This is a genomic window from Rhodanobacter sp. C06, assembly GCF_002001105.1.
GTDB lineage: Bacteria > Pseudomonadota > Gammaproteobacteria > Xanthomonadales > Rhodanobacteraceae > Rhodanobacter_A.
In genome coordinates, this window is record NZ_MUNP01000059.1 from 113,321 (window position 1) to 200,095 (window position 86,775).

The 86,775-nt window shown below is 66.9% G+C and carries 83 protein-coding genes (1 of these 83 running past the window's edge); 50 read left to right on the forward strand and 33 right to left on the reverse strand.

Going from position 1 to position 86,775, the window contains the following annotated elements:
- From B0E52_RS12760 to B0E52_RS12775, 4 genes are all read right to left on the reverse strand, one after another.
- On the reverse strand, positions 1-541 hold the 5' end (the start) of the coding sequence (locus tag B0E52_RS12760; RefSeq protein ID WP_077484306.1) for an HlyD family efflux transporter periplasmic adaptor subunit. The gene continues 647 nt to the left of window position 1, outside the view; 541 of the gene's 1,188 nt are visible here — the first part of the coding sequence; the start codon lies at positions 539-541; its stop codon lies beyond the left edge, outside the window.
- Positions 538-2,055: an efflux transporter outer membrane subunit gene (locus B0E52_RS12765; RefSeq protein ID WP_077484467.1), complete on the reverse strand. Its 1,518-nt coding sequence runs from the start codon at positions 2,053-2,055 to the stop codon at positions 538-540. Before B0E52_RS12765 ends, B0E52_RS12760 begins: the two co-directional genes overlap by 4 nt.
- Before the next feature lie 11 nt (positions 2,056-2,066).
- Complete coding sequence (locus B0E52_RS12770) at positions 2,067-2,591, reverse strand: MarR family transcriptional regulator (protein ID WP_077484308.1); 525 nt, start codon at positions 2,589-2,591, stop codon at positions 2,067-2,069.
- 69 nt (positions 2,592-2,660) lie between these two features.
- Positions 2,661-3,440: a TatD family hydrolase gene (locus B0E52_RS12775; RefSeq protein ID WP_077484310.1), complete on the reverse strand. Its 780-nt coding sequence runs from the start codon at positions 3,438-3,440 to the stop codon at positions 2,661-2,663.
- A 187-nt stretch (positions 3,441-3,627) separates the two neighbouring features.
- On the opposite strand from B0E52_RS12775, the gene B0E52_RS12780 reads away from it, so the two are divergent.
- A complete protein-coding gene (locus B0E52_RS12780; protein WP_077484312.1) occupies positions 3,628-4,236 on the forward strand; it encodes a glycine zipper 2TM domain-containing protein in 609 nt (202 codons plus the stop codon).
- A 34-nt stretch (positions 4,237-4,270) separates the two neighbouring features.
- Positions 4,271-4,759 (forward strand): glycine zipper 2TM domain-containing protein, encoded by a 489-nt coding sequence (locus B0E52_RS12785; protein ID WP_077484314.1) that lies wholly within the window; start codon positions 4,271-4,273, stop codon positions 4,757-4,759.
- A 141-nt stretch (positions 4,760-4,900) separates the two neighbouring features.
- On the opposite strand, the gene B0E52_RS12790 is transcribed toward B0E52_RS12785, so the two are convergent.
- Together B0E52_RS12790 and B0E52_RS12795 are read right to left on the reverse strand one after the other, a co-directional pair.
- Positions 4,901-5,335, reverse strand: a complete 435-nt coding sequence (locus tag B0E52_RS12790; RefSeq protein WP_254426795.1) for a cell wall hydrolase — start codon at positions 5,333-5,335, stop codon at positions 4,901-4,903.
- A 463-nt stretch (positions 5,336-5,798) separates the two neighbouring features.
- On the reverse strand, positions 5,799-6,602 hold the full coding sequence (locus tag B0E52_RS12795; protein ID WP_077484318.1) for a folate-binding protein YgfZ: 804 nt from the start codon (positions 6,600-6,602) through the stop codon (positions 5,799-5,801).
- A 196-nt stretch (positions 6,603-6,798) separates the two neighbouring features.
- Here B0E52_RS12795 and B0E52_RS18715 point away from each other — a divergent pair, with 196 nt between their 5' ends.
- The 9 genes from B0E52_RS18715 (at position 6,799) to lolD (ending at position 13,334) form a co-directional block, all read left to right on the forward strand.
- Positions 6,799-6,903, forward strand: a complete 105-nt coding sequence (locus B0E52_RS18715) for a DUF1674 domain-containing protein (RefSeq protein WP_254426796.1) — start codon at positions 6,799-6,801, stop codon at positions 6,901-6,903.
- An 84-nt stretch (positions 6,904-6,987) separates the two neighbouring features.
- Positions 6,988-7,383, forward strand: a complete 396-nt coding sequence (sdhC, locus tag B0E52_RS12805; RefSeq protein ID WP_077484319.1) for a succinate dehydrogenase, cytochrome b556 subunit — start codon at positions 6,988-6,990, stop codon at positions 7,381-7,383.
- On the forward strand, positions 7,380-7,775 hold the full coding sequence (gene sdhD / locus B0E52_RS12810) for a succinate dehydrogenase, hydrophobic membrane anchor protein (protein WP_077484322.1): 396 nt from the start codon (positions 7,380-7,382) through the stop codon (positions 7,773-7,775). The genes sdhC and sdhD overlap by 4 nt, the downstream gene beginning before the upstream one ends.
- 4 nt (positions 7,776-7,779) lie before the next feature.
- Positions 7,780-9,567, forward strand: coding sequence for a succinate dehydrogenase flavoprotein subunit (gene sdhA / locus B0E52_RS12815; protein WP_077484324.1), 1,788 nt, complete (start codon positions 7,780-7,782; stop codon positions 9,565-9,567).
- A gap of 85 nt (positions 9,568-9,652) precedes the next feature.
- Positions 9,653-10,432: a succinate dehydrogenase iron-sulfur subunit gene (locus B0E52_RS12820; RefSeq protein WP_077484326.1), complete on the forward strand. Its 780-nt coding sequence runs from the start codon at positions 9,653-9,655 to the stop codon at positions 10,430-10,432.
- A 175-nt stretch (positions 10,433-10,607) separates the two neighbouring features.
- Positions 10,608-10,856: a succinate dehydrogenase assembly factor 2 gene (locus B0E52_RS12825; RefSeq protein WP_077484328.1), complete on the forward strand. Its 249-nt coding sequence runs from the start codon at positions 10,608-10,610 to the stop codon at positions 10,854-10,856.
- The gene (locus B0E52_RS12830; protein WP_077484330.1) at positions 10,828-11,265 is read left to right on the forward strand and encodes a protein YgfX; all 438 of its coding nucleotides are present in this window, start codon (positions 10,828-10,830) and stop codon (positions 11,263-11,265) included. The genes B0E52_RS12825 and B0E52_RS12830 overlap by 29 nt, the downstream gene beginning before the upstream one ends.
- Before the next feature lie 106 nt (positions 11,266-11,371).
- Positions 11,372-12,613 carry a lipoprotein-releasing ABC transporter permease subunit gene (locus B0E52_RS12835; protein WP_077484332.1) on the forward strand — a complete coding sequence of 414 codons (1,242 nt, stop codon included), beginning with the start codon at positions 11,372-11,374 and terminating at the stop codon, positions 12,611-12,613.
- A gap of 25 nt (positions 12,614-12,638) precedes the next feature.
- The gene (gene lolD / locus B0E52_RS12840) at positions 12,639-13,334 is read left to right on the forward strand and encodes a lipoprotein-releasing ABC transporter ATP-binding protein LolD (protein ID WP_077484334.1); all 696 of its coding nucleotides are present in this window, start codon (positions 12,639-12,641) and stop codon (positions 13,332-13,334) included.
- A gap of 432 nt (positions 13,335-13,766) precedes the next feature.
- Here the strand turns inward: lolD and B0E52_RS18400 are convergent, their stop codons facing one another.
- Positions 13,767-14,351 carry a hypothetical protein gene (locus B0E52_RS18400; RefSeq protein ID WP_139351678.1) on the reverse strand — a complete coding sequence of 195 codons (585 nt, stop codon included), beginning with the start codon at positions 14,349-14,351 and terminating at the stop codon, positions 13,767-13,769.
- A 320-nt stretch (positions 14,352-14,671) separates the two neighbouring features.
- Between B0E52_RS18400 and B0E52_RS12845 the strand changes: the two genes are divergently transcribed.
- The 5 genes from B0E52_RS12845 (at position 14,672) to lpxK (ending at position 20,931) form a co-directional block, all read left to right on the forward strand.
- On the forward strand, positions 14,672-16,990 hold the full coding sequence (locus B0E52_RS12845) for a DNA internalization-related competence protein ComEC/Rec2 (protein ID WP_077484336.1): 2,319 nt from the start codon (positions 14,672-14,674) through the stop codon (positions 16,988-16,990).
- 85 nt (positions 16,991-17,075) lie between these two features.
- The gene (locus B0E52_RS12850; protein ID WP_254426797.1) at positions 17,076-17,735 is read left to right on the forward strand and encodes a MotA/TolQ/ExbB proton channel family protein; all 660 of its coding nucleotides are present in this window, start codon (positions 17,076-17,078) and stop codon (positions 17,733-17,735) included.
- Between the two features lie 4 nt (positions 17,736-17,739).
- Entirely contained in the window at positions 17,740-18,171 is a 432-nt protein-coding gene (locus tag B0E52_RS12855) for a biopolymer transporter ExbD (protein WP_077484338.1), read from the forward strand.
- Complete coding sequence (msbA, locus tag B0E52_RS12860; protein ID WP_077484340.1) at positions 18,168-19,946, forward strand: lipid A export permease/ATP-binding protein MsbA; 1,779 nt, start codon at positions 18,168-18,170, stop codon at positions 19,944-19,946. Before B0E52_RS12855 ends, msbA begins: the two co-directional genes overlap by 4 nt.
- 7 nt (positions 19,947-19,953) lie before the next feature.
- Positions 19,954-20,931, forward strand: a complete 978-nt coding sequence (gene lpxK / locus B0E52_RS12865) for a tetraacyldisaccharide 4'-kinase (RefSeq protein ID WP_077484342.1) — start codon at positions 19,954-19,956, stop codon at positions 20,929-20,931.
- A 93-nt stretch (positions 20,932-21,024) separates the two neighbouring features.
- Here the strand turns inward: lpxK and hutI are convergent, their stop codons facing one another.
- The 3 genes from hutI to B0E52_RS12880 are packed head-to-tail and all read right to left on the reverse strand — an operon-like array spanning position 21,025 to position 25,315.
- A complete protein-coding gene (gene hutI, locus B0E52_RS12870) occupies positions 21,025-22,242 on the reverse strand; it encodes an imidazolonepropionase (RefSeq protein WP_077484343.1) in 1,218 nt (405 codons plus the stop codon).
- Complete coding sequence (locus tag B0E52_RS12875) at positions 22,239-23,717, reverse strand: chloride channel protein (protein ID WP_077484345.1); 1,479 nt, start codon at positions 23,715-23,717, stop codon at positions 22,239-22,241. The genes hutI and B0E52_RS12875 overlap by 4 nt, the downstream gene beginning before the upstream one ends.
- Before the next feature lie 32 nt (positions 23,718-23,749).
- Entirely contained in the window at positions 23,750-25,315 is a 1,566-nt protein-coding gene (locus B0E52_RS12880; RefSeq protein WP_077484347.1) for a bifunctional GNAT family N-acetyltransferase/carbon-nitrogen hydrolase family protein, read from the reverse strand.
- Between the two features lie 111 nt (positions 25,316-25,426).
- Here B0E52_RS12880 and hutG point away from each other — a divergent pair, with 111 nt between their 5' ends.
- Complete coding sequence (gene hutG, locus B0E52_RS12885) at positions 25,427-26,365, forward strand: formimidoylglutamase (RefSeq protein ID WP_077484348.1); 939 nt, start codon at positions 25,427-25,429, stop codon at positions 26,363-26,365.
- A gap of 121 nt (positions 26,366-26,486) precedes the next feature.
- Entirely contained in the window at positions 26,487-26,651 is a 165-nt protein-coding gene (locus B0E52_RS12890; protein WP_077484350.1) for a YXWGXW repeat-containing protein, read from the forward strand.
- Here B0E52_RS12890 and B0E52_RS12895 read toward each other — a convergent pair.
- Positions 26,642-27,607 carry a LysR family transcriptional regulator gene (locus tag B0E52_RS12895; RefSeq protein WP_077484351.1) on the reverse strand — a complete coding sequence of 322 codons (966 nt, stop codon included), beginning with the start codon at positions 27,605-27,607 and terminating at the stop codon, positions 26,642-26,644. The genes B0E52_RS12890 and B0E52_RS12895 overlap by 10 nt on opposite strands.
- A 154-nt stretch (positions 27,608-27,761) precedes the next feature.
- On the opposite strand from B0E52_RS12895, the gene B0E52_RS12900 reads away from it, so the two are divergent.
- Positions 27,762-28,880 (forward strand): aldo/keto reductase, encoded by a 1,119-nt coding sequence (locus tag B0E52_RS12900; protein WP_077484353.1) that lies wholly within the window; start codon positions 27,762-27,764, stop codon positions 28,878-28,880.
- Positions 28,881-28,938: 58 nt separating this feature from the next.
- Positions 28,939-29,799 carry an alpha/beta hydrolase gene (locus B0E52_RS12905; RefSeq protein ID WP_077484355.1) on the forward strand — a complete coding sequence of 287 codons (861 nt, stop codon included), beginning with the start codon at positions 28,939-28,941 and terminating at the stop codon, positions 29,797-29,799.
- Positions 29,800-29,886: 87 nt separating this feature from the next.
- Here B0E52_RS12905 and B0E52_RS12910 read toward each other — a convergent pair whose 3' ends face one another.
- A complete protein-coding gene (locus B0E52_RS12910) occupies positions 29,887-30,381 on the reverse strand; it encodes a Spy/CpxP family protein refolding chaperone (RefSeq protein WP_077484357.1) in 495 nt (164 codons plus the stop codon).
- Between the two features lie 154 nt (positions 30,382-30,535).
- Here B0E52_RS12910 and B0E52_RS12915 point away from each other — a divergent pair, with 154 nt between their 5' ends.
- From B0E52_RS12915 to B0E52_RS12945, 7 genes are all read left to right on the forward strand, one after another.
- Positions 30,536-31,225 (forward strand): response regulator transcription factor, encoded by a 690-nt coding sequence (locus B0E52_RS12915; protein ID WP_077484359.1) that lies wholly within the window; start codon positions 30,536-30,538, stop codon positions 31,223-31,225.
- Positions 31,222-32,589, forward strand: a complete 1,368-nt coding sequence (locus tag B0E52_RS12920) for a HAMP domain-containing sensor histidine kinase (RefSeq protein ID WP_077484361.1) — start codon at positions 31,222-31,224, stop codon at positions 32,587-32,589. Before B0E52_RS12915 ends, B0E52_RS12920 begins: the two co-directional genes overlap by 4 nt.
- A 126-nt stretch (positions 32,590-32,715) precedes the next feature.
- On the forward strand, positions 32,716-33,702 hold the full coding sequence (locus B0E52_RS12925; RefSeq protein WP_077484363.1) for a multidrug resistance efflux transporter family protein: 987 nt from the start codon (positions 32,716-32,718) through the stop codon (positions 33,700-33,702).
- A gap of 131 nt (positions 33,703-33,833) precedes the next feature.
- A complete protein-coding gene (locus B0E52_RS12930) occupies positions 33,834-36,881 on the forward strand; it encodes a glycoside hydrolase domain-containing protein (RefSeq protein ID WP_077484365.1) in 3,048 nt (1,015 codons plus the stop codon).
- A 137-nt stretch (positions 36,882-37,018) separates the two neighbouring features.
- Entirely contained in the window at positions 37,019-37,468 is a 450-nt protein-coding gene (locus tag B0E52_RS12935; protein ID WP_139351679.1) for a hypothetical protein, read from the forward strand.
- A 35-nt stretch (positions 37,469-37,503) separates the two neighbouring features.
- A complete protein-coding gene (locus tag B0E52_RS12940; RefSeq protein ID WP_077484369.1) occupies positions 37,504-38,484 on the forward strand; it encodes a PD40 domain-containing protein in 981 nt (326 codons plus the stop codon).
- Positions 38,485-38,653: 169 nt separating this feature from the next.
- Positions 38,654-39,916, forward strand: coding sequence for an MFS transporter (locus tag B0E52_RS12945; protein WP_077484473.1), 1,263 nt, complete (start codon positions 38,654-38,656; stop codon positions 39,914-39,916).
- Positions 39,917-40,013: 97 nt separating this feature from the next.
- Here B0E52_RS12945 and B0E52_RS12950 read toward each other — a convergent pair whose 3' ends face one another.
- A complete protein-coding gene (locus tag B0E52_RS12950; RefSeq protein ID WP_077484475.1) occupies positions 40,014-41,291 on the reverse strand; it encodes an ectonucleotide pyrophosphatase/phosphodiesterase in 1,278 nt (425 codons plus the stop codon).
- Positions 41,292-41,405: 114 nt separating this feature from the next.
- Between B0E52_RS12950 and B0E52_RS12955 the strand changes: the two genes are divergently transcribed.
- On the forward strand, positions 41,406-41,729 hold the full coding sequence (locus B0E52_RS12955) for a hypothetical protein (protein ID WP_077484370.1): 324 nt from the start codon (positions 41,406-41,408) through the stop codon (positions 41,727-41,729).
- A gap of 29 nt (positions 41,730-41,758) precedes the next feature.
- On the opposite strand, the gene B0E52_RS12960 is transcribed toward B0E52_RS12955, so the two are convergent.
- From B0E52_RS12960 to B0E52_RS18720, 5 genes are all read right to left on the reverse strand, one after another.
- Positions 41,759-43,189, reverse strand: coding sequence for a nitrilase-related carbon-nitrogen hydrolase (locus B0E52_RS12960; RefSeq protein WP_077484372.1), 1,431 nt, complete (start codon positions 43,187-43,189; stop codon positions 41,759-41,761).
- Positions 43,173-43,754, reverse strand: coding sequence for a TetR/AcrR family transcriptional regulator (locus tag B0E52_RS12965; protein ID WP_077484374.1), 582 nt, complete (start codon positions 43,752-43,754; stop codon positions 43,173-43,175). Before B0E52_RS12965 ends, B0E52_RS12960 begins: the two co-directional genes overlap by 17 nt.
- An 84-nt stretch (positions 43,755-43,838) precedes the next feature.
- Complete coding sequence (locus B0E52_RS12970) at positions 43,839-44,354, reverse strand: methylated-DNA--[protein]-cysteine S-methyltransferase (RefSeq protein WP_077484375.1); 516 nt, start codon at positions 44,352-44,354, stop codon at positions 43,839-43,841.
- Complete coding sequence (locus tag B0E52_RS12975) at positions 44,351-45,865, reverse strand: DNA-3-methyladenine glycosylase 2 (protein WP_077484377.1); 1,515 nt, start codon at positions 45,863-45,865, stop codon at positions 44,351-44,353. Before B0E52_RS12975 ends, B0E52_RS12970 begins: the two co-directional genes overlap by 4 nt.
- 72 nt (positions 45,866-45,937) lie before the next feature.
- Positions 45,938-46,864, reverse strand: coding sequence for a hypothetical protein (locus B0E52_RS18720; protein WP_254426798.1), 927 nt, complete (start codon positions 46,862-46,864; stop codon positions 45,938-45,940).
- 13 nt (positions 46,865-46,877) lie between these two features.
- Between B0E52_RS18720 and B0E52_RS12985 the strand changes: the two genes are divergently transcribed.
- Positions 46,878-48,143 carry a GDSL-type esterase/lipase family protein gene (locus B0E52_RS12985; RefSeq protein WP_254426799.1) on the forward strand — a complete coding sequence of 422 codons (1,266 nt, stop codon included), beginning with the start codon at positions 46,878-46,880 and terminating at the stop codon, positions 48,141-48,143.
- A 21-nt stretch (positions 48,144-48,164) separates the two neighbouring features.
- Here B0E52_RS12985 and B0E52_RS12990 read toward each other — a convergent pair whose 3' ends face one another.
- From B0E52_RS12990 to B0E52_RS13005, 4 genes are all read right to left on the reverse strand, one after another.
- Positions 48,165-48,710 carry a cytochrome b/b6 domain-containing protein gene (locus B0E52_RS12990; protein ID WP_077484381.1) on the reverse strand — a complete coding sequence of 182 codons (546 nt, stop codon included), beginning with the start codon at positions 48,708-48,710 and terminating at the stop codon, positions 48,165-48,167.
- Positions 48,707-49,807, reverse strand: coding sequence for a catalase family peroxidase (locus tag B0E52_RS12995; RefSeq protein WP_077484383.1), 1,101 nt, complete (start codon positions 49,805-49,807; stop codon positions 48,707-48,709). Before B0E52_RS12995 ends, B0E52_RS12990 begins: the two co-directional genes overlap by 4 nt.
- A gap of 80 nt (positions 49,808-49,887) precedes the next feature.
- Complete coding sequence (gene chrA / locus B0E52_RS13000) at positions 49,888-51,087, reverse strand: chromate efflux transporter (RefSeq protein ID WP_077484479.1); 1,200 nt, start codon at positions 51,085-51,087, stop codon at positions 49,888-49,890.
- Positions 51,084-52,562, reverse strand: coding sequence for a multicopper oxidase domain-containing protein (locus tag B0E52_RS13005; protein ID WP_077484385.1), 1,479 nt, complete (start codon positions 52,560-52,562; stop codon positions 51,084-51,086). Before B0E52_RS13005 ends, chrA begins: the two co-directional genes overlap by 4 nt.
- 140 nt (positions 52,563-52,702) lie before the next feature.
- Between B0E52_RS13005 and hutU the strand changes: the two genes are divergently transcribed.
- The 12 genes from hutU to B0E52_RS13065 all read left to right on the forward strand — a co-directional run bounded on the left by hutU (position 52,703) and on the right by B0E52_RS13065 (position 67,019).
- The gene (gene hutU, locus B0E52_RS13010; protein ID WP_077484387.1) at positions 52,703-54,373 is read left to right on the forward strand and encodes a urocanate hydratase; all 1,671 of its coding nucleotides are present in this window, start codon (positions 52,703-52,705) and stop codon (positions 54,371-54,373) included.
- Positions 54,374-54,480: 107 nt separating this feature from the next.
- Positions 54,481-54,732, forward strand: a complete 252-nt coding sequence (locus tag B0E52_RS13015; protein ID WP_077484389.1) for an AbrB/MazE/SpoVT family DNA-binding domain-containing protein — start codon at positions 54,481-54,483, stop codon at positions 54,730-54,732.
- Positions 54,729-55,076: a type II toxin-antitoxin system PemK/MazF family toxin gene (locus B0E52_RS13020; RefSeq protein WP_077484391.1), complete on the forward strand. Its 348-nt coding sequence runs from the start codon at positions 54,729-54,731 to the stop codon at positions 55,074-55,076. The genes B0E52_RS13015 and B0E52_RS13020 overlap by 4 nt, the downstream gene beginning before the upstream one ends.
- A gap of 108 nt (positions 55,077-55,184) precedes the next feature.
- The gene (locus tag B0E52_RS13025; RefSeq protein WP_077484393.1) at positions 55,185-58,199 is read left to right on the forward strand and encodes a type I restriction endonuclease subunit R; all 3,015 of its coding nucleotides are present in this window, start codon (positions 55,185-55,187) and stop codon (positions 58,197-58,199) included.
- Entirely contained in the window at positions 58,199-59,524 is a 1,326-nt protein-coding gene (locus B0E52_RS13030; protein ID WP_077484395.1) for a restriction endonuclease subunit S, read from the forward strand. The genes B0E52_RS13025 and B0E52_RS13030 overlap by 1 nt, the downstream gene beginning before the upstream one ends.
- Before the next feature lie 122 nt (positions 59,525-59,646).
- Entirely contained in the window at positions 59,647-60,648 is a 1,002-nt protein-coding gene (locus B0E52_RS13035) for a virulence RhuM family protein (protein WP_077484397.1), read from the forward strand.
- Positions 60,645-61,805, forward strand: coding sequence for an AAA family ATPase (locus tag B0E52_RS13040; RefSeq protein ID WP_254426800.1), 1,161 nt, complete (start codon positions 60,645-60,647; stop codon positions 61,803-61,805). Before B0E52_RS13035 ends, B0E52_RS13040 begins: the two co-directional genes overlap by 4 nt.
- Before the next feature lie 6 nt (positions 61,806-61,811).
- Positions 61,812-63,431 (forward strand): type I restriction-modification system subunit M, encoded by a 1,620-nt coding sequence (locus B0E52_RS13045; RefSeq protein ID WP_077484401.1) that lies wholly within the window; start codon positions 61,812-61,814, stop codon positions 63,429-63,431.
- A 54-nt stretch (positions 63,432-63,485) separates the two neighbouring features.
- Complete coding sequence (locus B0E52_RS13050; protein WP_077484403.1) at positions 63,486-64,622, forward strand: hypothetical protein; 1,137 nt, start codon at positions 63,486-63,488, stop codon at positions 64,620-64,622.
- Between the two features lie 129 nt (positions 64,623-64,751).
- Positions 64,752-65,471 (forward strand): phospholipase D family protein, encoded by a 720-nt coding sequence (locus B0E52_RS13055; RefSeq protein ID WP_077484481.1) that lies wholly within the window; start codon positions 64,752-64,754, stop codon positions 65,469-65,471.
- A gap of 282 nt (positions 65,472-65,753) precedes the next feature.
- On the forward strand, positions 65,754-66,218 hold the full coding sequence (locus B0E52_RS13060) for an RDD family protein (RefSeq protein ID WP_168174192.1): 465 nt from the start codon (positions 65,754-65,756) through the stop codon (positions 66,216-66,218).
- A gap of 474 nt (positions 66,219-66,692) precedes the next feature.
- Positions 66,693-67,019, forward strand: coding sequence for a hypothetical protein (locus B0E52_RS13065; RefSeq protein ID WP_077484407.1), 327 nt, complete (start codon positions 66,693-66,695; stop codon positions 67,017-67,019).
- Between the two features lie 171 nt (positions 67,020-67,190).
- On the opposite strand, the gene B0E52_RS18780 is transcribed toward B0E52_RS13065, so the two are convergent.
- Positions 67,191-67,322 (reverse strand): hypothetical protein, encoded by a 132-nt coding sequence (locus B0E52_RS18780; RefSeq protein WP_256363986.1) that lies wholly within the window; start codon positions 67,320-67,322, stop codon positions 67,191-67,193.
- Between the two features lie 35 nt (positions 67,323-67,357).
- Here B0E52_RS18780 and B0E52_RS13070 point away from each other — a divergent pair, with 35 nt between their 5' ends.
- Positions 67,358-68,188 (forward strand): TMEM175 family protein, encoded by an 831-nt coding sequence (locus B0E52_RS13070; protein WP_217316687.1) that lies wholly within the window; start codon positions 67,358-67,360, stop codon positions 68,186-68,188.
- A 57-nt stretch (positions 68,189-68,245) separates the two neighbouring features.
- Here B0E52_RS13070 and B0E52_RS13075 read toward each other — a convergent pair whose 3' ends face one another.
- Both B0E52_RS13075 and B0E52_RS13080 read right to left on the reverse strand, forming a co-directional pair.
- Positions 68,246-69,886: a diguanylate cyclase gene (locus B0E52_RS13075; RefSeq protein ID WP_077484409.1), complete on the reverse strand. Its 1,641-nt coding sequence runs from the start codon at positions 69,884-69,886 to the stop codon at positions 68,246-68,248.
- A 127-nt stretch (positions 69,887-70,013) separates the two neighbouring features.
- Positions 70,014-70,904 carry a LysR family transcriptional regulator gene (locus B0E52_RS13080; protein WP_217316692.1) on the reverse strand — a complete coding sequence of 297 codons (891 nt, stop codon included), beginning with the start codon at positions 70,902-70,904 and terminating at the stop codon, positions 70,014-70,016.
- A gap of 132 nt (positions 70,905-71,036) precedes the next feature.
- Here B0E52_RS13080 and B0E52_RS13085 point away from each other — a divergent pair, with 132 nt between their 5' ends.
- A complete protein-coding gene (locus B0E52_RS13085; RefSeq protein WP_077484413.1) occupies positions 71,037-71,909 on the forward strand; it encodes an aldo/keto reductase family oxidoreductase in 873 nt (290 codons plus the stop codon).
- Positions 71,910-71,928: 19 nt separating this feature from the next.
- On the opposite strand, the gene B0E52_RS13090 is transcribed toward B0E52_RS13085, so the two are convergent.
- Both B0E52_RS13090 and B0E52_RS13095 read right to left on the reverse strand, forming a co-directional pair.
- Positions 71,929-72,648 carry a hypothetical protein gene (locus B0E52_RS13090; protein WP_077484415.1) on the reverse strand — a complete coding sequence of 240 codons (720 nt, stop codon included), beginning with the start codon at positions 72,646-72,648 and terminating at the stop codon, positions 71,929-71,931.
- A 171-nt stretch (positions 72,649-72,819) separates the two neighbouring features.
- Complete coding sequence (locus B0E52_RS13095; protein WP_077484417.1) at positions 72,820-73,047, reverse strand: hypothetical protein; 228 nt, start codon at positions 73,045-73,047, stop codon at positions 72,820-72,822.
- A gap of 283 nt (positions 73,048-73,330) precedes the next feature.
- On the opposite strand from B0E52_RS13095, the gene B0E52_RS13105 reads away from it, so the two are divergent.
- Complete coding sequence (locus B0E52_RS13105) at positions 73,331-74,467, forward strand: MBL fold metallo-hydrolase (protein ID WP_077484421.1); 1,137 nt, start codon at positions 73,331-73,333, stop codon at positions 74,465-74,467.
- 138 nt (positions 74,468-74,605) lie between these two features.
- On the opposite strand, the gene B0E52_RS13110 is transcribed toward B0E52_RS13105, so the two are convergent.
- Entirely contained in the window at positions 74,606-75,841 is a 1,236-nt protein-coding gene (locus B0E52_RS13110) for a VCBS repeat-containing protein (protein ID WP_168174193.1), read from the reverse strand.
- Between the two features lie 478 nt (positions 75,842-76,319).
- On the opposite strand from B0E52_RS13110, the gene B0E52_RS13115 reads away from it, so the two are divergent.
- Entirely contained in the window at positions 76,320-77,834 is a 1,515-nt protein-coding gene (locus B0E52_RS13115) for a serine hydrolase domain-containing protein (RefSeq protein WP_077484425.1), read from the forward strand.
- A 125-nt stretch (positions 77,835-77,959) separates the two neighbouring features.
- Positions 77,960-78,694 carry a hypothetical protein gene (locus B0E52_RS13120; protein ID WP_139351681.1) on the forward strand — a complete coding sequence of 245 codons (735 nt, stop codon included), beginning with the start codon at positions 77,960-77,962 and terminating at the stop codon, positions 78,692-78,694.
- A gap of 157 nt (positions 78,695-78,851) precedes the next feature.
- On the opposite strand, the gene B0E52_RS13125 is transcribed toward B0E52_RS13120, so the two are convergent.
- The 3 genes from B0E52_RS13125 to B0E52_RS13135 form a co-directional block, all read right to left on the reverse strand.
- The gene (locus B0E52_RS13125) at positions 78,852-79,505 is read right to left on the reverse strand and encodes a glutathione S-transferase family protein (protein ID WP_077484429.1); all 654 of its coding nucleotides are present in this window, start codon (positions 79,503-79,505) and stop codon (positions 78,852-78,854) included.
- Positions 79,506-79,772: 267 nt separating this feature from the next.
- Positions 79,773-80,252 carry a VOC family protein gene (locus B0E52_RS13130; protein ID WP_077484431.1) on the reverse strand — a complete coding sequence of 160 codons (480 nt, stop codon included), beginning with the start codon at positions 80,250-80,252 and terminating at the stop codon, positions 79,773-79,775.
- A 58-nt stretch (positions 80,253-80,310) separates the two neighbouring features.
- Positions 80,311-80,754, reverse strand: coding sequence for an SRPBCC family protein (locus tag B0E52_RS13135; RefSeq protein ID WP_077484433.1), 444 nt, complete (start codon positions 80,752-80,754; stop codon positions 80,311-80,313).
- A gap of 703 nt (positions 80,755-81,457) precedes the next feature.
- Between B0E52_RS13135 and B0E52_RS13140 the strand changes: the two genes are divergently transcribed.
- The gene (locus tag B0E52_RS13140; RefSeq protein WP_077484485.1) at positions 81,458-81,844 is read left to right on the forward strand and encodes a carboxypeptidase-like regulatory domain-containing protein; all 387 of its coding nucleotides are present in this window, start codon (positions 81,458-81,460) and stop codon (positions 81,842-81,844) included.
- A 78-nt stretch (positions 81,845-81,922) separates the two neighbouring features.
- Here the strand turns inward: B0E52_RS13140 and B0E52_RS13145 are convergent, their stop codons facing one another.
- Both B0E52_RS13145 and B0E52_RS13150 read right to left on the reverse strand, forming a co-directional pair.
- Positions 81,923-82,750 (reverse strand): NAD-dependent protein deacetylase, encoded by an 828-nt coding sequence (locus B0E52_RS13145; protein ID WP_077484435.1) that lies wholly within the window; start codon positions 82,748-82,750, stop codon positions 81,923-81,925.
- A 163-nt stretch (positions 82,751-82,913) separates the two neighbouring features.
- Entirely contained in the window at positions 82,914-83,975 is a 1,062-nt protein-coding gene (locus B0E52_RS13150; protein ID WP_077484437.1) for an NAD(P)-dependent alcohol dehydrogenase, read from the reverse strand.
- Between the two features lie 184 nt (positions 83,976-84,159).
- Here B0E52_RS13150 and B0E52_RS13155 point away from each other — a divergent pair, with 184 nt between their 5' ends.
- Genes B0E52_RS13155 through B0E52_RS13165 form a run of 3 tightly spaced genes read left to right on the forward strand, consistent with a single transcriptional unit; the run spans position 84,160 to position 86,496 of the window.
- On the forward strand, positions 84,160-84,864 hold the full coding sequence (locus B0E52_RS13155) for a glutathione S-transferase N-terminal domain-containing protein (protein ID WP_077484439.1): 705 nt from the start codon (positions 84,160-84,162) through the stop codon (positions 84,862-84,864).
- Between the two features lie 43 nt (positions 84,865-84,907).
- Positions 84,908-85,936, forward strand: a complete 1,029-nt coding sequence (locus B0E52_RS13160; protein WP_077484441.1) for an aldehyde reductase — start codon at positions 84,908-84,910, stop codon at positions 85,934-85,936.
- Between the two features lie 50 nt (positions 85,937-85,986).
- Positions 85,987-86,496, forward strand: coding sequence for a DUF1697 domain-containing protein (locus tag B0E52_RS13165; protein WP_077484443.1), 510 nt, complete (start codon positions 85,987-85,989; stop codon positions 86,494-86,496).
- Positions 86,497-86,775 lie beyond the last annotated feature (279 nt).

Consider the following 86,775-nt stretch of genomic DNA (forward strand, 5'->3'; position numbering starts at 1 on the left):
CATCCAGCGCGGCCTGTGCGCCGGCCACGGCGTCGCGCAGGTGCTGCACGATCTCGGGCGATTCGGCCTGGGCGGCGACCAGCGGCAGGTGGCGCTTCAGGTCGGCCTGGGCCTTCTGCAGTTCGACCTTGCGCGCCGCCACCGCGGCGTCGGCGCCGCTGGCGCTGTCGGTCTGGCCACGCACCTGGCGCACCGCGAGCGCCAGCGCACTGCGCGCCTGGCGCAGGCGCACGTCGGCGTCGGTGGGATCGAGACGCACCAGCACCTGGCCGGCGTCGACGTGTTCTGTGTTGTCGGCCAGCACCGCCACCACGGTGCCGGGCACCTGGGCGGAGATGCCCACCAGGTTGCCGCCCACGTAGGCGTTGTCGGTGCTCTCGCGGGTGGAGAACACGAAGAGCCAGAGCAGGAACCAGGCCAGCGCGGCGAGGATGAACACCGTCGTCACGATCACCAGCGCACGCCTGCGCCTGGGCGGATCCTTGGCGGCGAAACCGCTGTCGTTGCGGTCCTGCGGCTGGGCGGATTCGGTGGCGCTCATGGGCGTGGGCTCCGGCTGATGTTCGGGGAAGTGGGAGTCGTGCTGGCGGTGTCGGCGGGCATGCGGTAGCCGCCGCCCAGCGCCTTGATCAGGGCGAGATCGGTGGTCAGCGCCTGGGCATGCAGGCTGACCGCCTGATCCCGTTGCTGCAGCAACTGCGCCTGCGCGGCCAGACCTTCACGGGCGTCGCGCACGCCTTGGCGCAGGCGGGCCTGCGCGCTGGCGACGAGATGCTCGTCGGCGTCGACCTGCTGCCTTTGCTGCCGGCGGGTCGTGGCCAGTTGCTCGGCGGCCAGCGCCTGGCTGGCGACCTCGCGGGCGGCATGGAACACCGTCGCGTCGTACTGCGCCACCGCGTCGCCGAGCTGGGCGCGGCTGATGCCGTAGGCAGCCTTCAGCCGGCCGCCCTCGAAGATCGGCAGATGCAGCGCGGGGGTAAGCCCGAACACGCGGCTGCCCGCGCTGAACACGTTGTCCAGGCTGCCGGAGCTGCCGCCGCCGAACAGCGCCGGCGCGCCCTGGTTGGTGCTGGACAGTCCGGCCATCGCGGTGATGCTGATGTCCGGGAAGAACTGCGCGCGGGCCACATCGGTCTGCTTCAGCGCCGCCTCCACCTGCCAGCGGCTGGCGGCGATGTCGGGGCGGCGGGCGATCAGGTCGAGTTTGGCGTCGGCGGGCAGCGCGCCGCCGGTGGCGGGCAGCGGCCGTGGCGCGAGCGGCGGCAAGTGTTCCGGCGCCACGCCGAGCAGGGCGGCCAGCGCCACCTTGCGGATCTGCGCCGAGCTTTCCAGCGCGGTCTGTGCCTGCTGCACAGCGATGACGCGCGAACGGGCCTCCTGCACGGTATCGGGCAGGTCCACGCCTTGCCGCACGCGCAGCTCGGCGATGGCTAGCAGGCGCTGCTGCACGGCCAACGACTGCCGGGCCAGCGCCAGCCGGGCCTCGTCGGCGAGCCAGCCGAAATAGGTGTCCGCCACCGCGTTCTGGATCGTCAGCGCGGCCGCGCTGCGCTGCGCCTCGGCGGCATGCGCCTGGTCCAGCGCGCTCTCGATCGCCGCCCGCTTCTTGCCCCACCAGTCGAACTCGTACTGGAACTGCACGCCCAAGTCGGCCTGGTTGTACCAGGTGAAGCCCAGGAACTTCGGCGGGATCATGCCGTGCTCACTCAGGCGCTGCCGCGTGACTTGGGCGCTGCCGTTGATGCTCAGCCCGGCCTGCGCGGCGGCAAGCTTCACCGATTGCTCGGCGGTGTGCACGCGGCCTTGCGCCTGGACGAGGTCGGGCGACTGCTGCAGCGCCGTCGCCATCAGTTGGTCGAGTTGCGGGTCGTCATAGGCGCGCCACCAGTCGGTGGCCGGCCAGCCGGCGCGGGTGGGTGCCGAGAGGCCGGCCAGCGGCACGTCGTCGCGCAGCGCAGGGTGCTGCAGTTTCGGCGGTGCGAACGCGCAGCCGGCGAGTGTCAAGGCGACGGCAAGGGCCAGGGCCACGCGTGGGCGGGGCGGGGCGAAAGTCATCTGGGGCTCCTTCACGACGCGTCGTCCGCGTCGAGCTGGTCGAGGTTGCGGGCGAGCTTGCGCAGCAGGCGGCTGAGCTGACGCCGGTCGGTGGCGCTGAAGCCGGCGAACATCGCCTCCACGCGGGGAAACATCGGCGGCAGCAGCTTCTGCACGAAGCGGCGGCCGGCGGCGGTGATGCGCATCAATACGCAGCGGCGATCCTCGACGCTGGCGCCGCGCGAGATCAGGCCGCGCTTGACCAACGCGTTGCCGATGCGGGTCATGTTGGTGCTGCCCTGCGAGGTGAACTCGCACAGCTCGCCGGGGGTGGAACTGCCGTCCGGGCGGCTGTGCAGCATCACCAGGGTAAGGAATTCGCTGTGGTTCAGCTGGTGCTGCCGGATTTGTTCCCCCAGCCCATCGTCGAGGCGGGCGCCCACCATCACCATCAACCGGCACAGCGTGACCTGCTCGGCGGGCAGATGCGGAATGACCTCGCGCATCCGCCCGATACCCTCGTCCATCATCGCGATGCAGTTGTCGAGACGCGCCATTTCACCAATTCATATTTCACCAGTGAAATAAATTCTGGCGTGGCTTGTCATGCGGTGCAAGTGCCGCGATCAACGGGCTGCGGGTTCAGGCAGTCGAAACAACTTGCGGGCGTTGGCGGTGGTTGCAGCTGCCACCGCGTGCTCCGGCTCGCCGCGCAGCGCCGCCACGCAACGCAGCACCTCGGCGACGCGTGCCGGTTCGTTGCGCTGGCCGCGGTGGTTCGCGTCGGGCTGGTCCGGTGCGTCGCTCTCCAGCAGCAGGAACTCGATCGGCATGTCCGCCACGATGCGGCGCAGGCGCTGCGCCCGCTCGTAGGTCACCGGTCCGCCGATGCCGACCATGAAGCCGAGGTTCCACAGCCGGCGTGCCTGCTCCTCGCTGCCGGAGAAGCTGTGCACCACGCCGCGCACGCCGGGATGGCGGCGCAGGGTGAGGATCACTTCCTCCAGTGCCTGGCGGGCGTGCACGATCACCGGCAGGTGGAGCTCGCGGGCCAGCGCCAGTTGCCGCGCAAAGTAATCGCGCTGCAGTGCGGGGTCCAATTCGTGGGCGTGGAAATCCAGCCCGATCTCGCCGACCGCCACGGCAGCGTTCGCGTCACACCATGACAACAAGGCATCCACATCGCCGGGCGCATGCTGCTGCAGGTACAGCGGGTGCAGGCCGTAGGCAGGAAACAGCGTGCGTGGATGCGCCGCGCAGAGGTCGCGGATGCGCGTCCAGCTGACTGCATCCACGGCCGGCACCACCAGTTGCTCGATGCCGGCGTCGCGCGCCCGCTGCAGCACCTGGGCGCGGTCGGCATCGAAGGCGCGGTCGTCAAGATGGACGTGGCTGTCGGCAAGCACGGGCGTGATGCGTCTCTCGTTTTCCGATACCGGACGTCGATGTCGGCTGAAGCGATCTCAACGTGAAGTTAGTGTAACGGCGACGGTCTAGGTGTTATTCAGATACGTGAAGGTTCAATGGCGCTGCAGGTCGCAGGCGGGGCATGTCGCACCCGTCGCGGTCGGACACTGACAGAGGAGGATGGATATGAACAGGTTGATGGTCAATGCACTCAATGTGGGGATTGCTGCCGCGCTGGCCGTCGGCTTGTCGGCCTGCAATCGCAGCGCCGATGCCGGCACGCAGGGCGCGCAGGCGGCGGCCTCCGCGGCGGCACCGATGCCTGCACAGCAGCCGGCGCAACCGGCGGGTCCGCAGTACGCCCAGGTGACCAGCGTGACGCCGGTACGTTCGTCCGGGACGGCGGCGCATCAGGTCTGCCGCGACGAGGTGGTGAATCACACCGCGCCGCCGAAGGACCAGCACAACATCGCCGGTACCGCGATCGGCGCCGTCGCCGGCGGCCTGCTCGGCCACATGGTCGGTGGTGGCAAGGGCAAGACGCTGGCCACGGTGGCCGGTGCGGTGGGCGGCGGCTACGCCGGCAACCGCATCGAGAACGCGCATCACCAGCCGCAAGTGACCCAGACGACGGAGCAGCGTTGCAGCACGGTCGCCGGCAGCAACGGCAAGATCATCGGTTACGACGTGCAGTACGTGTACAACGGCGTCACCCGCACCACGCGCATGGATCACGACCCGGGCGATCGCGTGCAGGTGCAGGAGGGCGTGACCGCCGTTTCGGACGCCCGTTGATCACCGGTTCCGCAGCCCTCGAAGGAGCAGTGCAATGAACATCACCATGCGACGCATCGTTCCGGCGGCCGTGTTGGCGGCGGGGCTGGCGCTGTCTGGTTGCGCCACCGGTCCCGGCTACGGCAACGGTGGCTACCAGCAGGGTTACGGGCAGGGCCGTGGCGGTGGCTACGGCCGCTGCCAGGGCTGCGGTGTGGTGCAGGATGTGCAGCCGGTGTACGTCGACAATGGCAATGGCAACGGCGGCGTGCTGGGTGCGGTGATCGGCGCCGTGGCCGGCGGCGTGCTGGGCAGCACCATCGGCAAGGGTGACGGCCGCAAGGCTGCCACGGTGGTCGGTGCGGTGGCCGGCGGTGTCGTCGGCAACCAGATCGGCAAGCGTTCCGACGATGGCGACAATGCCTGGCGGATCGTGGTGCGGTTGGACAACGGCCAGTACGCCACGGTGACCCAGCGCGATAACCCGAATGTGCGCAACGGCGACTACGTGCAGGTGCGCGACGGGCAGGTCTACCCGATGTAGGTTCTTCGAAGTGGACGTCTGGATGTCTGGACGTCTGGATGTCCAAATGAAAAGGCCCTCGCAAGAGGGCCTTTTTTTATGAAGTGCAGCCATGGATGGCCGCCCGTTTGATTTTAGCGATCAAGGATGATCGCAAAGATGTCAGTTCACGGCGTAGAACGTGTGGTCGCCGATCGTGATCGATGGCTTGTTGCGCGACCATGCCGGCGCTATCGCCACGGTGGCGAAGTGATCGGCGCGCGGCACCACGGCGCTGCGCTGGTTCGCCGGCAGCTGCCAGACGTGGATCATCCGTCCGGCGATTTCCCATGCCTTGTGGAAAGCCTCGACGTTGGTGATCTCGAACGAGCCGGGCGTGGTGGTGGTGGCGAACTGATGCGGCGCCATCACGACTTCGCACACCGTGTTGCCCCACTGGCCGCGTTCGCGGCGCCGCATCGCCACTTCGGCGACGGCCATCTGGCCGACGGTGGATTGGCTGCGCGCCTCCAGGTACACCGTCGTGGCCAGGCACGCCTGGTTCGCGACGGGTTGCGGCATCAGGGTGGTCATCCACAACAGCATGGAAAGTTTCATTGTCTGCCTCCAGCGTGCTGTACGCGCAGACCTAAGGAACTGTCCGGGCGCCGTTGCGGTGGACGGGCTGGCAGGCCGTTCCACCTGGATTGATCGCACAGCCGAAACTTGTGGCTGGGCGAATGCCACGGGATTGTGGCGTTCGAGCGGCGGCATCTGTGCCGATCGAGGATGTTGTCGAGGCGCTGCGCGGCAGCGGTGCCGTGTAGCCTGCAACTTGTTCCGCACTTGGGCGGGTGTTCCATCCGGCGTTCTTCACCGGGTCGCGCCGATACGGAATCTTCCGGTTCGTCGCGTGCTTCGGCAGCCGTGGGTAGCGGATGCCGCATCGATAGGGTGGGCGGAGCCTAACGGCGGATTTTTTTCACGGCAAGTGCCGGGGTGTTCCGATTCAACGCGCACTCATGCAAAACGTCGACAAAAGTGAACGACTGTTCACGCAACTGCGACGATGTACACGCTTCTAGCTCTCCCAGCGATGTTGCATGCACAACATCAGGCCATCGTCGAGTTGCAGTGCGTCGCGCTCCGTCATCGTTGATGCGATGTCGTCGTTCAACACCGCGAGTGCGTCGATGTTGTTGCCATCGTCGACGACATCGAGCAGCACGCCGATGTCGTTGCCGTCGCGATGCAGGATGTCGCCGGCGATCGCGTTGCGCGTGAGGCGCACGTTGCACAGACGTCGCTTGTGCCCGCCGCGCCAGTGCAGGCGCGCAACGATTTCCTGGCCGGGATAGCAGCCCTTGTCGATCGCGACGGCTTGCAGGCGATGCAGCGACAGTGCGGGCGGCAGCAAGACATCGAGTGCGGAAGCCGGCAGCCAGGGCCAACCCAGCAGGATTTGTGCTCGTCGCCAGTGCTCGTCGCCCGTGCCGTCGGCAACGAGCTGCAGACTGTGCGAGCCGCAACCCAGCGCGACGGCGTTCGATGCGACGTGCGCGGTGTGCAGCGGCAATGCGGCACCGGTGGCCAGCACCTGCCATGGCGACGGTTGCAGCGTGAGCCTGGAGCGGAACACGTAGCGTCGCAGGGCTTCGCCCAGCGTCGCCGCGTCGCCGCCGCGCAGCAGCAGCAGCAGCCGTTGTTCGTCCAGCCGCGCCAGATGGAACAGTGCACGCACGCGGCCTTGCGCACCCAGCCATGCGCCGAACTGCCACGCGCCGACGGCGAGTGACTGGACGTTGCTGCTGAATTGCGCGTGCGCGTGGGCGAGCGCGTCGGGACCTTCGATCAGCAGGGTTTCGGCATGGCGGGTAGTCGACATAGACACATGCAGGTGTGGTCGGCGGCGGCGGAACACAAGTCGCCGTGGTGCCCGGTGCAGGCAGCGCTCGCGACATTCGTCAAGGTTGTGCGGCACTGCGGCAAGTATTAACCTTCCGCGGCTTGCAATGACCATGTCCGACACTTCCCGCCCAACCGAATCCAGGCCTGCATCCGCTTCCGCGGAACCGCCGGTCGTGCCCGCGCAACCGGCGGGGGAGAAGGCGGCGACGAAGCGGCTGGCGCCCGATCCCACCCGCTACGGCGATTGGGAAAAGAACGGGCGCTGCATCGATTTCTGATGCGTCGCGCGGCGGCATGCGTCGTCGCGCGTTGCGGTACGGCTTGGAAGACAGCTCCAGCGATTCCACTTCAGGATAGCCGCCATGGCAGACACGCGACGACCGCTCTCTCCCCATCTGCAGGTCTACAAGTGGCAGGTGCAGATGATGACCTCCATCCTGCATCGCGCCACCGGCATCGCGTTGGCCGTGGGCACGCTCCTGGTGGTCTGGGGCCTGCTGGCACTGGCCGCCGGCGAAAGCCACTTCGACCAGTTCAAGACCTGCATCGGCAGCCCGCTCGGCATCATTCTGCTGGTCGGCTGGAGTTGGGCGCTGTTCTATCACTTGTGCAACGGCATCCGTCACCTGGTGCAGGACACCGGTGCGGGTTATGCGATTCCGCAGTTCGTGCGTTCGAGCTGGCTGTCGGTGATCGTCAGCCTGCTGCTGGTGATCCTTGTCTGGGCCTATGTGCTGACCGCCGGAGGTGCCGCATGAGCGCGAACGCGAAGGATCTGCGCCATCCGCTGAAGCGCGCGCGTGGCCTCGGCTCCGCGCAGTCGGGCGTGGGCCACTGGTGGACGCAGCGTGTCACCGCCGCAGCGCTGATCCTGCTCGGCGTGTGGTTCGTCATCACCGTGTTGTCGCTGCTGCACGCCGACTACGCCACGGCGAAGGCTGCGGTGGCGAAGCCGTGGAACGCGCTGCTGCTGATCCTGTTCATCGTCACCATGTTCTGGCACGCCGTGCTCGGCCTGCAGGTGGTGATCGAAGACTACGTGCACACCCGCTGGAAGGAAGTGGTGCTGCTGGTGGCGATCAAGTTCCTCGCGGTGCTGTGCGCGCTCGCGGGCGTGCTGGCCGTGCTGCGCATCGCATTGGGAGTCTGAGACCGTGGAAAGCTACAAGATCCAGCAGCACAAGTACGACGTGGTGGTGGTCGGCGCCGGCGGCGCGGGCCTGCGCGCCACCTTCGGCCTGGCCGAGAAGGGCCTGAAGGCCGCCTGCATCACCAAGGTGTTCCCGACCCGCTCGCACACGGTGGCGGCACAGGGCGGCATCGCCGCCGCGCTCGGCAACATGGGCGAGGACGACTGGCGTTTCCACTTCTACGACACGGTGAAGGGCGGCGACTGGCTGGGCGACCAGGACGCGATCGAGTACATGTGCAAGAACGCGCCACAGTCGGTGATCGAGCTGGAGCACTACGGCGTGCCGTTCTCGCGCACCGAGGACGGCCACATCTACCAGCGTCCGTTCGGCGGCATGACCACGCACTACGGCAAGGGCACCGCGCAGCGCACCTGCGCCGCCGCCGACCGCACCGGCCACGCGATCCTGCACACGCTGTACCAGCAGGCGCTGGCGCACGATGCCGAGTTCTTCGTCGAGTACTTCGCGATCGACTTGATCTTCGACGACGAGGGCGTCTGCCGCGGCGTGCTGGCGCTGGACATGAACGAGGGCACCCTGCACCTGTTCCGCGGCCAGGCCGTTGTGCTGGCCACCGGCGGCTACGGTCGCGCCTATTTCAGCGCCACCTCGGCGCACACCTGCACCGGCGACGGCGGCGGCATGGTGCTGCGCGCCGGCCTGGCGCTGCAGGACATGGAGTTCGTGCAGTTCCATCCCACCGGCATCTACGGCGCGGGCTGCCTCATTACCGAAGGCGTGCGCGGCGAAGGCGGCTACCTCACCAATTCCGAGGGCGAGCGCTTCATGGAGCGCTATGCGCCCAGCGCCAAGGACCTGGCCTCGCGCGACGTGGTCAGCCGCGCCATCACCATCGAGATCCGCGAAGGCCGCGGCGTGGGCGAGCACAAGGACCACGCCTTCCTCAACCTGATGCATCTCGGCCCCGAGGTGATCCACGAGCGGCTGCCGGGCATCGCCGAATCGGCGCGCATCTTCGCCGGCGTGGACGTGACCAAGGAGCCGATCCCGATCCTGCCCACGGTGCACTACAACATGGGCGGCATCCCGACCAACTATCACGGCGAAGTGGTGCAGAAGAAGGGCGACGATGTCGACGCCGTGGTGCCGGGCCTGTTCGCGATTGGCGAGGCGGCTTGCGTGTCGGTGCACGGCGGCAACCGGCTGGGTTCCAACTCGTTGCTCGACCTGGTGGTGTTCGGCCGCGCGGTGGCGCACCGCTGCGCCGAGCTGGTCAAGCCGGGCGCGGCGCACAAGGACCTGCCTGCCAGTGCGCTGGACCAGGCGCTGGCCCGCTTCGACGGCCTGCGCCACGCCAGCGGCGAGCTGCCCACCGCACAGATCCGCCTCGACATGCAGCGCACCATGCAGACCGATGCCGCGGTGTTCCGCACGGGTGAAACGCTCAAGGAAGGCTGCGAGAAGATCGACGCGGTGCACGCCTCGTTCAAGCACGTGAAGGTCAGCGACCGCTCGATGGTGTGGAACTCCGACCTGATCGAGACGCTGGAACTGGCCAACCTGCTCGACCAGGCGGTGGCCACCATGCACTCGGCGGAGCAGCGCCCGGAGAGCCGCGGCGCCCATGCGCGCGAGGACTTCCCGGACCGCAATGATGCCGAATGGATGAAGCACACCATGGTCAAGGTGGACGAAAACGGCAAGACCAGCTTCGACTACCGCCCGGTGCACATGTTCACCCTGACCGACGAGGTCGAGGTGGTGCCGCCGAAGAAGCGAGTCTATTGACGCCCCCGTAGGAGCGGCTTCAGCCGCGACCAGAGGTCATCGGGGCCGCAGCCCCTCCTACAAGTTCGATTGAAGGGTTCCGCACATGGCAGAGTTTTCGCTACCCAAGAATTCCAGGATCCAGCCAGGCAAGCACTTTCCGGCGAAGGATGCGAAGAAGCCCCGCACCTTCCGCATCTATCGCTGGAGCCCGGACGACGGCCAGAACCCGCGCATCGACACCTACGAGGTGGATCTGGCCGCGTGCGGCCCGATGGTTCTGGACGCGCTGCTCAAGATCAAGAACGAGATCGACCCCACGCTCACGCTGCGTCGCTCTTGCCGCGAGGGCATCTGCGGCTCGTGCGCGATGAACATCGACGGCACCAACACGCTGGCCTGCATCTGCGCGATCGACAACGTGGCCAAGGGCGACGTGAAGATCTACCCGCTGCCGCACATGCCGGTGGTGAAGGATCTGGTGCCCGACCTCACCCACTTCTACGCCCAGTTCGCCTCGATCAAGCCGTGGATGCGCACGCAGAGCGCCGCGCCGTACAAGGAGCGCCTGCAGTCGCCGGAAGACCGCAAGAAGCTCGATGGCCTGTACGAGTGCATCCTGTGCGCCTGCTGCTCCACCAGCTGCCCCAGCTACTGGTGGAACGGCGACCGCTACCTCGGCCCGGCGATCCTGCTGCAGGCCTACCGCTGGATCGTGGACAGCCGCGACGAGGACACCGGCGCCCGCCTGGACGACCTGGAAGACCCGTTCAAGCTCTACCGCTGCCACACCATCATGAACTGCGCGCGCACCTGCCCGAAGGGTTTGAACCCGGCCAAGGCGATCGCGGAGATCAAGAAGCTGATGGTGGAGCGGCGGGCGTAAGCCTGCTTTTCCCTCTCCCCTCCGGGGAGAGGGCAGGGTGAGGGGGCGGGTGCTCGCGGGAAGCTTGAACGAGGAAATCCTTCGATGATGGATCGACGCAAGATCGCCCCCTCACCTCAATCCTCTCCCCGAAGGGGAGAGGAGGCAAAGGAGGCGCTACGCGCGCTTTGATCTTATGGACGCTGCCCGCATCAAGCGCCTGCGCTGGCGCACCCGCCGCGGCACCCGCGAACTCGATGCGCTGTTCGGTGGCTGGCTCGACGAGGCCTTTCCGCACGCCGACGAGGCGCAACAGCAAGCCTTCGACGAACTGCTCGACGTGCAGGACCCTGACCTGTGGGATTGGGTGATGGGCCACGCGAAGGCGCCGCGCGCGGACTGGCAGGCGATCATCGATGACATCCGTGCCCGCCATCGGCTTTGAATACCGGCCTTCGCGCTGGTTGCCGCGCCTGCTGCAGGCCGTGGCGGTCCTGGCCATGCTGGCGGTGCTGCTGAGCGGCCTGCCGTGGTGGCTGAAGACGGTGTTGCTCGTTGCCGTCGCGCTGGTCGCGTATCGCGCCATGCGCCGCTGGTCGGCCTCCCTGGTGCGGGCGGCGGGTTGGAGCGGTGAAGGCGGCTGGAGCCTGCGGCTCGCCGATCACAGCGACCTGCCGGCCAGCCTGGCTTCGTTTCGGGTGCTAGGCGCCTGCATCCTGCTGCGGCTGCGCGCCGCTCCGCTGGGCGAGCAGGTGCTGCTGCTGGCGCCGGACAACAGCGATGCGGACATCCGCCGCCGCCTGCGCATGCGGCTGGCCACCGTGCAACTGGACGAAGCCACGCCGCGCATCTGAACCCCGGCTCCCGCAGGCACTTCGCGGCGCCTGCGTTGTCCCAGCGAATGCCGGATAATGCCGGTTCCTTCGGGCGAGCCGCCCAGCCATTCACCTGCGACCGCCCATGTTCCGACCGCTCGAGCTTTTCATCGGCCTGCGCTATACCCGCGCCAAGCGGCGCAACCAGTTCATCTCCTTCATCTCCGCGGTCTCCATCGTCTGCATCTCGATCAGCGTGATCGCGCTGATCACCGTGATGTCGGTGATGAACGGCTTCGACTACCAGATGAAGACGCGCATCCTCGGCGCGATCTCGCACGCGACCATCTCCGGCATCGGCCAGAGCATCGAGGACTGGCCGCGTGCGCTGAAGATCGCCGAGGCGAACCCGCACGTAAAGGGCGCTGCACCCTATGTGGAAATCCAGGCGCTGCTGCAGGGCCGGGCGCCGGCCGCGGCGATGGTGCGCGGCATCGATCCGGCGCTGGAGCCGAAGGTGGTCGACATCGGCCAGCACATGGTGCACGGCAAGCTAGCCGCGCTCACCCCCGGCAGCTGGAACATCGTGCTGGGGCAGGATCTCGCCACCCAGCTCGGCGTGAGCGTGGGCGACCAGGTGGTGATGGCGGTGCCGGAATTCCGCGCCACGCCGTTCGGCGGCGTGCCGCGCATGCGCGGCTTCCACGTGGTGGGCACGTTCGCGATGGGCATGGAGCAGTTCGACTCCGGCCTCGCCCTGGTCAACATCCAGGACGCAGAGAAGCTCAACAGCTTGAGCGGACCCAGCGGCATCCGCCTGAAGCTGGACGACCTGTTCAACGCGCGCCCGGTGGCGCACGAACTGGCCGACCGGCTGGGCCAGATCTACCAGGTGCAGACCTGGGAGCAGACCAACGCCAACCTGTTCTCCGCGATCTCGATGGAGAAGAAGGTGATGGGCGTCATCCTGTCGCTGATCATCCTGGTGGCGGTGATCAACTTGGTCTCGATGCTGATGATGCTGGTCACCGACAAGCAGGCCGACATCGCGATCCTGCGCACGCTGGGCGCCACGCCGCGCAGCGTGATGGGCATGTTCATGGTGCAGGGCTTGCTGGTGGGCCTGGTCGGCATCGGTTTCGGCGTGAGCCTGGGTTCGCTGCTGTCGTGGAAGCTGCCGGGCATCGTGAAGGTGATCGAGCACGTCTTCCACGTGCAGTTCCTGTCGCCGGACGTGTATTACATCAGCGAGGTGCCCAGCCGGCTCGAGTTGCATGACGTGGGCTGGGTGGCCTTGGTCACGTTCGCGTTCTCGCTGCTGGCCACCTTGTATCCCGCGTGGCGCGCCTCGCGCACGCAGCCGGCGCAGGCGCTGCGCTATGAGTGAGACCACCCGGAATAAGAGCGTCCCGATGCCGTCGAACGATTGCGTGCTGCGCGCCCATCGCGTGGCCAAGACCTATACCGAGAGCGGCCTCAATACCCCGGTACTCAGCGATGTCAGCTTCGAGCTGAAGCGTGGCGAGACGATGGCCATCGTGGGCGCCTCCGGCACCGGCAAGAGCACCTTGCTGCACATCCTGGGTGGGCTGGACACGCTCTCCAGCGGCGAGGTGGAAGTGGACGGCCGCCAGCTGTCGAAGCTCTCCGACGCCGAGCGCGGCCGCGTGCGCAATCGTTCGCTGGGTTTCGTCTACCAGTTCCACCATCTGCTGCCCGAGTTCACCGCACTGGAAAACGTGTGCATGCCGCTGCTGATCCGCGGCACCGCGATCGCCGAGGCGCAGCAGCAGTCCAATGCCTTGCTGGAACGGGTGGGGCTGGGCGCGCGCGCGCACCACAAGCCCAGCGAGCTCTCCGGCGGCGAACGCCAGCGTTGCGCGGTGGCGCGTGCGCTGGTCACCAAGCCCGCCTGCGTGCTGGGCGACGAGCCCACCGGCAACCTCGACGAGGGCAATGCGGCACAGGTCTACGAGTTGATGATCGAGCTCAATCGCGAGGTGGGTACCAGCTTCGTCCTGGTCACCCATGACCATCGCCTTGCGGGGCGAATGGATCGCACGCTGGTGCTGCATGGCGGCGTGTTGCGCGAGAAGCCGCGCGAATAGCTCCATGGCTTTCCCCTCTCACACTTGTGGGAGAGGGGTAGGGGAGAGGGGCCTTTGCTTCCGTGTTCTCGCAAGTTTCAAAACAGTTTCGTGCGCCTGCCGGCGCCCGAGTTACTTTCTCTTTGCGTGCCCAAAGAGAAAGTAGCCAAAGAGAAACGGCACCCCGCGGTGGCGCTTTCCGTCCATCCATGGACGGAAAGTCCGTGAGGCGCGGCCGGGCTTTTCGGCCGGACTCCTGTCCGGTCGAAAAGGCATCGCCCTCCCTGGCGATGCCCGCTGCGCGGCCTTCTCGTCCCCGCCTTACCGCCGCCGAGGGGCCCCGGAAGAGCAGGCGCGCATCGTGCGCGCCAGAAGCAGAAGCAAGGCTAACGCGACGCTTCAGCCGCTACCCTGCCTCCGCTTCGCTCCGGCAGGGTAGGCTGGGAGCGTTCGTTAGCCGCGTAGTTGTTCATACGTGGCATATGCAATCCCGCGTGACAATGCTTGCCAGAAGTTGAGATCGGCTTGTGACACCTCGAAGTGCCGCATTGACCCCGACCGATTGCGCGAATCTTCCAAAACCCAACACTCCAAGCCTGTGAATGACTTGTTGTAACGCCAGTTGGCGTGAGAGAAAGCATTGCGGAAATCTCGGACGGCACCGCGCGAGAGGAAGGCTGACGCACGAGCGGCGACAGAGCCGGGGGCGGCACGTCTTGCCACGACCTCAAAGCACGCATCTTTCAGATAAACGAAGCAGATGTAGTTTTGAACCACAACGGACGCCCGAGTGATGGCTGGGTTGCTTCTTACTGACGTCGAGAAATCACTCCACGACTGAAAGGCAATCAATTCTTCGAAGCGCGCCGAGAGCGGTACGGGGGATGCAGCCCTAATCTCGCTCTTTGCTTCGACCGGAAGGAACCGGATGTCCGCAGCAACCATCGTGGCAACCTTGGCGGCTTCTTCTATCGTGAGCCCTACCTCATGGGTGAGGCGGTCCCGAAAAGCTGCAAGCTGTCGGTCAAGGTGCTGCATAGCGGTTAACGCGAAGTGGTCCCCGAATCCGGGATATGCGCGGCATCGTCCACACCACGTCGCATCCCGTCAAGCGACCGGTTCCCGCACAGTATCAATCACTTGGTGAGACGTATCCGAGTAAGTCCGTGTGCGGTTCTGCCTTGCATATCGCACTTTCCGAGCGGCTATGGGTTATCCACCCACAACCGTGGATATGCACGGCAACCGCTGGCGATGCCGCGCGCGTCGGCTTGTTGCCGACAGGGCGCGGGCCTACACGCTTTTCGTCCGATTCCTTGAGGTGAGCGCGATAGCCTCGACCGATATGGGAGGCGGGCATGTCGGGAGTTTTGCGCAAGCCATTCACAGCAACGCTGGCGGCGCCAGCGTTGCTGCTGGGCGTGCTGGCGGTGCAATGGTTGCCGACCCTGCCGCCGCGTTGGCTGTCGCTGACGTTGTTGCTGCCTGCGGCCGCGATGTTCTGGCGCCTTCCGCGCTGGCGTCTGCCGTTGTGTGTTTGCACCGGCGCGCTGTGGGCGATGGCTGCGGGTGCGGGAGCGATGGACTCCCGCTTGCCGCGCGATCTGGAAGGCCGCGACTTCGTGGTGACCGGGCGCATCGATGACCTGCCGCTGGAGCGCGAGGACGCCACCCGCTTCGCCTTCGCGATCGACACCGCCACGCTGGATGGCCAGCCGGTGCCTTTGCGTGGAAAGACGATGGTGTCGTGGTACGACGTGGCGCCGCCGTTGGCGCCCTGCGAACGCTGGCGCCTGCTGCTGCGGTTGAAGCGGCCGCGCGGCCTGCTCAACCCCGGTACTGCGGATGGCGAGCGCATGGCCTTGCAGCGCCGCATCGTGGCGACCGGCTATGTGCGCGAGGATGCGGGCAACGCCAAGCTGGATCGCGCGTGGTGCGTGGATGGCGTGCGCGCCACGATTTCGCGCGGGATCGCCGCGAGGGTGCGCGACTCGCACGATGCGGCCTTGCTGCAGGCGTTCTCGGTGGGCGACACACGCGGCCTGAGCCAGCACGACTGGGAAGTGGCGCGCGCGAACGGCATTCCGCACCTGATTGCGATCTCCGGTTTCCACGTGGGCGTGTCTGCGGTGTTCGGCGTGTGGCTGGCCAGCGCGCTGTATCTGCTGTGGCCGGGACTGGCGCTGCGCTGGCCGCGGGTGCAGGCGCAGGCCGCCGGCGCGCTGCTGGCGGCGGGTGTCTACAGCGCGCTGGCGGGTTTCGGCCTGCCCACCGTGCGCACCTTGCTGATGATCGCGGTGGTGGCGCTGGCGCGTTGCTCCCGACGCGGCGGCAGCGGCGCGCAATCGTTGGCGCTGGCCTTGATCGCCATCCTCGTCTTCGATCCCCTGGCGGTGCTGGCCGCGGGCTTCTGGTTGTCGTTCACCGGCGTGGGACTCTTGATGCTGTGCCTGCAGTCGCGCGGACGTGGCTTGCGCGCCTTCCTGCACGAGCTCACCGCGGGGCAGATCCTGATGACGGTGTCGCTGCTGCCGCTGACGATGTGGTTCTTCGGTGAGGCCTCGCTGGTGGGCGCCATGTCGAACCTGATCGCGGTGCCGTTCGTGAGTTTCGTGATCGTGCCCTGCGCGTTGCTGGGCATGCTGTGCCTGGGCCTGTGTCCGCCGTTGGCCACGCCGGTGCTGTGGCTGGCGGCGCAGCTCGCGCATGCGCAATGGTGGCTGCTGGAGCACATGGCGACCTGGCCGGGTGCGCACTGGTATCTGCCGCAGATGGCGCCATGGGCGCTGCTGCTGGCCACGCTGGGTGCGCTATGGCTGTTCCTGCCGCGCGGCGTGCCATTGCGCGCGCTGGGCCTGCTGCTGTTCCTGCCGCTGTTGTGGCCGCCGCTGCCGAAGCCGGCCACGGGAGCGTTCGAGGCCTGGGTGCTGGACGTGGGGCAGGGCTTGTCGGTGCTGCTGCGCACCCGCGAGCATGTGTTGCTGTACGACACCGGGGCGCGCTATCCCTCGGGCTTCGATCTCGGCGAGGCGGCGGTGTTGCCGGCGATTCACGCGCTGGGCATCACGCGGCTCGATGCCTTGATGGTGAGCCATGCGGACAACGATCACGCCGGTGGTGCCGCGGCGGTCGTTGCCGCGTTCCCGCAGGCGCGACGCTATGCGGGCGAGCCGGAGCGCATGCCGATGCCGATGACGCCGTGCGAAACCGGACAGGGCTGGACGTGGGACGGCGTGCGCTTTCGCGTGCTGGGTCCGGCGGCGGATGCTGGCGGCAAGGGCAACGACCGTTCCTGCGTGTTGCTGGTCGAGGGCACGGGCGGCCGGCTGCTGCTCACCGGCGACATCACGTCGAAAGTCGAGCCGGCCGTGGCGGCGGCGCTGGGCGATGGCCCGTCGCCGGTGCTGCTGGTGCCGCACCACGGCAGCAAGACCTCGTCCGACGCGGATTTCATCGATGCCGTGGATCCGCCCTTCGCCGTGGTCTCGGCGGGCTGGCGCAACCGCTTCGGGCATCCCAAGCCCGAAGTGATGGCGCGCTATGCGGAAGCGGGCGTGCCGGTGCTGAATACCGCCGACAGCGGGGCTATCAGCGTCGAATTTCCGGCCGAATCTCCGGCCCGCGTGAGCGGGCGCTGGCGATTGCGCGATCCGCGCTACTGGCGGGAAACACCCTGATCCGTCCGGCAACGTCCGTCACAGTGGCGGCCGGGCCGGCTGCTATGATGCGGGCTCTCCGTTTTGAACGCCCGGTGGGACGAACGTGCTCGATATCCTGATGGCTGGCGGTTGGGCGATGCTGCCCATCCTGGTGTGCTCGCTGGTGGCGCTGGCGATCGTGCTGGAGCGTTGCTGGACGCTGCGGCGCAAGGCCGTGCTGCCGCCCGGACTGGGTGAGGAAGTGCGCCAGTGGGCGCGCGCGGGCCAGCTCGACCCGAAGCACCTGGAGGCGCTGTCGAACGGTTCGCCGCTGGGCGAGCTGCTGGCCGCCGCGCTGGCGGTGCGCAGCCAGTCGCGCGACATCATCAAGGAGCGCATCGAGGACACCGGCCGCCACATTGTGCACGAGATGGAGCGATACCTCAGCACGCTGGGCACCATCGCCCTGATCGGCCCGCTGCTTGGCCTGTTCGGCACGGTGATCGGCCTGATCCGCATGTTCATGCAGGTGATGGCCGGCGGCATCGGCGATCCGGCGAAGATGGCCGGCGGCATCGGCGAGGCGCTGATCTGCACGGCGTCCGGCCTCACCGTGGCGATCCCTGCCTACGTGCTGCACCGGTATTTCCGTTCGCGCGTGGCCGGCTATTGCGTGCAGATGGAGAAGCAGGCCACCACGCTGCTGGACGAGCTCACCCTGAGTCCGCCGGTGACGGCGCGTCCGCGCCGGACATCGGCAACCGTCGCGCCGAACGCGGGTTGATTCCATGCGCATCGGCAACGACCGCCGCCAGGACGAGTTCGAGATCAACGTGGTGCCGTTGATCGACGTGCTGCTCACCCTGCTGATGTTCTTCGTGCTCACCAGCACCTTCATCCAGCACTCGCGCATGCAGGTCACCCTGCCGAACGCCAGCGTGCAGGACCGCGACATGAACGCGCCTGCACTCACCATCATGATCGACCGCGACGGCCACTACTGGGTGGGCAGCGACGCGGTGCCGGGCGAAGGCATCGATGCACTGAAGCAGGTGATAGCCCGCAACGCGAACGGCGACCACGACCGCCCGGTGACGATCCGCGCCGATGCGCTCAGCTCGCACCAGAGCGTGGTGACCGCGATGGACGCGCTGGGCCAGCTCGGCTTCACCCGCCTGTCGATCGCCACCACGCCGACCAAGCCGGGCGAGGCGCAATGAGCGGCGGCAGGACCGCGATCTGGGACGCGCATACCTGGGCCATCTACAAGCGGCTGCTGGGGTACAGCAAGCGGTACTGGGCGGTGGGCCTGGTCGCGCTGGTCGGCATGATCCTCGACGGCGGTGGCCTGGCGGCTTTCACCAAGCTGCTCAAGCCGATGATCGACAACCTGTTCGTGCAGAAGGATCCGTACCTGATCTTCTGGATGCCTATCTGGATCATCGGCATCTTCTTCCTGCGTTCCTGCGGCACCTTCGTCAGCAACTACGGCATGTCCTATATCGGTCGGCACGTGGTGCAGACGATGCAGCGCGACGTGTTCGCGTCCTACCTGCGCCTGCCGGCAGCGTATTTCGGCAGCGAACCGTCGGGCCAGCAGATCTCGCGCATCACCTACACCAGCGAGCAGGTGGCCTCGGCCTCCAGCGACGCGGCAAAGATCGGGGTGACCGACGGGCTCACCGTGATCTTCATGTTCTACGTGATGCTGAGCACCAGCGCCTACCTCACGCTTTCCCTGCTGGTGATGGTGCCGGCGATCGCGCTGATCGCCACCGTGGTGAGCCGACGCTATCGGCAGATCAGCCGCCGCATCCAGGGCACGATGGGGTCGGTCACCGGCACGGTGGAGGAAACGGTCGGCGCGAATCGCGAGGTGCGCATCTACGGCGGGCAGGCGCACGAGGCCGGCCGCTTCGACGAAGTGATCACGCACACGCGGCGGCTGAATCTCAAGATTGCGGCCACCAACGCGGCCTCCAGTTCCACCATCCAGTTGGTGGCAGCCTTCGCGCTGGCGGTATTGGTGTTCCTGGGCACCCGGCCACAAGTGCTGAACCAGATGTCGCCGGGCGTGTTCTTCGCCGTGCTCACCGCGATGGGCACCATGCTGCCGTCGTTGAAGCGGCTCACCAACGTGCAAGCCAACATCCAGCGCGGCATGTCGGCTGCGGAGGATCTGTTCGAGATCATCGACCTGCCGCCGGAGACCGACCGCGGTACCCGCGAATTGGGACGCACGAGCGGCGACCTGCGCTTCGAGGACGTGCGGCTCACCTATCCGCGCAACGAGTTCGAGGCGCTGCGCGGCGTGGACCTGCACTGCGCACCGGGTACGGTCACCGCTCTGGTGGGGCGTTCGGGCAGCGGCAAGAGCTCGCTGGTGAGTCTGTTGCCGCGCTTCAACGAACCCAGCGGCGGCCGCATCGTGCTGGACGGCGAGAACTACGAGGACTACACCTTGGCCTCGCTGCGCCGGCAGATCGCCTGGGTGGGGCAGAGCGTGGTGCTGTTCGACGACACCGTGGCGAACAACATCGCCTACGGCGAGCTGGCCGGCGCCAGCGAGGCGGACATCGTCGCCGCGGCCGAGGCGGCGAACGCGATGGAGTTCATCGCGCGCCTGCCCAAGGGCATCCACAGCCACATCGGCGAGAGCGGCAACATGCTGTCGGGCGGCCAGCGCCAGCGCATCGCGATCGCCCGCGCCATCCTCAAGAACGCGCCGATCCTGGTGCTGGACGAGGCCACCAGCGCGCTGGACACCGAATCCGAGCGCCTGATCCAGCAGGCGCTGCAGCAGCTGATGCGCCACCGCACCACCCTGGTGATCGCGCACCGCCTGTCCACCATCGAAGGCGCCGACCAGATCGCGGTGATGGAACAGGGTCGCATCGTGGAGCGTGGCAGCCACGCCGAACTGCTGGTGCTGGGCGGCCATTACGCCGCGCTGCACCGCATGCAGTTCCATGATGCCAGCCTCGGTAGCGACTGAGGCCGGCGTGGCGCTCGCCAACGAACTCACCGAGGTCTGGTACGGCAAGCGCCGCAGCCCATGGTGGACGTGGCCGCTCGCCGGGCTGTACGGCGCGCTCACCGCGCTCCGTCGCGGGCTGTACCGCATCGGCCTGCTGCGCCGGATGCGCCTGCCGGTGCCGGTGATCGTGATCGGCAACCTCACCGCAGGCGGCACCGGCAAGACGCCGCTGACCATCGCGCTGGCGGAAGCCTTGCGTGCACGCGGCCTGCGTCCCGGCGTGGTCAGCCGCGGCCACGGCGGCAGCCAGCGCGAGCCGATGCTGCTGGGCGCAGCGCCCGATCCCGTCGACGTGGGCGACGAGCCCTGCCTGATCCGCGCCAGTGGCGTGCCGGTGGCGGTGGGGCGCGACCGTCCCGCCGCGGCGCAACTGCTGGTGGCGGTGGGCTGCGACGTGGTGATCGCCGACGACGGCCTGCAGCACTACCGCCTCGCCCGCGACGTGGAGATCTGCGTGGTCGACGGCGTGCGCCGCTTCGGCAACGGTCGCCTGCTGCCGGCCGGCCCACTGCGCGAACCGCTACGGCGGTTGTCGCGCGTGGACTTGCGCGTCTGCAATGGCGGCGAGGCGCACGCCGGCGAATATCCCATGCAGCTTGTTGGTGGCGAGGCGGTGTCGCTGGATGGTGCGCGCACACAGCCGCTGACGAGTTTTGCGGGGCAGCGCGTGCACGCGGTGGCCGCGATCGGCAATCCCGCGCGTTTCTTCGCCGGCTTGCGCGCGGCGGGCATTGCGGTGATCGAGCATGCGTTTGCCGACCACCATGCCTTCGCCGCTGCCGACCTCGCCTTCGGCGATGCGCTGCCGGTCTTGATGACCGACAAGGATGCGGTGAAGTGCCGTGCCTTTGCGCAGCTGCACTGGTGGCGCGTGCCGGTACGCGCAGAGTTGCCGGCGGCGTTCTTCGAGGCTGTCGTGGCGAGGCTGACTATGCGTGCGTAGGAGCGCACCCCCGGATCAAGTCCGGGGCAGGCTCTGTGCGCGAATGCATTTTGCTTCGATCAACGCCAGGGCGATCGCACACAGGGTGCACTCCTACAGGGGCTCGCCACCGATCCAGGCCTGCCGCACGAGCGGCCCGCCAATCCAGTAGCACAGCTCGGCAGGCTGCTTCGCATGCCACGCCACTAGGTCCGCGCGTTGGCCCACGGCCAGCGTGCCGCGATCAGTGAGGCCCAGCGCGCGCGTCGCGTGGACGGTGATGCCGCGCAGCGCTTCCTCGGGTGTCAACCGGAACAGCGTGCAGGCCATGTTCGCGGCCAGCCGCAGCGAGAGCAGGGGCGAGGTGCCGGGGTTGCAGTCGGTGGCGATCGCGATCGGCACGCCGTGTTCGCGCAGCGCGGCGACTGGCGGAAGGTGCGTTTCGCGCAGCGCGTAGAACGCGCCGGGCAGCAGCACGGCTACGGTGCCGGCCTCGGCCATCGAAGCGATGCCGGCGTTGCCCAGATGTTCCAGGTGATCGGCGGAGAGGCCGTGGAAGCCGGCCACCAGCGCGGCGCCGCCCTGGTCGCTGAGCTGCTCGGCGTGCAGCTTCACCGGCAGGCCGAGCTGCGTGGCCCGCTCGAACAGGCGGCGCGTCTCGGCGGGCGTGAAGGCGATGCGCTCGCAGAACGCATCCACGGCATCGACCAGCCCTTCGCCGGCCAGTGTGGGCAGCATCGTGTCGCAGACCAGGGCCACGTAGTCGTCGCGGCGATCCTTGTATTCGGGCGGCAGCGCGTGCAGGCCGAGGAAACTGGTGCGCACGGTGATGCCGAGTTCCGAACCGATGCGCCGCGCCACGCGCAGCATGCGGCGTTCCGTTTCCAGTTCCAGCCCGTAGCCGGACTTGATCTCCAGCGTGGTGACGCCGTCGGCGAGCAGGGCGCGGGCGCGCGGCAGCGACTGCGCGAACAGCGCGTCCTCGTCGGCCGCGCGGGTGGCGCGCACGCTGGCGGCGATGCCGCCGCCGGCGCGGGCGATCTCTTCGTAGCTGGCGCCGTTGAGGCGCAGGTCGAACTCGTGCGCGCGGTTGCCGCCGAAGACCAGGTGGGTATGGCAGTCGACCAGGCCGGGGGTGACCAGCGCACCATCGAGATCCTCGACATGGCGTGCCTGCGCGGTGGCGGGCAGGGCTGTCGTCGGGCCGATCCAGGCGATGCGACCGTCGGCGCAGGCGAGGGCCGCATCGGTCAGCAGGCCGCAAGGCGTTGCATCGGCAAAGGTCGCCAGCGTGGCGTGCGTCAGCAACAGATCCCAGGGTGGCTCGGTCATTTCCCGGATCGCTCTTCCGTCTCCGCGTCCACGGAGGGCGTGGCGCGCTCGTCGAAGGCGGTGGTGTCGCCGGCATGCGTGGCCGCCTCGGCTTCCATGCGTGCCCGTTCGGTGGCGGCCATGTGTGCGGCCTGCTGATGCTCGAAGTCCTGCACCATGCGCTCGGCGAAATCCTTGTATACCGGCGTCGGGCTGAAGATCGACGCGGCGGCGCGCGCCAGCAGGCAAGCAGCCATGATCGGGATCACCATGTCCTGGTTGTCGGTCAGTTCCATGGAAATCACCGCCGAGGTCAGCGGTGCGCCGGTGACGCCGGACAGATAGGCGCTCATGCCCAGCAGCACCACGGCGGAGGCCGGCGCGTTCGGCAGGAAATACGCAATGTTGTGGCCCAGGCCGGCACCCACCGCCAGCGCAGGCGAGAAGATGCCACCCGGGATGCCGGCCCAGTACGACACCACGTTGGCCGCCAGTTTGGCGATGCCGAAGCTTTCGCCCGGCGTGACTGCCGCTTCCTGCACGAAGGCGCGTGCCTGGTCGTAACCGGTGCCATAGACAGTCCCGTGCGAGAGCACGCCGATGACCGCCAGCGCAAGCCCGCAACCGCAGGCGAAAAGTATCGGCGCGTGCGCCCGCAGACGGCCGATGTAGGCCAGTGGTCCATGCCGGCTGAGCAGGATGAACCGGGCGAACAGGCCGCCCAGCAGGCCGCAGATGACGCCGGTCAGCAGCACCGCCAGCCACGCGTGGCCCAGCGGCAGGTTCGCCTGCACTTCACCGAAATACGAGTAGTTGCCCATGATGCCCAGCGATACCACGCCGCCCACGAACACGGCGGTGAGCAGCAGGCCGCTGAAGCGATGCTCGAAGGTGCCGGCCAGCTCCTCGATCGCGAAGATCACGCCGGCCAGCGGAGTGTTGAATGCCGCCGCGATACCGGCGGCGCCGCCGGCCAGGATGAAGCGCGAGGCGGCCTTGGGGTCGGTGAAGCCGAAGCGCCGGCCCAGTGAATAGAACAGGCCTGCGCCGACATGCACGGTGGGCCCCTCGCGGCCGATGGATGCACCCACCATCAAGGCGATCAGAGTGAATGCCATCTTGGCCACTGCGATCGGCAGCGCCAGCATGCGTTGGCGGAAGCTCTCGTCCTCGATGTGCAAGGTGCCGATCACCTGCGGAATGCCGCTGCCCCGGGTGGCCCGCAGGCGGCCTTCGGTGGCCCACGCCAGCAGTCCGAAAACGATGGGCGTGATGATCAGCGGTATCCAGGTGCCGTAGCCGAGAATGATCTGGAACAGGTGATACGACCAGTTGCTGGTCTTGGTGAACACGATCGCCGCCAGCGCCACCAGGATGGCGCCCGCCCACAGGGCGATGCGGCGCTTCCACTGCTGTGGAGCGAAAAACTCGTGCCCGAGCAGGGCCTGCAGTCGCGAATTTGGGGCTTGGGAAGCGGAGGGCTGGGGTTCGGGCATTCATGAAGTATCGCAGAGTTTGCGCTGGCGATTCAGCGCGGTTTCGGCAGCCAACGCATCTCGTAGAGGTCGAAGCGGCGGTCCTTGATGTTCTGCACCGCGCCGGCGTTGCGCGCGCGGGCCAGGCTTTCCAGGCTGAGGTCGGCGAACAGCACTGTCTCGCTGTTCGGGGTGGAGTCGGCGGCGATGCCGTCGCGCGCGAACGGGAAGTCGCTGGGCGTGAGGATGCAGCTCTGGCCGTACTGGATGTCGAAGTTGTTGACGCCGGGCAGGTTGCCCACGTTGCCGGAAAGCACCACGTAGCACTGGTTCTCCACCGCACGTGCCTGCGCGCAGTAGCGCACGCGCAGGTAGCCCTCGCGCACGTCGGTGCAGAACGGCACGAACAGGATCAGCGCGCCCTGGTCCACCAGGTGCCGCGCCACCTCGGGGAACTCGCTGTCGTAGCAGATCATCACGCCAACCGGGCCGCAGTCGGTTTGCACCGTGGCCGCGCTCTCACCGCCGGTGATCTTCCAGGTGATGCGCTCGCTGGGCGTCGGGTGCAGCTTCTCGCGTTCGTGGATGGAACCGTCGCGCAGGCACACGTAGCACACGTTGTGGATGTCGCCGTTGGCCTGCTCGGTGGGGTGGGTGCCGGCGATGATGTTGATGTTGTAGTGCACCGCCAGCCGGCCGAACAGCTCCTTCACCTGCGGCGTGTACTGGCTGAGCTTGCGGATCGTGTCGGTGGCCGGCAGTTCGGTGTTCTCGATCGACAGCAGCTGCAGCGTGATCAGCTCGGGGAACACCACGAAGTCCGCGTTGTAGTCGGCGGCGATGTCGGTGAAGTACTCGACCTGGGTGGCGAATTCCTCGAACGAGGCGATGCGCCGCTGCAGGTATTGCACGCTGGCCACGCGCACCTTGTCCGGCAGCTGGCGCGGCGAGGGAATCGAGGGGATGTCGGGCTGGTCGAGCAGCAGCGGGTTGCGCCAGACCAGGTGCACCGCCCAGCCCAGCGATTCGTGGTCCGAGGGCACGTAATCGCGCAGCAGGCCGATGATCTCGAAGTCGTTCGCGAGCTGGAAGTTCAGCGTGAGGTCGCGGCGCCGGCCTTCCAGCACCGCCTGCACGTAGGCCTCGGCGCTTCCATAGCGCTGCAGGTTGCGCGCCAGCCCCGGGATGCGGCCGCCGAACACGATGCCGCGCAGCTTGAGATCCATGCACAGACGCTTGCGCGCCTGGTACAGGCGCTGGCCGATGCGCATGCGGCGGTAATCCGGATGCACCACCACTTCCATGCCGTACAGCCAGTCGCCGTCCGGCTTGTGGCGCGAGGCCATGCCGCCGCCGGTGATCTGCATCCAGGTATGCGACGCCAGCGCGATGGCCTCGTCGGTGCGGAAGGTGGCGCAGTAACCCACCACCTTTCCTTCGTACTCCACCACGAACTGGCCTTGCGGAAAGTGCGTCTGCTGGGAGCGCAGCATTTCCGCCGAATGGCCCCACTCGGGCGTGTAGACGCGTGCGGTGAGCTCGACCAGCGCCGGCACGTCGGCCGGCGTGGCCAGGCGCAGGCGCAGCTTCGGGATGCGTTCGCCGGTTTTCTTCGCCATCCGTGCATGCTGCGATGGTGGCGGTGAAGCGGATGCGAGCGTGCCGGCTACAATGCGCGGCATGAACAGGCATACAGGCATGCGCACGCGTCGCTCGCTGCAGGTGAATCGATGAACGGCTGGAAGGGACGAATCGACCTGCCGGAAGGCCCCGCCACCCGGCGTTGGCACCAGTGGGTGCGCGAGCCCGTGGCCGGCGTCGCGCCCGGCGTGGCGATGCTGGGTTTCGCCAGCGACGAAGGCGTGCGCCGCAACGGTGGCCGGGTGGGCGCGGCCGAAGGCCCCGCCGAGTTGCGCGCGATGCTGTCCAACCTGCCGCTGCTGGACGACACGCCGCTGTACGACGCGGGCACCGTGGACGTGGTCGACGGCGATCTCGAAGGCGCGCAGCAACGCTATGCCGAGAAGCTCGCCGCGCTGCTGGACGCCGGTCATCTGCCGGTGGGCCTGGGTGGCGGACACGAGATCGCGTTCGCCACGTATCAAGGCCTGGCCTTGCACCTGGGCAAGCGTCGGCCGCGCGTGGCCATCGTCAACATCGACGCGCATTTCGACCTGCGCCGGCAGGATCGCGGCAGCTCCGGCACGCCGTTCCTGCAGGCGATCGAGCACGCAGCCGCGCTGGGCCTGCCGCTGGATTACTGCGTCTACGGCATCAGCGCCTCGGCGAACACGCGCGTGCTGTTCGATACCGCCGACGCGCTGGGCGTGCACTACGTGCGCGACGACGAGCTGGGCCTGCTCGATCTGCCAGCGCGCGTCGCCGAGCTGCAGGCGAAGCTGGCGAACGTCGACGTGATCTACCAGACCATCTGCCTCGATGCGCTGCCCCACGCGATGGCGCCCGGCGTCAGCGCGCCCAGCGCGCGCGGCGTACCACTGGAGGTGGTGGAGCCCTTGCTCGACGCGATCGCCGCCACCGGCAAGCTGAAGGTGCTGGACGTGGCCGAACTGTCGCCGCCGCATGACCGCGACCACGTCACCGCCCGCGTCGCCGCGCGGCTGATCCACCGCGTCACGCACGCCGCTGGACGCACCGCAAGAACCTGAGTCTGCCGCGGGTCAGGCAGATGAGGGCCGGCTGAATTCCGCGCGGAAAGCGCCGCGATGACCGTCATCGCGACGTGGGACTGGGCGTTTCCAGCAGCACATCCCCCGTGAGGAGTGCGCCATGCGTCGTTTCCTGTCCACCTGCCTGATCGCCGCCGCCTTGATCGGCGGCAGCTGCGCGCTCACCGGATGCGTGGTGGTGGCGCCGCGTCCCGTCCATGTGTGGGTGCCGGGCTACTGGGGCGGAGGCCACGTCTGGGTCGGTGGCCACTGGCGTTATCGCTGAGCCGGTCGTTGCGTGCGGCCGGGGCGTGGTGCGGCTTGCGCCACCTCGGCCGCCTGCCGGCGCTCGCGCAGGAAGTCGATGAACACGCGCAGCTTCGACGGCACCTGGAAGCGGCTGGGGTAGTAGAGGTGGAAGCCGTCGTAGGGCGGCAGCCAGTCGCCCAGCACGCTTTCCAGCCGGCCGTCGGCCAGCGCCACGCGCGCGAACGGTTCCAGCACGGTGGCCAGCCCCGCGCCTTCGATCGCGGCGCGCACCGCCAGCGGAATGCTGTTGACGGTGAGCCGGCCGTTCACCGCGATCTCGAACCACTGGCCCTTGCGCGGGCCGCTCTTGTGCGCGAACTCCCAACGGTAGATCGCGCGGCTGCTGATCTGGCGGAAGTTGACGCAGTCGTGCGCGTCCAGTTCGCGCGGCTGCTGCGGCCGGCCGTGGCGCGCGAAGTAGTCGGGTGAGCCCACCACCACCGAGCGCATCGGTCCGCCCACCGGCACCGCCACCATGTCGCGCTGCAGGCGTTCGCCGAGGCGGATGCCGGCGTCGAAGCCTTCGGCGATCAAGTCGCTGAGGCCGTTGTCGACGTGGATGTCCAGCTTCACGTCGGGCCAGCGCGCCATGAATTCGCCCAGCAGCGGATCGAGCAGCGCGATCGCCACCACGTCCGGTACGGTAAGGCGCAGCAGGCCGGCGGGGCGATCGCCATGCTGGCGCAGCGCATCCATCGCCGCGTCCAGCTCGTTCAGCGCGGGCGCGATCCGCTGCAGCAATTCCTGGCCCGCCTCGCTCAGGCCCACGCGCCGCGTGGTGCGATGGAGCAGGCGCGTGCCGAGCTGGGTTTCCAGCTGGCGCAGGGTCTGGCTCAGCGCCGAGGCGGTGACGTCCAGCGCCGCCGCGGCGCGGGTGAAGCTGCCGTGCTCGGCGATCGCGCGGAAGGCGCGCAGGGCGTAGTCGTCGCGCATGGAAACCTCGCTGGATGCCGTCATCCCGGCGATGGCCGAGATCCAGTGCCTTGGATTGATTAGCTGTGCTTGAAAGCACATCAAGATGCTGGCGGTTTTTCGTGGCAATCGCAAGGCGCAGACTGCGCCTCGTCCACCACCACGGGAGTTCGCCATGTCGCTCGATTCGTACTACACCCTCGGCCGCTCCGGCCTGCGCGTCAGCCGCCTTTCGCTCGGCACCATGACCTTCGGCGACGACTGGGGCTGGGGCGCGGCGGAAGACACGGCCCGCGCGATGTTCGACCGCTACCTCGCCGCCGGCGGAAACTTCATCGACACCGCGGACCTGTACACCGAAGGCACCAGCGAGACGATGCTGGGCAAGTTCGTCGAGCAGGCGGGTGCACGCGATCGCGTGGTGCTCGCCACCAAGTTCAGCTACAACGCGCAGCCGGGCAATCCGAATGCCGGCGGCAACGGCCGCAAGAACATCCTGCGCGCGGTGGAGGGCTCGCTGCGTCGCTTGCGCACCGACTACATCGACCTGTACCTGCTGCACACCTGGGACCGCATCACCCCGGCGGAGGAAGTGGTACGCACGCTGGACGACCTCGTGCGCGCCGGCAAGATCCGCTACGCCGGCTTGTCCGACGTGCCGGCGTGGTATGCGGCACGGGCGCAGACCTTCGCCGAGGCGCATGCGCTCACCCCGCTGGTGAACCTGCAGCTGGAATACTCGCTGGCCGAGCGCCACATCGAGCACGAATTCGTGCCGCTGGCGACCGAGCTGGGCATCGGCATCACCGCCTGGAGCCCGCTGGCGATGGGCCTGCTGTCGGGCAAGTACAAGGCTGGCGAAGCGGGCAGCAACGGTGACGGGCGACTGATCAAGGTGGCCGGCGCACCGGGCTTCGACCGCTTCACCGAACGCAATTGGAAGATCGTCGCCGCGCTCGAGGCGGTGGCGAAGCAGGCCGGCAAGCCGATGGCGCAGGTCGCGTTGAACTGGGTCGCCACGCAGCCGGGTATCGCCTCGGTGATCGTCGGCGCAACCAAGCTGGAGCAACTGGAGGCGAACCTCGCCGCGCTGGACTTCGAGCTGCCGGCGGAATTGCGTGCACGGCTCGACGCGGCCAGCGCACCGGAGCGTCCGTTCCCGTACTACATGTTCGCCGATGCCCAGCAGACGCGTCTGCACGGTGGCGTGGCGGTGGGCGACAAGCCGGCCGGTTATGCCCCGCCGGTCCATGTACCCGCAGTGCCGCCACCCAATGTGAAGGCCGCGCGTTGATCCTTCCCTCCGGCCGTCGGCAGTGGTCGCCGGTTGCGTATGCCATCAAGGAATAGCCATGAACGTTTCCACACACCTGGTCGATGTTGAAGGTGCCCGTCTGCACGTCGAGGAATCCGGCAGCGGCGACACCATCGCCATGCTGCACGGGTTCCTGGTCGACAGCGGCCAGTGGGACGCGGAGTTCGCCGCGTTGTCGCGCGACCATCGCGTGCTTCGCCACGACGCGCGCGGCTTCGGCCGCTCGACCATCGAGCCGGGCGTGGCCTACGCCCACCATGAGGATTTCGCCGCGGTGCTCGATGCCTGCGGCGTGCAACGCACCGCACTGCTGGCCTGCTCCGGCGGCGCTGCCATCGCGCTGGATTTCGCGCTGGCGCATCCCGAGCGGGTCAGTGCGATGGTCTTCGTGGGCGCCGGCTACTGGGGCCAGTTCGCGAACGGTACGCCGGCCGCGCGCGCCTTCATGCAGGCCTTGGGCAGCTATGACGTGCCGGGCCTGATCGACAGCTCGCTGCGTGCCTTCACCGACGGCCCGCGGCGCCGACCCGAAGACGTGGATGCCATGGTGCGCCGGCGCACCCGCGAGATGACGGCGCACAACTTCCGGCGCGAGCCGAACTACTGGCGGCATGCCGCGCACGACCAGCACGAGCCGCAGCCTTCGGCGCTCGAACGTCTGCACGAGATCGCCGCGCCGACCCTGCTGATCGTCGGCAGCGAGGACCAGCCCGAGGCGATCGCGCTGTCCGAGCGCATGGCCGCCGGCATCACCGGCGCGCGCCTGCTGCTGGTGCAGGGTGCCGGCCATCACGCCAACATGGAAGCGCCGGACGTGGTGCTGGCGGAGGTTCGCCGCTGGCTGGCGCGGCATGCGGAGCGCAAAGTGACTGCGGCAGGCGCGTCAAGCGCTGCCTGAGTCTCGCACGGCACAAAAAAGCCGCGCCGGCGATAGCCGGCGCGGCTGCCTGCTGCGCAGCGGGAGGAGGTGCTGCGCAGCGGGTTCTTACTGGCCGCTCGACGATCCGCTGGCCGGATGTTGGGCCTTGAACTGCTGCCACTGCTGCCTGCGGGCCTGCTGCTGCGCTTTCATCGAGGCCATCTGCGACTGCTGCGCCGGGGTCAGCACGTTGTAGACCTGTGCGCGGACGTTGGCCATCTGCTGCACGCGAGCGGTGGTGGCGGCGCCTTCGGCCTGGGCCAGCGAAGCGGCGGCGGCCTGGTAGCCGGGGTCGGTCGGGTTCATCGCCTCGAACGCCTGCCGCTGCTGGCGCAGCGCCTGCCGCTGGCCTTTGTTCTGCTCGAAGTTGCTCTGCATGATCTGCTTGATGCTGGCTTTCTGGGCGTCGCTCAGGTTGAGCTTGCCGAGCGCCATCATGCCGTGGTGGCCGCCGTGGTGGCCCCAGCCGCCGTGGTCGGGGGCGCCTTGCGCCGCGACCGCGAAGCTGCCGATGGCCAGCGCCGAGCTGAGGGCCAGACCGAGAATGAGGTTCTTGCGCATGGTTGTCGCCTCTTGTCGTGGGGGGAGTGGAACGTGTGGCTATTGGACGACATCCGCATGTGTATGTTCTTTGCGGGAGCGTAAAGATGGGTAAAGTGCCTGGGCGGCCATGCTGCCGTTTCGCTTGAATGGGCCACCGAACCCGTGAGCTGCCATGCCCCGTATCCTGATTGCCGACGACGATCGCGCACTGTGCAGCCTGCTGGCCGAGTACCTGCAGCGCGAAGGCTTCGACGTGGACCTTGCCCACGACGGCGAGGCGGCACTGGCGCGGTTGCACCATGCGGCGCAGCGGCCCGACCTGCTGATCCTCGACGTGATGATGCCGGGCCGTGACGGCCTGGAGACGTTGCGCGAACTGCGCATGAAGTACCGCCTGCCGGTGATCATGCTGTCCGCGCGCGGCGAGCCGGTGGACCGGGTGGTGGGGCTGGAGCTGGGCGCGGACGACTATCTCGCCAAGCCCTGCCTGCCGCGCGAACTGCTGGCGCGCATCCGCGCGCAGCTGCGGCGCAACGCTCCGGTCGCCACTGCCGCCGATCTGCAGCTCGGCGTGCTGCGGCTGCTGCCCGGCGAGCGCCGCGCCCTGGTCGGCGAGCAGGAGCTGGCGCTCACCGGCGCCGAATTCCAGCTGCTGCTGGCGCTGGCGCAGCATGCCGGCGAGCTGGTGGACAAGGCCACGCTCACCCGTCTCGCGCTGGGCCGCGAACTGGAGCGTTACGACCGCAGCATCGACGTGCACGTGAGCCGACTGCGCCACAAGCTGGCCGAGGCCTCGGCGCAGGCGCCGCGCATCGACGCGGTGCGCGGCGCCGGCTACGTGCTGGTGGCGGGCGCGCCATGAACCCGTTCAAGAGCTCGCTGTACTGGCGGCTGCTGCTGTGGTTCTGCGCGGTGAACCTGCTGGTGCTGGTGCTGGGCGGCTTCCTCACCCGGCGCTTCATCGAGTACCGCACCGAGGTGGAGATCGACTGGAGCGCACTGGCGCAGTCGGCCGACCAGGCCTGGCAGCAGGGCGGCGCGCCGGAGCTCGCAGCCTGGTCCGCGCGGCAGCGCCACGAGGGCATCGAGGCCACGCTGTTCCAGGACGGCCAGCCGCTGGTGCCGATCCGCCTGCCGCCGTCGGTCTGGCGCGCACTGCCGGGCATGCTGGCGGCTGACCGCGTCCTGGTGCTGCGGCCGTGGCGGGGGCTGTACGCCTATGTGGCGGTGCAGCCGGTCAGCGGCGCCGACGGCCAGTTGCGCCAGCTGGTGGCGATGAGCCGCTCGCACACGCGGCTGCGTCCGCAGACGCGCGAGCAGATCCTGTTCGGCGTGCAGCTCGCGTTGTCGCTGCTGTTCATCGGCCTGGTCGGTTGGTGGGTGGCGCGCAGCGTGGCGAAGCCGGTGCAGGCGCTGCGCGCGGCGGCGCGGCGCATGGCCGCCGGCGAGCTGTCGGCGCGGGTGGATCATCCCGGCGGCGCCACGCGCGACGAGCTGTCCCAGCTCGCCGGCGATTTCGACGCCATGGCCGAGCGCATCGAGGCGCTGGTCACGCACGATCGCCGCGTGCTGCAGGATCTCTCGCACGAGTTGCGCTCGCCGCTGGCGCGCCTGCAGCTGATCCTGGATCTGGCCCAGCGCGGCGACGACCCCGCGGCGGCGGAGCGATACTTCCGGCAGGCCGAGCAGGAGATCGAGCGACTCGACCGCATGACCGGCGACATGCTGGCGCTCTCGCGCATGGAAGGCGGCCTGCCGGGCATGGAGCGCGAGCGCCTGGACTTCGCCGGGCTCGCCCGCGACGGCCTGCAACAGGCGGTGCTGGAAGCGGACGCGCGCAACATCCGCTTGCACTGGTCGCCGGTCGACGGGCCGGTCGAAGCGATCGGCAGCTCGGTGCTGCTGGAGCGTGCGCTCGGCAACCTGATCGCCAACGCGATCAAGTACAGCCCCGAAGGCGGTCGCGTGGAGCTGGCGGTGCGCGCCATCGATGGGCAGGCCGAATGCCTGGTGCGCGACCACGGCCCCGGCGTGCCCGAGGCCGAGCTGGATTCGTTGTTCCGGCCGTTCTTTCGCGGCAGCAACGCTGCACGTGCCGACGGCCACGGCTTGGGCCTGGCCATCGCGCAACGCGTGGCGAAGGCGCACGGCGGCGAGATCCTCGCCCGCAACGCCGAGGGCGGTGGGCTGGAAGTCGCGTTGCGCCTGCCGCTGGCGTCCGCTTGAAAAGTGCGGCCAAGGATGGCCGCCCGTTTGATTCTCGCGATCAGGGATGATCGCGTGAGCACCACTCGAGCCGCTACGCAAACCCCGCGCGATTTGCCACACTCGCGCTTTGCCACCGACCCGGCGATGCGCCGCAACGCTCTCGCAGCCGTGGGACTGGCGCTGTGCGCGGCGCTGTTCTTCACGATGACCTACGTGCTCAACCGCAGCCTGGTGACCGGCGGCGGGCATTGGGCGTGGGCAGTGATCCTGCGCTACCTCATCACCTTGCCGCTGCTGGCGCTGGCGTTGCCGTGGCGCGGCGGGCTGGGTGAGTTGCCGCGCGAACTGCGTGCGCATCCGCGCGCGTGGCTGACCTGGAGCAGCGTGGGTTTCGTGCTGTTCGGCGTGCCGCTGACCTGGGCCGCGGGCAGCGGGCCGGCATGGCTGGTGGCGGGCAGCTTCCAGACCACGGTGTTGGCCGGGCCGCTGCTGGCGCCGCTGATCTACCGCGATGCGCGGCGACGGCTGGCCTGGCCCACGCTGGCGATCGGCGCGCTGATCGTGGTCGGCGTGTTCGCGCTGCAATGGGGGCACGCCCATGGCCGTCTGAGCGAGAGCGACTGGCTCGCGGCAGGCGCGGTGGTGCTGGCCGCGTTCGCCTACCCGCTGGGCAACCGCATGCTGCTGCTGCACCTGGAAACCAGCGTGCAGCGGGTGAACGCGCTGCAGCGCGTGTTCGGCATGACGCTGTGCAGCTGGCCGCTGTGGCTGCTGTTCGCCGTGGTCGCCCTGTGCACCGTTGGGCTGCCGAGCTGGCGCGAAGTGCTGCTCGCCGGTGGCGTGGCGCTGTCCTCGGGCGTGATCGCCACCGTGCTGTTCTTCGCCGCCACCGACCGCGTGCGCACGCAACCCACCGCACTGGCCGCGGTGGAGGCCATGCAGGCGGCCGAGCTGCTGTTCACCACGGCGCTGGGCGCGGCCCTGCTCGGCGAGGCGTGGCCGCACGGTTGGGCGGCGCTGGGTGCGCTGGCGATCGTGGTCGGCATCGCGCTGTTCGGCTGGGTCAGCGGCCGCGACGCAGCCGGTGACGAGGCGGCCACGCGTGCGCTGCGAAGCGATCGCAGTGCCTGATAGCTTCAAATGATTGCGTATTGAATCGTTTTCTTGCGAAAAACTGACCAACGGGTTACATATCCGGTTCCGATCATCCGTCAGGGGCCGCCATGCGCCATCCACGAACCCTTCGCCCACGAGCCCTCGGCTTGCTCGCCAGCGCACTGCTCGCCGGCAGCACCGGCGCCGCCCTGGCGCAGCCGCAGACGCTGGCCGACGGCGTGCAGTTGCGCTGGAACGCCGACCAGTTAGGTAACCACCGTTATACCGTCGCGGTGGCCAAACCCGCAGACGCGGTACAGGTGACGATTCCCTGGCATCGCCGCGACCGCCATCCGGAGAACGTGGCGACCATCGTGGTGGGCCCGGACGGCCAAGTGGTGGCCAACGTGCTGCGCGAGCGCATCGACCAGGTCTCCGGAAGCCTGGTGTTCGAGGCGAAGCAGGCCGGTACCTACGCGATCTACTACCAGCCCTATGTCAGCAACGGCCGCTCGAACTACCCCACGGTGACGTACCGCGCGCCGACCGACACCGCCGACGCCGCCTGGGTGAAGAAGAACGGCCTGGCCGATCCGCACCGCGTGGTGCAGCTGCCGCAGGCGCGCGTGCTGGGCTATCAGGCGGTGGACGCGTTCGACGCCTATACCGACATGGAACGCGTCGCCGCACCGGCCGAACTGCAGCGCCTGCTGACGGCGAACCCGGACCAGCCCTGGCTGCTGTTCCCGGAGACGCGCGAACACCCGATCCGCATGTTCGACCAGATTCCCGAGCGCTGGGCCGAGCGTGGCGCGGGCGGCACGCTGGCGGATCACGCGCCACGCGGCGAATACCTGAGCTTCCAGGTCGGCCTGTGGGCCGCGCGTGCCGCGGCACAGGACGTGCGCGTGGGCTTCAGTGAATTGCACGGCCCGGACGGCGCGACGATCCCCGCCACCCGGCTCACCTGCTTCAACCTCGGCGGCATCGACTACATCGGCAAGCCGTTCACCAATCGCCTCGACGTGGCGCAAGGCCGCGTGCAGCCGTTGTGGATGGGGCTGGACATTTCCGCCGACGCGAAGCCCGGCACTTACCGCGGCACGCTGACGATCACGGCCGACGGCGCACCGCCGCGCGAGGTGCCGCTGGCGATCACCGTTGACGCGGGCGAGGCCGTGGCGCACGGCGACGACGAGCCGTCCAGGCTCACGCGCCTGCGCTGGCTCAACTCCACGCTGGCGCAGAACAACGACCTGGTGAAGCCGTTCACCGCGGTGACGGTGCAGGGAGACAAGCTCGGCATCCTCGGCCGCACGGTCACGCTGGCGCCCAGCGGCCTGCCGGCGCAGATCGACAGCTTCTTCGACGAGCGCATGACCGGCTACGCGAAGACGCCGCGCGCACTGCTCGCCGCGCCGATACGCCTCGTGGTGCAGGACGCCGCCGGCACGCATGCGCTGGGCGCATCGGGCACGCCGAACGTGCAGGTCGACGGCCCCGGCAAGGTGCACTGGCAGGTGGCGGGGCAGGCCGGTCCGCTGAAGGGTGAGGTGAGCGCCAGCCTGGAGATGGACGGCACGCTCAGCTACACGATCGCGCTCACCGCCAAGCAGGCGGTGAAGCTAGCCGACATCCGGCTGGAAATCCCGCTGGCGAATGACGTGGCGCAGTACGAGCTGGGCCTGGGTCGCACCGGTGCGGCCGCGCCGGACAGCTACGCGTGGAAGTGGAACGTCGAGAACAACCAGGACGGCGCCTGGATCGGCGCGGTGAACGCGGGCCTGGAATTCCACCTGCGCGACGAGCATTACCAACGGCCGCTCAACACGAACTTCTACCACCAGCAGCCGCTGGTGATGCCGACCTCGTGGGACAACGCGGGCGCCGGTGGCATCATGCTGAAGCGCGAAGGCGCGCGCTATCTGGTCAAGGCTTTCAGCGGCGCGCGCACGATGGCGGCGGGGCAGACGCTGCACTACGACCTCGTGCTGCGCGTCACGCCGTTCAAGACGATCAAGCCGGCGGAGCACTTCGCCAATCGCTACTTCCACAAGTACGCCGACCTCGATCTGATCAAGGCCGACGGCGCGAACGTGGTGAACATCCACCACGGCACGCCGATCAATCCGTGGATCAACTATCCCTTCCTCACGCCCGATGCGATGAAGGCCTACGTCGACCAGGCGCACGCGCTGGGCATGCGGGTGAAGATCTACGACACCGTGCGCGAACTGTCCGACCGCGCGCCCGAGCTGCCGATGCTGGAAAGCCTCACCGGTTGCCGCATCGGCACGGACGGCAAGGCCGCGCCGGGGCCGTGCAGCGAGGTGATCAGCCGCGGCAAGGGCGGTGGCTTCTCCTGGCTGCAGGAGCACCTGGACGGCGACTACATCGCCGCCTGGCACGTGCCGGAGAACCGCGACGCGGCGGTGATCGACGCGGGACAAAGCCGCTGGCACAACTACTACATCGAGGGGCTGGACTGGCTGGCGCGCAACATCGGCATCGACGGCCTGTACCTCGACGACGTGGCCTACGATCGCACCACCATGAAGCGCGTGCGCAAGGTGCTGGACGCGCATCGCCCGCACGCGCTGATCGACCTGCATTCGGCCAGCCAGTACAACCCGCGCGACGGCTACATCAACAGCGCGCTGCTCTACATGGGCTTGTTCCCGTACATCGACCGGCTGTGGTTCGGCGAGGAGTTCGACTACGAGCACACCTCGCCCGCGTACTGGCTCACCGAGATGTCCGGCATCCCCTATGGCCTGATGGGCGAGATGCTGCAGAACGACGGCAACCCGTGGCGCGGCATGCTGTTCGGCATGACCAGCCGGCTGGGCTGGTCCAAGGGCAGCGACCCGCGCCCGCTGTGGCAGCTGTGGGACGCGTTCGGCATCGAGCAGGCCGACATGGTCGGCTGGTGGGTGCGCGACACGCCGGTGAAGACCGACCACAAGGACGTGCTCGCCACCAGCTACGTGCGCAAGGGCGACAAGACCCTGGTCGCGCTGGCCTCGTGGGCGCCGGGCACCGTGCAGGTGAAACTCGCAATCGACTGGAAGGCGCTGGGCTTGGATCCGAAGCACGTCCGCCTGGTGGCGACCGCGGTGCAGAATTTCCAGCCGGCCGCCACGTTCCAGCCCGGCGACGCGATCCCGGTGGAGCCGGGCAAGGGCTGGCTGCTGGAGCTTGAGTCGACGCACTGAGTGTCGACCCTGTGCGAGCCGCGAAAGCCTGTGACGACCGGCACAGGCTTTCGCGGATGCCGAAGCGTACACAGCATCCTCCCCCGACGCGTTGCCGCGCCGGTTTGCGCTACCCCACGTATCGAGGACTGCCACGCATGAACCAGATCGGTCGAGCCATACTCTGCGGCGGCCTCGTCGCCGGCACCATCGATATCGGCGCCGCGGCACTGATCAGCCATCTCAACCCTGCCGTGATCCTGCACGCGATTGCCAGCGGCGTGCTGGGCAAGGCTTCGTTCGTGGGTGGTGCTACGGCTGCGTGGCTGGGACTGGGTCTGCAGTGGGCGATGTCGCTGTTGATCGCCGCGATCTTCGCGACCACCGCCAGGCGCATGGCCTGGTTGCGCCGCCGCTGGCTGCCGGCGGGGCTGGCCTACGGCGTGGCGGTCTATGTGGTGATGAATTACGTGGTGGTGCCGCTGTCCGCCGCGCCATTCAAGGCGCCGGCCGCGCCGACGCTGATCGTGGCGAACCTGCTCGCCATGCTGCTGTTCGGCCTGATCGTGGCGTTCTTCGCGCGCACCGTTGCCGCGCGCGCGAACTGACACCGACATCTTCCATCCTGTTTCGGAGCATCGACATGCCCGCTTCGTTCCGTTCGCATGCCTGGCTGGCGCTGGTCGCCGGCGTGGCCTTCGCCGGTGGCGCCACGGCCGCCACGCTGCCCGTGCTGGCGGCGCCACGGATCTTCGCGCCGGGGGTGATCTCCGGCCCCGCCAACGACGAGTCGCCCACCTTCAGCCCCGACGGCAATACGCTGCTGTTCACCCGCAGCGGCGCGGGCGGCGGCACCATCATGGAGTCGCATCGCGTGGACGGGCACTGGTCGACGCCGCGCATCGCGTCGTTCTCGGGCGCGTGGCCGGAGCTTGCGCCTCAGTTTTCGCCGGACGGCTCCTACGTGGTCTACGTTTCGATCCGCCGCACGGACAGCACGCCGGCGCAGCAGCAGGTGAACCTGTGGCGGGTCGACCACCACGGTTCCGGCTGGGGTCAGCCCGTGCGCCTGCCGGCTGCGGTCAACATCGGCAACGCGGTGTGGAAGGCCAGCATCGCGCAGGACGGCAGCATCTATTTCCTTTCCATCGACGCGGGCAAGGACAAGGGCAAGCGGCTGTACGTGTCGCATGTCGCGCACGGTGCCTACCAGCCGGCGCAGCCGCTGGCATTCAGCCATTACGGCGACGACGACGTGGACCCGGAGATCGCGCCGGACGGTTCCTTCATGGTGTTCGCCAGCGACCACCGCTTGCCGGGCGACAGCAAGGACCACCTGTTCATCGTGTTCCGCGAGGGTGGCGGCTGGGGCGCACCGCAGGCGATCCGCTACGCCGGCGACGACGCGCGCGGTTTCAGCACGGATTACCTGCCGCACCTGGGGCCGGATCATCGCACGCTGTATTTCACCAGCGACCGCACCGAGGCGGTCGCGCACTACCCGCACACGCCGGCGCAGGCGCGCGAATACCTGCAGCGCGTGGAAGCGTGGGACAACGGCAACTTCAACGCGTGGTCGGTCTCGCTGGCGCCGCTGCTGGAGGCGCACAAGGCGGCCCTGTAGGCCGGGATTCATCCCGACTCGCGCACGGTTGATCGGTGTCGGGATGAATCCCGACCCGCGCATGGTTGAGCGGGCGGGGATGAATCCCGACCCACGCGGTGCGGTGGACCGGCGTATCCTTGCCGGCGGCTTTCTCGCCACGGGTGGATGGATGAAGCAGCAAGCAGGCATGGCATCGGCAGATCTCCCGGCCGATGCGGCGTCCTACATCCACCACGGCACGCCCGCGTTCCGTCGCACCAACCTCGCGCTGTTCGCCGCGGGTCTCGCCACGTTCGGCTTGCTGTATTGCGTGCAGCCGCTGATGCCGGAGTTCAGCCGCGACTACGGCGTCAGCGAGGCGGGCGCGGCGATGTCGTTGTCACTCACCACCGGCGTGCTCGCGTTCGCGATGCTGTTCGCGGGCGGCCTGTCCGACGCGTGGGGGCGCAAGCCGGTGATGGTGGCCTCGCTCGTGTCCTCGGCGGTGCTGGTGCTGGCCAGTGCGGCGATGCCGGGCTGGGGTTCGCTGCTGGTGGTGCGCACCTTGCTGGGGCTCACGCTGAGTGGACTGCCCGCGGTGGCGATGACCTATTTGAGCGAGGAGATGCACGTCGAGTCGATCGGTCTGGGCATGGGCCTCTACATCAGCGGCAGCGCGGTGGGCGGCATGGGTGGACGGCTCGTCACCGGCGTGCTCACGGACTTCTTCGACTGGCGCGTCGGCGTCGCCGTGGTGGGCGTGATCGGCCTCGCCTGCGCGCTGGCGTTCTGGCGCGCACTGCCGCCGTCGCGGCATTTCGTGCGCCAGCCGCTCTCGCCACACGCGTTGGCTTCGCGCTTCGGCGGCATGTTCCACGACCGTGGCCTGCCGTGGCTGTTCGTCGAAGGCTTCCTGCTGCTGGGCGCCTTCGTCACCGTCTACAACTACCTCGGTTACAGGCTGCTTGCGCCGCCGTACAACCTCAGCCAGGCCGTGGTGGGCCTGATCTTCGGCATCTACCTTATCGGCACCTTCAGTTCGGCGTGGATGGGCCATCTCGCGGGAAAGCTGGGTCGGCGCAAGGTGCTGTGGACCGCGCTGGCGCTGATGCTGGTCGGCGTGGTGCTGACGCTCGCCGCGTCGCTGTGGCTGATCATGCTGGGTATCGTGGCGATCACGTTCGGCTTCTTCGGCGGCCACTCCATCGTCAGCAGTTGGGTGGGCCGCCGCGCCGGCGCGGCGAAGGCGCAGGCCTCGTCGATGTACCTGTTCTGCTACTACATGGGTTCCAGCGTGGCCGGTGCCAGCGGCGGCCTGTTCTATGCCGCGCACGGCTGGAACGGAGTGGCCGCGTTCGTCGGGGCGCTGGTGCTGGCTGGCCTCGCGATCGCATTGGGCCTGGTGCGGCTGAAGCCGCTGGTGAACGTGGTCACGCCGCCCACGCCGATGAGCAAGGGCGCGATGGGTTAGCGACGCCGGTTGGGTAGGAGCGCACCCTGTGCGCGAATGCTTCTGGCTTCGATCAAGCGCCAGAGCATTCGCGCACAGGGTGCGCTCCTGCAGGGATTTATTGCGCCGCCGGCTTCAGCATGCCCTTCACCGCCTCGTAGTCGCCGTCGTTCGCGGCAGCGGGGAGGCCGAGCAGGTGGGTCATCAGCGGATAGACGTCCACGTTCGGGAACTCGGGCACGCGCAGGCCTGTGCGGAACGCCGGGCCGTGCGCCACGAACAACGCGCGCATCAGCGGGTCGGCGTTGTCGTAGCCGTGATCGCCGAGACTGATGTGGCCCTTGCGCTTCGCCAGATGTTCGGCGGTGGTGATGCGCCAGCCGGTATCGGCGAGGCACACCAGTTGCGGCACGCGCGGGTTGCTTCCGTAGTGGAAGCGGGCGGGTATGCGCGTCTTGTCCCAGCAGCGCATGTGCTGCTGCGGCTGTTCCAGCTTGTGCTCGATCGCGGCGAAGTCGTGGCCGGGTTTCGGATTGAAGCCGGCGAGGATGCCGAGGCTGACGGTGTTCACCGCGTCCGGCGGGATCAACTGCTCGATCAGCACACTGTTCGCCAGCGGCACGCTGGCCATGCCGTGGTCAGCGAGCACGATCAGGTTGATCCGGTCGAACAGGCCGCGTTGCCAGAGGCCGGACACCAGCCGCGCCAGCGCGGCGTCGGTATCGCGCAGCGCCTGGTCCACCTCGGGCGAATCCGGGCCGTGCTCGTGGCCGGCGTGGTCGACCCCGTCGAAGTACAGGGTGAGGAAGCTCGGCCGCTGGTCGGCCGGCAGGTCCAGCCACGCCAGCACCTGGTCCACGCGCTGATCCGGCGTCACGTTGCCGTCGTAGGGCTTCCAGTAGTCGGGGTGCCGGCCGTGGATATCGGCCTCGCTGCCGGGCCAGAACATGGTGGCGGTACGCAGGCCATGCGCATCGGCGGTTTCCCAGATCGGCGTGCCCTCGGCCCACCAGCGGCCATCGCTCACCGCCTTGCGGTTGCCCAGCGAGAACTTGCCGAGTGCGGGATCGAACATCGTGTTGTTGACGATGCCGTGGTGGTCCGGATACAGGCCGGTGACCAGGGTGTAGTGGTTCGGAAAGGTCAGCGAGGGAAACGCGGGCTGCATCGCGTCGGCATGCACGCCGTGCTTTGCAAGCATCGCCAGCGTAGGGGTGAGGCCGCGATCGATATAGTCCGCGCGGAACGCATCGATCGAGATCAGCAGCAGCGGCGCGGGACGCGCGGCGCTTGCGCTGGCGGCTGGCGCAGAGAATGCGGTCGCGGGCGGCTGCGTGGCGCAACCGGCGCTGAATGCCGCCAGCGAGGCCAGCAGCAGGCGAAACAGGAATTTCATGCAGGAATCCATACGATGCGGATGTCTCCCCATGATCGCCCAGATGCCATGACAATCGCACATTCTTGTGATCGGAAAACGCATAGTTCCCCGTCGCGCTGGCTGCTGGCCGGCTTGCTCGCGGTCGCCGGCACGGCCGCGGCGCAAACGCCACCCGCGAACGCGCAGTACCAGCAGACCGTGCGCCAGCAGCAGGTCAGCGACCAGCTGCAGAAGAGCCAGCAGCAGGCGCAGCAGCGCCAGAACGTGGCGAACATGGCGCAGCAGCCGCTGGCGCAGGGCTCCGCCGCACGCAACCAGCAGGAGCAGGCCGATCGCGCGCAGCAGCAAGGCGAGAATGCCCGGCAGCAGGATCTCGTCAATCGGTACCGCGACGCTTCCACGCCGCCGCCTGCCGCCACGGCGTCCGACACACCGAAGAAATCACAGGGGCACTGACTCCACGCTGCTCTGGTTCCCGTGCCGTATCAGCCGGCGCGTCGGCGCATGGGCAGGCACGCCACGGACAACAGGACGGCGAGCAACGCCAGATCCAGCCACGCGAACCAGTCGCCCCAGCACGCGTACAGCGTCCGCGTTTCGCGCAACGGCAGATCGCCCACCAGTTCGGCATCGTGCTTTTCGCTGGAGGCTTCGGCCACCACGCGGCCGCGGTCGTCGCTGAGCGTGAGCCGGCCATTGCGCGCGACACGGGCGATGGCAAGGCCGCTTTCCACGCCACGCATGATGGCCATGCGGCTGTGCAGCCAGCCATCGACGCCGAAGTCCCAGGCGGGCACCAGCAGCAACTGCGTGCCGAGCGTCGCATAGCTTCGGCTGATGTCGTGGAAATCCATGTCCTTGCAGATAGCCAGCCCGATACGCGGCGAGACGTCCAGCACCGAGTAGCGCTTGCCGGGCGTGTACTGGTCCTCGAAGCCCGGGATCAGGTGATGCTTGAAATAGTCGACTGGCGCGTGAGCGTCCGGCTGGAACACCATGACCATGTTGCGCTCCGCGCGCGGGTCGTTCTTGCCGTCGATGCCGATGCCCAGGATCACGCCATCCTCGCGCGCCAATGCGGCAAATGCCGGCACGGTGGCTGCGTCCGTGGCGAACGAGGTCTCGGGGATGACGACCGCCTTGGCGCCCGCCGCGGCGAGGCGCCGGATGGCCTCGACATAGCGTGCTTCGAGGGCCTGGCCGGCCGCGCTGTCCAGTGTGGGCCGGATCGGCTTGTCCACCGATACCAGGCCGATGCGCAAGCTGCCGCTGGCGGGCGTCGCGAGACGCCAGATGCCGTAGCCCAGCGAGGCCGCGACCAGCAAGCTCGCGATACCCGCAGCCATGCTGCGACCGCGCCGTGGTGTCGTGGGAGTCAGCACGGCGGCAAGCGCGGACGGCCCCAGCAATACGAGAAAGCTGATGCCCCAGAGGCCGGTGACGGCGGCCACCTGGATGACCGGCAGCGCGTCCATCTGGCCGTAGGCCATGCTGCCCCAGGTGCCGTGCGGCGAGCCCAGGTTGTTGACGTACTCGACGGCGACCCACAGCGCGGGCACCGCCAGCGTCGCCGCCAGCACATGGCCTGAGCGGAGCAGGCGCCGGTAGAGCAGCGTGCACAGTGCGAAGACCAGCGCGGGCGCCGCGATCGCGTAGAGGTCGAACGGCAGCGGCAGGCCGATCACGCCATGCAGGTAATGCCACTGGCTCATCCCGCCGAGGGCGTAGGCGGCAAACGCCGCCAGCGCCACCCATCGCGCAGGCACGCGCGGAGCCAGCCACAACACCGGCAGCGGCGCGAGCCATGCCAGCCACCACCAGGGATGCAGGCCGGCGCCGAACCACCACGCCGCGGCGGAGAGCAGCAGCGCCGCCAGCGTCGTCACCGTTGCCGCACGATCAAGCCTTGATTCCATCGACCAGTCTCCCTATCGATTCGAGATAGAACTCGCGAAACCGGGTTTCGTCATCGCTGAAGCGACCTGCGCGGTACAGCGCGATCAGCCCATGCGCATGCGCCCAGAACGTCATCGCCACGTCCCAGGGATCGTCGTGCCGCAGCACGCCCTGGCGCATGCCTTCGGCGAGCAGGTCCGCCACCACGTTGAGCGTGGGGGACTGGCGTTCTCGGAAATCCTCCGGAAAGCGGCGCGCGTCGTCGCGGCGCACCGAAAACGCGTGGTCGAACAGGTGCGGATGTTCCAGCGCGTAGTCGAGATAGTTCTCCTGCGTCCTGTACAGCTGCCGCAGGATGTCCGCGTCACCCGTGCTCTCCAGCCACTTGCGTGCGGAGGTATTGAAGCTGTCGTCGGAAAGCCGCTTCAGCAGCGCCTCGCGATTCGGGAAATGGCGATAGATCGCCATCGGCGTGATGCCGACCCGCTCGGCCACCCGCCGCATCGTCACCGCGTCCGCGCCCTCGCGATCGAACAGCCGGTGGGCAGCGCGCAGGATCTTCGTGGCGGTGTCCGGCTTCTTCATGTATACACTGTATACATCGCCGGCCGGGCGCGGCAATAGGTCATTCGGCAGGGGCGCGGTACCGCGCCGCTGCGAGTGCGCAGATCAGGGTGCGGCGAACAGGTCGCCGTGCGCGATGCGTTGCTCCATCGCGAGCAGGAAGCGCTTCGTGGGTAGCCCGCCGCCGAAGCCGGTGAGGCTGCCGTCCGCGCCGATCACGCGGTGGCAGGGCAGCACGATCGGCAACGGATTGCGCCCGTTCGCGGCGCCCACCGCGCGCACCGCCTGCGGCTGGTCGATGCGCCGCGCCAGCTCGCCGTAGCTGGTGGTGGCGCCGTAGGGAATGCGCGCCAGTTCCCGCCATACCGCCAGCTGGAACGGCGTGCCGAGCGGATGCAGCGGCAGCGCGAACACCTGCCGCGTGCCGGCGAAGTATTCCTCCAGCTGCACGCGGGCGAACGCGAGCTTGCCGGCATCGTGTCTCCAATGCGGTGCCGGCATCTTCTGGTGGCGCCCGCTCTCGAACCACACCTCGCGCAGGCCTTGCGCATCGGCGACCAGGCGCAGCTGGCCGATCGGCGTGGGCAGCTCGTCGTACCAGATCGTTTCCGGTGTGCTCATGCAGCCGCTCCCTGGCGTTTCGCGCGCGGCGTCGACGCGGCGTCGGCACTCCCGCGCCACAGGTGGATCACCGCATACGCGCGCCACGGTCGCCACGCCTCGGCCAGCGCGGTCAACGCCTTCGTGCCGAGCGCCTCGCCGCCGCGTGCCGCCGCCCGGCGCAGGATCAGGTCCGCGGCGGGAAACGCGTCGGGATGGCTCAGCGCGCGCATCGCCATGTAGTGCGCGGTCCAGTCACCGATGCCGGGCAACGCGACCCAGCGCGCCACGAATTCGTCCAGCGATTGCTCCGCGCGGAAATCCACCCGGCCGTCCAGCAGTGCGCGCGCCATGCCGCGGATCGTTTCCGCGCGTGCGCCGGTCACGCCGAGTTCGCGCAAGTCCGCGTCCGCCAGCGCTTCGGGCGTTGGGAACAGCCGATTCATTCCCGGCAGCGGCGCCTGCGCCAACATCATGCCGTGGCGCTGCACGAGGCGCGTGGCCAGCGTGCGCGCGGCGGCCACGCTCACCTGCTGGCCGAGCACCGCGCGCACCGCGATCTCGAAACCGTCCCAGCTGCCCGGCAGGCGCAAACCCGGGCGCTTGCGCAGCAGCGGACGCAACGTGGGCTCGCCGCGCAATGCGTCGGCGATCGCGCGCGGATCGGCGTCGAGGTCGAACAGGCGGCGCACGCGCGCCACCACGCCGAGCATCTGCGCCGGCTGCGGGCAATGCAGTTCCAGCTTCAGCGCATGCTCGCCGCCCGGCCACGCGGAAACGCGCAGCCAGCCCGGCGCGTCGGCGGGGCCGAACACGCGCGCATACGTGGTTTCGTCCACCAGTTCGATGCCGGGCAACGCGCGACCGCCGAGGAACGCGAGCAGCGACGCGAAATCGAACGGCGGCCGGAATGCCAGCCGCAGCACCAGTGCGCCCTCGGTCACCGCCGCGCGCGGCTGGCGGCGCAGCTCGCGCGGCGCGATGCGGTTCGCCTGCGCGAACGCGGCGTTGAAGCGGCGCAGGCTGCGGAAGCCGGATGCGAGCGCGACTTCCGTCACCGGCAGCGCCGTCTCCGTCAGCAGCTGCTTCGCGAACAGCAGCCGGCGCGTGGTGTGCACGCTGAGCGGCGAGGCGCCGAGCCGTTCCGTGAACAACCGGCGCAGCTGCCGCGCGCCCAGCCCGACGCGCGCGGCGAGCTGCTCCAGCGAACCTTCGTCCAGCGCACCGTGCCCGATCAGTTTCAACGCCCGCGCCACCACATGGTCGCCGCGCTGCCACACGTCGTTGCCCGGCGACAGTTCCGGGCGGCAGCGCAGGCAGGGCCGGAAACCGGCCGCTTCCGCCGCCGCCGCGCTCGCGTAATAGCGCACGTTCTCCCGCTTCGGCGACGGCGCGGGGCACACCGGCCGGCAATAGATGCCGGTGCTGCGGACGGCGGTGAAGAACAGCCCGTCGAAGCGCGCGTCGCGGCTGAGGCGGGCCTGTTCGCAGGTGCGCGGGTCGGGCAGGGTGACGGCATGGGGATCGTTCATGCCGGCAGGCTAGCACCGGCGAGTCGTTGCGACTCGCCGTTTTCGGACATCAATGGCACGCACCTGTTCCGTTCAGTGCACGGGCGTCATCAGATGCTGGTAGGGCGTGCCGGCCCACATCACGTACGGCACCGAGGTGTCCGGCGTCGCGCTCTTCGGATACGCGTCGTAGAACGTCGCATCCGCGCCGAAGATCATCAGGTGCGGGCCGGTGCGGATCCAGTGCTGGCCCGCCGCGGGTTTCATCGCGGACGGATCGGTGTTGCTCGCATCGACGCCGCCCTGCAGCATGTATGCGATGCCGGTCCCGGCCGGCGGCGGCTTGTGCGCCATGTACGCGGCTAGCCAAGCCCACGCGTTCTTGTCCGCGCACATCGGGTCCGGCCCCGGCGTGGCCGGGTTGTCCGGCATGCAGGTGAACGCGTTCGTGCCCTTGCGCAGCGTACGCATCGTGCCGTCCGCGCCCGGCACGACGATCGTGGCGTTTTTCGCGACGCTCGCCGGCGCCGCGCGCATCGCGCTAGCGATCAGTTCGGCATCCGTCGGCGCCTTCTTGTCGGCGGCTTGCAACCCGCCCATGGCGAGCAGCATCGTGGCGGCGATCGTGAAGCGGTACATCGATTCTTTCGCATGCATGGCAGCCTCCCCGCTATGACGCGCGATGGCCATGCCCGGACTCCCCGGCCCACCAGTCTCCGCCGCTGCCTGATGGCCGTCAATCGACGTCGGAAGGATGTTTCGGCCGACGTGGCGGCGCGCCTCGGGCCAGCCTGGCGGCGGGATCGCGGCCGGCCGGTCCGGCGCATTGACAGCCGGATGCGGATTGCCGAACGATCCGGACAGCGCCCCTTCCTTCCCCGAGCACACACGCATGACCCATGCATGCCGCAATGCCCGTTCGCCGCGCACCGCCATGCTGGCGGTGTGGCTGTCGGCATGCCTGCTGCTTCCGGCCTGCGCGGCTCCCGTGAAGCCGGCGGCGCAGAAATGGGTCGCCACGTGGGGGCAGGCGATGACTTCACAGGTCGCGCGCGTCACCGGTCGCGACGGCAAGCCGGAACGCGATGCCTGGGGGCAGCCGGTCGAGCGCGCGCCCACGGTCGATCACCTCACCCTTCGCCAGCGCGTGAACGTCAGCGCCGGCGGCGCGCGCGTGCGCGTCCGGCTGTCGAACTATTACGGCCGTGCGCCGCTCACCGTGAGCGCCGCGCGCATCGCGCTGGCTGCCGGCCATGCCGATGACTTGTCCGCGATCGATCCCGGCAGCGACCGGCCACTGAGCTTCGACGGCGGCAAGCCTTCGATCACGATCGCGCCCGGCAGCGAAGCGGTCAGCGATCCGGTAGCCCTGCACGTGCCGGCGTTGTCGAACGTGGTCGTCAGCCTGTACTTCGACGGGCCGGCGCAGCTCGCCGATTTCCATCCGCTGGAACAGGCGCACACCACGTACGCGGTCGATGGCGACGCCACGCGACTGCCATCGCTGGCGCGGCTGCCGCCCGCGCACGCGCTGCCGCTCACGCGGGACGATCACATCTACCTGCTCGCCGGCGTCGAGGTCGAGGCGTCGGCGGGCACCCGCGGCATCGTCGCGTTCGGCGACTCGATCACCGATGGCTACCTCGCCAGCGCGCCCACCGCACCCTGGCCCGCGGTGCTGGCCGCCCTTGCCCAGCGCCATGGCGATGTGGCGGCGGTGGTGAACGCCGGCATCAGCGCCGACGAGCTGACCACCGACCAGATCGGTGCGCCCGACGCCGGCATGTCCGGCCTGAAGCGCTTCCTGCGCGACGTGGTCGACCGCCCCGGCGTCACCGACGTGGTCGTGTTGTTCGGCGCGAACGACATCGATCGCGGCGTCGATCCGGCCGGTTATCCGAACGGCGCCACGGCCGGCGACCTCATTGCGGCGATGCGCATGCTCGCCGACGTCGCCCACCAGCACCACCTGCGCATCTACGCCGGCACGGTCACGCCGTTCGCCGGGGTTGCGGACTGGTACAGCCCGCAGCGGGAGGCCGTGCGGCTACGGTTCAATGCGTGGATACGCCACTCGGGCACGTTCGACGGCGTGGTCGACTTCTCCGACGCCGTGGCGGGCACGTACCAGCCGCCGACGCTGGCCGCGCAACAGTCCCCGCTGCCGGTCGGCATGGCGACGGTCTGCGCGGGCGACGCGGGCTTGCACCCGAACGACCGCGGCTACGCCGTGATGGGCACGCTGGCCTACAACGTGCTGTTCCACGCGGCGCTGCAACCGCCGCAGGGTTGCCATTGAGGCCTTATCGCCGCGGCCGCGTCACGACTTGCGGCTGCCGCCGACCATGCTCGCCAGCACCCCGTCGCGCCGGATCAGGCCGTGGTACAGCGCCGCGCCCAAGTGCGCGAGGAAGGTGAGGAACAGCAGCATCGCCAGCCAGGTGTGCAGGTGGCGCAACACCGCGAACGCGACCGGGCCGGCCGGGAAGATCGGCGGCAGCCGCAGCGAATCGCCCAGCATCACCGGGTAGCCGCCGGCCGACAGCATCGCCCAGCCCACCAGCGGCATCGCGATCATCAGCGCGTACAGCAGCCAGTGCGAAGCATGCGCGGCGAGTTTCTGGATGGCCGGAAGGTCCGCCGGCAGCGGCGGTGGCGGGTTGCGCAGGCGCACGGCGAGGCGCAGCACGGCGAGCAGCAGGATCGCGATGCCCAGCGGCTTGTGGATGCGCAGCAGCCATGCGTGGCGCTCGGACACCGAGGCCACCATGCCGACGCCGATGAACAGCATCGCGAGGATCGCCGCCGCCATCAGCCAGTGCAGGATGCGCGCGGGCAGGGCGAACAGGCCGGTCGTGTTGTTCATGGGTGGGCCTCCGCTTGCGGCTTCGTGTCGACGCGGGCGGTGCCCGGCAGGTGGGCCTCCTCGCTGGTGCGGCGCAGGTAGGAATCGGCGTAGGCGGCCGAGCGCGCGGGCAGCAACGGGTCGTCCGAGATCGCGATGCCGTCCGGCAGCACCGTCGGGTCGTAGTTGATGTCGCGGCAGGGGCCGCTGTCCTGCGCCTGCTCGCTGTCCACCACCAGGGTGCCGGCGGTGATCGTGCGGCGGTCGTCCGGCCACGCCTTGGTGGCGTCGTTGGTGGGGTCGCCCGGATTCGCCAGCGTCACCAGCAGCTTCCAGCGCAGCGGGCCTTGCGCCAGCCGCTGGCGCAGGTCGGCGTCGAGGTAGTCGGGCTGGCCGGCCGGCGCGGCGGCGCCCGTCGCATCGACAGCTTCCGGCACCATGCGCCAGCGCACCGCGTGGCGCTGGCCGTCGGGCCCGGTGAACACGAATGCGTCGAGGCTCCAGTAGCCGTCCGTGGCGAAACTGGCCGAGGGCTTCGCGGTTTTCGCCCAGGCGCGGAACGCGGCGGTTTCCGGATGCGCGGCGAAGAACGCGGCGAGCTTCTTCGGGTCCGGCTTGCCGGTGGCCGGGTCGGGCTGCCCCGCCTGCAGCTGCGCGTAGAACGCCTGCGGCGTGGCGACCGGGAACACCGGCATGCTGTTCATGCCGGTGCGCCATTGCTGGCCGTTCGCCAGCGCGAAGCGCAGCGCCATGCTGCGGATCGGCACGCTGCCGTCCGGCGCGTACGGGTTGCCGCCGGGAATCGCGAAGCGGCCGACCACCGGCGTGCGCTGGCCCGGCGCGAACACCTGCGCCACCGAATACGCCGCCGCCTCGCCGCTGCTGTCGAAATGGCCGGCCACGCACACGCCCTTGGCATGGTTGCGCCGATAGCCGGGATGCACGCCGGCGTTCGCCTGGAACTGGTCGATCAGGCGCCGGGGCGTCAGTCGCTGCGGCGACAGCCAGCCGCCCACCCAGGCGAAGGCGAGTGCACACGCCGCGGGAAGGGCGAGGACGAGGAACCAGGCGCCCGCGCGGCGGGCCAGCGGGACGGTGGATGCATGCGGATCGGGCATGGGGTTTCCAGGACGGGGGATGGAAGAGCGACGGACCGGGCCGGCCGCCACCACAGTCCTTCGCCCGCGCCGGCGTGCGGTTACATGCCTTGCGCGAAAAGCGCTTGCGCCAGCGTCGCCGCCACGCACCACCCCACCACCGCCAGCGCCGGCCAGCGGGCGAGCAGCATCAGCACGCCGGCCGCGGCGACCAGCACGTCCAGCGGCGCGTGGATCGCGCTGGCCGCCACCGGATTGACGAACGCCGCGGCCAGCAGGCCCACCACCACCGCGTTCACACCGGCCAGCGCGCGCGCCGCGCCGGTGCGCTGCGCCAGCGCGCGCCAGAACGGCAGCGCGCCAGCCACCAGCAGCAGGCCCGGCGCGAAGATGGCCAGCACCGCCACCGTCGCGCCCGGCGCGCCGCCCATGCCGCCCGGCAGGCGCGCGCCGAGGAACGAGGCCAGCGTGAACATCGGCCCCGGCACCGCCTGCGCCGCGCCGTAGCCGGCGAGAAAGGTGTTGTTGTCCAGCCAGCCCGGATCCACCACCGAGGCCTTCAGCAGCGGCAGCACCACATGGCCGCCGCCGAACACCAGCGCGCCCGCGCGGTAGAACGCCGCCGCCGCCCGGCCCAGCGGCGGCAGGCCGGGCAGGAACGCCACGCCCAGCCCGAGCACGAACAGCGCGACCAGCACCGCGCCGGTGCGCCGCCCCCACGCCAGCGCGAACATCCCGCCCGTGCGCGCCGCGACGCCGCGGCACAGCCACCGCCCCGCCAGCGCGCCGCCGGCCACCAGCACCAGTTGCATCCACGGCGCGCCGCTGGCCAGCACCAGCAGCGCCGCCGCCAGCGCCATCGCGCGCCGCGTCCAGTCCGGCGCCAGCGTGCGCGCCATGCCCACCACGCCGTGCAGCACCACCGCCACCGCCACCAGCTTCAGGCCGTGCACCAGTGCCTGCCCCCAGCCGCCGTCCAGCGCGCGGCTGGCGAGTGCGAAGCCGAACAGCAGCAGCGCCGAAGGCAGCGTGAAGCCCACGAACGCGGCCAGCCCGCCCAGCCAGCCCGCGCGCAGCAGGCCGATGGAAAAGCCCAACTGGCTGCTCGCCGGCCCGGGCAGGAACTGGCACAACGCCAGCAACTGGCTGAAGTGTTCCTCGTCCAGCCAGCGCCGCTGCTGCACGAAGGCACGGCGGAAATAGCCCAGGTGCGCCACCGGGCCGCCGAACGAGGTGAGCCCCAGCCACAGGAAGGCGGCGGCCACCTCGCCCGCGCGGCCGCGCGTCGTCGCTGTACTCACGCGCAATCGAACAAGGCCATGAAGCCGAAGTCCATGTGCAGCTGCATGTGGCAGTGGAACAGCGACAGGCCCGGCTGGTCGGCGGTGAAGTCCACCTCCATCGTCTGGTAGCCGCCCAGCATCGCCACGTCCTTGCGCACGCCCGCGGTGGGTTGGCCGGCGAGGCTGGCGATCTCGAAGGTGTGGCGGTGCAGGTGTATCGGATGGATGTCGTCGCTCGCGTTGTGCATGCGCAGGCGGTAGCGTCGGCCGTGCGCGAGGCGGAAGTGCGGCGTGCCGGCGCGCATGTCGAACGCCTGCCCGTTGATCGTCCAGCGGTTGAAGCCGCCGTCCGCCGCGTTCTGCTTCGCGAACGTCATCGCTATCACTTCGTCCGGCGGCGCAGCCTTCGCGCCGGGTTGCGCGAAGCGGCGGTAGTCCCAGCCGAACGGCGGCGGTGCCTCCCAGCGCGGCGCGCCGCGCTGGCCGGCGTACTCCACCACGATGCCCATGCCGTGCGCGCGGTCGTCGTCGGCGAGGTCGCCCAGCACCCACACGCCGGGGCGGCGCATTTCCACCACCGCGCTGATGCGTTCGGCCGTGCCCAGCCACAGCACGGGCACCTCGGCCGGGCGTGGCACCGGGTTGCCGTCCAGCGCCAGCACGGTGAACACGTGGCCGGGCAGGGCGAGGCTGCGGATCTCCGTGGCGCTGCCGTTGAGCACGTGGAACAGCACGCGCTCGCCGACTTTCACCCGGATCGGTTCGCCGTGGCCCAGCATGCGGCCGTTGATCGCGAACGCCTGGTAACCCACCTCGTAGCCGCGCCGGTCGCCGCGCGCCAGCGAGGCCTGCATCGTGCGTTCGCCGCGTGCCTTCAGCGCCGGGTCCACCGCGTCCGGCCGCAGGAAATCCATCGCCATGTCGCCGCCCTGGCTGAAGAACGGATCGAACTCCTTCAGCGTCAGGAACACCTCGCGGTCGTACGCGCCGGGCTCATGGCGCGGCTCGATATACACCGGCCCCACCTGGCCGCTGTACTGGCCGCGCGTGAGATCGGAACCGGCCCGCACATGCGTGTGGTAGAAGCGGAAGCCCGCCGGCCCCGGCACGAAGCCCAGCCGCCGCATGCCGTGCGGCGGGATGTACGGCGTGCCTTCCTCCGCCGCGCCGTCCACGTCCGCCGGCACGGACTGCCCGTGCCAGTGCAGCTGTTCGGGTACGTCGGTGTCGTTGTGCACGTCCACCGTCACGCGTTGCCCTTCGCGCAGGCGCAGCAGCGGGCCGGGCACGCCGCCGTTGTAGGTGGTGGTGGAGACGATGTGGTCCGGCGCCAGCTCCACCAGGCTGCGGGCGATGCGCAGCGTATGGTCGGCGCGGCCGGCAAGCGGGATCGCCGCCGCCGCACCGGCCTGCGGCGTGGCCCGCGCCCCGGCGCCGGCGGCCAGCGCGCCCAGCCCGGCGAACTTGAGGAAGTCGCGTCGATCCAGCGGCATGAGCGATCTCCGGAGACGATGCCTCGCCAAGCTTACGGCTTCGCCGTCCGCAGGTTTTTCCGCCGCCATGCGGCACCGCCACTTTCCACGGGGGGAGGCGCTCGCCACAATCGGGCTTTCACCGGTTCCCCGAGATCGCCATGAACGCTCCCACCCGCATCGACACCACCCGCACCATCCGCGCGCCGCGCGGCACGGAACTCAGCTGCAAGAGCTGGCTCACCGAGGCACCGTTCCGCATGCTGCAGAACAACCTCGACCCCGAGGTGGCGGAGAACCCGGCCGAGCTGGTGGTGTACGGCGGCATCGGCCGCGCCGCGCGCAACTGGGAATGCTTCGACGCGATCTTGAGGTCCCTGCGCGAATTGAACGACGACGAGACCTTGCTGGTGCAGTCCGGCAAGCCGGTGGGCGTGTTCCCCACGCACAAGGACGCACCGCGCGTGCTGATCGCGAACTCCAACCTGGTGCCGCACTGGGCGACGTGGGAACACTTCAACGAGCTGGATAAGAAGGGCTTGATGATGTACGGCCAGATGACCGCCGGTTCGTGGATCTACATCGGCTCGCAGGGCATCGTGCAGGGCACCTACGAAACCTTCGTGGAGATGGGCCGGCAGAGCTACGGCGGCAGCTTGAAAGGCAAGTGGATACTCACCGCGGGCCTCGGCGGCATGGGCGGCGCGCAGCCGCTGGCCGCCAGCCTTGCCGGCGCGTGCAGCCTCAACATCGAGTGCCAGCAGAGCCGCATCGACTTCCGCCTGAAGACCCGCTACGTGGACGAGCAGGCCACGGACCTCGACGACGCACTGGCGCGCATCGCGAAATACACCAAGGCGGGCGAGGCGAAATCCATCGCGCTGCTGGGCAACGCCGCCGACGTGCTGCCGGAACTCGTGCGCCGCGGCGTGAAGCCCGACGCCGTCACCGACCAGACCAGCGCGCACGACCCGGTCAACGGCTACCTGCCCAGCGGCTGGACCGTGGAGCAGTGGTTCGAGCGCCGCAAGAGCGACCCGAACGGCACCCGCGACGCCGCCAAGCAATCCATGAAGCAGCACGTGGAAGCGATGCTCGCGTTCCACGCGCAAGGCATCCCCACCTTCGACTACGGCAACAACATCCGCCAGATGGCGAAGGACGAAGGCTGCGAAAAGGCCTTCGCGTTCCCCGGCTTCGTGCCCGCCTACGTGCGCCCGCTGTTCTGCCGCGGCGTCGGCCCGTTCCGCTGGGTCGCGCTCTCGGGCGATCCGGAAGACATCTACAAGACCGACCAGAAGGTGAAGGAGCTGATCCCCGACGACGAGCACCTGCACCGCTGGCTGGACATGGCGAAGGAGCGCATCAACTTCCAGGGCCTGCCCGCGCGCATCTGCTGGGTGGGCCTGGGCCAGCGCCACAAGCTGGGCCTCGCGTTCAACGAGATGGTGCGCAACGGCGAGCTGAAGGCGCCGGTGGTGATCGGGCGCGACCACCTGGATTCCGGTTCGGTGGCGTCACCGAACCGCGAGACCGAGGCGATGAAGGACGGCAGCGATGCGGTGTCCGACTGGCCGTTGCTCAATGCGATGCTCAATACCGCCGGCGGCGCGACCTGGGTGTCGCTGCATCATGGTGGCGGCGTCGGCATGGGTTACAGCCAGCACTCCGGCGTGGTGATCGTGTGCGACGGCAGCGCCGAGGCGGACAAGCGGATTGCGCGGGTGTTGTGGAACGATCCGGGTACGGGCGTGATGCGGCATGCGGATGCGGGGTATGAGGATGCGGTGCAGTGTGCGAAGGAGCAGGGGCTGAAGCTGCCCATGATCTGATCGAGGCGCGGGCCGCGGTGGCACGGCTTCGAGCCGGCCGCCGTGGCCTTGCAGGGGCCTGGGGGCGGTGCTAAGGTTTTATTCCAGTAAAACATGAGGGCGATGCCATGTCCTGCGCCGCAACCCTGCGCCAATCGGGCGGTTCGATCATCCTGTCCATTCCCAAGAGCATCGCGCAGACGCTGGCGGTCGAGGCCGGTTCGGTCGTCGAATTGGCGGTCGAGGGCCGCACGCTGTCGGTGACCCCGGCTCGTCGCGGCCTGGCGGACCGGCTCGCGCAAAGCCCCAAATCACCCGCCGCCTGGCACCGCGACCAGGCCTCGCTGGACGATGCGCCGGCCGGGCGTGAACTGTTGTGAGTCGCGGCATTCCCGCGCGCGGCGACATCCTCGAACTCAGCCTTGATCCGACCAGGGGGCACGAGATCCGCGGCACCCGCCCGGTACTGGTGCTTTCCGCCGATGCCTTCAACAAGGCTTCCGGCCTGTTGCTGGTCGCGCCGATCACGCAGGGCGGCGCCGCCGCGCGCGAAACCGGCTTCAGCGTCACCCTGATGGGCAGCGGCACGCGCACCCAAGGCGTGGTGCTGTGCGACCAGACCCGCACCATCGATGCGCGCGCGCGAACCTTCAAGCGTGTCGAGAAGGCCCCGGCGTCCCTGGTGGAGGAGGCGCTGGACGCGGTGCGCTCGATTCTGGAATAGCCCGGATTCCGCAACAGTGCATGGGTGGCGCGGTTCCAGCCGACGGCCTCCCGGCCGCAAAGGCCACCCGAACGTTTTGCCGTCCGATTCATCGATCACGAGGTTCTCATGCAGGTCAGGGAAAGCACCATCGAGCAGGAGCTGATCGAGAAGCTTGGCGAGCTCAAATACACGATTCGCGAAGACATCCGCGACCGCGCGGCGCTGGAGCGCAATTTCCGCGCGCATTTCGAGGCACTGAACCGCGTCACCCTGAGCGATGCCGAGTTCCAGCGGCTGCTGGAAGACATCGTCACCCCCGACGTGTTTGCTGCTGCGCACACGCTGCGCCACCGCAACGCCTTCACCCGCGACGACGGCACACCGCTCAACTACACGCTGGTGAACATCACCGACTGGTGCAAGAACACCTTCGAGGTGGCGCACCAGTTGCGCATCAACACCGACTACAGCTACCACCAGTACGACGTCGTGCTGCTGATCAATGGCGTGCCGGTGGTGCAGATCGAGCTGAAGACGCTGGGCATCAACCCGCGCCGCGCGCTTGAGCAGATCGTCGAATACAAGAACGACCCGGGCAACGGCTATACCCGCACGCTGCTGTGCTTCATCCAGCTGTTCGTGGTCAGCAACCGCGACAACACCTATTACTTCGCCAACAACAACGCCCGCCACTTCGCCTTCAACGCCGACGAGCGCTACCTGCCGGTGTACGAATACGCCGCGCCGGACAACCGCAAGATCACGGGGCTGGACGCCTTCGCCGAGGCGTTCCTGGCCAAGTGCACGCTGGGCCAGATGATCAGCCGCTACATGGTGCTGGTGGCCAGCGAGCAGAAGCTGCTGATGATGCGGCCGTACCAGATCTACGCGGTCAAGAACATCGTCGAGTGCATCGACAAGAACCTCGGCAACGGCTACGTCTGGCACACCACCGGCAGCGGCAAGACGCTCACCAGCTTCAAGGCGTCCACGTTGCTCAAAGCCAATCCGGCCATTGAGAAGTGCCTGTTCGTGGTCGACCGCAAGGACCTGGATCGCCAGACCCGCGAGGAGTTCAACCGCTTCCAGGAAGGTTGCGTGGAGGAGAACACCAACACCGGCGCGCTGGTGCGGCGCATGCTGTCCGACGATGCCGCCGACAAGGTCATCGTCTGCACCATCCAGAAGCTGGGCCTGGCGCTGGACGGCGGCGGCACGCGCAACCTGAGCCGCGAGAAGCGCGGCCTCACCAGCCATGCCGAGCAGTTGGAAGCCCTGCGCGACAAGCGCATCGTCTTCATCTTCGACGAATGCCACCGCTCGCAGTTCGGCGACAACCACCAGGCCATCAAGGACTTCTTCCCCAACGCCCAGCTGTTCGGCTTCACCGGCACGCCGATCTTCGAGCAGAACGCCAGCTACAAGCGCATCGAAGGCGAGGAGCAGACGCTCAAGACCACGGAAGACCTGTTCCAGCAGTCGCTGCACGAATACACCATCACCCACGCCATCGAGGACAGGAACGTCCTGAAGTTTCACGTCGACTACTTCAAGCCGGATGGCAAGAATCCGCCCAAGCCCGGCGAGCCGCTGGCCAAGCGCGCCGTGGTCGAGGCCATCCTGGCCCGGCACGACACCGCCACCGGCGGGCGCCGCTTCAACGCCCTGCTGGCCACAGCAAGCATCAACGACGCGATCGAGTACTACACGCTGTTCAAGGCCGCGCAGGCCGAGAAGCAGCAGGCCGATCCCGATTACGTGCCGCTCAACATCGCCGCGGTGTTCTCCCCGCCAGCCGATGTCAGCGCCGACGTGAAGCAGCTGCAGGAAGACCTGCCGCAGGAACAGGCCGACAACAAGAAGAATCCCGAAGAAAAGAAGGCGGCGCTGGCGGCCATCATCGCCGACTACAACGCCGCGTTCGGCACCAATCACCGCATCGAGGAGTTCGACGGCTACTACCAGGACGTGCAGCAGCGCATCAAGAACCAGCAGTTCCCCAAGGCCGACCTGCCGAACAAGGGCCGCGAGAAGCTCGACCTCGTGATCGTGGTGGACATGCTGCTCACCGGCTTCGACAGCAAGTACCTCAACACCCTGTACGTGGACAAGAACCTCAGGCACCACGGCCTGATCCAGGCGTTCAGCCGCACCAACCGCGTGCTCAACGACACCAAGCCCTACGGCAACATCCTCGACTTCCGCGGCCAGCAGAAGGAGGTGGATGCCGCCATCGCCCTGTTCTCCGGCGTCAAGGCCGAGCAGGCGCGCACCATCTGGCTGGTGGACACCGCGCCGGTGGTGATCGAAAAGCTCAAGGAAGCCCGCGACCAGCTCGACAGCTTCATGGCCTCGCAGGGCCTCAGCGGAAAACCGGACGACATCGCCAACCTCAAGGGCGACGCCGCCCGCGCCGGCTTCGTCGAGCGCTTCAAGCAGGTGCAGAAGCTGAAGACCCAGCTCGACCAGTACACCGACCTGGACGACGCACAGAAACAGCAGATCGAAACGGTCCTGCCCCGTGACGAACACAACGCGTTCCGCGGCGCGTATCTGGAAACCGCGCAGCGCCTGCGCGCGCAGCAGGCCAAGCCGGACGGGAAGAAGAACGAGGACATCGACCAGCTCGATTTCGAGTTCGTGCTGTTCGCCTCCGCCACCATCGACTACGACTACATCATGAAGCTGGCGGCCGACATCTCCATGCAACCGGCCGGCAAGGCCAGCATGAACCGCGAGCAGTTGATCGGCCTGATCGCGGGCGATGCCAAGTTTATCGACGAGCGCGAGGAGATCAGCGAGTACGTGCGCGGCCTGAAGGCCGGCACCGGCTTGGACGAGGCCGCCATCCGCGCCGGCTACGAGGCCTTCAAGCAGGACAAGGCCGCCCGCGCGCTGGCTGGGGTGGCAGAAGCGCATGGCCTGCCGGTCGCCCGCCTGCAGGCCTTCGTCGACGCCGTGCTGGCCCGCCGCATCTTCGACGGCGAGGCGCTGACCGAACTGCTCAGCCCGCTGGAACTGGGCTGGAAGGCGCGCGCACAGAAGGAAGAGGCGCTGATGCGTGACCTGATACCGCTGCTGCGCAAGCGTGCCGGCGGGCGCGAGATCGCCGGGCTGAAGGCGTGGGAGGAGGCGCGGTGATGGCCAAGGAAGACAAGGCGACGGCGACGCTTGCACCGAAGCTGCGATTTCCAGCATTTCGGACGACACCTGGCTGGTGCGTCAAACGCATGGATCGCCTCTATGCGTTCATGCGGAACAACATCCTGTCTCGTGACAAGCTCAACTACGACGCTGGTCATGCGAAGAACATCCACTACGGAGACATCCACACCAAGTTCCCGGCGTTGTTCGACGTCACCAAAGAGCGGACACCGTTTGTCAACGATACCGAAGAAGTTCCGGCTGCTGGGTCTGAGGATTACTGCATTGAGGGCGACATCATCTTTGCCGACGCTTCTGAAGACACGAATGACGTCGGCAAGAGCATGGAAATCGTTCGCTTGAACGGCGAGCCAGTTCTGTCAGGTCAGCACACGATTTTGGCGAGGCGGAAAGACGAATCTCTGATCGTCGGCTTCGGTGGATACCTGTTTCGTTCGGGATGGATCCGTTCGCGGATCAAGAAAGAGGCGCAAGGGACCAAGGTTTACCAAATATCTGCATCGCGTCTCGGCGGTATCGACATCACGTACCCGAGCGAAGCAGCCGAGCAACAAAAAATCGCCGACTGCCTGACGTCGCTGGACGAGGTGATTGCCGCGCAGGGGCGCAAGGTGGAGGCGTTGAAGGCGCACAAGCGCGGCCTGATGCAGCAGCTGTTCCCCCGGATCGGTGAAACTAGCCCCCGCCTCCGCTTCCCCGAGTTCCGCAACGCGCCAGAGTGGAAGAAGGTGCCGCTTGGAAAGGTTGCTGAGATCAAGCTAGGGAAGATGCTCGACGCCGACAAGCAAAAGAGCGGACGTCTGCTTCCCTACGTCAACAATATCTCGCTGCGATGGAATGAAGTGGACACTTCCAACCTTCCGCGGATGTATTTCAAGGAAAGTGAGCTTGAGCGCTATAGCTTGCAGAAGGGTGACGTTTTGGTTTGCGAAGGTGGCGTGCCGGGACGGTCTGCAGTTTGGGATGGGCGATTGCCTGATCTGAAGTTCCAGAAAGCAATTCATCGCGTCCGCTTTCACGTGCCCTTCGTACCGAAGGTTCTCGTTCTATATTTGGAGGCAATCGCCGGTACAAATGCTTTCGAGAGTTTGTTCACGGGCGGGGGCATCAAGCACCTTACAGGCGAGACGTTCGCAAAGCTCGCGATTCCCGTTATGCCGCTTCCGGAGCAGCAGCGTATAGCCGACTGCCTCTCCTCCCTCGACACCCAGATCACTGCCGAGTCCAACCAGCTCGCCGCCCTCAAGACCCACAAGCAGGGCCTGATGCAGCAGCTGTTCCCAAATACAAATGAGAAGTGAGAAATGAGAAGTGAGAAATGGCGCAAAGGACTCAACCCCGTCGAACGTCTGTTCGAGGGGCCTGGCCTGCCTTTGATTTCTCACTTCTCACTTCTCACTTCTAATTCCGCGAGCGCGCCAGCGTGAGCGGTCTGATCCTCTACACCACCGAGGACGGCGCCAGCCGCATCCAGTTGCGCGCCGACGGCCAGACCGTCTGGCTGACGCAGGCGGAGATGGCGGAGCTGTTCGACGCGACCAAGCAGAACATCTCCCTCCACTTGAAAAACATCCTGGGGGACAAGGAGTTGGAAGCGGATTCAGTGGTCAAGGAATCCTTGACAACTGCCGCAGACGGCAAGGCCTACCGGACCAACCTCTACAACCTCGACGCCATCCTGGCCGTGGGCTACCGCGTGCGCTCGCCGCGCGGAGTGCAGTTCCGCCGCTGGGCCAGCACCGCGCTCAAGGAATACCTGCTCAAGGGTTTCGTCATGGACGACGAGCGCCTGAAGAATCCGGACGGTCGCCCGGATCACTTCGACGAAATGCTGGCGCGCATCCGCGACATCCGCGCCTCGGAAAAGCGCTTCTACCAGAAGGTGCGCGACCTGTTCGCGCTGAGCGTCGACTACGACAAGAGCGACCGCGCCACCCAGACCTTCTTCGCCACCGTGCAGAACCTGCTGCTGTACGCGGTAACGCAGCAGACCGCCGCCGAACTGATCCTGGCCCGCGCTAATGCCGACGACCCGCACTTCGGCCTGCGCGCCTGGAGCGGCGGCCGCGTGCGCAAGCAGGACATCGTGGTCGCCAAGAACTATCTGGTCGAAGACGAAATCGACACGCTCAACCGGCTGGTGACGATCTTCCTGGAAACCGCCGAGCTGCGCGCCAAGCGCCGGCAGGACATCCCGATGCGCTTCTGGATGGACAACGTGGGCCAGATCATCGCCAGCAACGGCTTCCCGCTGCTGGAAAACGCCGGATCGTTCAGCCGTGAGCAGATGGAAGCGCAGACCGGCGAGCGCTGGCTGGCCTTCGACGAACAGCGCAAGCAGCAGGAAGCCCGTGCCGCCGATGCCGCCGACGAAGCTGAGCTGGCCGCGCTGGAAAACAAGATCAAGCGGCGCCCGAAGCCATGACGGGGGCCAACAAGAAACAGCCGGATAAGGCGATGGGCGCCGAGCCGTTCCCCGATCTCCCCGCCTTGGCAAAGCATCTTCGCGAGGAGCTGGACCAGAAGAAATTCGTCCTGCTCTATGCCTACAACGGCACCGGCAAGACCCGGCTCTCGACGTCGTTCAAGGATCTGGGCAAGAAGGTCGATGAGAGCGGCGAAGTGACCGAGCGGGACACTCTGTACTTCAATGCGTTCACGGAAGACCTGTTCCAGTGGGATAACGATCTCGCCAACGACCATGAGCGAGTGCTGAAGATCAATCAGGATTCACGTTTCTTCGCCGGGCTTGGCGAGCTGGAGATGGATAACCGCATCCGTCCGCTGTTGAGTCGTTATGTCGATTTCGAGTTCGAAATCGATACGGACGCATGGGAAGTCAGCTTCGCGCGCGAGACCAGGCAGAAGAAGGACGATGGCACCTACGAGACGATTCGTGAGGACGATATCAAGGTGTCGCGTGGCGAGGAGAACATTTTCATCTGGTGCTTCTTCCTGGCCATCGTGCAGCTGGCGCTGGATAGCGCCGAGGCCTACAAGTGGGTGAAATACATCTACATAGACGACCCCATCTCCTCGCTGGACGACAACAATGCGGTCATGGTGGCGCACCATCTGGCGCAACTGATGACAGGATCACACGAAGGCTTGCGCGTAGTGATATCCACGCACCACGTACTGTTCTTCAACGTGTTGTGCAATGAACTGAAGAAGTCGCGTCGCTATTTTCTCAGCAAGCGGCTACAAGACGACGGCTTTGCCCTGCACGAAACCGACAGCACGCCGTTTCTGTATCACCTCGCATCACTGGTCGAGTTGCATGAGGCCATGAAGTCGGGCGCTCTCTATACGCACCACTTCAACATGCTGCGCCGGGTCATGGAGCAGACAGCGTGCTTCTTTGGCTACGCCAAATGGGACGAGTGCATCAAGGCCGAAGGCGATGACCCGAACCAGACGGTATACAAGCGAGTGATCGATCTGATGAGCCATGGCGACTATTCCCTCTACGAGCCGAGGGAAATGTTGCCTGACAACAAAGAGCATTTTGGCCGCATCTTGCGACAGTTCATCACTCGACATCCGTTCAGCCCAGCGCTGTTCCCGAACGAAGCGACGTAAGACACCATGACCGAAAACGACCAGAAACAACTCGGCAAAACCTTGTGGGCCGTCGCCGACCAGCTTCGCGGCACGATGGATGCGGACGACTTCCGCGACTACATGCTGTCCTTCCTGTTCCTGCGCTACCTCTCGGACAATTACGAGGCGGCGGCGCGGAAAGAGCTGGGATCGGACTACCCTGACCCGAATGCGGTCGGCAACGCCGGCAAGACGCCGCTGTCGGTCTGGTATGCGGCCAACAAGGCGGACGTGGCACAGTTCGAGCAGCAGATGCGGCGCAAGGCGCATTACGTCATCAAGCCCAAGTACCTGTGGGGCCATATCGTGCATCTGGCCAAGACGCAGGACGACACGCTGCTGGATACGCTGCAGGGCGGCTTCAAGTACATCGAGGAAGAATCTTTCCAGAGCCACTTCCAGGGCTTGTTTTCAGAGATCAACCTCGCCTCGGACAAGCTTGGCCGCACTTATCCTGACCGCAATGCCAAGCTGTGTTCCATCATCAGCGAGATCGCCCGCGGTATGGCGCTGTTCTCCACGGATAGCGACACGCTGGGCGATGCCTACGAGTATCTGATCGGTCAATTCGCGGCCGGCTCGGGCAAGAAAGCGGGCGAGTTCTACACCCCGCAGCAGATTTCCAACATCCTCTCGGCCATCGTCACGCTGGATAGCCAGGAGCCGAAAACCGGACCGCGCAGCAAGCTGGACAGCGTGTTCGATTTCGCCTGTGGCTCGGGCTCCTTGCTGCTCAACGTGCGTCACCGCATGGTCAAAGCAGGCGGCACCATCGGCCGCATCTATGGGCAGGAATCCAATATCACCACCTACAACCTCGCTCGCATGAACATGCTGCTGCACGGGGTGAAGGACACCGAGTTCGAGATCTACCACGGCGATACGCTGAAGAACGACTGGGAGTGGCTACGCGAAACCAATCCGGCGAAAAACCCGAAGTTCGACGCCGTAGTAGCCAATCCGCCCTTCAGCTACCGCTGGGAGCCGAAGGATGAGACCAAGGACGATCCGCGCTTCAGAAACCATGGCGTGGCGCCGAAAAGCGCCGCCGACTTCGCCTTCCTGCTGCACGGCCTGCATTACCTGAAAGACGACGGTGTGATGGCCATCATCCTGCCGCACGGCGTGCTGTTCCGTGGCGGCAAGGAGGCGGACATCCGCACCAAGCTGCTCAAGGACGGCCACATCGACACGGTGATCGGCCTGCCGGCCAACCTGTTCTATTCCACCGGCATCCCGGTCTGCATCCTGGTGCTGAAGAAGTGCAAGAAGCCCGACGACGTGCTGTTCATCAACGCGGCCGACCACTTCGTGAAAGGCAAGCGGCAGAACCAGCTGTCGGAAGAGCACATCCAGCAGATCGTCAGCACGTACCAGAACCGGGAAGAGCTGGAACGCTATTCCCGACGCGTGGCGATGAAGGAAATCATCGACAACGACTACAACCTCAACATCTCGCGCTATGTCAGCACGGCCGAGAACGAGAAGGAGATCGACCTCAAGGTCGTGCATGCCGAGCTGGTGACGATCGAGTCCGAGATCGCCACGGCGAAGCAACGCCACAATGCCTTCCTCACGGAGCTGGGGTTGGCGCCGTTGCCCTGACCGCGCGTGAAGAAAGCAGCGGGGCCAAGTTGAACAAGCAAGGGGAAATGGGCAATGGCGTTCTATGAAGTGGAGCAGGGCAAACTGAACCGGATAGCGCGTGTTTCGCTGGCCAGCGTGCAGATGCAGGAGCGACGGGATGTGCAGGCGCTGCTGCGGAATCATCTGCCGGAGCTGATTCCGGACTTGCTGGTGATCGCTGAAGAATTCGGCGAATGGGATGAATCCAGGCGGCGTATCGACCTGCTAGCCATCGATCGCAATGCCAACCTCGTCGTGATCGAGTTGAAGCGTGGGGATAGTGGCAGCCATATGGAGTTGCAGGCGATTCGTTACGCTGCCATGGTTTCGACGATGACTTTTGAACAGGCGGTGCAGACCTACGAGGCATTCCTGGGTCGGCACGGTCAGAGTGGCAGTCGCGAACGCCTGCTGGAGTTCCTTGGCTGGTCGGAGCCGGACGAGGGCGAATTTGCGAACGACGTGCGAATTGTCTTGTTCTCGGAGGACTACTCGCGAGAGCTGACGACCTCGATCCTCTGGCTCAATACGACACGCAGTTTCGACATCACGTGCTTTCGCGTTGTCGCCTACAGGGTCGACCAGCGGGTCCTTTTGGATTTTCAGCAGATCATCCCGCTGCGGGAAGCACAGGAGTACCAAGTCAAGGTTCGCAACAAGCAGCAAGAGGTGCAGACCGCACGTCGCGAGCATGTGCCATGGAATGGCGAGTTCTACGCCAACTATGGCGATGAGGAGTACCGATCCTGGTCGGACGCGCAGAAGTACGGCTTCATCAGTGCAGGTGGAGGCGAGTGGTTCACCCGAACCCTCCGCTTGTTGATGCCCGGAGAGCGGGTCTGGGTCAATCGCCCGGGTGCGGGCTACATCGGGGTGGGCGTCATCGAAAGCGATCCGATTCCTGCCAAGGATTTCGTGGTGGACACCGATTCCGGCCCGCAACGCTACCTGGATATCGGTCAGGTCCATCCGGGCATGAAGAAGTCTGCGGGAGATCCACTGCGTACGGACAAATTCGTCAAGATCCGCTGGCTGGCGACGGTACCCGAATCCAAGGCCGTTCGAGAAACCGGCTTCTTCGGAAACCAGAATTCGGCAGCCAAGCCAACAACGGCATCGTGGCCGCAGACAGTCGGCAAACTCAAAATCGCTTTCGGGATCGATGATTGATCTGGAAAACAGGGGTCAGAGTTGGTCAGAGCGCACTTTCTTTGAAGTTGACGTCTTGAGCCGTGGACGCTGACGTAGGCTTGGAACGTTGAAAGTCGACTTTCACCGACTTTTTGTGGAGGCTTGTTGATGGCAAAGTTTTTGAACACCAGCGCGACCAACTATTTCCTTGAGGAGCTGATCAAGGATGCGAAGGATCGCCTGATCCTGATCAGCCCGTACTTGAAGCTCAACGACCGGGTGAAGGAGCTGCTGGCCGACAAGAACCGGTTGAAGATCGATGTGCGCATGGTTTACGGAAAGAGTGAGCTGCAGCCGGTGGAGATCAGCTGGTTGCGTGAGCTGAGCTATATCCGCACCAGCTTCTGCAAGAACCTGCATGCCAAGTGCTATCTGAACGAGGAACTGTGCATTGTCACCAGCCTCAACCTCTACGAGTTCAGCCAGGTCAACAACAATGAGATGGGTATCCTGATTCGGCGCGAAGAAGACTCCGAGCTGTACCGCGACGCTTATGAGGAAGCGCAGCGGATCATTCGCATCAGTGACGAAATCCGTATCTCGATGGAACGTGTTGCCACGTCTGAGAGCGCCGGCACGGAAGAGGGCGAGCACGACGCCGGCAGGGATGACGCCGATACGGTTGGCAAGCTCACTACCTCCAAGCTAGCCCGCAAGCTGGGGTTGAAGACGACCGAACTGACGGACAGATTGCTCGCGATGGCGTACCTAGAGCTCAAGTCCGACAAGACGCACCTCACTGAGAAAGGGAAGGCTGCGGGTGGCGAGTTCCGAATGAGCCAGCGCTTTGGCGGATATTTTCTTTGGCCCGACTCGTTGAAGGTCTGACTGGTGCGCGGGATCCGGATAAGAGTCAGGTTCATTTAACTCGACTTGGTAATTTGACCTGACTTCTTTGTTTGGATCGTGAGCCTGCAGCTCGTGAAAAGGTGTCCGCGAAAAGGTATCAGGGACAATTAAGCGGACCCTGTTTCGTGGGAAAGGACTTTACTTTGTAATCTGTGTTCTTGATTGATGGATGGTAGGGGTGGGGGCGCGGTGTTGGATATATTCCAAAGAAATCGTGGGTGACTCTGTTCAACCGGGGCGACACATACAAGGGGAAGTATTGTGAATAACGAGTTCAATCCATATTCGGCGCCTGAGGCCACTGTCGTCGATGCCGCCGATCATCGGCCAAGGGAAGTGGCTGGTAAGTGGCTGCGTTTTGGCACGCTTGTCATTGATTACATCTGTTTTTACATATCCGCGGCGTTGCTTGGCCTTGTCGTTGGCATGCTGTTTGGGCCGGCAGGCGTAGTGGCAATGCGGAAAATGCCGAGCATAGTGCTCGGTTCATTGATGCTTCTGAGCTTTTATTGTTTCTTCGAGGGCATTTGGGCACGCACGCCAGGAAAGCTGGTCTTCGGTACTGCCGTCGTGAACCTCCAGGGCGAAAAGCCAAGATTTTCACAAATTGTCGGTCGCACTTTTTGCCGCTTCATACCGTTCGAGGCGTTTTCCTTTTTGGGGGATGGTGATGGCTGGCACGATTCCATCCCCAAGACACAAGTGGTGCGAGTTCGCGGGCGTTGATGCTCGTGTTGCGAAAAGGTTTCGGGGAAAATTTTCAAGCAGATAACGGGGCGGAGGCAATTGAGTCGAGGGAATTGCCTCTGCCACCTTTGCGGCGCGGGACTATGAACACAGGGTCGGCGTGCGTGGGGGCGAAAACAGGGGTCAGAGTACACTTTTCAGTCGGTTGGCATTTTGCGTTGTCGCCCGATCCTGAGTGGTCCGACCGGGCGCGCCAGCTGGGCTTCGATGGCGGGACGAAAGCGACACCAAGTTCAAGAGCGCTTACGACAAGATCGCCATGGGAGCTGAAAAGTAATGTCTCGTCCTGGTCGGATTCAAGCCGGTTTGTTGCTGCTTTCGCTGATCTGCGTCGAAGCGTTTGCGACCCAGCCGGGTCCAGCTTCGCTATGCGACGCTGCGCAAACCAGCTACTTCAGCTGCCAGACCGCGTGACACCGGACGCTGAGCCTGTGCGGTACGCTGCCGTCGGCATTGCAGTATCGCTATGGCACGCCGCGGAAGATCGAGCTTTCCTATCCGGATGACGCGGCACAAGGTGCGCAGCAGTTTGCCTTTGCGCACTACAGCCGCTACCAGACAGAGCGAGTCGAAATCAGCTTCAATCACCGTGATGCGGACTACACCGTGTTCGATTATACCGAAAACGGTAAACGCAGCGCTGGCGTGCATGTATCCACCGTGGCAGGCAACTCAGCCGAAATCCGTTGTGCGGGCGAGATCATGGGCACGCTGGCACCGATGGGCAAGAGTCTGCATTGCGATACCGATAGCGCGCTCAATGCCGGGCAGTGCCATTGATGCGCTCCGGGCAAAAAGGCCACTGGGGTGAGGCGCTTTGGAAACACGGGTCAGAGTGCACTTTCTTTCGGGATAGCGGGACAACGGGACGGAGGCAATCAAGCTACGCTGGCCTGCGTGCAAACAGTTCCCGGCCCCGGCCATGCGGAGTCTTTGAACAGGCTCTTGCGCTCACGCATGCCCGTTCCCGGCGCCCCTGACGAAATCGGCGAACGCGCGCGGCAGCGTGGGCAGGTGCTTGCGGCCGGGGTAGTAAAGGTACGGTCCGCTGAAGGCTTGCCACCATGGCTTGAGCAGCGGCACCAGGGCGCCGCTGCGCCAAGCAGGTGCAGGTAGCGGTGCCGGTCTGCATCATCCAGCAAGCAGGGCAGGCGGTTGTTGCCGCGCCGGACGATATGCTGGGGGATACCGGGAAGGTCGAGTCGGGGTTGCGTGGCCATGCACGCAGGGTCACGCAGGACCTTGGAATCGCATACCGGACCTCGCCGCGACTTGCCGTAGATGCGGGGTGCAGCGAACTGCATGAAAGTGAACCGGCCCCCGTTCGACCGGCGTCTTTTGCCAAGGAGACCTGGATGAAACAATACGGTTTGACCCTGGAGCGCATATCCGCCTTCACCGACGGCGTCTTCGCCGTGATCATCACCATCCTGGTGATCGATCTTCACGCGCCAGACGTCGCGACCTGGGCAGCGCTGGCGCAGGAATGGCCGACCGCGATCAGCTATGCCGTGAGCTACTTGTTCGTCGCCATTGCGTGGTTGAACGGGCACTATCTGCTGAGCCACGCAACGCGCGTCACGTCAAAGTTGATCTGGTCGAATTTCGCGCACCTTTTCTCGGTGTCCCTGTTGCCGTTCGTGACGGCGTGGATGTCCAAGACGCGTCTGGGCGCGGTGGCGGTATGTCTCTACGCCATCGTGTTCGTGCTGGTCAACGCCAGCTACTTCGCGCTATTCATGGAGGCGGTCGACACGGTAGGAGAGGAACTCGTTTCCGGGCCGACCAAGCGGTTGATGCGCATGCGTGCAGTTCTCACGCTATTGATATTCGCGGGGGCTGCGGCGCTGGCGCTCTGGTTTCCGATCGCCGGCTTCTGCGTTGTGACCCTGACTCTCCTGACTTATCTGCATCCGAGCTCGACGCAGGTGATCCCTCGCGGCTCGTGAAAACCCATGACGATGTCGGGTCCACTTGCACCTTGGCTGGAAGCAAGCCCGCCCCGGTCAGTTCGTGTCCCCATTCCCCACAAAGACGCACACGCTCAACGCATGGCTCTTGGCCTGGTACATCGCGGCGTCCGCGGCGCGCAGGTAGTCGTCGGTGGTCGCGAAGCCGGCGTGGCTGCCGACCACGCCGATGCTTGCGCCGCAGGTCACGGTGTGCGGGCCGATCCGGTAGGGGGTCGCGAGGGCGGCCGCCATCTGCCGGGCGCGGTCGGCGGCGCCCGCGGGATCGATGGACTCCAGCAGCACGTTGAACTCGTCGCCGCTCATGCGGGCGACGAGATCGATGGGCCGCACGCAGGTTTCCAGCCGGCGCGCCACCTGCTGCAACAGTTGGTCGCCCACGTGGTGTCCAAGGCTGTCGTTGACGGCCTTGAACCGGTCGAGGTCCAGCAGCAGCACGGCGAACGTGGTGGTGTCCCCGTGTGACGGCGCGTCGCCAGCTTTCGAAGCGCCGTCCCGGTGCAGCGCGATGGCGTGTTCGAGGCGGTCGCGGAACAGCGGCCGGCCGGGCAGGTTGGTCAGGGCGTCATACGAGCTGCCCCGTTCCGCCAGGTCGCTCAGTGACCCGGCCATGCGCACGGCGGTGCCGTCTTCGAACTGGGCGATGCCGCGCCAGTTGAGCCACACCAGCCGCCCCGACCCATGACGGGCGCGAAAGTCCACCGAGAAGTTCGGGTGGTGGCCCGACAGGTGCCTGCGGTAGGCCGCCTCCACGCGCTGGTGGTCGTCGGGATCGATGAGCCGTTGCAGGAACTGCCAGCCGTCTTCATGCAGGTGGCCGGTGTCGTCCAGCCCGACAATCTCATGGAAGCGCTGGGACACGTGCAGCACGCCCGTCTGCAGGTTCCAGTCCCAGATGCCGTCGTTGGAGCCGCGGGTGGCGAGTGCGTAGCGGTTGTCGGATCGCACCAGTTCGAGTTCGGTGCTTTTCTGCTCGGTCACGTCGATCATCAGGCCGATCATGCGGTTCGGGCGGCCATCGTCGACATCCACGCGGCACAGGTCGCGCACCCACACGACATCGCCGGATTTGGCGATCAACCGGTAGCTCATCTCGTACGCATAACTGTGCTTGGCGTAGTAGGCGGCATCGTCGATGACCAGGGCTTCCGCCAGGTCGTCGGGATGCACGTGCGCCCGCCAGAAACCCGGGTCGGCCCGCCACTCTTCCACCGAGTAGCCGAAAAGGCGCTCGACCTGCGGGCTGAGGAAGGTGTTGCCCACGCCAAGCTCCGCTTCCCACACGACGCCGTCGATGGTTTCCAGCAGCCGCAGGAAGCGCTGGCGGTCGTCCATCAATACCTGCTCGCCGATCTCGGTGATCTCGATCAGGACGCCCTGGCGACTGATCACGCGATCCGCGGCGTCGGTCTTCGGATGCAGCTGCAGGCGCATCCAGCGATGGGCCGAGTCGGCGAAGCGCAAGCGGAACACCGGCATGCCCGCTCGCAAGGCTCCGGTGTCGTCGGGATGCACGAAGTCGAGCAGGGACTGGCCGAGCGTCCGCTCCACCGGATGGCCCGTGAGCTTGTGCCAGGCGGGATTCAAGTAGGTGATGATCCACCATGCGTCCGTTTGCACCACCGCGTCGGGCAGCAGTTGCAACAGTTCTTCGGACGGCGTGAGAGGGGCGGGCATCGGTGGCTTATGCTCACCGAAGCGCAATCGTCGAGTCCAGCCCCTGGGCGTGAAGCCCGGGCCAGAAAGATGCAGTCCATCAGGCGCCGCCCATGCGGAGCCTTTGAACAGACTCTTGCACTCGCGCTCACGGATGCCCGTTCCCGGCGGCCCTGACGAAGTCGACGAACGCGCGCAGCGGTGCGGGCAGGTGCTTGCGGCCGGGGTAGTAGAGATACGGCCCGCTGAAGGCTTGCCACCAGGGCTTGAGCAGCGGCACCAGGGCGCCGCTGTCCAGGTGCGGCTGCAGCCACGCTTCGAACAGGTGGATGATGCCGAGGCCGTCCACCGCCGCGGCGACCTTGAGATCCACCGCAGCGCCCAGGCGCACCAGCAGGGGGCCGGTGGGGTCCACGCGCACGATCTCGCCCTTGCGCTCGAATTCCCACGCGGGAATGACGCCGCTGGAGAATTGGCCGCGCAGGCAGGCGTGCCGCAGCAGGTCGCGGGGATGGCGCGGGCGGCCGTGCGCTTCGAGGTATTCCGGTGCGGCGGCGGTGGCCATGCGCTGCACGCGCGGGCCGATCGGCACGGCGATCATGTCCTTCTCCAGCCGCTCGTCGTAGCGGATGCCGGCGTCGCAGCCGGCGGCCAGCATGTCGACGAAGCTGTCCTCGACGATGACTTCCAGCCGGATGTCGGGGTAGGCCTTGAGGAAGGGCGTGACGATGGCGGGCAACACCAGTCGGGCCGCCACGGCGGGCACGTTGAGCCGCAGCGTGCCGGCGGGGCGGTCGCGGTAGTGGTTCACCACGTCGAGCGCACTTTGCACCTCGCCCAGCGCGGGCGACAGCCGTTCGGCCAGGCGTGCGCCCGCCTCGGTGGGGGCGACGTGGCGCGTGGTGCGGTGGAGCAGGCGCACGCCCAGGTGCGCTTCCAGCCGGCGCACGCTTTCGCTCAGGCGCGAGGCCGACATGCCGCTGCCGCGCGCGCCTTCGCGGAAGCCGCCGGCGCGCACCACGGCGAGGAAGGCGAAGATATCCCGCAGGTCTGTGTCCATTGTCCTGATTCCCGCACGGCCCGTGCCGATTGCACGGGATTATCGGCCAGGTGACCGCGGCGTACAGTGCGGGCCTCGGCGCCAACTGGCCGCCCTTGTCCGGAGACGATCATGAGCAAGCTGACGAACGCGGGCACCTTCGCCCTGGGCCATCGCACGGTGAACCGCATGGGCTACGGCGCCATGCAACTGGCCGGGCCGGGCGTGTTCGGGCCGCCGAAGAACCCCGCCGCGGCACTGGCGGTGCTGCGCGAGGCGGTGGCCAGCGGGGTGAACCACATCGACACCAGCGACTTCTACGGCCCGCACGTGACCAACCGGTTGATCCGCGAGGCGCTGCATCCGTATCCGGACGATCTGGTGATCGTGACCAAGGTCGGCGCGACGCGCGGCGCCGACGCCTCGTGGAACCCGGCGCAGAGCCCGGCCGAGCTCACGTCGGCCGTGCACGACAACCTGCGCAACCTGGGCGTGGACGCGCTGGACGTGGTGAACCTGCGCGTCATGGGCAACGTGCATGCGCCGTCCGAGGGCTCGATCGAGCCGCAGTTCACCGCGCTGGCGGAACTGCAGCAGCGCGGCCTGATCCGCCAACTCGGCCTGAGCAACGTCACCGCGACGCAGCTGGCCCAGGCGCGCGGCATCGCCGAGGTGGTGTGCGTGCAGAACCACTACAACCTGGCCCATCGCGAGGACGAGGCGCTGATAGCCGAACTCGGCCGCGCGGGCATCGCCTACGTGCCGTTCTTCCCGCTGGGCGGCTTCACCCCGTTGCAGTCGGACACCTTGTCTGACGTGGCCCGCCGGCTGGGCTTCACGGCTATGCAGGTGGCGCTGGCGTGGCTGCTGGCGCGCGCGCCCAACATCCTGCTGATCCCGGGCACGTCCTCGCTGGCCCACCTCCGCGAGAACCTGGCGGCCGCGACGATCCGGCTCGACGGGGATGCGCTGGCCGAACTGGCGACGATTGGCGCCGCCAGCTGACCGCAGCGCCTGCTTTGGGTCAGTGCCCGGGAACCAGCTCGCCGGTCACCTTGCCGTCGGCGTCCAGCATCTGCAGCGACGGCGAGCCGTCCCTGGCGACCTTCATCACGATGCGCGGGCGGCCCTGCAGGTCGTCCATCGCAAGCTGCACGCTGCCGTCGGTGTTGCGGCCGAGCAACATGCGCCGGGTCGGGCCGCCGTGTTCGGCGAAGAAGGCCTTGATCCGGGCCTGCCGCTGGTCCGCCGGCAGGTGCTTGATGGAGTCCATGAACTGGATTTCCTCCAGGATCGAATAGTCCGGGTAGTCGTTGAACTGCAGCTTGGTGTAGCGGCCGTCCTTTTCCTGCTGGGAATCCAGCGCCATGGTCTGGTCCTGCTCGTAGGCGTCGAAGGACAGGTGGCCATGCGATTCCTTGGTGCCGTCCTTGTCCTTCTCGCCGCCGAAGATCAGCCCGCCGTTCTCGGTGCCTTCGTCGTTGTAGAAGATCATGCCGGCGGCCTTGCGGTCGGGGTGCGGGTATTCCTTGCCCTTGATGATGATGCCCGGCGCGGTGGCGGCATCGGAGATCACCAGCCGCAGCGTGCCGTCGGGCTCGCGCACGTTGATGCGCTGCACGTCCAGTTCGTCGAGCGAGAGCTTTTTCGGTGTCTGCGCAAAGCCGCTCAACACCGTGGCGGCGAATACCACCGTGAGCACGCCGGCATAGATCGTCAGGAAACGCTGGCCGATGGGTTTCATGGGCTTGCCTCTGTCGGACGGGGTGTCCGGCATGGTCACACGGATCGCCCGGATGCGGCGGCATGAGTCCCCTGGCTTGGGTAGACGTGGCTCTTGCCGCAAGTCCACGGGTTCGGCAAAAGCAAAGGCCCGCATCGCTGCGGGCCTTTTCAATGGCTGCTTGCGGATGTCTCAAACGCTGGGCCGATGCCTTTCCTTCACCTCGCGAAGAAGTTCAAGCATGTGTTCCCGCTGCGCGCGCCGCTTCAGCTCCTGCGCTTCAAGCAACTGCTGCCGCATCGTCATCGGCCGCAAGGCCCGGTCCGACGCAGCCGTCGATGACGGATGCATGATGTGCGTGAAGTAATGGACCCATGCCCGGAAGTGCAGCGGCGATTGGGGGTGCGATTCGAGTTTCATGGTCAGGACCTTCTGCGCATGCCACGGCCAGAGCGATGAATCTGCGCCAGCGGTCGTTAGCCGGCAGTGACGTTATCGATAAGGCATCTGCCTGCGCGGAAGAGTGCCGGGAAAGGGCGCTGGGGACACTACCGGACCCGGTCCATGAGTCGGCCTGGCTGCGGAAAGCCGGTCCTGAATCCGCACTGGAGATCTTCCGATTCCTGACATCGGCCATCTTGGGCCCGGTGTGCCGTGCCCCCATGGTTTCCGGGAAGTGGCTGGCGATGATGGAGAGCGGAGCATGAAATCCTTCGGCAAGGCGCCGCAAGGCGAGCGGCTGGAGCGGCTGCACGATCTGCCGCTGTGGGACGGCGAGCGCTTGCGCAATATCCATCCGGTGCTGCCCGGCCTGCGCGATCCGCAAGCCGCGCGACCGACGCTGCGCGAGTTCCTGTGCGGCGACGACAACCGCACGCCGCCGCAGCCGTTGCCCGCGCATGACCCGCGCGAGGCTTGGTTGCGCAAGCCGGCGAGCGGGTTGCGCGCCACCTGGCTGGGCCATTCCACGGTGCTGCTGGAGATCGACGGCTGGCGAGTCCTCACCGATCCGGTGTGGGGTCAGCGTGCCTCGCCGTTCACCCTGCTCGGGCCGAAGCGTTTCCAGCCGGTGCCGGTCGGGTTGCGCGACCTGCCCGCGATCGATGCCGTGGTGATCTCGCACGACCATTACGATCACCTGGACTTCCCGACGATCCGCGCGCTGGCGAAGTCGAAGGTGCCGTTCGTCACTTCGCTCGGGGTCGGCGCCCATCTCGAGAATTGGGGCATCGCGCCTTCGCGCATCACCGAGCTGGTGTGGTGGCAAAGCCATCGCGTGCCCGGCACCGGGCTCACCATCACCGCTGCACCTTCGCAGCATTTCTCCGGCCGCGGCCTGAAGGACCGCAACCAGACGCTGTGGTCATCGATGGTGATGGCCGGCGAGCGCCATCGCGTGTTCTTCAGCGGCGATACCGGGCTCACCACCGAATACGAATCCATCCGCGGCCGGCTCGGGCCGTTCGATCTGGTGATGCTCGAGGTCGGCGCGTTCCATCCCTCCTGGGGCGACATCCATCTCGGCCCCGCCAATGCGCTGGCGGCACATCGCCTGCTTGGCGGCGGCGTACTGATGCCGGTGCACTGGGGCACGTTCGCGCTGTCCACGCATGCCTGGGATGAGCCGGTCGAAGACCTGCTCGCGCTGGCTGACCCCGACGACACCGCGTTGCTGCTGCCGCGTCTCGGCGAGCCGGTCGAACCCGTCGAGCGCCGCGAAGTGCAGCCGTGGTGGCGGCGTGGCCAAGCCGTGGGCGAGAGATCCCCGATCAAAGCCGAGCCACCCGAGGCCGTCATCAGCGGGCAATTGAGCGACCAGTTGCCCTGGCCGCTGGATTGAGCGGTGTGGCATCGGGAAATGATGCCGGGAAGAAACGGCAGAAAAGGTGCCAGGGACAATTTCCGGAAGGCTGATCGACCCTGCTACTCAGGGCGGGGGTGTCCAACGCGCGGCAACAGGCCAGTTCGGACTTGATCGTTATTGCCAAGGCGGAGCGGCCGTGCCGTTGGCGGGTGCACCTACAACATACCAACCGATGGGATACGACCACTGGTCGACGCCTTGGTCAGGGGCAGAAGGAATGGGTGCGTTCCCCGAAAAGGCAATGTCGGAACCTGGTAGTCCACCCGTACTGATCGTGGAGTTTGCCTGGTCTAAGATGTAAAGACCTGTAGCATTAATGCCGTTGGCTTCAATGATGTAGCCGGCCGAACCTAATCCACCTATTCCGCCGCCACTCCATAGTCCGCGGCCCGAAAATCCAGTCTGGTTACCTTTGGCATCAAATAGACGTGAATAAATAGCACCGTAAACCGAGCCATAACCTGCCGGGCCATTGGCATAGGGTTGATAGTATTCCAAGCCCATGCTGTTACCCATGAATCCACCGCCAAAGGCCCATACGTTGGCAAGGTTGATAGTAGAGCTGAGATTGGTCGAGACAAAGCCGTCGCCCGTGCTGTCCCAGATATACAGGTCGTTTGCCGGGCTGGTCCAGAGGATGCTCAGGCGGTTCGAGGGTGAGTAATAGCCAATGCCGATCGGGTAATAGCCACAAGCGATCTTGAAGATCCGGTAACCCGTGCGTACGGAGCCACGCATCGTCCAGTAGGCAAACTCGCAATCGGAAGGATCGAGCCACAGCAGATCATCATAGCCATCGCCATTGATATCGCCGGCACCGATCAATTGCCATTGGCTGGGGTAGCTGCCGATCTCCGTTGATATCCAGCCGCCATGCTGATTATTGGTCCACAACCAGAGGTCACGTTTGGGGCTGGTAAAAATCAGGTCAGCAAAACCGTCGTTGTTGAAGTCACCCGTGGCGCCGATGAAGTAACCGGGCGTAACACCAAAGGTGTGGGTTCCCGTGCGCGTGACACCGCCACCGCTGAAGGGTACGCCTACGGTGGTGGCCGTCATGGTCCAATAACCCGCCTGGCTAAGCGTCGGATTGAACCAGAGCAGGTCGGATGTGCCGTCCCCATTGAAATCGTTGGGCACGTGCGAGCTACCAGGGATCGGCGTCGAGACCTGCAGCGCAGGCAAGGTCCCGAAGGAGACAAGCGGTGAGTAGGGCGCCGGAGGTGATGTCGACGAGGCGGCTGGCAGCGCCTGTCCACGCACATCTTGCGCATGCGCACCCGTGGCAAATGACGCGGTGAGCAGGCACGAAAAAACCACGCCACCGAAGTGGCATTTCTTGTTCGGCATGACGCCCCCTGTAGACATTCGGAACGGCGTTCCGACCCCTGTCCTGGGCGCATCTTATCGGATCCAGGCGCAAAGAAAAGTCCACCGTGTTTTCCTGGAAAGGACCGGTTAGACGGGAAGCTGGCGTACGTGAGGGCGGCAGGTGTCGGCCCAGACCGAAGTTCTCGCGCACCCGCAGGTTGGGCTCATGGCCTTAGTGCAAGGCGCTATTTGGAAGTTAATCTGGCCTGTTTCCAAACCACGTTTCCCGCTTGCTGGCACTTTGGCGGACCGCCGTGATGGCTGCATGTAGCCATCAATGGAATCGAATCATCAACGTTCGGAAAAAGAGGCGAGGTTAGGCTCATGAAGCCACGCTTAGCACCACTCTTGATGTGCAGGTGGAGGGCGTTCCTTAAACCTTTTGCCTCGCCAGTGCATCTCAGTTGCGAGAGCGAATTCAGACGCTTGCCGCTGATCCGATCACACTGGAGAGCACATGCTTTTGTCCTTCCCGCGTACGCTGGCTGTCGGCCTTGCGTTGCTTGGCTTGTCCCTGGCATGGCCTGCGGGTGCCGTCGGCGGCAATGCGCCTGATGCCGTGTACACGAGCATTGCCCGCGACATCCGGGCGGAGATCGCATCGGGCCGCCTGACGGGTGTCTCCGTTGCACTCGTCCAGCACGGCCGCATCGTGTGGGAGCAGGGCTTCGGGTGGGCCGACCGCGAGGCGCGGCGGCAGGCGACGGCGCATACGCCGTTCTCGATCGCCTCGACCAGCAAGACGTTCACGGCCGCCGCCGTGATGACCCTGGTGAAGGCGGGGAAGATCGCGCTCGACGCACCTGCGAACGACTATCTCGGCAAACACAAGATCGTCGACGGGCATGGACCCACTGCGGCGGCCACCGTGCGTATGCTGGCCTCGCACAAGTCGGGCCTGCCCACCTTCTTCCTGATGTACGCCGATGGAGAGGAAGCCCGTGCGCCGTCCACGGACGCCTTGCTGCGCGACTACGGCCACGTGGTCGCCCCGCCGGGCACGCATTACGAGTATTCGAACCTGGGCTACCAGGTCCTCGACGACATCGTCCAGCGCACCGCGCACGAGGATTTCGGTGCCTATCTGGAGGAACACATCTTCCGACCGCTGGGCATGAAGGACAGTTTCTTCGATACCGATGCGAAGCCCAGTTCCTCGCTCGCCGTTCGCTACGACGACGAAGGGCACCGCATGCCGTTCTACCTGACGGCGACGCCCGGCTCGGGCGAGGTGTATGCCAGCGCGGACGACTTGGCGCGCTGGGCCATGTTCAACCTGAAGGACCATCTCGCCGACCAGGCACCGATCCTTTCCGACCGGGAGCTGGACGAACTGCACGAACCGGAAAGCCTGATCGGGGCCAGCCAGTACTACGCCTTGGGTTGGGACGTCTGGGAACGCCCGGACGGAACGCGCGTGGTCGGCAACCCGGGCGGGCAGGCCGGCGTCCGTTCCGAATTCGTGCTGGTGCCTGGCGCCGACGCGGCTTGCGTGGTCCTCAGCAACCGGCATTCGGACCGGGAGTTCATCGAGAAGCTGAGGGACCGCCTGCTCGCCAGCGTGGTGCCCGGGTGGCCCGGCATTCCTTTCTACAACACACCGGCTCCGGCGCCCCTGCATCCTGCAGGGGAATACGCGGGGGAGTGGAAGGGTTCGTTGACTGCCCAGGGCAAGACGGTTCCGGTCGCACTGCGCATATCGCCGGATGGCAAGGCGACGTTTGCGGTTGGCGATGCACCCGCTGCCGTGCTCGAGGGCCTTGGATTGCTGGACAAGCGGTTTGTGGGGGATACCACCGGGATGATCGAAGCGCCCGATGCGGAACGCGAGCATCTGCGGAAAATCTCGCTCGACATGCGTCGTGATGGCGAGCGGCTGGTGGGCGAAGCCGTTGCCTGGCGCATCGCGGTGGACCGCATGGCCATCGTGCCCTACCACATGGAGCTGAGGCGTCGGGGTGCGGCACAATGAAGCGCGGGGAAAGGTGCCAGGGACAATTCGAGAGACGTCAGCACGTGCCTTGAATTGTCCCTGTCATCATTCTTGCAGAGAGTGACCAGCCACTTGCCACGCCATTGATAGGGAGAAGGAAGCCCGTGAAAGCCCCAGCCATCCGATCCGTTGCATGCGGTTTCGCCGCCCTGCTGTCGTTTGCCGCGCTCGCGCAGACGCCACCCGACCTCACCGACCTGGTGGGGGCTCGCGGCAGCTCCGGGGAAACGCAGATGCAGGCGCGCGGCTACGAGCTGATACGGGCGTCGAAGACCAGCGGCACCTCGTGGACATTCTGGTGGAACGATGCGCGCCATGCTTGCGTATCGGTTTCCACCGTCGACGGCCGCTACGCCAGCCTGCAGAAGGTGCCGGCTGCCAACTGCAGCACGTCACCGTCGGGCAACAGCGGCGACGACATGGGGAGCGCCCCGGAGGCGCTCACGCTGGTCTGCTACGGGGAGGGCGTGCATTCGACCTACGAACCACGCCACAGCAGTGGTTACAACCCCGACACCAAGAAAACCGAGTCCTCGGTCAAGATGGAATCCGCGCAGGAACATTTCCGCACCACCGTCACGCTGGAAGTGGGTCCGCAAGGCGGGCGCATCCAGCTGGAGGGGAAGATGGTGCCGCCCATGCACGACAAGGCCGTGGATGGCTGGTGGCCGCTCTCGGATGTCCATTTCGACGATGACGCCATCACCGGCAAGTACCACATGAACTTCGTCAGCAAGCCGACGATCCAGGTTGACCGTCACACCGGCGTTCTGACCATCAAGGGCACCCAGAACTTCAGCGGCAAGTGCGAAAAATCGACTGGCGGACGGAAGTTCTAGACCAGCAAAACGCGGAGCGGGGACGGGCTCACTTTCGTGATCGTCGAAAAGGAAAAGAGAGCCTGGTCCTGTTCGCTGCCGCATCTTTTTTCCGCGCCGCACGCGCGATGTTGCACGCCGACTGGTGTACGGCTGCCCCGTTCCTGGGGCACTCTTGTCAACCGGCTGGCGGCTTGCCGGTGAACACCGCCAGTTGCGCGGCGAACGCGCGCTTGAACGCTGGCCGTGCTTCGCCACGGGCGACGTAGGCGGCGAGGCTAGTGAACTCGTCCAGCAGGCCCGAGGGTTTCAGCCGCTGCAGCGTGTGCACCATCATCAGGTCGCCCACGCTGAACGCGCCGTCGAGCCAGTCGGCCTCGCCGAGTCGGATGGCAAGCTCGCCCAGCCTGTGGCGGATGCGGTCCTTGATCAGCGGCAGGCGTTCCCCGGTCCAGGGCTTGTCGCTCTCCGCGAACTTGGCGGTCTGCAGTTCGAGGATGGGTGGCTCGACCGTGTTGAGCGCGGCGAACATCCAACTGATCGCGCGTGCCCTGGCGTTCGCGTCCTGCGGCAGCAGGCCCGCGTGGTGCTGCGCGATGTGGAACACGATGGCGCCCGATTCGAACAGGACGAGTTCGCCTTCCTCGTAGGTGGGAATCTGCCCGAACGGGTGCAGCGCGCGATGCGCGGGTTCCTTCATGGCCTTGAAAGAAACCAGGCGAACGTCATAGGCCTGGCCCGTTTCCTCCAGCGCCCAGCGCACGCGCATGTCACGCGCGAGGCCCTGGCCGCGGTCGGGTGAGCTTTCGAAGGCGGTGATGGTTGGGGTCATGGAGAGGCTCCGGGTGATGGCATGGATGGCAGGTGAACCACGTTCGTCCTGAGCGTAGGCCGAAGGCCGCACACGGGGTGTGGGCATGGATGGCTACGGGCTTTGAGGAGCAAGGAAGTCGAAGGATAAGCCGGCTATGGGCCGTCCGTGTCTCGCGACGCTTCGACTGCGCCCGCTGCGCGGGCCACGCTCAGCGCGGACGGTTAAGGGGCGTCAACTCGCGTGAACGGCCGAGGGGCAAGGGCGAGAAGCTGGCAGGTGCCGGCATCAACCGCGCCGCGCCGCCTCGATCGCGGCGATGTCGATCTTCGTCATCGTCATCATGGCGTCGAACGCGCGCTTGGCCGCGGCGGGGTCCGGGTCGGTGATCGCGGCCATCAGCATGCGCGGGGTGATCTGCCACGACAGCCCCCACTTGTCCTTGCACCAGCCGCAGGCACTGGGCTGGCCGCCGTGGTCGATGATCGCGTGCCACAGGCGATCGGTCTCCGCCTGGTCGTCGGTGGCCACCTGGAACGAGAACGCGTCGGTGTGCGGGACGCCGGGGCCGCCGTTGAGGCCCAGGCACGGGATGCCCATGACCGTGAATTCCACCGTCAGCACGCCGCCCTGCTTGCCCGCGGGGTAGTCGCCCGGCGCGCGATGGACGGCGCCCACGGCGCTGTCCGGGAACGTTGCGGCGTAGAACGTCGCGGCGTCCAGGGCGGTACCGTCGTACCAGAGGCAGATCGTGTTCTTGCTCGTCATCGGGAGACTCCTGGTGTGAGGTAGTGAACGCATTTTCGTTGTCGTCGGTGAGGCCTGCTCAGTCGGGAATCGTCGGTTCCACCAAGCGTTCCAGCAGGGTCAGCGATTCCTGCCAACCCAGGTAGCACTGCTCGGTGGGGATCACATCGGGGATGCCGGTCTGCTCGATCTGCACTTCGGTGCCGCAGCTCACCTCGCGCAAGGCGATGGTGGTGACCATGGTACCGGGCAGGTTGGGGTCGTCGAAGCGGTCGTCGTGGACGATGCGCCGGTTCGGCAGCAGTTCCAGATACGTGCCGCCGAAGCTGTGGCCGTTGCCGCTGCTGAAGTTGCTGAAGCTCATGCGGTAGCGGCCGCCGACCCGCGCGTCGAGCTCGCGCACGCTGCAGGTGAAGCCGTCCGGCGGCAGCCACTTGGCCAGCGCGGCGGGATCGAGGAAGGCGCGATAGACGCGTTCGGGTGGAGCGGTGAACACGCGCAGCAGGCGAACGGTGCCGGACATGGTGGATCTCCAGGTGGGTGGCGAGATGGGTCTTCACTGTGGCGACGAACGGGCGAGCCACATATCGACAAGGGGGCGCCGATTTCTCAGATCGTGGGTCGTCGTCATGTCAGCACGCGTGTCCGTGTCGCGTCCGATGTCCGCTGCGAGTGTCCGCGGACGGATGTCCGTTCGTTGATGGTCGACACGGGAATGGCTTGGGAATGCGGTTTTTCAGGCCTCGCCCGGGTTGGCACGGTGCTTGCCATATCCATCTCGAAAGCTTCATTCCCACTCAACGGAGAGCCGCCATGAAATTCGAGACCCTGATGCTGCAGAGCCTGTTCACCGCCTGCCTGCTGATCTGCGTGATGACCGTCGGCGGCATGTTGCTGGCGTGAGTGGATCAAGGCGCCGGCGAGCTTCGCCGGTCGCTTCCGCGCATGCGGCTTCGTCTTGCGCGCGTGCATGTTTTCGATGTTGTTGCGGATGTGTCATTCGGCATGCATGACCTCCTGCCCATGGGAGTCGGTGTTCCCGAGCAGTAGTCTGCGCGCCGTCATCCGACGAGGTTTTCATCGGGTGGCGGCGGATCGATGTGCATCGAGAGTTTCCGGCGACATGCCGGTTTTGGGCGGCACGGTCCGCCACGTTTCACGGGCACATGGCCAAACCCCTGGCGTGCCCGTGCTTTCCCCACTGATATCAAATGGAAGCCATAACCATGAACAGCATTTTCTCGAAGCATCCTGTTTCGCGTCGCTTGAGCCGCAGTCTGATGCTGGCCGGCATCGCCGGCGTGTTCGCGCTGGCCGGGGTTTCCACGGCCAGCGCACAGGCCACCACGGGCTCGGTGTTCGGCAAGGCGCCGGCGGGCTACGCCGTTTCGGTCCGCAGCGCGACGACGGGTACCGGGCGCACGGTCCATGTGGGCGACAGCGGCCGCTATTCCGCCCGGGAACTGCCCAATGGCGTCTACACGGTTACCTTGAAGGACAAGGATCAGGCCGTCGCCAAGCACCTGAACGTGGAGGTGATCGTGGGCCGCGGCGTCGAGGTGGATTTCGACTGCAACAAGATCAAGTGCGGCGAGATTGCCGAAGCGAAATGAGCCATCGGGCATGTCGATGCCCTGATGCGCTGTGGATGGAACGGAAAGGCCCGGCGGGAAACCGCCGGGCCTTTTCCTTCAGGCGCAGGATGCGGCAGCTGCGTCCGTGAGCAGGAAATCCAGCGCTTCCTCGCACGGCGCATCCACCTTCAGCGCGAGCAGCGCGTCGGCGCGGGTGCGGCCCAGCGTGACGGCGGCGACGGGCTTGCCGGCCTGCGCGGCGGCGTGGGCGAAGCGGTAGCCGGAGTACACCATCAGCGAGGAGCCGACCACCAGCATCGCGTCGGCGCTGCGGCAGGCGTCCATGGCGGCGGCCACGCGATCACGCGGCACGTTTTCACCGAAGAACACCACGTCGGGTTTCACGATGCCGCCGCAGTGCGGGCAAGGTGGTACATCGAAGCTGGCGAAGTCCTGGTGTTCCAGATCGGCGTCGCCATCCGGCGCATCGGCGGCGTCGAGGTGCAGCCAGTCCGGATTGCGTTCGACCAGTGCGTGCTGGAAATCGTGGCGCGCGCCGCGCCAGTCGCAGGCCATGCAGCGCACGGTGTCGAGCCGGCCGTGCAGGTCGACCACGTTCGCGTTGCCAGCGCGCTGGTGCAGGCCGTCCACGTTCTGGGTCACCAGCAGCTCGACCTTGCCCTGCCGTTCCAGTGCGGCCAGCGCGTGGTGCGTGGCGTTCGGCTGGGCGTGGCCGAAGCGGCGCCAGCCCACCATGCTGCGTGCCCAGTAGCGGCGGCGGGTGGGCAACTCCTGCATGAAGGCCGTGTAGGTGACCGGCGGCATGCGCTTCCACTGGCCGTCGCGGTCGCGGTAGTCGGGAATGCCCGACGCGGTGCTGCAGCCCGCGCCGGTGAGCACGAACAGGCGCGGGTGGGATGCGATGAAGTGCTGCAGCGGGGTCATGGTTAGCGGCATTAATGCCCCTCTCCCTGTGGGAGAGGGGTTGGGGTGAGGGTGTGGGCGAAGCGTGCTGTTGAATCCGATCGCAAGGTTCGTACTTTGCGCTACACCCGAACCCTCATCCGGCGCTTCGCGCCACCTTCTCCCAGTGGGAGAAGGGAGAACTTCAGGCAGCCTTCGCTTCGTGCTTCAACGTCGCCATGTCGATCACGAAACGGTATTTCACGTCGCCCTTGAGCATGCGTTCGTAGGCCTCGTTGACGTCCTTCATCGCGATCATCTCGATGTCGGAGACGATGCCGTGCTTCGCGCAGAATTCCAGCATCTCCTGCGTCTCGCGGACGCCGCCGATCAGCGAACCGGCGAGCTGGCGGCGCTTGAGGATCAGGTTGAACACCGTGGGCGACGGGTGGGGCGTGGCGGGGGCGCCGACCAGGCACATGGTGCCGTCGCGCTTGAGCAGGGTGAGGAAGGCGTCGAGGTCGTGCGGCGCGGCCACGGTGTTGAGGATGAAGTCGAAACTGCCGGCGTGCAGCGCCATCTGCGCCGGGTCCTTCGAGATCACCACCTCGTCGGCGCCGAGGCGCTTGGCGTCGGCCTGCTTGCCCGGCGAGGTGGTGAACAGCACCACGTGTGCGCCCATCGCGTGGGCCAGCTTCACGCCCATGTGGCCGAGGCCGCCCAGGCCCACGATGCCCACCTTCTTGCCGGGGCCGGCGCCCCAGTGGCGCAGCGGCGAATAGGTGGTGATGCCCGCGCACAGCAGCGGCGCCACGGCGGCGAGCTGTTCGGCCGCGTGGGCGATGCGCAGCACGAACTTCTCGTTCACCACGATGTTCTCGGAGTAGCCGCCCCAGGTGTTTTCCTTGCCGCGGCCGTTGTAGGTGCCGGTGAAGCCGTTCTCGCAGTACTGCTCCTCGCCGTCGGCGCAGGAGGCGCAATGCTGGCAGCTGTCCACCATGCAGCCCACGCCCACGGTGTCGCCGGGCTTGAATTTCGCCACCTTGTCGCCCACGGCCGTCACCGTGCCCACGATCTCGTGGCCGGGCACGGACGGGTAGAGCGTGTTGCCCCACTCGTTGCGCGCCGTGTGCAGGTCGGAGTGGCAGACGCCGCAGTACAGGATGTCGATCCTGACGTCGTGCGGTCCGACGGCGCGGCGTTCGATGGCCAGCGGGGCCAGCGGCTGGCTGGCGGCGGGGGTGCCATAGGCGCGGGTATGGGGCATGGGGATACTCCGGTGCAGTGGTACGAAAAGATCTGGCCAGCTTACGCCCGGAGGACGCAGGCCGGGAGCATCGTCCGTGATGGGGGCGGCGGACGCGTTTGCAAAGGCCCGCGTGGCCGCCTGCCATTGAAGCGGGATGGCGCGATGCCCATCATGGGCGGACTGTCCCCGACGAGAGTCCCGCATGTCCGATCTGTCCGCGTTCGCCGTCAACCGCCGCTGGCCCGCGCAGCATCCCGACCGCATCCAGCTCTATTCGCTCAACACGCCGAATGGCGTGAAGGTGTCGATCATGCTGGAGGAAACCGGGCTGACCTACGAGGCGCACCTGGTCGACATCGGCAAGGACGAGAGCCACCTGCCGGAGTTCCTCGCGCTGAACCCGAACGGCAAGATTCCGGCGATCATCGATCCGCAGGGCCCGGGCGGCCAGCCGCTGGGCCTGTTCGAATCCGGCGCGATCCTGCAATACCTCGCGGAGAAAAGCGGCCGGTTCCTGCCGGCCGATCCGGCGCGGCGCTGGGAGACGATCCAGTGGGTGCACTTCCAGATGGCCTCGATCGGGCCGATGTTCGGCCAGGTGGGCTTCTTCCACAAATACGCCGGCCGCGAATACGAGGACAAGCGGCCGCTGGCGCGCTACGTCAACGAGTCGAAGCGCCTGCTCGGCGTGCTCGACGAGCGCCTCGCCGGGCGCGAGTGGATCATGGGCGAGGAGTACACCATCGCCGACATCGCCACGCTGGGCTGGGTGAACAACCTGATCACCTGGTACGAGGCGCGCGAGTTGGTGGAATACGAGCGCTTCGGGCACGTCGACACTTGGCTGCAACGCGGACTGGCGCGGCCGGCGGTGCAGCGCGGGCTGAAGATTCCGTCCAAAGGCTGAGCACGGTTCCGGCACATTGAACGGACTGGCGGGGAGAGCGGCGATGAGCAAGGTACTGGTGACGGGCGGAAGTGGTTTCATCGGCAGTCACTGCATCCTGCAGCTGCTGGCGGCGGGCCACGAGGTGCGCACCACGGTGCGCAGCCTGCAACGCGAGGTCGCGGTTCGCGCCATGTTGAAGCAGGGCGGCGCCGAACCGGGCGCGCGGCTCAGCTTCGCCGAGGCCGACCTCGAGCGCGACGAGGGCTGGGCGGCAGCGGTGGCCGGATGCGACTACGTGCTGCACGTGGCCTCGCCGTTTCCGCCGACGCTGCCGAAGCACGAGGACGAGTTGATCGTGCCCGCGCGCGAAGGTGCCTTGCGCGTGCTGCGTGCCGCGCGCGATACAGGCGTGAAGCGCGTGGTGCTGACCTCCTCGTTCGCGGCAGTCGGCTACGGCCACCCGCCGCAGGCGGCGCCGTTCGACGAGAGCAGCTGGACCGACCCGGCCGGCGACGACGTGCAGCCCTACGCGAAGTCCAAGACGCTGGCCGAGCGCGCGGCCTGGGATTTCATCGCGCGCGAGGGTGGCGCGCTGGAATTGTCCGTGGTCAATCCGGTCGGCGTGTTCGGACCGGTGCTGGGGCCGGACTACTCCACCTCGATCCTGCTGGTGCAGCGGCTGATGGATGGCGCCATGCCCGGCTGCCCGAAGCTGAGCTTCGGCGTGGTCGACGTGCGCGACGTGGCGGACCTGCACCTGCGCGCGATGAGCGACCCCGCCGCGAAGGGCGAACGTTTCCTCGCGGTGGCCGGGGATTTCATGTCGATCCGGGGCATCGCCCTGGTGCTGAAGCATCGCCTGGGCACGGCGGCCCGCAGGGTGCCCACGCTGCAGTTGCCGAACTGGCTGGTGCGGCTCGCCGCGCTGCGCGATCCGGCGGTGAAACAGATACTGCCCGAACTCGGCAAGTACAAGAACGCCACCGGCGTCAAGGCGCAGCGCTTGCTCGGCTGGGCACCGCGCCCGAACGCGGATGCCGTGGTCGCCACCGCCGAGAGCCTGGTGCAGCTGGGCTTGCTCAAGGCATGAGCGCGGGCCGGCGACGCACTGCCTCCGAGCCCGGGCAGCGAGGACTCCGCATGCAGACCTGGATCGCCCTGCTGCGCGCGGTGAACGTCGGCGGCACCGGCAAGCTGCCGATGGCCGAGTTGCGTTCGATGTGCGAACAGGCGGGCTTCGCTGACGTGCGCACCTACATCGCCAGCGGCAACGTGGTGTTTCGCAGTGCGCTGCCGGAACGCGAGGTGGTGGCGGCACTGGAGTCGCCGCTGGCGGCATACGCCGGCAAGCCGGTGGGCGTGCTGGTGCGCACGGCGGCCGAGATGGCCGCGGTGCGGGCGGCCAATCCGTTTCCCGATGCACCGGGCAATCGCGTGGTGGCGATCTTCCTGGACAGCCCGCCGCCCGCCGACGCGCTGGAACACGCCAGCGGCCGCAAGCATGAGGCGATGGCGCTGGGCCGGCGCGAGATCTACGTGCACTACGGCGACGGCATGGCCGATTCGCGCCTGCGCATTCCCGCGGCCAAGGCCGGCACGGCGCGCAACATCAACACCGTCGCCAAGCTGGCGGCAATGGCGGCGGCATGAGATGGATGGTTGCTCGAACCCTGCGCTGCATCGATGCACGCCGGCGGATGCGCGCTTGATGGACGATGTGTTGCTTGCCCTGATCGACGCGCTGGAACACAAGCGTTCGCTGGATGCCCCGGATCGCCTGCGTGAGCGCATCGAGGCGCTAGCAGGCTGTTGAGAAACCTCCGCGCGCCGCCGCGGTCATAGACGTTCTCAATCACTGACCGCCCGATCCGATGCGCAGCCCCGACGTCCAGCAGCTTGGCATGTTCTCGTATGTATCGGTCGAAGACC

Bases quoted from the DNA above. Each gene is read 5' to 3' on its own strand.
- sdhD (WP_077484322.1), top strand. From the start codon at position 7,380: ATGAGCGCGAACGCGAAGGATCTGCGCCATCCGCTGAAGCGCGCGCGT.
- B0E52_RS12920 (WP_077484361.1), top strand. From the start codon at position 31,222: ATGAACCCGTTCAAGAGCTCGCTGTACTGGCGGCTGCTGCTGTGGTTC.
- B0E52_RS12950 (WP_077484475.1), bottom strand. From the start codon at position 41,291: ATGAAATTCCTGTTTCGCCTGCTGCTGGCCTCGCTGGCGGCATTCAGC.
- B0E52_RS13155 (WP_077484439.1), top strand. From the start codon at position 84,160: ATGTCCGATCTGTCCGCGTTCGCCGTCAACCGCCGCTGGCCCGCGCAG.
- B0E52_RS12780 (WP_077484312.1), top strand. From the start codon at position 3,628: ATGAACAGGTTGATGGTCAATGCACTCAATGTGGGGATTGCTGCCGCG.
- B0E52_RS12995 (WP_077484383.1), bottom strand. From the start codon at position 49,807: ATGCCCGATCCGCATGCATCCACCGTCCCGCTGGCCCGCCGCGCGGGC.
- B0E52_RS12985 (WP_254426799.1), top strand. From the start codon at position 46,878: ATGACTTCACAGGTCGCGCGCGTCACCGGTCGCGACGGCAAGCCGGAA.
- B0E52_RS12900 (WP_077484353.1), top strand. From the start codon at position 27,762: ATGTCGCTCGATTCGTACTACACCCTCGGCCGCTCCGGCCTGCGCGTC.
- B0E52_RS12895 (WP_077484351.1), bottom strand. From the start codon at position 27,607: ATGCGCGACGACTACGCCCTGCGCGCCTTCCGCGCGATCGCCGAGCAC.
- hutG (WP_077484348.1), top strand. From the start codon at position 25,427: ATGAACGGCTGGAAGGGACGAATCGACCTGCCGGAAGGCCCCGCCACC.
- B0E52_RS13115 (WP_077484425.1), top strand. From the start codon at position 76,320: ATGCTTTTGTCCTTCCCGCGTACGCTGGCTGTCGGCCTTGCGTTGCTT.
- B0E52_RS12765 (WP_077484467.1), bottom strand. From the start codon at position 2,055: ATGACTTTCGCCCCGCCCCGCCCACGCGTGGCCCTGGCCCTTGCCGTC.
- B0E52_RS12915 (WP_077484359.1), top strand. From the start codon at position 30,536: ATGCCCCGTATCCTGATTGCCGACGACGATCGCGCACTGTGCAGCCTG.
- B0E52_RS13025 (WP_077484393.1), top strand. From the start codon at position 55,185: ATGCAGGTCAGGGAAAGCACCATCGAGCAGGAGCTGATCGAGAAGCTT.
- B0E52_RS12945 (WP_077484473.1), top strand. From the start codon at position 38,654: ATGGCATCGGCAGATCTCCCGGCCGATGCGGCGTCCTACATCCACCAC.
- B0E52_RS12935 (WP_139351679.1), top strand. From the start codon at position 37,019: ATGAACCAGATCGGTCGAGCCATACTCTGCGGCGGCCTCGTCGCCGGC.
- B0E52_RS13085 (WP_077484413.1), top strand. From the start codon at position 71,037: ATGAGCAAGCTGACGAACGCGGGCACCTTCGCCCTGGGCCATCGCACG.
- B0E52_RS12960 (WP_077484372.1), bottom strand. From the start codon at position 43,189: ATGGAATCAAGGCTTGATCGTGCGGCAACGGTGACGACGCTGGCGGCG.
- B0E52_RS12820 (WP_077484326.1), top strand. From the start codon at position 9,653: ATGGCAGAGTTTTCGCTACCCAAGAATTCCAGGATCCAGCCAGGCAAG.
- B0E52_RS12880 (WP_077484347.1), bottom strand. From the start codon at position 25,315: ATGGCGAAGAAAACCGGCGAACGCATCCCGAAGCTGCGCCTGCGCCTG.
- B0E52_RS12990 (WP_077484381.1), bottom strand. From the start codon at position 48,710: ATGAACAACACGACCGGCCTGTTCGCCCTGCCCGCGCGCATCCTGCAC.
- sdhC (WP_077484319.1), top strand. From the start codon at position 6,988: ATGGCAGACACGCGACGACCGCTCTCTCCCCATCTGCAGGTCTACAAG.
- B0E52_RS12905 (WP_077484355.1), top strand. From the start codon at position 28,939: ATGAACGTTTCCACACACCTGGTCGATGTTGAAGGTGCCCGTCTGCAC.
- B0E52_RS12925 (WP_077484363.1), top strand. From the start codon at position 32,716: ATGCGCCGCAACGCTCTCGCAGCCGTGGGACTGGCGCTGTGCGCGGCG.
- B0E52_RS12910 (WP_077484357.1), bottom strand. From the start codon at position 30,381: ATGCGCAAGAACCTCATTCTCGGTCTGGCCCTCAGCTCGGCGCTGGCC.
- B0E52_RS13130 (WP_077484431.1), bottom strand. From the start codon at position 80,252: ATGACGAGCAAGAACACGATCTGCCTCTGGTACGACGGTACCGCCCTG.
- B0E52_RS13075 (WP_077484409.1), bottom strand. From the start codon at position 69,886: ATGCCCGCCCCTCTCACGCCGTCCGAAGAACTGTTGCAACTGCTGCCC.
- B0E52_RS13090 (WP_077484415.1), bottom strand. From the start codon at position 72,648: ATGAAACCCATCGGCCAGCGTTTCCTGACGATCTATGCCGGCGTGCTC.
- B0E52_RS13140 (WP_077484485.1), top strand. From the start codon at position 81,458: ATGAACAGCATTTTCTCGAAGCATCCTGTTTCGCGTCGCTTGAGCCGC.
- B0E52_RS12875 (WP_077484345.1), bottom strand. From the start codon at position 23,717: ATGCCCGAACCCCAGCCCTCCGCTTCCCAAGCCCCAAATTCGCGACTG.
- B0E52_RS13030 (WP_077484395.1), top strand. From the start codon at position 58,199: ATGGCCAAGGAAGACAAGGCGACGGCGACGCTTGCACCGAAGCTGCGA.
- B0E52_RS12835 (WP_077484332.1), top strand. From the start codon at position 11,372: ATGTTCCGACCGCTCGAGCTTTTCATCGGCCTGCGCTATACCCGCGCC.
- B0E52_RS13040 (WP_254426800.1), top strand. From the start codon at position 60,645: ATGACGGGGGCCAACAAGAAACAGCCGGATAAGGCGATGGGCGCCGAG.
- B0E52_RS12790 (WP_254426795.1), bottom strand. From the start codon at position 5,335: ATGAAACTTTCCATGCTGTTGTGGATGACCACCCTGATGCCGCAACCC.
- B0E52_RS13150 (WP_077484437.1), bottom strand. From the start codon at position 83,975: ATGCCCCATACCCGCGCCTATGGCACCCCCGCCGCCAGCCAGCCGCTG.
- B0E52_RS12845 (WP_077484336.1), top strand. From the start codon at position 14,672: ATGTCGGGAGTTTTGCGCAAGCCATTCACAGCAACGCTGGCGGCGCCA.
- B0E52_RS13015 (WP_077484389.1), top strand. From the start codon at position 54,481: ATGTCCTGCGCCGCAACCCTGCGCCAATCGGGCGGTTCGATCATCCTG.
- B0E52_RS18400 (WP_139351678.1), bottom strand. From the start codon at position 14,351: ATGCAGCACCTTGACCGACAGCTTGCAGCTTTTCGGGACCGCCTCACC.
- B0E52_RS13145 (WP_077484435.1), bottom strand. From the start codon at position 82,750: ATGACCCCGCTGCAGCACTTCATCGCATCCCACCCGCGCCTGTTCGTG.
- B0E52_RS13160 (WP_077484441.1), top strand. From the start codon at position 84,908: ATGAGCAAGGTACTGGTGACGGGCGGAAGTGGTTTCATCGGCAGTCAC.
- msbA (WP_077484340.1), top strand. From the start codon at position 18,168: ATGAGCGGCGGCAGGACCGCGATCTGGGACGCGCATACCTGGGCCATC.
- B0E52_RS12970 (WP_077484375.1), bottom strand. From the start codon at position 44,354: ATGAGCACACCGGAAACGATCTGGTACGACGAGCTGCCCACGCCGATC.
- B0E52_RS12770 (WP_077484308.1), bottom strand. From the start codon at position 2,591: ATGGCGCGTCTCGACAACTGCATCGCGATGATGGACGAGGGTATCGGG.
- B0E52_RS12830 (WP_077484330.1), top strand. From the start codon at position 10,828: ATGACATCCGTGCCCGCCATCGGCTTTGAATACCGGCCTTCGCGCTGG.
- hutU (WP_077484387.1), top strand. From the start codon at position 52,703: ATGAACGCTCCCACCCGCATCGACACCACCCGCACCATCCGCGCGCCG.
- B0E52_RS13050 (WP_077484403.1), top strand. From the start codon at position 63,486: ATGGCGTTCTATGAAGTGGAGCAGGGCAAACTGAACCGGATAGCGCGT.
- B0E52_RS13045 (WP_077484401.1), top strand. From the start codon at position 61,812: ATGACCGAAAACGACCAGAAACAACTCGGCAAAACCTTGTGGGCCGTC.
- B0E52_RS13105 (WP_077484421.1), top strand. From the start codon at position 73,331: ATGAAATCCTTCGGCAAGGCGCCGCAAGGCGAGCGGCTGGAGCGGCTG.
- B0E52_RS12975 (WP_077484377.1), bottom strand. From the start codon at position 45,865: ATGAACGATCCCCATGCCGTCACCCTGCCCGACCCGCGCACCTGCGAA.
- B0E52_RS12940 (WP_077484369.1), top strand. From the start codon at position 37,504: ATGCCCGCTTCGTTCCGTTCGCATGCCTGGCTGGCGCTGGTCGCCGGC.
- B0E52_RS12785 (WP_077484314.1), top strand. From the start codon at position 4,271: ATGAACATCACCATGCGACGCATCGTTCCGGCGGCCGTGTTGGCGGCG.
- B0E52_RS12890 (WP_077484350.1), top strand. From the start codon at position 26,487: ATGCGTCGTTTCCTGTCCACCTGCCTGATCGCCGCCGCCTTGATCGGC.
- hutI (WP_077484343.1), bottom strand. From the start codon at position 22,242: ATGACCGAGCCACCCTGGGATCTGTTGCTGACGCACGCCACGCTGGCG.
- B0E52_RS13165 (WP_077484443.1), top strand. From the start codon at position 85,987: ATGCAGACCTGGATCGCCCTGCTGCGCGCGGTGAACGTCGGCGGCACC.
- B0E52_RS12855 (WP_077484338.1), top strand. From the start codon at position 17,740: ATGCGCATCGGCAACGACCGCCGCCAGGACGAGTTCGAGATCAACGTG.
- lolD (WP_077484334.1), top strand. From the start codon at position 12,639: ATGCCGTCGAACGATTGCGTGCTGCGCGCCCATCGCGTGGCCAAGACC.
- B0E52_RS13005 (WP_077484385.1), bottom strand. From the start codon at position 52,562: ATGCCGCTGGATCGACGCGACTTCCTCAAGTTCGCCGGGCTGGGCGCG.
- B0E52_RS13125 (WP_077484429.1), bottom strand. From the start codon at position 79,505: ATGACCCCAACCATCACCGCCTTCGAAAGCTCACCCGACCGCGGCCAG.
- B0E52_RS12965 (WP_077484374.1), bottom strand. From the start codon at position 43,754: ATGAAGAAGCCGGACACCGCCACGAAGATCCTGCGCGCTGCCCACCGG.
- B0E52_RS12795 (WP_077484318.1), bottom strand. From the start codon at position 6,602: ATGTCGACTACCCGCCATGCCGAAACCCTGCTGATCGAAGGTCCCGAC.
- B0E52_RS13110 (WP_168174193.1), bottom strand. From the start codon at position 75,841: ATGCCGAACAAGAAATGCCACTTCGGTGGCGTGGTTTTTTCGTGCCTG.
- B0E52_RS12825 (WP_077484328.1), top strand. From the start codon at position 10,608: ATGGACGCTGCCCGCATCAAGCGCCTGCGCTGGCGCACCCGCCGCGGC.
- B0E52_RS13135 (WP_077484433.1), bottom strand. From the start codon at position 80,754: ATGTCCGGCACCGTTCGCCTGCTGCGCGTGTTCACCGCTCCACCCGAA.
- B0E52_RS13095 (WP_077484417.1), bottom strand. From the start codon at position 73,047: ATGAAACTCGAATCGCACCCCCAATCGCCGCTGCACTTCCGGGCATGG.
- B0E52_RS13055 (WP_077484481.1), top strand. From the start codon at position 64,752: ATGGCAAAGTTTTTGAACACCAGCGCGACCAACTATTTCCTTGAGGAG.